95 protein-coding genes, 4 tRNA genes and 1 other RNA gene (1 of these 100 only partly in view) are annotated in these 104,238 nt (G+C 69.7%); 62 read left to right on the top strand and 38 right to left on the bottom strand.

Going from position 1 to position 104,238, the window contains the following annotated elements; translation table 11 throughout:
* From MHY30_RS04465 to ndk, 4 genes are all read left to right on the top strand, one after another.
* On the top strand, positions 1 to 2,625 hold a 2,625-nt coding region (locus MHY30_RS04465), incomplete at its 5' end, for an isoleucine--tRNA ligase (RefSeq protein ID WP_239275425.1).
* Positions 2,622 to 3,974 carry a folylpolyglutamate synthase/dihydrofolate synthase family protein gene (locus tag MHY30_RS04460; protein ID WP_239275423.1) on the top strand — a complete coding sequence of 451 codons (1,353 nt, stop codon included), beginning with the start codon at positions 2,622 to 2,624 and terminating at the stop codon, positions 3,972 to 3,974. The genes MHY30_RS04465 and MHY30_RS04460, both read left to right, overlap by 4 nt.
* Entirely contained in the window at positions 3,971 to 4,375 is a 405-nt protein-coding gene (locus MHY30_RS04455) for a DUF4233 domain-containing protein (RefSeq protein WP_374204587.1), read from the top strand. Before MHY30_RS04460 ends, MHY30_RS04455 begins: the two co-directional genes overlap by 4 nt.
* Positions 4,376 to 4,378: 3 nt before the next feature.
* Positions 4,379 to 4,795, top strand: coding sequence for a nucleoside-diphosphate kinase (ndk, locus tag MHY30_RS04450; RefSeq protein ID WP_239275419.1), 417 nt, complete (start codon positions 4,379 to 4,381; stop codon positions 4,793 to 4,795).
* Positions 4,796 to 4,958: 163 nt separating this feature from the next.
* On the opposite strand, the gene MHY30_RS04445 is transcribed toward ndk, so the two are convergent.
* On the bottom strand, positions 4,959 to 5,555 hold the full coding sequence (locus MHY30_RS04445; RefSeq protein WP_239275417.1) for a vitamin K epoxide reductase family protein: 597 nt from the start codon (positions 5,553 to 5,555) through the stop codon (positions 4,959 to 4,961).
* A gap of 397 nt (positions 5,556 to 5,952) precedes the next feature.
* On the opposite strand from MHY30_RS04445, the gene MHY30_RS04440 reads away from it, so the two are divergent.
* Entirely contained in the window at positions 5,953 to 8,562 is a 2,610-nt protein-coding gene (locus MHY30_RS04440) for an Rne/Rng family ribonuclease (RefSeq protein WP_374204586.1), read from the top strand.
* Positions 8,563 to 8,623: 61 nt separating this feature from the next.
* Here MHY30_RS04440 and MHY30_RS04435 read toward each other — a convergent pair whose 3' ends face one another.
* Positions 8,624 to 8,902: a DUF4031 domain-containing protein gene (locus tag MHY30_RS04435; RefSeq protein WP_239275416.1), complete on the bottom strand. Its 279-nt coding sequence runs from the start codon at positions 8,900 to 8,902 to the stop codon at positions 8,624 to 8,626.
* Between the two features lie 212 nt (positions 8,903 to 9,114).
* Here MHY30_RS04435 and rplU point away from each other — a divergent pair, with 212 nt between their 5' ends.
* From rplU to rsfS, 9 genes are all read left to right on the top strand, one after another.
* Entirely contained in the window at positions 9,115 to 9,423 is a 309-nt protein-coding gene (gene rplU / locus MHY30_RS04430; protein WP_022878253.1) for a 50S ribosomal protein L21, read from the top strand.
* A gap of 18 nt (positions 9,424 to 9,441) precedes the next feature.
* Entirely contained in the window at positions 9,442 to 9,702 is a 261-nt protein-coding gene (rpmA, locus tag MHY30_RS04425; protein ID WP_239275414.1) for a 50S ribosomal protein L27, read from the top strand.
* Between the two features lie 95 nt (positions 9,703 to 9,797).
* Positions 9,798 to 11,306 carry a GTPase ObgE gene (obgE, locus tag MHY30_RS04420; RefSeq protein WP_239275412.1) on the top strand — a complete coding sequence of 503 codons (1,509 nt, stop codon included), beginning with the start codon at positions 9,798 to 9,800 and terminating at the stop codon, positions 11,304 to 11,306.
* Entirely contained in the window at positions 11,303 to 12,139 is an 837-nt protein-coding gene (gene proB / locus MHY30_RS04415; protein WP_239275410.1) for a glutamate 5-kinase, read from the top strand. The genes obgE and proB overlap by 4 nt, the downstream gene beginning before the upstream one ends.
* 4 nt (positions 12,140 to 12,143) lie before the next feature.
* Complete coding sequence (locus tag MHY30_RS04410) at positions 12,144 to 13,403, top strand: glutamate-5-semialdehyde dehydrogenase (RefSeq protein WP_239275408.1); 1,260 nt, start codon at positions 12,144 to 12,146, stop codon at positions 13,401 to 13,403.
* Positions 13,404 to 13,453: 50 nt separating this feature from the next.
* Positions 13,454 to 13,678, top strand: a complete 225-nt coding sequence (locus MHY30_RS04405) for a hypothetical protein (protein WP_239275406.1) — start codon at positions 13,454 to 13,456, stop codon at positions 13,676 to 13,678.
* 10 nt (positions 13,679 to 13,688) lie between these two features.
* Complete coding sequence (gene nadD, locus MHY30_RS04400; RefSeq protein ID WP_239275404.1) at positions 13,689 to 14,285, top strand: nicotinate-nucleotide adenylyltransferase; 597 nt, start codon at positions 13,689 to 13,691, stop codon at positions 14,283 to 14,285.
* Complete coding sequence (locus MHY30_RS04395) at positions 14,282 to 15,631, top strand: hypothetical protein (RefSeq protein ID WP_239275402.1); 1,350 nt, start codon at positions 14,282 to 14,284, stop codon at positions 15,629 to 15,631. The genes nadD and MHY30_RS04395 overlap by 4 nt, the downstream gene beginning before the upstream one ends.
* Positions 15,628 to 16,005: a ribosome silencing factor gene (gene rsfS / locus MHY30_RS04390; RefSeq protein WP_239275400.1), complete on the top strand. Its 378-nt coding sequence runs from the start codon at positions 15,628 to 15,630 to the stop codon at positions 16,003 to 16,005. The genes MHY30_RS04395 and rsfS overlap by 4 nt, the downstream gene beginning before the upstream one ends.
* A 50-nt stretch (positions 16,006 to 16,055) precedes the next feature.
* On the opposite strand, the gene MHY30_RS04385 is transcribed toward rsfS, so the two are convergent.
* On the bottom strand, positions 16,056 to 17,093 hold the full coding sequence (locus MHY30_RS04385) for a methionine synthase (protein WP_239275398.1): 1,038 nt from the start codon (positions 17,091 to 17,093) through the stop codon (positions 16,056 to 16,058).
* A gap of 17 nt (positions 17,094 to 17,110) precedes the next feature.
* Positions 17,111 to 18,103, bottom strand: a complete 993-nt coding sequence (locus MHY30_RS04380; RefSeq protein WP_239275440.1) for a putative oxygenase MesX — start codon at positions 18,101 to 18,103, stop codon at positions 17,111 to 17,113.
* A 120-nt stretch (positions 18,104 to 18,223) separates the two neighbouring features.
* Between MHY30_RS04380 and MHY30_RS04375 the strand changes: the two genes are divergently transcribed.
* A complete protein-coding gene (locus MHY30_RS04375) occupies positions 18,224 to 19,165 on the top strand; it encodes a LysR family transcriptional regulator (protein WP_239275396.1) in 942 nt (313 codons plus the stop codon).
* A gap of 69 nt (positions 19,166 to 19,234) precedes the next feature.
* Here MHY30_RS04375 and MHY30_RS04370 read toward each other — a convergent pair.
* The 5 genes from MHY30_RS04370 to MHY30_RS04350 all read right to left on the bottom strand — a co-directional run bounded on the left by MHY30_RS04370 (position 19,235) and on the right by MHY30_RS04350 (position 22,833).
* Positions 19,235 to 19,307 (bottom strand) — tRNA-Ala (locus MHY30_RS04370).
* Positions 19,308 to 19,350: 43 nt separating this feature from the next.
* Complete coding sequence (locus tag MHY30_RS04365; protein ID WP_239275394.1) at positions 19,351 to 20,256, bottom strand: 3-methyladenine DNA glycosylase; 906 nt, start codon at positions 20,254 to 20,256, stop codon at positions 19,351 to 19,353.
* Positions 20,253 to 20,963, bottom strand: coding sequence for an SOS response-associated peptidase (locus MHY30_RS04360; RefSeq protein ID WP_239275392.1), 711 nt, complete (start codon positions 20,961 to 20,963; stop codon positions 20,253 to 20,255). The genes MHY30_RS04365 and MHY30_RS04360 overlap by 4 nt, the downstream gene beginning before the upstream one ends.
* A 152-nt stretch (positions 20,964 to 21,115) precedes the next feature.
* Positions 21,116 to 22,147, bottom strand: coding sequence for an App1 family protein (locus MHY30_RS04355; RefSeq protein ID WP_239275390.1), 1,032 nt, complete (start codon positions 22,145 to 22,147; stop codon positions 21,116 to 21,118).
* A 5-nt stretch (positions 22,148 to 22,152) separates the two neighbouring features.
* Entirely contained in the window at positions 22,153 to 22,833 is a 681-nt protein-coding gene (locus MHY30_RS04350; RefSeq protein ID WP_239275388.1) for a DedA family protein, read from the bottom strand.
* 43 nt (positions 22,834 to 22,876) lie between these two features.
* Between MHY30_RS04350 and pabB the strand changes: the two genes are divergently transcribed.
* The 5 genes from pabB to holA all read left to right on the top strand — a co-directional run bounded on the left by pabB (position 22,877) and on the right by holA (position 31,033).
* Positions 22,877 to 24,127 (top strand): aminodeoxychorismate synthase component I, encoded by a 1,251-nt coding sequence (pabB, locus tag MHY30_RS04345; RefSeq protein ID WP_239275386.1) that lies wholly within the window; start codon positions 22,877 to 22,879, stop codon positions 24,125 to 24,127.
* A gap of 91 nt (positions 24,128 to 24,218) precedes the next feature.
* Positions 24,219 to 26,795 (top strand): leucine--tRNA ligase, encoded by a 2,577-nt coding sequence (leuS, locus tag MHY30_RS04340; protein ID WP_239275384.1) that lies wholly within the window; start codon positions 24,219 to 24,221, stop codon positions 26,793 to 26,795.
* Positions 26,796 to 26,963: 168 nt separating this feature from the next.
* Positions 26,964 to 27,581: a ComEA family DNA-binding protein gene (locus tag MHY30_RS04335; RefSeq protein WP_239275382.1), complete on the top strand. Its 618-nt coding sequence runs from the start codon at positions 26,964 to 26,966 to the stop codon at positions 27,579 to 27,581.
* 38 nt (positions 27,582 to 27,619) lie between these two features.
* Positions 27,620 to 29,884: a ComEC/Rec2 family competence protein gene (locus MHY30_RS04330; RefSeq protein ID WP_239275381.1), complete on the top strand. Its 2,265-nt coding sequence runs from the start codon at positions 27,620 to 27,622 to the stop codon at positions 29,882 to 29,884.
* A 111-nt stretch (positions 29,885 to 29,995) separates the two neighbouring features.
* On the top strand, positions 29,996 to 31,033 hold the full coding sequence (holA, locus tag MHY30_RS04325; protein ID WP_239275380.1) for a DNA polymerase III subunit delta: 1,038 nt from the start codon (positions 29,996 to 29,998) through the stop codon (positions 31,031 to 31,033).
* Between the two features lie 697 nt (positions 31,034 to 31,730).
* Here holA and rpsT read toward each other — a convergent pair.
* Both rpsT and MHY30_RS04315 read right to left on the bottom strand, forming a co-directional pair.
* The gene (gene rpsT / locus MHY30_RS04320) at positions 31,731 to 31,991 is read right to left on the bottom strand and encodes a 30S ribosomal protein S20 (protein ID WP_076490365.1); all 261 of its coding nucleotides are present in this window, start codon (positions 31,989 to 31,991) and stop codon (positions 31,731 to 31,733) included.
* Between the two features lie 118 nt (positions 31,992 to 32,109).
* Positions 32,110 to 32,832 carry an alpha/beta fold hydrolase gene (locus MHY30_RS04315; protein ID WP_239275378.1) on the bottom strand — a complete coding sequence of 241 codons (723 nt, stop codon included), beginning with the start codon at positions 32,830 to 32,832 and terminating at the stop codon, positions 32,110 to 32,112.
* A 79-nt stretch (positions 32,833 to 32,911) separates the two neighbouring features.
* Between MHY30_RS04315 and lepA the strand changes: the two genes are divergently transcribed.
* The 14 genes from lepA to leuA all read left to right on the top strand — a co-directional run bounded on the left by lepA (position 32,912) and on the right by leuA (position 47,360).
* Positions 32,912 to 34,756 (top strand): translation elongation factor 4, encoded by a 1,845-nt coding sequence (lepA, locus tag MHY30_RS04310; protein ID WP_239275376.1) that lies wholly within the window; start codon positions 32,912 to 32,914, stop codon positions 34,754 to 34,756.
* Positions 34,757 to 34,801: 45 nt separating this feature from the next.
* Positions 34,802 to 35,446, top strand: coding sequence for a DUF1990 family protein (locus MHY30_RS04305; protein ID WP_239275374.1), 645 nt, complete (start codon positions 34,802 to 34,804; stop codon positions 35,444 to 35,446).
* Positions 35,446 to 36,663 (top strand): radical SAM family heme chaperone HemW, encoded by a 1,218-nt coding sequence (hemW, locus tag MHY30_RS04300; protein ID WP_239275372.1) that lies wholly within the window; start codon positions 35,446 to 35,448, stop codon positions 36,661 to 36,663. Before MHY30_RS04305 ends, hemW begins: the two co-directional genes overlap by 1 nt.
* An 81-nt stretch (positions 36,664 to 36,744) precedes the next feature.
* Entirely contained in the window at positions 36,745 to 37,785 is a 1,041-nt protein-coding gene (hrcA, locus tag MHY30_RS04295; RefSeq protein ID WP_239275370.1) for a heat-inducible transcriptional repressor HrcA, read from the top strand.
* A 51-nt stretch (positions 37,786 to 37,836) separates the two neighbouring features.
* The gene (gene dnaJ / locus MHY30_RS04290) at positions 37,837 to 38,958 is read left to right on the top strand and encodes a molecular chaperone DnaJ (protein WP_239275368.1); all 1,122 of its coding nucleotides are present in this window, start codon (positions 37,837 to 37,839) and stop codon (positions 38,956 to 38,958) included.
* Positions 38,959 to 38,960: 2 nt separating this feature from the next.
* Complete coding sequence (locus tag MHY30_RS04285; RefSeq protein ID WP_239275366.1) at positions 38,961 to 39,695, top strand: 16S rRNA (uracil(1498)-N(3))-methyltransferase; 735 nt, start codon at positions 38,961 to 38,963, stop codon at positions 39,693 to 39,695.
* A gap of 104 nt (positions 39,696 to 39,799) precedes the next feature.
* On the top strand, positions 39,800 to 40,147 hold the full coding sequence (locus tag MHY30_RS04280; RefSeq protein ID WP_239275364.1) for an HIT domain-containing protein: 348 nt from the start codon (positions 39,800 to 39,802) through the stop codon (positions 40,145 to 40,147).
* Between the two features lie 49 nt (positions 40,148 to 40,196).
* On the top strand, positions 40,197 to 41,225 hold the full coding sequence (locus tag MHY30_RS04275) for a PhoH family protein (RefSeq protein WP_239275438.1): 1,029 nt from the start codon (positions 40,197 to 40,199) through the stop codon (positions 41,223 to 41,225).
* Positions 41,222 to 41,689: an rRNA maturation RNase YbeY gene (gene ybeY, locus MHY30_RS04270; protein WP_239275362.1), complete on the top strand. Its 468-nt coding sequence runs from the start codon at positions 41,222 to 41,224 to the stop codon at positions 41,687 to 41,689. Before MHY30_RS04275 ends, ybeY begins: the two co-directional genes overlap by 4 nt.
* The gene (locus tag MHY30_RS04265; protein ID WP_239275360.1) at positions 41,686 to 42,999 is read left to right on the top strand and encodes a hemolysin family protein; all 1,314 of its coding nucleotides are present in this window, start codon (positions 41,686 to 41,688) and stop codon (positions 42,997 to 42,999) included. Before ybeY ends, MHY30_RS04265 begins: the two co-directional genes overlap by 4 nt.
* Positions 42,996 to 43,889 carry a GTPase Era gene (gene era, locus MHY30_RS04260; RefSeq protein WP_239275358.1) on the top strand — a complete coding sequence of 298 codons (894 nt, stop codon included), beginning with the start codon at positions 42,996 to 42,998 and terminating at the stop codon, positions 43,887 to 43,889. Before MHY30_RS04265 ends, era begins: the two co-directional genes overlap by 4 nt.
* Before the next feature lie 30 nt (positions 43,890 to 43,919).
* On the top strand, positions 43,920 to 44,867 hold the full coding sequence (locus MHY30_RS04255) for an NADP-dependent oxidoreductase (protein WP_239275356.1): 948 nt from the start codon (positions 43,920 to 43,922) through the stop codon (positions 44,865 to 44,867).
* Positions 44,864 to 45,457, top strand: a complete 594-nt coding sequence (locus MHY30_RS04250; protein ID WP_239275354.1) for a GNAT family N-acetyltransferase — start codon at positions 44,864 to 44,866, stop codon at positions 45,455 to 45,457. Before MHY30_RS04255 ends, MHY30_RS04250 begins: the two co-directional genes overlap by 4 nt.
* A gap of 142 nt (positions 45,458 to 45,599) precedes the next feature.
* A complete protein-coding gene (gene leuA / locus MHY30_RS04245; protein WP_239275352.1) occupies positions 45,600 to 47,360 on the top strand; it encodes a 2-isopropylmalate synthase in 1,761 nt (586 codons plus the stop codon).
* A 73-nt stretch (positions 47,361 to 47,433) separates the two neighbouring features.
* Here the strand turns inward: leuA and MHY30_RS15100 are convergent, their stop codons facing one another.
* Together MHY30_RS15100 and MHY30_RS04240 are read right to left on the bottom strand one after the other, a co-directional pair.
* Complete coding sequence (locus MHY30_RS15100; protein WP_275437999.1) at positions 47,434 to 47,565, bottom strand: hypothetical protein; 132 nt, start codon at positions 47,563 to 47,565, stop codon at positions 47,434 to 47,436.
* 152 nt (positions 47,566 to 47,717) lie between these two features.
* Entirely contained in the window at positions 47,718 to 48,413 is a 696-nt protein-coding gene (locus MHY30_RS04240) for a trimeric intracellular cation channel family protein (RefSeq protein ID WP_239275350.1), read from the bottom strand.
* An 82-nt stretch (positions 48,414 to 48,495) separates the two neighbouring features.
* Between MHY30_RS04240 and recO the strand changes: the two genes are divergently transcribed.
* The 8 genes from recO to MHY30_RS04200 all read left to right on the top strand — a co-directional run bounded on the left by recO (position 48,496) and on the right by MHY30_RS04200 (position 56,132).
* Positions 48,496 to 49,224: a DNA repair protein RecO gene (recO, locus tag MHY30_RS04235; RefSeq protein WP_239275348.1), complete on the top strand. Its 729-nt coding sequence runs from the start codon at positions 48,496 to 48,498 to the stop codon at positions 49,222 to 49,224.
* Positions 49,221 to 50,045: an isoprenyl transferase gene (locus MHY30_RS04230; RefSeq protein WP_239275346.1), complete on the top strand. Its 825-nt coding sequence runs from the start codon at positions 49,221 to 49,223 to the stop codon at positions 50,043 to 50,045. The genes recO and MHY30_RS04230 overlap by 4 nt, the downstream gene beginning before the upstream one ends.
* Before the next feature lie 28 nt (positions 50,046 to 50,073).
* Entirely contained in the window at positions 50,074 to 50,766 is a 693-nt protein-coding gene (locus MHY30_RS04225) for a DsbA family protein (protein ID WP_239275344.1), read from the top strand.
* Positions 50,767 to 50,836: 70 nt separating this feature from the next.
* A complete protein-coding gene (gene dusB / locus MHY30_RS04220; RefSeq protein WP_239275343.1) occupies positions 50,837 to 52,003 on the top strand; it encodes a tRNA dihydrouridine synthase DusB in 1,167 nt (388 codons plus the stop codon).
* A 7-nt stretch (positions 52,004 to 52,010) separates the two neighbouring features.
* Positions 52,011 to 53,327: a deoxyguanosinetriphosphate triphosphohydrolase gene (locus MHY30_RS04215; RefSeq protein WP_374204585.1), complete on the top strand. Its 1,317-nt coding sequence runs from the start codon at positions 52,011 to 52,013 to the stop codon at positions 53,325 to 53,327.
* Complete coding sequence (gene dnaG / locus MHY30_RS04210; protein ID WP_239275342.1) at positions 53,327 to 55,177, top strand: DNA primase; 1,851 nt, start codon at positions 53,327 to 53,329, stop codon at positions 55,175 to 55,177. Before MHY30_RS04215 ends, dnaG begins: the two co-directional genes overlap by 1 nt.
* A 46-nt stretch (positions 55,178 to 55,223) precedes the next feature.
* A complete protein-coding gene (locus MHY30_RS04205; RefSeq protein WP_239275341.1) occupies positions 55,224 to 55,997 on the top strand; it encodes an ATP-binding cassette domain-containing protein in 774 nt (257 codons plus the stop codon).
* A gap of 62 nt (positions 55,998 to 56,059) precedes the next feature.
* Positions 56,060 to 56,132: transfer RNA gene (locus MHY30_RS04200), tRNA-Asn, on the top strand.
* Positions 56,133 to 56,337: 205 nt separating this feature from the next.
* Here MHY30_RS04200 and MHY30_RS04195 read toward each other — a convergent pair.
* From MHY30_RS04195 to MHY30_RS04185, 3 genes are all read right to left on the bottom strand, one after another.
* On the bottom strand, positions 56,338 to 60,369 hold the full coding sequence (locus MHY30_RS04195; protein ID WP_239275340.1) for an endo-1,4-beta-xylanase: 4,032 nt from the start codon (positions 60,367 to 60,369) through the stop codon (positions 56,338 to 56,340).
* Between the two features lie 149 nt (positions 60,370 to 60,518).
* Entirely contained in the window at positions 60,519 to 61,541 is a 1,023-nt protein-coding gene (locus tag MHY30_RS04190; protein WP_239275339.1) for a LacI family DNA-binding transcriptional regulator, read from the bottom strand.
* Between the two features lie 106 nt (positions 61,542 to 61,647).
* Positions 61,648 to 61,803, bottom strand: coding sequence for a hypothetical protein (locus MHY30_RS04185; RefSeq protein ID WP_239275338.1), 156 nt, complete (start codon positions 61,801 to 61,803; stop codon positions 61,648 to 61,650).
* 98 nt (positions 61,804 to 61,901) lie between these two features.
* Here MHY30_RS04185 and glsA point away from each other — a divergent pair, with 98 nt between their 5' ends.
* On the top strand, positions 61,902 to 62,834 hold the full coding sequence (glsA, locus tag MHY30_RS04180) for a glutaminase A (protein WP_239275337.1): 933 nt from the start codon (positions 61,902 to 61,904) through the stop codon (positions 62,832 to 62,834).
* A 90-nt stretch (positions 62,835 to 62,924) separates the two neighbouring features.
* Positions 62,925 to 65,342, top strand: a complete 2,418-nt coding sequence (locus MHY30_RS04175) for an acyltransferase family protein (RefSeq protein ID WP_239275336.1) — start codon at positions 62,925 to 62,927, stop codon at positions 65,340 to 65,342.
* A gap of 6 nt (positions 65,343 to 65,348) precedes the next feature.
* Here the strand turns inward: MHY30_RS04175 and def are convergent, their stop codons facing one another.
* Positions 65,349 to 65,915 carry a peptide deformylase gene (def, locus tag MHY30_RS04170; protein ID WP_239275335.1) on the bottom strand — a complete coding sequence of 189 codons (567 nt, stop codon included), beginning with the start codon at positions 65,913 to 65,915 and terminating at the stop codon, positions 65,349 to 65,351.
* Between the two features lie 41 nt (positions 65,916 to 65,956).
* On the opposite strand from def, the gene MHY30_RS04165 reads away from it, so the two are divergent.
* From MHY30_RS04165 to MHY30_RS04155, 3 genes are all read left to right on the top strand, one after another.
* Positions 65,957 to 66,919 carry a DMT family transporter gene (locus MHY30_RS04165; protein ID WP_239275334.1) on the top strand — a complete coding sequence of 321 codons (963 nt, stop codon included), beginning with the start codon at positions 65,957 to 65,959 and terminating at the stop codon, positions 66,917 to 66,919.
* Between the two features lie 117 nt (positions 66,920 to 67,036).
* A tRNA-Ile gene (locus tag MHY30_RS04160) sits at positions 67,037 to 67,110 on the top strand.
* Positions 67,111 to 67,259: 149 nt separating this feature from the next.
* Positions 67,260 to 67,442 (top strand): zf-TFIIB domain-containing protein, encoded by a 183-nt coding sequence (locus MHY30_RS04155; RefSeq protein WP_239275333.1) that lies wholly within the window; start codon positions 67,260 to 67,262, stop codon positions 67,440 to 67,442.
* A gap of 72 nt (positions 67,443 to 67,514) precedes the next feature.
* Here MHY30_RS04155 and hxlA read toward each other — a convergent pair whose 3' ends face one another.
* The gene (gene hxlA, locus MHY30_RS04150) at positions 67,515 to 68,153 is read right to left on the bottom strand and encodes a 3-hexulose-6-phosphate synthase (protein WP_239275332.1); all 639 of its coding nucleotides are present in this window, start codon (positions 68,151 to 68,153) and stop codon (positions 67,515 to 67,517) included.
* Positions 68,154 to 68,213: 60 nt separating this feature from the next.
* Positions 68,214 to 68,786, bottom strand: coding sequence for a 6-phospho-3-hexuloisomerase (gene hxlB, locus MHY30_RS04145; protein ID WP_239275330.1), 573 nt, complete (start codon positions 68,784 to 68,786; stop codon positions 68,214 to 68,216).
* Positions 68,787 to 68,895: 109 nt separating this feature from the next.
* On the opposite strand from hxlB, the gene MHY30_RS15300 reads away from it, so the two are divergent.
* Both MHY30_RS15300 and MHY30_RS04135 read left to right on the top strand, forming a co-directional pair.
* Complete coding sequence (locus MHY30_RS15300; RefSeq protein WP_239275329.1) at positions 68,896 to 69,723, top strand: LuxR C-terminal-related transcriptional regulator; 828 nt, start codon at positions 68,896 to 68,898, stop codon at positions 69,721 to 69,723.
* Between the two features lie 104 nt (positions 69,724 to 69,827).
* Entirely contained in the window at positions 69,828 to 70,694 is an 867-nt protein-coding gene (locus tag MHY30_RS04135) for a zinc-ribbon domain-containing protein (protein WP_239275328.1), read from the top strand.
* Positions 70,695 to 70,706: 12 nt separating this feature from the next.
* Here the strand turns inward: MHY30_RS04135 and MHY30_RS04130 are convergent, their stop codons facing one another.
* Together MHY30_RS04130 and MHY30_RS04125 are read right to left on the bottom strand one after the other, a co-directional pair.
* Positions 70,707 to 71,714, bottom strand: coding sequence for a CNNM domain-containing protein (locus MHY30_RS04130; RefSeq protein WP_239275327.1), 1,008 nt, complete (start codon positions 71,712 to 71,714; stop codon positions 70,707 to 70,709).
* On the bottom strand, positions 71,711 to 73,114 hold the full coding sequence (locus MHY30_RS04125; protein WP_239275325.1) for a hemolysin family protein: 1,404 nt from the start codon (positions 73,112 to 73,114) through the stop codon (positions 71,711 to 71,713). Before MHY30_RS04125 ends, MHY30_RS04130 begins: the two co-directional genes overlap by 4 nt.
* 262 nt (positions 73,115 to 73,376) lie before the next feature.
* On the opposite strand from MHY30_RS04125, the gene MHY30_RS04120 reads away from it, so the two are divergent.
* The 3 genes from MHY30_RS04120 to MHY30_RS04110 all read left to right on the top strand — a co-directional run bounded on the left by MHY30_RS04120 (position 73,377) and on the right by MHY30_RS04110 (position 75,320).
* Positions 73,377 to 73,703 carry an ATP-dependent DNA ligase gene (locus tag MHY30_RS04120; RefSeq protein ID WP_239275323.1) on the top strand — a complete coding sequence of 109 codons (327 nt, stop codon included), beginning with the start codon at positions 73,377 to 73,379 and terminating at the stop codon, positions 73,701 to 73,703.
* 165 nt (positions 73,704 to 73,868) lie between these two features.
* Positions 73,869 to 74,699, top strand: coding sequence for a hypothetical protein (locus MHY30_RS04115; RefSeq protein ID WP_239275321.1), 831 nt, complete (start codon positions 73,869 to 73,871; stop codon positions 74,697 to 74,699).
* Between the two features lie 117 nt (positions 74,700 to 74,816).
* Positions 74,817 to 75,320 (top strand): DUF3145 domain-containing protein, encoded by a 504-nt coding sequence (locus MHY30_RS04110; protein WP_239275319.1) that lies wholly within the window; start codon positions 74,817 to 74,819, stop codon positions 75,318 to 75,320.
* 143 nt (positions 75,321 to 75,463) lie between these two features.
* On the opposite strand, the gene MHY30_RS04105 is transcribed toward MHY30_RS04110, so the two are convergent.
* From MHY30_RS04105 to aceE, 6 genes are all read right to left on the bottom strand, one after another.
* Positions 75,464 to 76,702, bottom strand: a complete 1,239-nt coding sequence (locus MHY30_RS04105; protein ID WP_239275317.1) for a beta-ketoacyl synthase — start codon at positions 76,700 to 76,702, stop codon at positions 75,464 to 75,466.
* 64 nt (positions 76,703 to 76,766) lie between these two features.
* Positions 76,767 to 77,015: an acyl carrier protein gene (locus MHY30_RS04100; RefSeq protein ID WP_128216336.1), complete on the bottom strand. Its 249-nt coding sequence runs from the start codon at positions 77,013 to 77,015 to the stop codon at positions 76,767 to 76,769.
* Positions 77,016 to 77,091: 76 nt separating this feature from the next.
* Positions 77,092 to 78,096 carry a beta-ketoacyl-ACP synthase III gene (locus MHY30_RS04095; protein ID WP_239275315.1) on the bottom strand — a complete coding sequence of 335 codons (1,005 nt, stop codon included), beginning with the start codon at positions 78,094 to 78,096 and terminating at the stop codon, positions 77,092 to 77,094.
* A complete protein-coding gene (locus MHY30_RS04090; protein WP_239275313.1) occupies positions 78,093 to 79,013 on the bottom strand; it encodes an ACP S-malonyltransferase in 921 nt (306 codons plus the stop codon). The genes MHY30_RS04095 and MHY30_RS04090 overlap by 4 nt, the downstream gene beginning before the upstream one ends.
* A gap of 82 nt (positions 79,014 to 79,095) precedes the next feature.
* Positions 79,096 to 80,283, bottom strand: coding sequence for a CdaR family transcriptional regulator (locus MHY30_RS04085; RefSeq protein ID WP_239275436.1), 1,188 nt, complete (start codon positions 80,281 to 80,283; stop codon positions 79,096 to 79,098).
* A gap of 88 nt (positions 80,284 to 80,371) precedes the next feature.
* Positions 80,372 to 83,098 (bottom strand): pyruvate dehydrogenase (acetyl-transferring), homodimeric type, encoded by a 2,727-nt coding sequence (gene aceE / locus MHY30_RS04080; protein ID WP_239275311.1) that lies wholly within the window; start codon positions 83,096 to 83,098, stop codon positions 80,372 to 80,374.
* A gap of 229 nt (positions 83,099 to 83,327) precedes the next feature.
* Between aceE and MHY30_RS04075 the strand changes: the two genes are divergently transcribed.
* On the top strand, positions 83,328 to 84,023 hold the full coding sequence (locus MHY30_RS04075) for a DUF1345 domain-containing protein (protein ID WP_239275309.1): 696 nt from the start codon (positions 83,328 to 83,330) through the stop codon (positions 84,021 to 84,023).
* Between the two features lie 3 nt (positions 84,024 to 84,026).
* Here MHY30_RS04075 and MHY30_RS04070 read toward each other — a convergent pair.
* Together MHY30_RS04070 and MHY30_RS04065 are read right to left on the bottom strand one after the other, a co-directional pair.
* Positions 84,027 to 84,099 (bottom strand) — tRNA-Val (locus MHY30_RS04070).
* Between the two features lie 14 nt (positions 84,100 to 84,113).
* Positions 84,114 to 84,467 carry a hypothetical protein gene (locus MHY30_RS04065; RefSeq protein ID WP_239275307.1) on the bottom strand — a complete coding sequence of 118 codons (354 nt, stop codon included), beginning with the start codon at positions 84,465 to 84,467 and terminating at the stop codon, positions 84,114 to 84,116.
* Between the two features lie 45 nt (positions 84,468 to 84,512).
* Here MHY30_RS04065 and MHY30_RS04060 point away from each other — a divergent pair, with 45 nt between their 5' ends.
* From MHY30_RS04060 to rnpB, 3 genes are all read left to right on the top strand, one after another.
* The gene (locus MHY30_RS04060) at positions 84,513 to 85,241 is read left to right on the top strand and encodes a zinc ribbon domain-containing protein (RefSeq protein WP_228162917.1); all 729 of its coding nucleotides are present in this window, start codon (positions 84,513 to 84,515) and stop codon (positions 85,239 to 85,241) included.
* 6 nt (positions 85,242 to 85,247) lie between these two features.
* A complete protein-coding gene (locus tag MHY30_RS04055; protein ID WP_275438009.1) occupies positions 85,248 to 86,960 on the top strand; it encodes a bifunctional 3'-5' exonuclease/DNA polymerase in 1,713 nt (570 codons plus the stop codon).
* Between the two features lie 28 nt (positions 86,961 to 86,988).
* An RNA gene (rnpB, locus tag MHY30_RS04050) (RNase P RNA component class A) lies at positions 86,989 to 87,356 on the top strand.
* 68 nt (positions 87,357 to 87,424) lie between these two features.
* Here the strand turns inward: rnpB and ppgK are convergent.
* Positions 87,425 to 88,210, bottom strand: a complete 786-nt coding sequence (gene ppgK / locus MHY30_RS04045; protein WP_239275305.1) for a polyphosphate--glucose phosphotransferase — start codon at positions 88,208 to 88,210, stop codon at positions 87,425 to 87,427.
* A gap of 98 nt (positions 88,211 to 88,308) precedes the next feature.
* Here ppgK and MHY30_RS04040 point away from each other — a divergent pair, with 98 nt between their 5' ends.
* The 3 genes from MHY30_RS04040 to MHY30_RS04030 are packed head-to-tail and all read left to right on the top strand — an operon-like array spanning position 88,309 to position 92,889.
* On the top strand, positions 88,309 to 88,521 hold the full coding sequence (locus MHY30_RS04040; protein WP_239275303.1) for an SPOR domain-containing protein: 213 nt from the start codon (positions 88,309 to 88,311) through the stop codon (positions 88,519 to 88,521).
* Between the two features lie 26 nt (positions 88,522 to 88,547).
* Positions 88,548 to 89,888: a type I glutamate--ammonia ligase gene (gene glnA / locus MHY30_RS04035; protein ID WP_239275301.1), complete on the top strand. Its 1,341-nt coding sequence runs from the start codon at positions 88,548 to 88,550 to the stop codon at positions 89,886 to 89,888.
* A 10-nt stretch (positions 89,889 to 89,898) separates the two neighbouring features.
* Positions 89,899 to 92,889 (top strand): bifunctional [glutamine synthetase] adenylyltransferase/[glutamine synthetase]-adenylyl-L-tyrosine phosphorylase, encoded by a 2,991-nt coding sequence (locus MHY30_RS04030; RefSeq protein WP_239275299.1) that lies wholly within the window; start codon positions 89,899 to 89,901, stop codon positions 92,887 to 92,889.
* Positions 92,890 to 92,895: 6 nt separating this feature from the next.
* Here the strand turns inward: MHY30_RS04030 and MHY30_RS04025 are convergent, their stop codons facing one another.
* Positions 92,896 to 94,590 carry a long-chain-fatty-acid--CoA ligase gene (locus MHY30_RS04025; protein WP_239275297.1) on the bottom strand — a complete coding sequence of 565 codons (1,695 nt, stop codon included), beginning with the start codon at positions 94,588 to 94,590 and terminating at the stop codon, positions 92,896 to 92,898.
* A 106-nt stretch (positions 94,591 to 94,696) separates the two neighbouring features.
* Between MHY30_RS04025 and MHY30_RS04020 the strand changes: the two genes are divergently transcribed.
* A complete protein-coding gene (locus tag MHY30_RS04020; RefSeq protein WP_239275295.1) occupies positions 94,697 to 95,011 on the top strand; it encodes a DUF2277 domain-containing protein in 315 nt (104 codons plus the stop codon).
* 6 nt (positions 95,012 to 95,017) lie between these two features.
* On the opposite strand, the gene MHY30_RS04015 is transcribed toward MHY30_RS04020, so the two are convergent.
* From MHY30_RS04015 to glnA (MHY30_RS04000), 4 genes are all read right to left on the bottom strand, one after another.
* The gene (locus tag MHY30_RS04015; RefSeq protein ID WP_239275293.1) at positions 95,018 to 95,680 is read right to left on the bottom strand and encodes a hypothetical protein; all 663 of its coding nucleotides are present in this window, start codon (positions 95,678 to 95,680) and stop codon (positions 95,018 to 95,020) included.
* A complete protein-coding gene (locus tag MHY30_RS04010) occupies positions 95,677 to 97,641 on the bottom strand; it encodes an alpha/beta hydrolase (protein ID WP_239275291.1) in 1,965 nt (654 codons plus the stop codon). The genes MHY30_RS04015 and MHY30_RS04010 overlap by 4 nt, the downstream gene beginning before the upstream one ends.
* Entirely contained in the window at positions 97,641 to 98,003 is a 363-nt protein-coding gene (locus tag MHY30_RS04005) for a DUF6507 family protein (RefSeq protein WP_239275290.1), read from the bottom strand. Before MHY30_RS04005 ends, MHY30_RS04010 begins: the two co-directional genes overlap by 1 nt.
* 158 nt (positions 98,004 to 98,161) lie before the next feature.
* Positions 98,162 to 99,586: a type I glutamate--ammonia ligase gene (gene glnA, locus MHY30_RS04000; protein ID WP_239275289.1), complete on the bottom strand. Its 1,425-nt coding sequence runs from the start codon at positions 99,584 to 99,586 to the stop codon at positions 98,162 to 98,164.
* Positions 99,587 to 99,687: 101 nt separating this feature from the next.
* Between glnA (MHY30_RS04000) and MHY30_RS03995 the strand changes: the two genes are divergently transcribed.
* Complete coding sequence (locus MHY30_RS03995) at positions 99,688 to 100,146, top strand: RDD family protein (protein ID WP_374204584.1); 459 nt, start codon at positions 99,688 to 99,690, stop codon at positions 100,144 to 100,146.
* Between the two features lie 42 nt (positions 100,147 to 100,188).
* On the opposite strand, the gene MHY30_RS03990 is transcribed toward MHY30_RS03995, so the two are convergent.
* Positions 100,189 to 100,899 carry a DUF4191 domain-containing protein gene (locus MHY30_RS03990; RefSeq protein ID WP_239275286.1) on the bottom strand — a complete coding sequence of 237 codons (711 nt, stop codon included), beginning with the start codon at positions 100,897 to 100,899 and terminating at the stop codon, positions 100,189 to 100,191.
* Between the two features lie 119 nt (positions 100,900 to 101,018).
* Between MHY30_RS03990 and MHY30_RS03985 the strand changes: the two genes are divergently transcribed.
* Positions 101,019 to 102,023 (top strand): hypothetical protein, encoded by a 1,005-nt coding sequence (locus tag MHY30_RS03985; protein WP_239275284.1) that lies wholly within the window; start codon positions 101,019 to 101,021, stop codon positions 102,021 to 102,023.
* Positions 102,024 to 102,040: 17 nt separating this feature from the next.
* Here MHY30_RS03985 and sucB read toward each other — a convergent pair whose 3' ends face one another.
* The gene (sucB, locus tag MHY30_RS03980) at positions 102,041 to 103,810 is read right to left on the bottom strand and encodes a 2-oxoglutarate dehydrogenase, E2 component, dihydrolipoamide succinyltransferase (protein WP_239275282.1); all 1,770 of its coding nucleotides are present in this window, start codon (positions 103,808 to 103,810) and stop codon (positions 102,041 to 102,043) included.
* A 54-nt stretch (positions 103,811 to 103,864) separates the two neighbouring features.
* Positions 103,865 to 104,238, bottom strand: the 3' end of a protein-coding gene (gene lpdA, locus MHY30_RS03975; protein ID WP_239275280.1) for a dihydrolipoyl dehydrogenase. The gene runs 1,000 nt beyond the window's last position; only the last 374 of its 1,374 coding nucleotides appear in the window; its start codon lies off the right edge, out of view; it ends in the stop codon at positions 103,865 to 103,867.

Below are 104,238 nucleotides of genomic sequence, written 5' to 3'. Positions count from 1 at the left end.
CTGCCGACCAACCTCGCCCTCGCGGTGGGACCCGGCATCCGGTATGCCGTCGTCGAGGGAGGCCCGCGCGGTGCCGCCGACGTGCACCGGGCGCCCGACGGCACCCCCGACGAGGCGATCGAGGCGACCGCGCACCGCTACCTGCTCGCGGAAGACCTGCTGCCGAACTACGCGAAGGATCTCGGCTACGAGAGCGCGGATGCCGCCCGTGAGGCCGTGCAGACCACCGTTCTGGGTTCGGACCTCGAGGGCGTGTCGTACGACCGGCTCTTCGACTACTACGCCGACGCCGAGACGTGGGGCACGGGCAACGCGTGGAATATCCTCGTCGACGACTACGTCACCGTCAGCGACGGCACCGGTATTGTGCACCAGGCCCCCGCCTACGGTGAGGACGACAAGCGCCTCGCCGACGCCGCGGGCCTGCCCACGATCATCTCGCTCGACGATGGCGGCCGGTTCCTGTCCGCCGTGACCGACGTCGCGGGGGAACTGTGGTTCGAGGCCAACCGTCCCCTGATCCGTCTGCTCACGCAGGGCGGCCGACTGCTGCGCGAGGCCTCGTACGAGCACTCGTACCCGCACTGCTGGCGCTGCCGGAACCCCCTGATCTACAAGGCCGTGTCGAGCTGGTTCGTGCGCGTCACCGACGTCAAGGACCGTCTGCTCGAGAACAACCAGCAGATCACCTGGGTGCCCGAGAACGTCAAGGAGGGCCAGTTCGGCAAGTGGCTCGAGGGCGCTCGCGACTGGTCGATCAGCCGCAACCGCTACTGGGGTTCGCCGATCCCCGTGTGGAAGAGCGACGACCCGAACTACCCGCGCGTCGACGTGTACGGTTCGCTCGCCGAGATGGAGGCCGACTTCGGTCGCCTGCCGCGCAACGCCGACGGCGACGTCGATCTGCACCGTCCCTACATCGACGATCTGACCCGGCCGAACCCCGACGACCCCACCGGACGGTCGACGATGCGCCGCATCGAGGACGTGCTCGACGTGTGGTTCGACTCCGGATCGATGCCCTTCGCGCAGGTGCACTACCCGTTCGAGAACCACGAGTGGTTCGACGAGCACTCGCCGGCGGACTTCATCGTGGAGTACATCGGTCAGACCCGCGGCTGGTTCTACGTCATGCACGTGCTGTCGACGGCTCTGTTCGACCGCCCCGCGTTCACCGGGGTGTCCTGCCACGGCATCGTCCTGGGCAACGACGGGCAGAAGATGTCGAAGTCGCTGCGCAACTACCCCGACGTGCGCGAGGTGTTCGATCGCGACGGCTCGGATGCCATGCGCTGGTTCCTCATGTCGTCGAGCGTGCTGCGCGGCGGCAACCTCGTCGTCACCGAGGAAGGCATCCGCTCGGGTGTCCGCGAGTTCCTGCTGCCGCTGTGGAACGCGTGGTACTTCTTCGCGACCTACGCCAACGCATCGGGGCCGAACGGCTACGAGGCGCAGTGGCGCACCGACTCCACGGACGTGCTCGACCGCTACATCCTCGCGCTCACCGGCGACCTCGTGCGGGACGTGGCATCCGATCTCGAGGGGCTCGATTCCACCACTGCCGCGGAGCGCCTGCGCGACTTCGCCGAAGTGCTCACGAACTGGTACATCCGCCGCTCGCGCGACCGGTTCTGGGTGGGCGTGACCGACGACCCGTCCAGCCGCGAGGCGTTCGACACGCTGTACACGGTGCTCGAAACGCTCACGCGCGTGGCTGCCCCGCTGCTCCCGCTCGTCACCGAGCGCGTGTGGCAGGGCCTCACCGGCGGCCGGAGCGTGCACCTCGAGGACTGGCCGGATGCCTCGGCGTTCCCCGCCGCCGCCGACATCCGCACCGCGATGGACACGGTCCGCGAGGTCTCGAGCGTCGCGAACGCCCTCCGCAAGCGCGAGGGCAAGCGCGTGCGCCTGCCGCTGCCGCGCCTGACGGTGGTGACCCCGGATGCCGAGGGCCTGGCGCAGTTCGACGACATCCTCCGCGACGAGCTCAACGTCAAGGCGGTCGAGCAGGTCGCCCTCCGAGACGACACGGCCGCGGCGTACGGCATCACTCACCGCCTGTCCGTGAACGCCCGGGCTGCGGGACCGCGACTGGGCAAGCAGGTGCAGCAGGCGATCCAGGCCGCCCGCGCGGGGGACTGGAGCGAGGTCGACGGTCGCGTCGTCGCCGGCGGCATCCCGCTCGAGCCCAGCGAGTACGACCTCGTCGTCGAAACGGCGGGTCGCCCCGAGGGCGAAGCTCTCGCGGTGCTGTCGTCGGGCGGCTTCGTCCTGCTCGACACCGTCACTACGCCGGAGCTGGAGGCCGAAGGCCTGGCGCGCGACATGATCCGCGGCATCCAGGACACCCGCAAGGCCGCCGGCTTCGACGTGAGCGACCGCATCGCGCTGACGCTCACCTTCGACGACGCCGCGGATGCCGCGGCGGTGGCGCAGGCCTTCGACCTCGCGGGCGTGGCATCCGAGACGCTTGCCGAGGGCGTCGTCCTCGCCTCGCGCACCGAGCGCCTGATCGAGCGCGGTGAGACGCGTGCGCCGGAGTTCGAGAACGTCCTCGCCGCGAAGACCTACGCGAACACCGGCGACGTGGCCGTATCCGTGGCGCGGATCGGAGTCCCCGCATGAGCGACCGTTCCCGTGCCGACGCCGTCTACGCCGCTCTCCTGCAGAGGCAGGGCGAGCAGTGGGTGCAGCCGCGCGTCGAGCGCACGCGTCGCGTGCTCGAGCTGCTCGACGACCCGCAGCGCACGTACCGCGTCATCCACGTCACCGGCACCAACGGCAAGACCTCGACCAGCCGCATCATCGAGAGCCTGCTGCGGGCGCTCGGACTGCGCACGGGACTGTTCACCAGCCCGCACCTCGAGCGCTTCACCGAACGCATCCTCATCGACGGGGAACCCGTCGCGGATGCCGCGATCGCCGACGCCTGGGACGAGATCGAGCCGTTCGTCCAGATCGTGGATGCCGAGCTCGAGGCCGCGGGCGATGCGCCCCTGACGTTCTTCGAACTGCTGACCGTGCTCGCCTTCGTGGCCTGCGCGGACGCCCCGATCGACGTCCTCGTGCTCGAAGTCGGCATGGGCGGCGCGTGGGACTCGACCAACACCGCCGACGGTGACGTCGCGGTGTTCACGCCCATCGACATCGACCACGCCGACCGGCTCGGGAGCACCATCGCCGAGATCGCCACGGTCAAGGCGGGGATCATCAAGGAGGGCGCGGCGGTGGTCTCCGCTGCTCAGCCCGAGGAAGCCCGGCGGGCCATCCTCGCCCGCGCCGAGAAGATGCATGCGTCGGTCGCCTTCGCCGGCGACGGGTTCACCCTCGAGACGCAGACCCTTGCGGTGGGCGGACAGCTGCTCACGGTGCGCGGCGTCGCCGGCAGCTACCCCGAGCTTTATCTCCCGCTCTACGGCGCCCACCAGGGGCAGAACGCCGCCCTCGCGATCGCCGCCGTCGAGTCGCTGATCGGCGGGGGAGCGCAGCCCCTCAACCCCGAGGTGGTCAGTGACGGGCTCGGAGCGACGACATCGCCCGGTCGTCTGCAGCTCCTCGGCACGGCGCCCACGGTCCTCGTCGACGCCGCCCACAACCCGCACGGTGCGCGCGCGCTCGTCGCAGCCCTCGACGAAGCATTCGACATCGACGAGTGGGGGGCGGTCGTCGGCATCCTCTCCGGGAAGGACACCGCGGGGATCGTGTCGACGCTCGCACCCGCGGTCGCCCGTGTCTTCGCCACCGCCCCCGACAGTGACCGCGCGGCAGACCCCGACGCGATCGCCGATGTCGCCGAAGCGGCCGATGTGCCGGTGACCGTCCACCCCACGCTGGAGGACGCCGCCGATGCCGCGAGGGCGTGGGCCGCGGAGTCGGATCGACGCGCCGTCGTCATCACGGGGTCGGTCGTGCTCGCCGGCGAGGCCATCCGGTTGTCCGAGCTGGAGGACTGGAAGGCCGGGTGGCAAGGGTGAGCCCGCGCGAGCCGCGTCCCCGCCGGGCCCGCGGCGCACAGGAATCCCTCGGCGCGGTCGTCCTCGGGTTCGAGTCGATCGTCGTCTTTCTCGGCGGTCTCGTCGTCTACGGGCTCAACGCGCTGCCCGCGGGCATCGCACCGTGGTGGGGCATCGTCGGCGGCGTCGTCCTGGCCGTGGCGATGGTCGCCGTCTCCGGGCTCCTACGCCACCGCTGGGCGATCATCGTCGGATGGGTGCTCCAGGTGATCCTGGCGCTCGGCGGCATCCTGGTCCCGGCGCTCGCTGTCGTCGCGCTCATTTTCGGCGGGATGTGGGCGTATGCGACCATCAAGGGAGCGGCGCTGGACCGGCAGAACGCCCGACGCGCCGCCGACCCCGACCTCTCGAACGGAGAATGACCCATGGCCACCGAAGAGACCCTCGTCCTGGTCAAGCCCGATGGCGTCGCCCGCGGCCTGACCGGCGCGATCCTCGCCCGCATCGAGGCGAAGGGCTACGCCCTCGTCGACATCCGCCTGGTTGAGCCCGACCGTGAGCGGCTCGCCCAGCACTACGCCGAGCATGAGGGGAAGCCCTTCTACGAGCCGCTGCTGGAGTTCATGCTCTCCGGACCGTCCGTGGCGATCCGCCTGGCCGGCAACCGCGTCATCGAGGGATTCCGTTCCCTCGCCGGCACCACCGACCCCACGACCGCGGCGCCCGGAACGATCCGCGGCGACTTCGGCCGCGACTGGGGCCTGAAGGTGCAGCAGAACCTGGTGCACGGCAGCGACAGCCCCGAGTCGGCGGCGCGCGAGCTCTCCATCTGGTTCGACTGATCCCGGATGCCATGACGGCCGTCGTCCCGCGGGGCGGCGGCCGTCGTCGTTCACCGGGCCGCGCGGCCGAACCTCAGCGATTCGCACGAGCTCCGTGGCATCCGCTGGTTCGGACTGCGGTCGTGCAGATCGGTGAGGTTCTGCGGAGGCGCGGCGCGACCGACTAGAGCTGCGAGAGGACGTCCAGGCGCAGCTGGGCCAGGACGGCGACGACGACGTAGGCGCCGAGCGTCATGAGCGGGACCCACGCCATCAGGGAATTCGCGGCATCCCTCGTCTTCGCCCCCGCCGGGACGATGCCCTCGCGCAGGAGATGCAGCGTGACGACGAAGAAGGTGGGGATCGTCACCGACCACGTCACCATGCACCATGGGCAGAGGGTGCCGAGCACGAAGATGCTCTGAGAGATCAGCCAGATGACGAATGTCATCGCCCCGGCAATGCCGACCCAGAACAGGATCCAGAACCAGCGGGCGAAACGGGCGCCCGCGAGAATCGCGACGCCGACGACGATCGGGGCGATCCAGGCCGCAAGGCCGATGATCGGGTTGGGGAAGCCGAACAGGCTGCCCTGCCACGACTGGAGGTTCGCGCTGCACTGCACCAGCACGCTGAAGTCGCAGGATGCCGCGGCCCCGCCGTCCATCAGTTGATGGAAGCGCTCCATCGTCAAGGAGAAGGCCGCCCACCATCCGATCGCTCCCGCGACGATCAGCCACACCGCGAAGACGGGCCGACGCGGAGTGAGGGTTTCGCTCATGATCGCGATTCTTGCACCGTCGTTCGATGTGTCGCCTGTGCGATGCCTCGCCGTCGAGACGCCGGCGGGCGCCGCCGCAGGTGCGCGTCTGCCGATAAACACGATCGGCGGACGGAAACGCTCTCTCCGCGCGTTTCCGTCCGCCGATCGCGTTTATGCGGAGGCAAGAGTCACCGTGCCTGCGAGCGAAACCGATCGACCGTGCGATAATGGAGCTTCGATGAGCCGCGGCCGCGCCGCAGGCGAATCACCAGAAGACTTCGGGCGATGACCGCCCTTCGCAGCACGAGCCGCCGGCCTGCTGCAGACCGAGTGAGTTCGCGGCCCCGCCGGGTGCGGCGCCGCACGAGATTTCGCCGGGCGACGCGCGGTGTCGCCCGCCAGGGAGTACGACCGAATGGCCGACGCAACCGACGATCAGACCCCCGCCGAGACCCCGGCGACCGAGACCCCGACCACGGAGAGTGCCGCCGACGCTGATCTGCTCGGCGACGAGAGCACTCCGACGACGGAAGCGGATGCCGACGACGAGGCCGCCGTGAAGGACGCCGAGACCGCCGCCGCGGCCGATTCGGGCGAACCGGCCGTCCTGGAGTCCGAGGCTGCGGAGGCTCTCGCAGCCACGGCGACGGATGTCGAAGAGCCCAAGGCCACGGTTGCCGCGGAGCCCGAGGCCATGCAAGCCGATGCCACGGCGACGGATGCCGCGGAGCCCGAGGCCACAGAAGCCGGTGCCGTCGAGAGCGAGCCGGCACCGCCCGTCGACGCCGACGCACCCGTCGGCGACGGGGGAGAAGCTGCAAAATCCGCGGCCGCCGGTGAAGAGACCGCGGCAGGAAGCGACACCGCGGACGTGGCCGCCCCGCCGGCAGAGCCGGAGAAGCCCGCCATCCCGACCGCCGTCTCGCTGGGACTCCTGCCCGAGGTGTTCGTGTCGGCCGTGTCGACGCAGCTCCACTTCTACGCGCCCGAGCTGCCGCCGCTTCCTGCGCGCGACGAGGTCGATGAGCGCGACGACGAGGTGGCGAGCGAGCGCGTGTCGTCCAACGCCCGCCGCCGCAACCGCCGCCGTGGCGGAGGTTCCACCGCAGCCGAGGAGCAGACCGAAGCCCCCGCCGCCCCCGCCCGTCAGCGTGCCGTCGAACTCATCACCGAGCCGCAGCGCATCAAGGGCTCCACGCGTCTCGAGGCAAAGAAGCAGCGCCGTCGCGATGGTCGCGAGGCGGGACGTCGTCGTCCCGTCGTGACCGAGGCCGAGTTCCTCGCGCGTCGCGAGGCGGTCGATCGCGTCATGGTCGTGCGCTCCAAGGCGGGGCGGATCCAGATCGCGGTACTCGAAGACAACGTGCTCGTCGAGCACTACGTCGCCCGCAATCAGGATGCCTCGCTCATCGGCAACGTCTACCTCGGCCGCGTGCAGAACGTGCTGCCCAGCATGGAGGCGGCGTTCGTCGACATCGGCCGCGGCCGTAACGCGGTGCTGTACTCCGGCGAGGTCGATTGGGACGGCGTCGAGACCGGCAACCAGCCGCGTCGCATCGAGCTGGCGCTGAAGTCCGGCGATCGCGTGCTCGTCCAGGTCACGAAAGACCCGGTGGGCCACAAGGGTGCGCGCCTCACGAGCCAGATCTCCCTGCCCGGCCGTTACCTCGTGTACGTGCCCGGTGGTGCGATGAACGGCATCTCGCGCAAGCTCCCCGACACCGAGCGCGCACGTCTGAAGAAAATCCTGAAGGAGGTTCTCCCCGAGTCGTCGGGCGTCATCGTCCGTACCGCCGCGGAGGGCGCCACCGAGGATCAGCTGACGCGCGACGTGCAGCGACTGACCTCCCAGTGGGAGCACATCAGCTCGCAGGTCAAGACGATTCAGGCTCCGGCCCTGCTGCACTCCGAGCCCGACCTGCTGGTGAAGATCGTGCGCGATGTCTTCAACGAGGACTTCACGCGCATGCTCATCCAGGGTGACGAGGCGCTGTCGACGATCTCGAGCTACCTGCAGGGCGTCGCGCCCGATCTGCTCGAGCGCGTCGAGAAGTACGAGGGCGATCAGGACCCCTTCGACGCCTTCCGCATCACCGAGCAGATCGAGAAGGCGCTCGACCGCAAGGTGTGGCTGCCCTCGGGCGGCTCGCTGGTCATCGACCGCACCGAGGCGATGACCGTCGTCGACGTCAACACCGGGAAGTTCGTCGGATCGGGCGGCAACCTCGAAGAGACCGTCACCAAGAACAACCTCGAGGCCGCAGAGGAGATCGTCCGTCAGCTGCGGCTGCGCGACATCGGCGGGATCATCGTCGTCGACTTCATCGACATGGTGCTCGAGTCCAACCGCGACCTCGTGCTGCGCCGTCTCATCGAGTGCTTGAGCCGCGACCGCACGAAGCACCAGGTCGCCGAGGTCACCTCGCTCGGCCTCGTGCAGATGACGCGCAAGAAGCTGGGCCTGGGTCTGCTGGAGACCTTCAGCGAGGCGTGCGAGGTCTGCGCCGGGCGCGGTGTCATCGTGCACCACGATCCCGTCGTGAAGCACCGCACGGCGGCCACGACGAACGGCAACGGGGGCGGCAACAACCGCCGCGGCCGTGGCGGGAACGGCTCCTCCAATAGCAACGGCTCCGGCCCCGGCAACGGGAACGGCGCGGGCGCGGCCTCCGCTCCCGCCGGTGGCACACACGTCATCACCGAGGGCGTGAAGTCTGCGCTCGCGCAGATCGCGGCATCCACGATCCATCCGACGGTCGACGACCCCGCCGTGGTCGAGGCGGCCGTCGTGGCGTCGGTCGAGGCGGTCATGGATGCCAAGACCGAGCCGCCGGCGCGCGAGAAGCGCCCGCGCAAGAAGCGCGAGCCCAAGACGCCGCGCACCGAGAAGGACGCGCTGCTCGAGTCCGTGCTCGAGGCTCTCCCGGAGCCGAAGGCGCCGGGTCAGGGCCGCTCGCGCCGCCGTGTGACCACGGCGGCCCTCACCGGCACTCCGGTGAACGCCCAGCCGACCGACGGCTCCTGAGCCGCGTGAGGTGCCAAGAATTGTCGCCCGACCGAGGTCGGAAGCGACAATTCTTGGCACCTCACGCTTTGGGGGCGCGGCGCTCGCGGGCGGTGATGCGCAGCCCCGAGGCCCGGAGACGACGAACGAGCTCGCGTCCACCGACGTGCTCTGCGCCGGCGGCGACCAAGTCGGCGTGCCGCTCGTCGGGCACGTCGTAGTGGTCGAGGTCGAACGCTCGGCGGGGGATACCGGCAGCCGCGGCGAAGGCGTGCAGCTCGGCGAGGTTCGAGTCGCTCACGAGGTGCGCCCACAGACGGCCGTGCGCGGGCCACTGCGGGTCGTCGATGAGAATGGCCACGCCGCGATCCTACGGCCGACACGCGGCCCCGATGCTTTTGCCGGATGTCTCTCGGTGAGCTAAACTCGTCCTTTGGTGCGTCGTGTCCGCGCGATTGACGCGAGACCCCGTCGGCTCAGGCCGGCTGGATCGCACCGAGACTCAGGGCGTTCCGCCCTCCCGACGTCATCAGACAACCGGAGCCGTGCGCTCCCGAACGAAACAGGTGTGAAGTGGTTTACGCAGTTGTGCGCGCCGGCGGCCGGCAGGAGAAGGTCGAGGTCGGCACGATCGTCGTGCTCGATCGCCAGGCGGCGAAGGTCGGCGAGAGCATCCAGCTGCCCGCCGTTCTGTTCGTCGACGGCGAGACCGTCACGACCGACGCCGACAAGCTCGCGAAGGTCTCGGTCACGGCCGAGGTCCTCGGTGAGGAGCGCGGTCCGAAGATCGTGATCCAGAAGTTCAAGAACAAGACCGGCTACAAGAAGCGCCAGGGCCACCGTCAGGACCTCACGCGCGTCAAGATCACCGGCATCAAGTAAGAGCCAGGAGACGCAGAGATGGCACACAAAAAGGGCGCAAGCTCCACCCGTAACGGTCGTGACTCCAACGCACAGCGCCTCGGCGTGAAGCGCTTCGGCGGCCAGGCCGTCAACGCCGGCGAGATCCTCGTCCGCCAGCGCGGTACGCACTTCCACCCCGGCGCCAACGTCGGCCGCGGTGGCGATGACACGCTGTTCGCTCTCGCCGCCGGCGCGGTCGAGTTCGGCCAGAAGGGCGGCCGCAAGGTCGTCAACATCGTCGCTGCCGCCGCGGAGTAATCCGCAGCACACGTCGTTCCCGAGGGGGTGGGCACTGCCCGCCCCCTCGTCGTTTTTCTCCGCCGGTATCGCCGGCCCATCCCGGGAGGACCCTCATGGTCACCTTCGTCGACCGCGTCACCCTGCATCTGCGTGCGGGAAAGGGCGGCAACGGCTGCGTGTCGGTGCGCCGCGAGAAGTTCAAGCCGCTGGCGGGCCCGGACGGGGGCAACGGCGGGCACGGCGGCGACGTGGTGCTCGTCGCCGACCCGCAGGTGACCACGCTGCTGTCGTACCACCACTCGCCACACCGCTCCGCCGGCAACGGAGGCTTCGGCATGGGTGATCACCGCTCCGGCGCCGCCGGCGAGATGACCGAGTTGCCGGTTCCGCTCGGAACGGTCGTGAAGGATCCCGACGGCACCGTGCTCGTTGACATGCTCACGCCGGGCATGCGCTTCGTCGTCGCCCCCGGCGGGCTCGGGGGACTCGGCAACGCCGCTTTGGCCTCGCCCAAGCGCAAGGCTCCCGGCTTCGCGCTGCTGGGGACCCCCGGGTGGGAGGGCGATGTCGTCCTCGAGCTCAAGACCGTGGCGGATGTGGCGCTGGTGGGCTTCCCCTCTGCCGGGAAGTCGAGCCTGATCGCCGCCGTGTCGGCCGCGCGGCCGAAGATCGCCGACTACCCGTTCACGACGCTGCACCCCAACCTCGGCGTCGTGCAGGCCGGCGACGTGCGCTTCACGGTCGCCGACGTCCCGGGCCTCATCGAGGGGGCGAGCGAAGGCCGCGGCCTCGGCTTGGAGTTCCTCCGCCACGTCGAGCGCTGCACGGCTCTGGTTCACGTGCTGGACTGCGCGACGCTCGACCCGGGCCGCGACCCGTTGACCGACCTGGATGTCATTCTGGCCGAGCTGGCCGCGTACCCGGTGCCCGAGGGCCAGATCCCGCTGCTCGAGCGCCCGCAGATCGTCGCACTGAACAAGGTGGACGTGCCCGAGGCCCGTGACCTCGCCGACCTCGTGCGCCCCGACCTCGAATCGCGCGGGTTCCGCGTGTTCGAGATCTCCACGGTCAGCCGTGCGGGTCTGCGCGAGCTCACGTTCGCCCTCGCCGAGATCGTCGAAGAGCACCGGGTCGCGACGATCGACGATCTTCCCGCCGAGCGGATTGTCATCCGGCCGCACGGGTCCGAGAAGGACTTCACGATCAAAGTCGAGGGCGGCACGTACGGTCCGGTCTACCGGATCCTCGGCGACAAGCCCGTCAAGTGGGTGCAGCAGACCGACTTCCAAAACGAAGAGGCCGTCGGCTACCTCGCGGACCGCTTGGCCCGTCTCGGCGTCGAGGACGAGCTGTTCCGCGCCGGTGCGGTCGCCGGTGCCACGGTCGTGATCGGCCCCGGTGACGGGATTGTCTTCGATTGGGAACCCACGCTCTCCTCGGCGGCCGAGCTGATGACGGCGCCGCGCGGAACCGATCCGCGCCTGGTGCAGAACTCTCGTCGCACCACGTCCGAGCGACGTGAGCGCTACCACGAGCGGATGGATGCCAAGGCCGACGCTCGCGCCGAGCTGGAGGCGGAGCGCCTCGCGGCTCGGGCATCCGACGACGAGGAGGATCGATGACCGCGCGCGTCCGCACCGATCTGCCCGCCGCGACGCGCGTCGTGGTCAAGGTCGGATCGTCCTCGATCAGCGGCGACGGGGCCTTCCGCATCGATCTCATCGTCGATGCTCTCGCCCACGCTCGCGAGGCCGGGGTCGAGGTGGTCCTCGTCTCCTCGGGCGCGATCGCGACGGCCCTTCCCTTGCTCGATCTGCGCGGGCGGCCGAACGACCTGGCGACCCAGCAGGCGGCGGCTGCCGTCGGACAGAACGTGCTGATGTGGCGCTACCAGACCTCCCTCGACCGATTCGGGCTGCTCGGGGGACAGGTGCTGTTGACCGCGGGCGACCTGGAGAACGCCACGCACCGCTCGAACGCGCGCCGGGCGATGGAGCGACTTCTGGGGCTCGGCATCCTGCCCATCGTCAACGAGAACGACACCGTGGCCACGCACGAGATCCGCTTCGGTGACAACGACCGGCTGGCGGCCCTCGTCGCTCAGCTGATCGGTGCCGACGCGCTCGTGCTGCTCAGCGACATCGAGTGCCTGTACACCGCTCCGCCGAGCGAGCCCGGTGCTCGCCCGATCACCGACGTGGAGTGGGGCGACGACCTCTCGGAGTACACGTTCGGGTCGGTCACGGTCAATGGTGTCGGCACCGGCGGGGCCGCCACCAAGGCGTCGGCGGCGAAGCTCGCGTCGTCTGCCGGAGTGGGTGTCCTCGTGACCAGCGCCGATCTCGTCGCGGAGGCCCTCGCGGGCGCCGCCGTGGGCACCTGGTTCGCCCCGCACCCCGATCCGGTCACCCTCGCCACGGGCCCCGTGGGCGCGGTAGCCGCGGCGCTAGACTGACGCGATGACCCTCACCGCTGTCTCGGTCGACGAACGCCTGCGCCTGGCGAAGGATGCTGCGCGCCAGGTGGGCCTTCTCGACTCCGCGGCGAAGACGGGGATGCTGCGCGCGATCGCCGACGCCATCGACTCGGCGACCGACACGATCGTCGCGGCCAACGCCGACGATCTGGAGCGCGGGCGCAGCGCCGAGATCGGCGACGCTCTGCTCGACCGTCTTCGGTTGGATGCCACCCGTGTGGCGGCGCTCGCCACGGCGGTCCGCGAGGTCGCCGAGCTGCCCGACCCCGTCGGCCGGGTCCTCGATCGACGTACGCTTCCCAACGGTCTGGAACTGCAGAAGGTGGCGGTGCCGTTCGGAGTCGTCGGCTCCATCTACGAAGCCCGCCCCAACGTGACGGTCGACATCGCCGCTCTGGCCCTGCGCGCCGGCAACGCGGTGGTGTTGCGTGGCGGTTCCGCCGCGCAGAGTTCGAACTCGGCGCTCGTCGAGGTGATGCGTCAGGCTCTGGCGAGCCAGCGCGTCTCTCCGGAGGCCATTCAGACGGTCGACGACTTCGGGAGGGACGGCGCGCGCGCACTGATGAACGCCCGCGGCCTGGTCGATGTGCTCGTCCCGCGCGGTAGCGCGAGCCTCATCGAGACGGTCGTGACGGAGTCGACCGTCCCCGTGATCGAGACCGGGGCCGGCGTGGTCCACGTCTACCTGGATGCCACGGCACGCGACGAGTGGGCGCGGGAGATCGTGCTGAACGCCAAGACCCAGCGCCCGAGCGTCTGCAATGCCGTCGAGACGGTTCTCGTGCACCGCGACGCCGCCGATCGGCTGCTGCCTGACCTCCTCGGTGAGTTGGCGGGCGCCGGTGTGCGCGTGCACGGTGACGACACCACCGCCGGGTACGACCCGCGCGTCGTCGCGGCCACGGACGCAGACTGGGCGACCGAGTACCTGAGCCTCGATCTCGCCGTGCGCGTGGTCGACGATCTCGACGCCGCGCTCGACCACATCCGTCGCTACTCCACCCACCACACCGAGTCGATCATCACCGAGGACGAGGCTGCCGCCACCCGCTTCCTGGCGGAGGTCGATTCGGCCGTCGTGCTGGTGAACGCGTCGACCCGGTTCACCGATGGCGGCGAGTTCGGCTTCGGTGCCGAGGTCGGCATCTCGACCCAGAAACTCCACGCCCGAGGGCCGATGGGTCTCGCCGAGCTCACCAGCACGAAGTGGCTCGGGCGCGGCGACGGCCAGGTCCGAACCTGAACGCATAAAATGAACTCGCGCCTTGCGCAGAATTCTCGAACGGAGCACTGATGACTTTCGCCACGCTGATCGCCCACGCCGCTGAAGAGGGCGCACATCACGGCGGCAACGTGCAGGCCGAGACCTTCTGGTACGGCGCTGTGGCCTTCGTCGTCTTCATCGCGCTGAGCCTGGTCACACTGTCGTACCGCAACGTGTCGAACCGTCACGCGCACAAGGCCGCGGCGTACACCCAGAAGCACGGGACGCCCACCCCCGAGGCCCACGGCCACTGAGGCCCACCGTATGTCGGTGACGCGCGCCCCTCGGATCGGGGTCATGGGTGGGACGTTCGATCCCATCCATCACGGTCACCTGGTCGCGGCCAGCGAAGTCGCGCAGTCCTTCGATCTCGATGAGGTCGTCTTCGTCCCCACCGGCCGTCCCTGGCAGAAGGACGACGTCACCGAGAGCGAACACCGCTACCTCATGACGGTGATCGCGACGGCATCCAATCCGCAGTTCACCGTGAGCCGCGTCGACATCGACCGCGCCGGCCCGACGTACACCATCGACACTCTGCGCGACCTCCAGCGCGAGCGCCCCGGTGCCGAGTTGTTCTTCATCACCGGGGCCGACGCCGTGGCGCAGATCCTCGGCTGGCGCAATCACCAGGAGCTGTGGGATCTGGCCCATTTCGTGGCGGTCTCCCGGCCTGGACATGTCCTGACCACGGAGGGCCTGCCCACCGAAGACGTCAGCCAGCTGGAGATCCCCGCACTGAGCATCTCGTCCACCGACTGCCGCGCCCGCGTGCGCCGAGGCCACCCCGTGTGGTACCTCGTGCCCGACGGCGTCGTGCAGTACATCGCGAAGCACCACCTCTACCGGAGCCCTGCATGAGCACATCCGAGACCCCCGAGAACCCGCCGCTGACGCGGCGTCAGCTGCGCGAACTCCGCAACACCGGCGCGACGCCGATCATCACGCCGCAGCCTGACGCCGCGCCCGAGAACGCCACCGCGCCGGCCGCCGAGCCGCAGACGGCTCACGATGCCCCTCCCGCGGAGGCACCGGATGCCGCGATCGCCGATGTGGCTGCGGATGCCGCGGATGCCGCGAGCGAGGGCGAGTCCGTGGCTCCCGCCACCGACCGCGACGAGCCCGTCGCCGAGAGCGATGCGGGCGCGGACCCGGAGACGGTGTCTGAACCCCCCGCCAAGAAGGGCGGCGTGCTGGGCGGTCTGTTCGGCCGCAACAAGGCCGACAAGGCCGCTGCCGAGCCGGTGAGCGAGCCCGCCCCCGCCGACGACGCACCCGCGTCTGGTGAGACTGAGGCGGATGCCGTGACGGCACCGGACACCGCGCCCGAGCCGCCCCTCGTCCCGGCCACGTTCCCGCCCTCCTCGGGCCCCGATCTCGGCGTGACCGGCCTCACCCGGCGGCAGGTCCGCGCACAGGAGCGCATCCGCACGGCATCCGTGCCGATCATCTCGCCCGATCTCGAACCCGGCGTCCCGACGACGCGCGACGAAACGGCCGAGCGGGTCTCCGAGTCCGCCATCCCGTCTGCGGAGTCGGCGACCTCCCACGACGCGGACACCGACGCCGTGGCGTCCGCGACGAACGAGGCCGAGACGGCGGCGCGGGACGACTCCGCCGGGCTGCAGGCGATCTTCCGCCCCGCCGCACCCGAGGAGGCGGAGGCGACCGACGAAACCGCGACCGACGACCCGGCGCCGGTGTCGACCGTGAACCCCGCGCTGGGGTCCGACCTCTTGAAGGGCCAGACGCCCGAGATCTCGCTGCCGCCGTCTTTCGATCAGCTGATCTCTCGCAGCGCCGCGGCGACGGGCTCGGTCTCGACACCGAACGCGCTGATCCTCTCGCAGACCCCGGCGGGCGTGCCGCTCGTCGGCCCGGTCACCTCGACTGGTGAGGTGCTCATCACGGGAACGTTCGAGCTGCCCGAGGGTCTCGGGTCGGCGGGTCACGCGCCGGGCACCACCGACGGGCGCGAGGTGGATGCCGTCCTTCTCGACGGCGAGCTGCCCCCGGCATCGTCCCCGACCCCGATCGCGGCCAGCGCCGCCATCAGCACCGTCAAGCAACCCGGTGAGATCATCCGCCCCCCGGCACCCGAGAAGGGCAGCAAGCTCGTCATCGGTCTCATCATCACCACAGGCGCTCTCGCCGTCGCGGTCGCCGTCGCGCTGGTCCTCGCCTTCACGACAGGAGTCTTCGGATGACAGCCAGCGCCAACGGAATCGAGATGGCGCGGATCGCCGCGATCGCCGCCGATTCGAAATCCGGGGAAGACCTCGTCGCCCTCGACGTGTCCGAGCCTCTTCCGCTCGTCGACATCTTCCTGCTCGTGACGGGTCGCAATGAGCGCAACGTCGCGGCCATCGCCGACGAGGTCGAAGAGAAGCTGCTGGAGGGCGGGCACAAGCGCCTACGCCGCGAGGGCCGCCAGGAGTCGCGGTGGGTCTTGCTTGACTTCGGCGATCTCGTCGTGCATGTCTTCCACGAGCAGGAGCGCGTCTACTACGGGCTCGAGCGACTGTGGAAGGACTGCCCGGTCGTGCCGCTGGAGCTGCCGGCACCGGCTCCCGCGGACTGACCTGCACGAAGGGCCGCCCCACAGAGGGGCGGCCCTTCGGCGTTCACGGGTCAGACGAGAGCGCCGGTGAGCTCCTCCCGAAGAAGAGCGGCACCCGCGCTGAGCGCGCTGAGCTTGGCCAGGGCGACGTCGCGCGGCAGAGGCGCCATTCCGCAATTCGAGCTGGCGATGAGTTTGTCGGCATCCACGAACTCCAGCGCCCGGCGCAGGGTGTGCGCCACCTCTTCGGGACGTTCGATGTCATGCGAGGCCACATCGACGGCGCCGAGCATGACCTTCTTGCCTCGAATCAGTTCGATCACCTCGATCGGGATGCGGGAGTTGTGCGACTCGAGCGAGACGATGTCGATGCTCGACTGCTGAAGCAGAGGGAACGACTCCTCGTACTGCCGCCACTCCGGGCCGAGCGTGGCCTTCCAATCGGTGTTCGCCTTGATGCCGTAGCCGTAGCAGATGTGGACGGCGGTCTCGGCGCGAAGGCCCTCGACGGCGCGCTCGAGCGCGGCCATACCCCAGTCCCGCACCTCGTCGAAGAAGACGTTGAAGGCGGGTTCGTCGAACTGGATGATGTCGACGCCGGCGGCTTCGAGCTCCTTCGCCTCTTGGTTCAGGATGCCGGCGAACTCCCACGCGAGCTTCTCGCGGCTGTTGTAGTAGCGGTCCGCGAGGGTGTCGATCATCGTCATCGGTCCGGGCAGCGCCCACTTGATCGGCTGATCGGTCTGTTGGCGGAGGAAGGCGGCATCCTGAACGAAGACCGGCTTGACGCGCTCCACGGCCCCGACGACGGTCGGCACGCTGGCGTCGTACCGGTTGCGGATGCGGACGGTCTCACGGTTCTCGAAGTCCACCCCGCGAAGGTGCTCGATGAAGGTGGTGACGAAGTGCTGGCGGGTCTGCTCGCCGTCGCTGATGATGTCGATGCCGCGCCGGCGCTGTTCGTGCACGGCGGCGCGGAGGGCGTCTTGCTTGCCCTCGACCAGCGCGTCTGCGTCGAGGGCCCAGGGGGACCAGAGCTTCTCGGGCTCGGCGAGCCACGAGGGCTTCGGGAGACTGCCGACAGCGGCGGTGGGGAGAAGGGTGTTCACGGGTGTGCTCCGGCGGATCAGTGGACGAGGGCGGGGGAGAGGCCTGCCCAGCGGGCCAGTGCGTCCCCGTGCGGTGTGACGAAGTGCTCCTCTGCCCACTTGCCCTGGGTGAGCGCGAGGCGCGAGCGCTCGTCGCGGTCGTAGTCCACGCGTGTCCGCGAGAAGTCGCTGCTGTCGAGGGTGGGGCGGAAGACGCCGGCGGCGGCGGAGTTGGCGTTGTAGATCTCGGGGCGGTAGATCTTCTGGAACGTCTCCATCGTGCTGATCGTGCCGATGAGCTGCAGGTTCGTGTAGTCGTTCAGCAGGTCACCGCGGAAGTAGAACGCCAGCGGGGCGGAGCTCCCCTCGGGGAGGAAGTAGCGAACACGGAGGCCCATCTTCCCGAAGTACTCGTCGGTGAGCGAGTACTCGTCCTGCACGTACTCGACGCCGAGCACGGGGTGGCGGTTGTCGGTGCGGCGGTAGGTCTTGCTCGTGGAGACGCTGATGCAGATGACCGGCGACACGGTGAAGCGCTCACGGTACTCGGGGGAGTCCAGGAACGCCTCGAACAGCTTGCCGTGCAGGACGCCGAAGTCCTCGGGCACCGTGAAGCCGCCAGCGGCGGCGCTCGCGGCGGGCAGAAGAACGCTGAAGTCGAAGTCCCGCAGGTAGGACGAGAAGTTGTTGCCCACGATCCCGTGGTGGCGTGCACCGGTCTGTCGGTCGACGATCACCAGATCGAGCACCTCCAGCAGGGGGAATCGTTGGTCGTCTCCGGATGCCGCGAACTCCAGGTCGACGGACACGATGTCGATCTCGAGCGTGTAGCGGTCGCCCTCCGGGTTGTCCCAGCGAGCGAGGTCGTTGAACCGGCGGTCGATCATCGTCAGCGCGTTGCGCAGGTTCTCCTGACGATCCGCGCCGCGGGCGAGGTTGGCGAAGTTCGTCGTCGCACGCGAGCTCTCCGACGGGGAGTAGTCCTCGTCGAAGCCCGTGGTCGAGATCCGGAACGTGAAGTCGTTCGACATGTCCAGACACTCCAGTCGTTCGGCGGCTCGTGCCGCACAGTCATCGGTGTTCCCATGGTGCGTGTCTAGGGCTGCCATCGGGTAATCCGGTTCAGCTATCCAGGCCTATAGGCTGTGCCTATGGCCCGGCGAACGAGCGGCGTGACGCTCCAGCAGCTCCAGTCCTTCATCGAGGTCGCCGCAGAGGGCTCGATCTCTGCCGCCGCCGATCTGCTGTACGTGTCGCAACCGACGATGTCGGCAGCGATGAAAGACCTCGAAGCCCGCGTGGGGCGCTCACTGATGGTCCGCTCGGCGCGAGGCATCACCCTGACATCGGACGGCGTGGAGTTCCTCGGCTACGCCCGACAGGTCGTCGAGCAGGTGGCCCTCCTCGAGCAGCGCTACCTCGATCGACCACCGTCGCGCCGCCTCCTGGGTGTTTCGACGCAGCACTACTCTTTCGCCGTCGACGCGTTCGTCCGGATGGTGAAGGCCAGTGCGGCGCCGGAGTACGAGTTCTCGCTGCGAGAGACGCGGACGTGGGACATCATCGAGGATGTGCGGACGCTGCGCAGCGAGCTCGGCATCCTGTATCGCAACGACTTCAACGGCAACGTGATCGACAAGCTGCTGCGCGACTCGGGACTGTCGTTTCATCCGCTGTTCCTGGCCGACCCGCACATCTTTGTCTCGCGCAAGAATCCTCTGGCGGCCCGCGCGCGCGTGACCCTCGACGATCTCGCCGGGCTCCCACGCCTCACGTTCGACCAGGGCACCAACAACTCGTTCTACTTCGCCGAGGAGATCCTGTCGACGTTGTCGAGCGCGCAAGAGATTCGCGTCTCCGACCGGGCGACGATCTTCAACCTCATGATCGGCCTCGGCGGGTACACGATCTCCACGGGGATCATCAGCGACGACCTCGACCCCGAGATCGTCGCGGTGCCGCTCGACGTCGACGAGCGGATCGAGATCGGATGGATCGCGCACACGACCATTCCGCTGACCGAGCAGGCTCGGCGGTACCTCGACGAGGTGCGGGCGGTCGTGCGGGAGTTCGACGTGAAGGTGCTCGGCTAGAGACCCCGTCGATGGCAGTGCCGGAAATGACGAATGCCCCGAACCTACGTCGCGGGACATTCATTTCGGTGGACCTGAGGGGACTCGAACCCCTGACCCCCTGCATGCCATGCAGGTGCGCTACCAGCTGCGCCACAGGCCCGTTTTCTGTTTTCCGCCCCTTTCGAGGCAACTCCATGAGCTTACTACACGGAATCAGGACGCAGGAAATCGGCGCGACCGGGCGTGTCGCCGGCCTCGGTTACCGCGGCGAGCAGAGCGGTCCGCAGCTTCTGGGAACGCTCGCTCAGCGCGCGCTGACGAGCGACGTACTGAGCCTTTCCCTCGGGCGTCTCGATCGCGACGGGGGAGTAGCCCCAGTCCGCGAGGTCGTACGGCGACGCCTCCATGTCGAGCGTGCGGATATCGCGCGCGAGCTCGAACGCATCGAGCAGAAGGTGCCCGGGAACCAGAGGCCCGAGCTTCACCGCCCACTTGTAGACGTCCATTCCGGCGTGCAGGCACCCGGGTTGCTCGACGGTGACCTGCGTCTCGCGCGACAGGTGCGCGCGATTCCGGGGCACCGCATCGGGGGTGAAGAACCGGAACGCGTCGTAGTGCGTGCACTTCAGGTCGTGCGCCTCGACCACGGCGTCGGTGCCATCCGTGCCCAGTCGCAACGGCACAGCGTGTCGCACGTCCGCCGTGCGGTAGGCCATCGCCCACTCGTGCAGACCGAAGCAGCCGAACTGCGCCGGGCGCGCGGCGGTGGCGCGGAGCAGACCGACGACGCCGCGGTACAGCGAGCCACGGTCGCGGCGGAAGGCCGCGGCATCCACCGCCACGCCCTCGGCCGTGGACCGGTACCAGCGCCAGGTGGTGCGCTCGTCGGCGTCGGCGAGCACGACGTCGGGACCGGGATGCCAGCGGCGCAGGATCGCGGGCTTGTAGGAGTAGTAGGTGAAGAGGAAGTCCTCGACGGGATGCTTCTCGCCGCGCGCGGCACGCGTGCGATGGGCCGCTGTGAGGGAGTCGGCTCGCTCGGCGTGAGCCGCGGCGCGCGTGCTCCACTCCGCGCGGGGAATCACCGGTACGTCGAGGACGAGACTCATTCGACCGGCTCGATGAGGTCGGGGGTGTCGTTGCGGACGTTGCCGACCGCCGAGGACACCACGTGGTCGTCGAGCGTCTCGGCCACGTCGGGGGCGGCGTCGATCGCGGCATCCAGGATGTCGCCGACGTTCTCGGTGGTCGGGTCGAGCCACGCGTCGGCGAAGTCGGGGTCCATGAACAGCGGCATCCGGTCGTGGATCGACCCGAGCCGGCCGATCGAGTCTCGCGTGAGGATCGTGCAGCTCAGCACCCATCGAGCAGGGTCGTCTTCGGCCCTGGCCGGGTCTTTCCACCACTCGTAGAGGCCCGCGAAGAACAGCGGCGAGCCGTCGGCAGGGTGGATGTAGTGCGGCGTCTTGCCGGCCTCGGTGGTCTTCCACTCGTAGTACCCCGATGCGGGAATCACCGCGCGGCGCTTGATGAGGGCGTTGCGGAACATCGGCTTGTCTTCGATCTCTTCCGACCGGGCGTTGAACGCCCGGGCCCCGATCTTGACGTCTTTGGCCCACCCCGGCACGAGTCCCCACCGCGCGACCTCGAGGCGGCGCACCGGCGGCTCGGTCTTGACCGAGTCGAGGACGATGGCAACGGATGCCGTGGGCGCGATGTTGTAGGACGGCGGTGGCAGCTCATCGGCTTCGACGTCGACGCGCAGCACCCCCACGAGCTCGGATGCCACGTTGGCCACGACGAATCGACCGCACATGCCTCTACGGTACGCGGCCCCTCCGACACCGGCGCCCTCGGGCATCGTGGCATCCGCGAAACCGCATCGCGCCGACACATCCACCGCGGCGTGCGCAGGCGCGATGACGTCTCGGCGACCCTGGGAGCCGAAGGAACGCCGAAACGGCGCGGTCAGCGGTCGCGGGAGATGACGCCGACCTCTTCGAGACGCTCGAGCAGGCCCGCCCCGTCGGATTCCGTGACCCAGGGGACGTCGGCGGCCGAGTGATCGTCGACGACCGTGCGACCACCGGCGAGAACGGCCTCGGCGGGCAGCAGACGCCGGATGGCGACGGCCGCGACGCTCTCGGGGTGCTCGATCGCGAACCCCGTGTAGATCGCGTCGTCGTGCTGGCCGTCGTCGCCGACGAGCAGCCACTTCACGTTCGGGAACTCCTCGGCGATCCGGCGCAGGCTCACCTCTTTGTGGTCGCGCCCGCTGCGGAACCAGCGGTCGTGCGTGGGACCCCAGTCGGTAAGCAGGAACGACCCCGCCGGGAACAGATGGCGTCGGAGGAACCGGGTCAGAGTGGGCGCAACGTTCCACGCGCCGGTCGAAAGGTAGATGACCGGGGTTCCGGGGTGCTCGCGCGAGAGCCGCTCGAGCATCACCGCCATACCGGGCACGGGCTGGCGCGCGTGCTCGTCGACGACGAACGAGTTCCACGCCGCCAGCAACGGCCGGGGGAGCGCGGTGACCATGACGGTGTCGTCGACGTCGCTCACGACGCCGAACCGCACGTCGGACCCCACGATGAACACGCGCGTCTCGCTGGGCTCACTGCCCTCGACGCTCATCGTCACCGTCTGCCATCCCGGGGACAGGGTCGCGGGGAGTTTCGCGTCGATGACGCCGCCGCGATCGGCGACGACCTCGTGCGAGACGCCCTCGATCGTGACCGTCACCTGCGCGTACCCCACGGGCACGGCGGCGAAACTGCGCCAGCCGCGCAGGCTCGCGAACTCGCCGTTCGACGTGCGCTTGATCGGCGGCGCGATGAGCACCCGGCCCAGCACCCGCACCCATTCCTCGGTCCCGTAGCCGGGGAACCCCGTCACGGCGGGGCGCAGACCGCGGGCGCGTGCGCGACGTTCGCGCCAGGCGTGGAAGCGGTACTCGAGGCGGGCGAACCAGAGCACTTTGGCGCGAGAGGAGCGAGGCATCCCGCTCAGTCTTTCACGTCGTCGCCCACCGGTTCGAGAGGATCAGGATCGTCGGCGAGGTGACGACGCTCGATGCGCTCCAGCACCTTCTTCCCCGCGTACACCAGGAGGAGGAAGACGACGATGATGCCGACGAAGAGGTAGCCGGCGTAATGGATGCGGTCGGCCAGCTCGCGGTAGGTGCCGGCCGCCGACGCGGCAACGGTGATGTAGAGCGCCGCCCACAGCACGCACGCCGGCGCGGTCCAGGCGAGGAACCGACGGTAGGGGTACCCGCTCATTCCGACCGTCAGGGGGACGAGCGAGTGCAGCACCGGGAGGAAGCGGGAGAGGAAGATCGCGGGTCCGCCGCGGCGCCGCAGGTATCGGTCGGCCCGGTCCCAGTTGTTGTCTCCGAGCTTCTGCCCGAGCCGTGACGCCCGGATACGCGGGCCGAAGTAGCGCCCGAGCCAGAATCCGATGCTTTCTCCGAGGAGCGAACCGATCACCACGGTGGCACCGAGGATGACGCCCTCGACGGGCGAGGCGATGGCGGTGCCGGCGACGATGACGACGGTGTCGCCGGGGACGACGAGACCGACCAGCACGCTCGTTTCGAGCATGATCGCGAGTCCGGCGACGAGCGTGCGCACCACGGGATCGACGTTCTGCACGACGTCGAGGAGCCACGTGAGGATCTCGTTCACCTCGCTCAGCCTACGGGCCGTGGGTTCGTCCTAGCCTGGGAGCGTGCCGCGTTCTGTCTCGATGGTTGCCCTGCCCCGGTGGCGCGACCCCGAAGACGTGTTCTCGTCTGTTTTAGCGTCGTCTCGTCACGCGTTCTGGCTCGACGCGGGTCGCGACGCCGGAGCCGGGTGGAGCTACCTCGGAACGGGGCAGCCCGACGCGTCCGCTGCGCCGTTCCAGACGGATGCCGCGTCCCACGCCTTCCGCGATGCCGAGGGCCCGCGCTTCCGCGGCGGATGGGTGGGGTGGATCTCGTACGAGGGCGTCCCGTCGTGGCTCCGTGCCGACGAGCTGCTGGCTTTCGATCACGCCTCTCGGCGGGTGTGGGCGATCTCATCCACCGGGTCCGTCGCGGACCTCGCCGCGGCGGCGTCGGCGAGCCCGAACGCCCCGACGGTCGCCGAGGCTGAGCACCGGGGTGCGGCATCCGCTCGTCATTCACCCGGGCGGTACGCCGAGCTCATCGAGGCGTGCCGCGACCGGATCGCCGATGGCGACGCGTATCAGCTCTGCCTCACGACACGTTTCACCATTCCCGGCACCGTCGATGCCCTCGCCGCCTTCCGCCGCCTGCGCGCCACCGCCTCGTCGCACCACGGCGCTCTCGTCCGCATCGGTGACACGTCTCTCGTGAGCGCTTCGCCCGAGCGCTTCCTCGAGGTGCGCGGTGGCCGTGTCCACACGCACCCCATCAAGGGCACCCGCCCCCGGCATCCCGATCCCGTGCGCGACGCAGCCCTCGCCGAGGACCTGCGGTCGGATGCCAAGGAGCGCGCCGAGAACGTCATGATCGTCGACCTCATGCGCAACGACCTCTCGCGGGTGTGCGTTCCGTCGTCGGTGGGGGTGGACCGGCTCCTCGAGGTCGAGACCTATCCGACGGTGCATCAGCTCGTCAGCGAGGTCTCGGGTCGGCTCCGGCCCGGAACACGCATGGGCGACGTGGTGGATGCCGCCTTCCCGGCGGGGAGCATGACCGGCGCCCCCAAGGCCTCGGCCATGGAGATCCTCGCCGAACTCGAGGGGGCGCCGCGCGGCATCTACTCGGGCACCTTCGGGTGGATCGGCGACGATGGGGCTGCGGATCTCGCGATGGTCATCCGCAGCATCGTCGTCGAGCCGGATGCCGCCTGGGTCGGGGCCGGCGGCGGGATCACGTGGCGGTCGGTCGCGGCATCCGAGGTCGCCGAGGTCGGCATCAAGGCGCGAGCGCCCCTCGCGGCCGTCGGGGCCACCGTTCCCCCCGGATGGTGACGGCCCCCGCGAGCCGGAAGCGCCCGCGCGCGGTCCGGTAGCCTGGACGCCGGCCCTCGCGGCCTCCCGACTTTCACGATTGGTCTCACCCGTGTCTCAGAACCCCTCTTCCGCGCCGTCCGCCGACGGAGGCTTCGACCCCCACGAGATCCAGGCGAAGTGGCAGAAGGCGTGGGCGGAGAAAGACCCGTTCCGCGCCGGCGGCGACGCCGACACGCGTCCGCGCAAGTACGTGCTCGCGATGTTCCCGTACCCCTCGGGCGACCTGCACATGGGTCACGCCGAGAACTACCTGTACTCCGACATCGTGGCGCGCTTCTGGCGCCACCGCGGCTACAACGTCCTCAACCCCATCGGTTGGGACTCGTTCGGGCTGCCCGCCGAGAACGCCGCGATCAAGCGCGGGGCCGACCCCGTGGAGTGGACCTACGCGAACATCGCGCAGCAGAAGGAGAGCCTGAAGGACTACGGCGTCTCGTTCGACTGGAGCCGCGTGTTGCACACGAGCGACCCCGAGTACTACCGCTGGAACCAGTGGCTGTTCCAGAAGCTGTACGAGAAGGGTCTCGCGTACCGCAAGGACGCCCTCGTCAACTGGGATCCGGTCGACCAGACCGTGCTCGCCAACGAGCAGGTCCTGCCCGACGGAACGAGCGAACGCAGCGGCGCGGTCGTCGTCAAGAAGAAGCTGACGCAGTGGTTCCTGCGCATCACCGACTACGCCGACCGTCTGCTCGACGACCTCAACCAGCTCGAGGGCTTCTGGCCGCAGAAGGTCATCCAGATGCAGCGCAACTGGATCGGCCGCTCGGTCGGCGCCGACATCGCGTTCGAGATCGAGGGCCGCGCCGAGAAGATCACGGTGTTCTCGACCCGCCCCGACACCCTGCACGGGGCGACGTTCTTCGTCGTGGCGCCCGAGTCCGACCTGGCGGCCGAGCTCGCGGCATCCGCCGACATCGAGGTGCGGCAGAAGTTCCAGGCCTACCTCGAAGAGGTCCAGCGCGCGACCGACATCGAGCGCCAGGCGACCGACCGGCCGAAGACCGGCGTGTTCCTGGGTCACTACGCGATCAACCCGATCAACGGCGAGAAGCTCCCCATCTGGGCGGCCGACTACGTCCTGGCCGACTACGGCCACGGCGCGGTCATGGCCGTGCCCGCGCACGACCAGCGCGACCTCGACTTCGCACGCGCCTTCGACCTGCCGGTCAAGGTCGTCGTCGACACGAACGCCCCGGTGACCGGCGCGATCCCGGTGATCGAGGTGGACGAGGACGGCGTGCCGATCGACCCGCTCGGCGAGGTCGACGACCTCGATCCGGTCAAGACCGGAGTGGCCCTGACCGGTGACGGCCGCATGATCAACTCCGGCTCGCTCAACGGCCTGTCCAAGCGCAACGCGATCACTCGCATGATCGAGGAGCTCGAGGCGAAGGGCTTCGGCCGCGCCGCGAAGACTTACCGTCTGCGCGACTGGCTGATCTCCCGTCAGCGGTACTGGGGGACGCCCATCCCGATGCTGCACGGCGAGGACGGGTCGATCGTCCCGGTGCCCGAGGACCAGCTGCCCGTCGTGCTGCCCTCCGTCGAGGGGCTCGACCTCAAGCCGAAGGGTTCCTCGCCGCTGGGCGCGGCGACCGACTGGGTGCAGGTCACCGACCCCGAGACCGGGCAGACCATGCGGCGCGACCCCGACACGATGGACACGTTCGTCGACAGCTCGTGGTACTTCCTGCGCTTCCTGTCGCCGACCGACCCCAACGAGGCGTTCTCGATGCACGAGGCACGCAAGTGGGGCCCCGTCGACTTCTACATCGGCGGTGTCGAGCACGCGATCCTGCACCTGCTGTACGCGCGCTTCATCACCAAGGCCCTGTTCGATATGGGCCTGGTGGAGTTCACTGAGCCTTTCTCGAGCCTCATCAACCAGGGCATGGTCATCCTCGACGGCGCGAAGATGTCGAAGAGCAAGGGCAACCTCGTGCTCTTCCAGGAGGAGCTCGACGCCCACGGTGCTGACGCGCTGCGCGTGGCCCTGGCCTTCGCCGGGCCGGTAGAGGACGACAAGGACTGGAACGACGTCTCGACCACGGGGGCGGCGAAGTTCCTCGCGCGGGCGCTCCGCCTCGCGCACGACGTCGACAGCGAGACCGACGTGGTGTGGGCCGAGGGTGACCAGGCGCTCCGCCGCGTCACGCACCGCCTGCTGGCCGAGGCGCCGAACCTCGTCGAGCAGACGAAGTTCAACGTCGTCGTCGCCCGCCTCATGGAGCTCGTGAACGCCACCCGGAAGGCGATCGATGGGAAGGCCGGCGCGAGCGACCCCGCGGTCCGCGAGGCCGCCGAGGTCATCGCGATGACCCTCGACCTGTTCGCCCCGCACACCGCCGAAGAGATGTGGCAGACGCTCGGGTACGACGGCTTCGTCGGCCTCGTCACGTGGCGCCAGGCCGACCCGACGCTGCTCGTGGAAGACACCGTGACGGCGGTCGTGCAGATCGACGGCAAGGTGCGCGGCACGCTTGAGGTGTCCGCCAAGATCGGCGCCGACGAGCTCGAGGCCGCCGCCCGCGCCGACGAGAAGGTACGTCGCGCGCTGGGAGAGCGCGAGATCGTGCGTGCGGTCGTGCGGCCGCCCAAGGTGGTCAGCTTCTCGACGAAGTAGCGGTCTTCGTCTGGATGCCACGCCTCGGCGCTCCGCGGAGCGCGGGGGCGTGGCATCCGTCGTTTCCGACTGTGAACGCGTCCTCCCCACGAAGTGGATCTGGAGGCCCGTCCACCGTCCTCCCTCCGGGGCCCGCCAGAGCGCGCTGCTTCTTCGTAACGTTCCCGAGTGGCCACCGTCCTCGATACCGACTCTCCGGCTCCCCGTCTCGATCCGCGTCGCCGGCTCGGGGTGGGAGCGGTGATCGTCCTGGTGCTGCTCGGCTTCGCGGTGACCGTCGGAATCGGGATCTTTCGCGGAGCGACGGGAACCGAGACGGTGACGACGGCGCCGACGTCGACCGGTGACGTCAGCCCCCTACCCGGCGCCGGCGTGTATGTGCACGTCGCGGGCGCCGTCCGTGAAGCCGGCCTGTATCGACTCGCGGTGGGGGACCGGGTGGCGGATGCCATCGCCCGTGCCGGCGGATTCGCCGACGACGCGGCGCGCGACGGGGTGAACCTTGCGAGGACCGTGACGGACGGAGAGCAGATCGTCGTGCCGGTCGTGGGAGCCGTCCCTCCCGCTGTCGGCGGAGGCGAGGGCGCGACGTCCGGCCCGCTCGACCTGAACACCGCGACGCGAGAGCAACTCGATGCGCTGCCTCGGATCGGTCCGGCGCTCGCGGACCGCATTCTGGCGTGGCGTGACGAGAACGGACGCTTCACGAGCGTCGACGAGCTCGGCTCCGTACCCGGGATCGGCGAGAAGATGCTCGCGAGCCTCCGCGACCTGGTGCGTGTGTGAGCGAGCGGCAGGCGCTTCGGCGGAGGGCGTGGCGCCCCGTGAGCGTCGCGGGGTTCACCTGGACCGGAGCCGCCGTCGCGACGGCGATACCGACGGCCGGGATGCTGACGATCGTGCTGCTAATCGCCGTCGCGGTTGCGGCGGCATCCTTCTTTCGGTTCCGGCATCCCGCGGCGCTGGTTGCGGCGGTGGCTCTGGCGTGCGCCGCGTCCGCCGCAGGTTCGGTGGCCGCCATGGCGCCGATACGCCAGGCCATCGCCCATCTCGAGGCCGACGGGGGCCGCCATCTGCGCGTGGTGGCCACGGTGACGGGCCACGTCTCGGGGAGCGCTGACGGTGGAGCGTGGTTCGACGCGACGGCGTCCGCGGTGACCGCGGGAGAGACGACCGTGCGCGGCGTATTTCCCGCCCGCATCGGGCTGGACGCCGAGGGTCGGGAACACCTCTCCGCCGTGGGGCAGGGAAGCGAGATCGTCGTCACCGGCCGAGCGATCCCCACTGACCCCGCGGAGAGAGCAGTGCTGGTGCTGCGCGTTACCGAGGTAAAGCGCGCACCGCCACCCCACGGCGGGTGGGCGGTGTTTGAAAGCCTCCGTGACGGTCTCACCGCCTCGAGCCACGGGCTGCCGCAGCCCGGGGCCGGGCTGATCCCGGGGCTGGCCGTCGGCGACACGTCGAGTCTCGAGGCGCGGACCGAGGCCGCGATGAAGGTCTCCTCGCTGTCACATCTGACCGCCGTATCGGGAGCGAACTGCGCGCTGGTGGTCGGTGCGGCGTTCATGCTTCTCGCCGGGTGCGGGGCACGCCGGTGGGTTCGCGTGGTCGGAGCCCTCACGGTCCTGGCGGGGTTCGTCGTGCTCGTGACCCCCGAGCCGAGCGTCGTCCGGGCCGCGGCCATGAGCGCGATCGGCATCCTGGCGCTCGGGTTCGGTCGACCCACGGTCGGGATCGCCGTGCTCGCCGCGGCGGTCTCCCTGTTGCTGATTGTCGACCCGTGGTTGTGCCGCTCGCTCGGATTCGCACTGTCGGCGGCGGCCACCGCGGCGCTTCTCGTCCTCGCGCGACCGCTCGCCGACGGACTGGCACGCGGTATGCCGAGACCGCTCGCGCTCGCGTTGGCGGTCCCGGCGTCGGCGCAGATCGTGTGCGGTCCGCTCGTCGTGCTCATCGACCCGCACGTCCCACTGCTGGGCGTTGCCGCGAACATGCTCGCCGAGCCCGCGGCGGCACCGGCGACGATCGCCGGGGTGCTCGCTTGCATCGCACCGTTCCCGTGGCTGCGTGACGGGCTGACCGCGCTCGCGTGGATCCCCGCCGCGTGGATCGCTGGCGTCGCCCACACGACGGCATCCCTTCCTGTTCAGAACCTCCCGTGGCCCGACGGTCCGTTCGGTGCGGCACTCCTGGCCGTGGTGGGCGGCGCGATCGTGCTGGCAGTCGCGCGTCCGCGCCGTGTGCCGCGACTCACCGCCCTGGCGACGGTGGTGGTCGCGGTTCTGATCGGGTCGGCCGGGGGGACGAGCGCCATCCGAACGGTTGGCGGTTCGCTCACCGTTCCGGCCGATTGGCAGGTGACGATGTGCGATGTCGGTCAGGGGGATGCCACCCTGTGGCGGTCGGGCTCGCAGGTGGCGCTCGTTGACACAGGGCCCGAGCCCGAGCCGCTCGCCGACTGCCTCCAGACGCTCGGAATCGGCCACCTCGACCTGGTCGTGCTCACACACTTCGACAAAGACCATGTCGGTGGTTCGGCCGCGATCCTCGGGCGAGCGGACGTCGTCATCCACGGCCCTCCGGGGGAGCCGGCCGACCAGAGGCTGCTCGACCGGTACGCCGCCGGTGGCGCGCGGCTGATCGCCGCCGTGATGGGGATGACGGGAGAGGTCGGCACCACCCGGTGGCAGGCGCTCGGTCCGCTCCCGGGGATGGAACCGGGCAATGACGCCAGCGTCGCGATCGACGTCGCCGGTCCGGGATTTCCCCGTACCGTGATGCTCGGCGACCTCGGTGCCGAGCCGCAGGCGAGCCTCCTGCGCCGCATCGACGTGCCGCGCGCGGAGATCGTGAAGGTCTCCCATCACGGCAGCGCGGATCAAGACGCCGAGCTGTATCGCCGGCTCGACGCGACCGTCGGCCTCATCGGTGTCGGTGCCGACAACACGTACGGGCATCCGACCTCCGCGCTGCTCGACATCCTGCGGCAGTGCGGAACCGTCGCCGCCCGCACCGACACGGATGGCATCGTCGCGGTCTGGCGCGACGGGCACGGGCGGCTGGCGCTGTGGCGGCAAGGGGGGCCGTGAGACTCTCCGGCGAGGCGTGCCCCGTGGCGCCTGCGGCGTGGTCCCGGCCGACGACCGTCGCGCCGGCGACCAACCGGCACCCGTGTCCGACCCGGTCGGTAGGCTGGGGGAGTGACTCCGGCCCTCCGACGCTCCGCCCCCGCGAAGGCGAAGTCGGCGATCCCGCAGATCGGCTGGCGCACTCCGCAGCCCGCGCCGATCGTGCTCGTGTCCGGTCCCGAAGAGGTGTGCGCCGAACGCGCGATCGCGGGCGTCCGCGACTACCTCAAGAGCGAGGATCCGAGCCTCGAGGTCACCGACGTCCGCGCCGACGACTACGCGGCCGGTACCCTGCTGGCTGTAACCTCCCCGTCGCTGTTCGGTGAGCCGCGGCTCGTCCGCGTCGGCGGCGTCGAGAAGTGCTCCGACACCTTCCTCACCGAGGCGCTCTCGTACCTCGCGCACCCGCAGGATGGGGCGACGGTCGTCCTACGCCACACCGGAGCGAGCGTGCGCGGCAAGAAGCTCTTGGATGCCATCCGGGCCGGCCAGGGGAACGGCATCGAGATCGCGTGCCCGGCGATCAAGCGCGACTCCGACCGCTTCGACTTCGCCGTCGGCGAGTTCAAGGCCGCGCAGAAGAGGATCGCGCCGGTCGCCCTCCGCTCCCTCGTCTCCGCGTTCGCCGATGACCTCACCGAGCTGGCGGCCGCGTGCCAGCAGCTGATCGCCGACGTCCCCGGCGACATCGACGAGCGCACGGTCGAGCGCTATTACGGTGGCCGGGTCGAGACATCCGCCTTCACCGTGGCCGACACGGCGATCGCGGGCCACTACGGCCAGGCCCTTCTCGCGCTGCGGCACGCCCTGGCATCCGGAGCCGACCCGGTTCCGCTCGTCGCCGCCGTCGCGATGAAGCTGCGGACGATGGCGCGCGTCGCCGGCAACCGCGAATCGTCGTCGGCACTGGCCCATCGCCTCGGCATGAAGGACTGGCAGGTCGACCGCGCCCGCCGCGACCTCGTCGGCTGGACCGCCGCGAGCCTCGGCATGGCCATCCACGCCACCGCCCGCGCCGACGCCGAAGTCAAGGGCGCCTCCCGCGACGCGGTGTTCGCGCTCGAGCGCATGATCACGATCATCGCGACCCGCCAGCCCTACGGCCGCTGACCGGGCTCTTCGCCTACCGGGGCGCACTGTGTGCACTGGGGCGGTCGATGCGCGCCCCAATGCACGAACGACGCCCCGCAGCCTCACGACCGTACCCACAGGAACACGGGGGCGCGATGCGGGCGCTGCACCGCAATGTGCGCGCTGCGCCGCGATGTGGGCGCTGCGCCGCGATGTGGGCGCTGCGCCGCGATGTGGGTGCTGGGGCGCGATGTGGGCGCAGAGCCGCACGCTACGCACCGGGGTGCACTGTGTGCATTGGGGCGGTCGGTGCGCGCCCCAATGCATCAATGACGACCCGCAGCCTCACGACCGTACCCGCCTGTGTCTACAGCGACGCGGGGGCGCGATGCGGTCGCTGGGCCGCGATGGGGCACCGGGGTGCACTGTGTGCATTGGGGCGGTCGATGCGCGCCCCAATGCATCAACGACGCCCCGCAGCCTGACGACCGTACCCGCCTGTGTCTGCAGCGACGCGGGGGCGCGATGCGGTCGCTGGGCCGCGATGGGGCACCGGGGCGCACTGTGTGCATTGGGGCGGTCGATGCGCGCCCCAATGCACGAACCACACCCCGCAGCCCACGACCGCACCCGCGTGCGCGCACAGGAATACGGCAACACCGAACGGCGCTGCGATGCACCTGTGAACGACGAAGCCCGCCCCGCGATGCGGGACGGGCTGTCGAAAGGATGCGGCTCAGAGAGCGGCGACCTGCTTCGCGATGGCCGACTTGCGGTTCGCGGCCTGGTTCTGGTGGATGACACCCTTGCTCACGGCCTTGTCGAGCTTCTTGCCGGCGAGGACGAGCGCCTTCTCGGCGGCTTCCTTGTCACCGGCGAGGACGGCCTCGCGCGTGCGGCGCACGTGCGTCTTGAGCTCGCTCTTGACGGCCTTGTTGCGCTCGCGCGCCTTCTCGTTGGTCTTGTTGCGCTTGATCTGCGACTTGATGTTCGCCACGTCGACGGTCTTTCGTTTGAGTGAGTGTTGGAAGTGCCGGGCGAGCGGTAGAGGGACGCTGCACCGGCGGTCGTGGAGGTCGGGAAAAACCCCACACGCAAGCCAAGCGTCGAGTCTATCAGGTCGAGGCCTCGACCGTGGTGAGCGCCACGTCCAGCACGGCGTTGAAGACGCGTGGCCGCATCGCCGTCACGAGGTGCGTCGTGCGCGGAACGACGATGAGCTCCGCGTCGCGCGCCACCGACAGGAACAGCTTCTCGTTGACCCGCAGCTGGTCCCACTGCCCGTTCACGAACCACAGCGGCACGTCGATGCGCCGGAGCGCCGCGAGCAGATCGAGCACGGAGAGGCTGCGCAGGGCCGTGTCCTGCACGTCGAACGCGTACCCGCCGGCGCCGAAGTCCTCCCGCGTCTCCGGCGGCAGCGTGCGTTCGAGCACGTAGTTGGTCACGCGCATCCCCCGGTCGGGGAAGGCGTCCAGCCGCCGGGCGAAGAAGCGGTAGGCGGCGAGCCCGACCCCGCGGGGGATGGACGTGCAGGATGCCGCGACGAAGGCCGCGACCGGTGGCTTCTCCTCGCTGCCGACGTACTCGATCGACAGCAGTCCCCCCATCGAGTGCCCCACCAGCAGCACGGGGCCCCGCGTGGCGGCTTCCCGGACGGCGCGATCGATCGTCGCGAACGCCTCATCGAGCGTGAAGGTCTCGCCGCGGCGGGTTCCGTGGCCGGGCAGGTCCACCGCGGTCACCGGGTTGCCGCGACCGCGCAGGTGCTCCACCTGCGCTCGCCACATGCTCGCCGACGTGCGGATGCCGTGCACGAGCACGACCTGGACCGTCATGGCATCCAGCGTACGAAAGCTCCGGATGCCGGGACCCCGGCGCGGCGAAGTCGGCGCGCGCCCGTAGAATCGACGGAACATGTCACCGCGCGCCCTGAAGCCCCTCGAGCCGTCCGCCACCCCGCCGGCGCAGATCCGCAACTTCTGCATCATCGCCCACATCGACCACGGCAAGTCGACGTTGGCCGACCGCATGCTGCAGATCACCGGCGTGGTCGCCGACCGTGACATGCGCGCGCAGTACCTCGACCGTATGGACATCGAGCGCGAGCGCGGCATCACGATCAAGTCGCAGGCCGTGCGCATGCCGTGGGCGGCCTCGGGCGAGACGTTCGCGCTCAACATGATCGACACGCCCGGTCACGTCGACTTCACGTACGAGGTCAGCCGTTCCCTCGCCGCATGCGAGGGCGCCATCCTGCTCGTCGACGCGGCGCAGGGCATCGAGGCCCAGACGCTGGCGAACCTGTACCTTGCGCTCGAGAACGATCTGCAAATCATCCCGGTGCTGAACAAGATCGACCTGCCCGCGGCCGACCCCGACAAGTACGCGGCCGAGCTCGCCGGTCTCATCGGCGGGAAGCCCGAAGACGTGCTGCGCGTGAGCGGCAAGACGGGCATGGGCGTCGAAGCCCTGCTCGACCGCATCGTCGAGCAGATCCCCGCGCCCGTCGGACAGGCCGACGCGCCGGCGCGCGCCATGATCTTCGACTCGGTGTACGACGCCTACCGCGGCGTGGTGACCTACGTCCGCATGGTCGACGGTGCGCTCTCGCCGCGCGAGCGCATCCAGATGATGTCGACTACCGCGACGCACGAGCTGCTCGAGATCGGTGTGTCGAGCCCCGAACCCGTGCCGACCAAGGGTCTCGGCGTCGGCGAGGTCGGCTACCTCATCACCGGCGTGAAGGACGTGCGGCAGTCCAAGGTCGGCGACACGATCACGAACCACCGCAAGCCCGCGAGCGAGGCCCTGGCGGGGTACACCGACCCGAAGCCGATGGTCTTCTCGGGCATCTACCCGATCGACGGCAGCGACTACGCCGAGCTGCGCGAAGCGCTCGACAAGCTGAAGCTCTCGGATGCCTCGCTGCAGTACGAGCCCGAGACCTCGGTGGCGCTGGGCTTCGGCTTCCGCTGCGGGTTCCTCGGCCTGCTGCACCTCGAGATCATCACCGAGCGCCTGTCGCGCGAGTTCGGTCTCGACCTCATCACCACCGCGCCGTCGGTGACCTACGAGGTCACGACCGACACCGGTGAGACCGTCTCGGTCACTAACCCGAGCGAATACCCCGACGGCCGGGTCGCCGAAGTGTCCGAGCCCATCGTCAAGGTCGGCATCCTGCTTCCGAAGGATTACGTCGGCACCGTCATGGAGCTGTGCCAGTCGCGCCGCGGCACGCTGCTCGGCATGGACTACCTCAGCGAAGATCGGGTCGAACTGCGCTACAACATGCCGCTCGGCGAGATCGTGTTCGACTTCTTCGACCACCTCAAGAGCCGCACGCAGGGGTACGCGAGCCTCGACTACGAACCGGCCGGTCAGCAGACCGCCGACCTGGTGAAGGTCGACATCCTGCTCCAGGGCGAGAAGGTGGATGCCTTCAGCTCGATTGTCCACCGCGAGAAGGCGTACAGCTACGGCACGATGATGACCGAGCGACTGCGCAAGCTCATCCCGCGTCAGCAGTTCGAGGTTCCCATCCAGGCGGCGATCGGCGCGCGGATCATCGCGCGCGAGAACATCCGCGCGATCCGCAAGGACGTCCTGGCCAAGTGCTACGGCGGTGATATCACGCGTAAGCGCAAGCTCCTCGAGAAGCAGAAAGAGGGCAAGAAGCGCATGAAGATGGTCGGCCGCGTCGAGGTGCCGCAGGAGGCGTTCATCGCCGCCCTGTCCGGCGACGTCGAGGGCAAGAAGTAACCACGCCCACCGTCCTCTCATCCTCGACCTAGGAGACTGGAGATCATGCGCCGGCAGAACTTCACCGACGACACGGTCGACTACGCCGCGGTCGGCGCCACCCAGGCGCACGACCTCATGCAGTACCCGCCCGAGCACTCGCTTCCCGCCGAGGACTCCTGGCGCATCGGCAGCGGCGAGGAGCGCTTCGCGGCGGCGAGCGAACTGCTGCTGTCGTGGGCGCCGTTGCGGTCGGAAGAACTGAGCATCACGGACGTGCGGCCGGCCACCGACGGCGGGTACTCCGGTGTGGCGTTCGACGCCGAGGGCGCCCCGATCGCACCGAGCCGCGTCGAGTCCGAGCAGCGCTTCGCCACCGACGGCACACCGTTCGTCAGCCCCGGCACGAGCGTGCGGCTGCACGGCAAGGTCGACGGCCATCGCGCGGACGCCCATCTGCGGGTCATCTCGGTCTTCGAGGAGCCGCGGCGGGTGGGATACATCCTCGGCACGGTCGGTCACTCGATCGTGAGCGGCGAGGAGCTCTTCGCTCTCGAATGGCGCGACAACGATGAGGTCTGGTTCGTCGTCCGCGCCTTCGACCGCCCGACCGCGCCGTCGTACCGCGTGTTCGCCAGTCGCGTTCGCCGGCGCCGACGCGCTCTGTTCCAGCGGTATCTGCGCGCGATCTCGCCGCTGTACACGTCCTGATGGGCGGGCCACTTCCGCTCGGCGACCCGGCCCCGCCCGACGGGCGGCTGCCCGACGATCTCCCGCTCGACCCGACGGCCGACTTCGGCGTGTACCTGCACGTGCCGTTCTGCCGAGTCCGCTGCGGCTACTGCGACTTCAACACGTACACCTCGAGCGAGTTGCGGGGTGCGCGACAGGAGGACTTCGCCGACACGCTCGCCGCCGAGGTGCGCCTGGCGAGCGGGGTCATGGATGCCGCGGGCACCCGGCGCGCGGCATCCACGGTGTTCTTCGGCGGAGGCACCCCGACGCTGCTGCCTCCGGGCGACCTCGCGCGCATGCTCGACGCGGTGCGCGGGGAGTTCGGGATCGCCGAGGGAGCCGAGGTCACCGTGGAGGCGAACCCCGACACCGTCGACGACCGTGTCGCCGAGACTCTGGCGGAGGCCGGCGTCACGCGGCTGTCGATCGGCATGCAGTCCGCGCAGCCGCACGTGCTCGCCGTGCTCGACCGCACCCACGATCCGCGCAACGTGGCCACCGCGGTGGCCGCTGCGCGCCGGGCGGGGCTCGACGTCTCGCTCGACCTCATCTACGGCGCCCCGGGGGAGTCGCTCGACGACTGGCGCGCCTCGCTCGAGACGGCGACCGCCCTGCGGCCCGACCACGTCTCCGCCTACGCGCTCATCGTCGAGGACGGCACGAAGCTCGCGCGCCAGATCCGCTCGGGGAGCGTGGCGATGCCGGACGACGACCTGCAGGCCGACATGTACGAGCTGGCCGACGACCTGCTGAGCGGCGCGGGGTACGACTGGTACGAAGTGTCGAACTGGGCCACGGACACGGCGCACCGGTCCCGGCACAACCTCGCCTACTGGCGGGGGACGGACTGGTGGGGATTCGGTCCCGGAGCACACAGCCACGTCGCCGGACTCCGGTGGTGGAACGTGAAGCACCCGGCCGCCTACGCGCAGCGGCTGGCGGCGGGGGAGTCGCCCGCCGCCGCACGGGAGCGACCCGACGACACCGCGCGACGTCTGGAGTCCGTGCTGTTGCGCAGCCGCATTCGCGAAGGCCTGCCGGTGTCGGAGCTCCTCGGCGAGGGCCGCAAGGCCGTCGCCTCTCTCATCGCGGATGGACTCGTCGAAGGACCGGATGCCGTTCGCGGACGCATCGTGCTGACGCGTCGGGGCCGGTTGCTCGCCGATGCCGTCGTGCGGGCACTCACGGTCTGAGCGCCGTTCCGGCTCCGTTTCGGGCGCGTGCCCTAGAATTGGCACTCAGGTGATTGGAGTGCCAGAAGGAGGGAGCCGGCCATGGTGTCCGAACGCGGCTTGCAGGTGCTCCGCGCGATCGTGCAGGACTACGTCGACACGCGTGAGCCCGTCGGCAGCAAGGCGATCGTCGAGCGGCACGCCTTCGGTGTCTCGGCGGCGACCATCCGCAACGACATGGCCCAGCTCGAGGACGAAGACCTCATCGTCGCGCCGCACACGTCGTCCGGACGCGTTCCCACTGACAAGGGGTACCGCGTTTTCGTCGACCACCTCGCCGAGCTCCGTCCTCTGTCGACCGCGCAGCGCAGCGCGATCACGTCGTTCCTCGACGAAGCCGGCGACCTCGACGACCTCCTCGCCCGTACCGTCCGCGCGCTCACGCAGCTGACCGGCCAGGTCGCGATCGTCCAGTACCCCTCCTTCTCCCGCGCGAACCTCTCGCACGTCGAACTCGTCGCCCTCGGCGGCCCGCGCGTGCTCGTCATCCTCGTCACCGACACCGGCCGGGTCTCCCAGCGCATCGCGCTCGTCCCGGCCGAACCGACCGAGAGCGACATCGTCCAGCTCCGGGCCCGTGTCGGAGCCCTCCTGGTGGGGCGCAGCGTCGCCGACTGCGCGCAGACCGTCGCCTCCGCGACGAGCGAACCCCCGCGGCCGGGCATGGTGCTCGATGCGATCGCCGACGCGGTGCTCCGCGTCGTCGGTGAAGAACTCGAGGAGTTCCGCCAGGACCGTCTGGTCATGGCCGGCGCTGCCACGCTCGCCAAGCGCGAATCCGATTTCCGCGGCAGCATCTACCCGCTGCTGGAGGCCATCGAGGAGCAGGTGACGCTCCTGCGCCTCATGAGCGAGATGGTCGCCGACGAGCAGGGCCTTTCGGCCAGCATCGGCCGCGAGAACGAGCCGTTCGGTCTTGTCGAGGCATCCGTCCTCGCGAGCCGGTACGACGGCACGGCCGGCGGAGCCCGCGTGGGTCTGCTCGGCCCGACCCGCATGGACTATTCCTCCAACCTCGCGGCGGTCCGCGCCGTCGCGCATTACCTGACCCGGATGCTCGAAGACGACGACAGCGCTCGTTGACGAACACCCCACGCAGAGATCGACCCCGCGCGAGCGGGCAGGAAGGCGATTGTGGCTGACCACTACGAGGTCCTCGGCGTCGCACGCGACGCCAGCGCCGACGACATCAAGAAGGCGTACCGTCGGCTCGCCCGTGAGCTGCACCCCGATGTGAACCCGGGCGAGGATGCATCCGAGCGATTCAAGCTCGTCACCCACGCGTACGACGTGCTCAGCGACCCCGAGCAGCGCCATCGCTACGACATGGGCGGTGACCAGAACCCGTTCGGCGGCGGGGGCGCCGCCGGGTTCGGCGGGTTCAGCGACATCTTCGAGACGTTCTTCGGCGGTGCGCAGGGCGGCGGCGCACGCGGCCCGCGTCCCCGCTCGCGGCGCGAGCGCGGCCAGGACGCCCTCGTGCGGGTGACCCTGAGCCTCGGCGACGTCGTCTTCGGCGTCCACCGCGACCTCGAGGTCGACACGGCGGTGCTGTGCGAGACGTGCCAGGGCGCGTGCACGCAGCCCGGGACGACCGAGGTCACGTGCGACATCTGCCACGGCTCGGGTCACGTCCAGCGCACCGTTCGCAGCCTCCTCGGCAACGTCGTGACCAGTCAGCCCTGCAGCGTCTGCCAGGGGCACGGCACGACCATCCCCTACCCCTGCGGGACGTGCCAGGGTCAGGGACGTGTGCGCGCACGCCGGACGGTGTCGGTCGACATCCCCGCCGGTGTCGAGACCGGTCTGCGACTGCAGCTCCCCGGCTCCGGCGAGGTCGGTCCCGCCGGCGGACCCAACGGCGACCTGTACCTCGAGATCACGGTGGAGTCGCACGATTCGTTCAGCCGCGAGGGCGACGACCTGCTCGCCACCCTCGAGGTATCGATGCCGGATGCCATCCTCGGCACGACCACCACCATCGAGTCGCTCGACGGCAGCGTCGACCTGGAGGTGCGACCGGGGGTGCAGTCCGGTGACGTGCTCACCATCAAGGGACGCGGGATCACGCCGTTGCGCGGCAGCCAGCGCGGCGACCTCAAGGTCGGTGTCCACGTGGTCACGCCAACCCGTCTCGACCACAAGGAGCGCGCGCTGATCGAGGAGTTCGCCAAGCGCACGAAGGCCCCGAAGCCGCGCCTCTCCGAGCACCAGCAGGGCCTGTTCTCCAAGTTCCGCGACCGTTTCCGGCACTGACCGTGGCTCTGCACTTCGTCACGGAGAACGCGACCGCGGCTGTCGCGGGCGATGTCGTGGTGCTCACCGGCCCCGAGGCGCATCACGCCGCGGCGGTACGGCGCGTTCGCGTCGACGAGGCGGTGACGCTCGGTGACGGGCGTGGCGTGTGGCTCGAGGGACGCACGAGCGCGGTGGCGCCGAAAGAGGTCTCGGTGCTCGTGACGGGCCGCGCCGAGGTTCCGGCGCCGGCCCCGCGCATCGTGCTCGTGCAGGCACTGGCGAAGGGCGATCGCGACGAGCTCGCCGTGCAGGCGGCGACCGAGCTGGGCGTCGACGTGATCGTGCCCTGGCAGGCCGCGCGCAGCGTGTCGCGGTGGGATGCCAAGGCCGAGAAAGGCTTGGCCCGTTGGCGGACGATCGTGCGCGAGGCGGCGAAGCAAGCGCACCGCCCCTGGATCCCCGAGGTCGAGGGCGTCGCGCGCCTGGCCGAGGTGGTCGCGCGCGCGGGTGACTCCCGCGTGCTCGTACTCGAGCCGTCGGCCGCCGAGAGGCTGACGGAGCTGGCATCCGTCCCCTCCGATGAGCGCGATGTCGTGCTCGTCGTCGGCCCCGAGGGCGGTATCGCCCCCGAGGAGCTCGACGCGCTGCGGCACGCGGGCGCGCGTGTCGTGCGCCTGGGCGAGACCGTCCTGCGCACGTCCACCGCCGGCGCGGCCGCGATCGCGGTGATCTCGGCCGCCACCGGGCGCTGGTAGCCCGAACGCCGGAGCCGAGAGCCGATCCTCCGCCACCACGGCACGCCAGCACCGCCCGCGGCGCGCCCGACCCGTCGTCGGACCCCGTCGATAGACTGGATGCCATGAGCGAGCCGACGATCTTCACGCGCATCCTCCAGGGCGAGATTCCCGCCGAGATCGTCGCCGAGACCGAGAACGCGTTCGCCATCCGCGACATCGCGCCGCAGGCGCCGGTGCATCTGCTGGTGATCCCCAAGACCCAGGAGTACCGCAACGTCGTCGAGCTCGCGGCGGGCGACCCGGCTCTGCTCACGGAGATCGTGGGGTTGGCCAATTCCGTCGCGGCCGAGCACGCCGACGGTGACTTCCGTCTCGTCTTCAACACCGGCGCCGGCGCCGGCCAGACCGTTTTCCATGTACACGCCCACGTCCTCGCGGGCGGCCTGAACGAAAAGAGCACGGGTGGCTGATTCCCCCGAAGAACCCGTCGTCGAGCGTCTGTACGCCGACGGCGTCGCCATGGTCCAGCTCCTGGGGCCCCAAGACCGCCTCCTGCGCGTCGTCGAGAAGGAGCACCCCGACGTCGACGTTCACGTGCGCGGCAATGAGATCACGCTCTCCGGTGCGGCCGCGGCGGTCGCCGCGGCGAAAGGTCTGGTCGACGAACTGCTCACCATGACGCGCAACGGTCAGGGTCTGGACCCGGCGGACGTGTCCAGCTCCAGTCGGATCCTCCGCTCCGATGGGGGACCGCGCCCCTCCGAGGTGCTCGGTGAAGCCATCCTGTCGTCGCGCGGGAAAGTCATCCGTCCGAAGACGCTCGGGCAGAAGGCGTACGTCGACGCCATCGAGGAGAACACGATCGTCTTCGGCATCGGCCCCGCCGGTACCGGAAAGACCTATCTCGCGATGGCCAAGGCCGTGCAGGCGCTGCAGCGCAAAGAGGTCAGCCGCATCATCCTCACGCGTCCCGCGGTCGAAGCGGGGGAGCGCCTCGGATTCCTGCCGGGCACCCTCACGGACAAGATCGACCCCTACCTGCGCCCGCTGTACGACGCTCTCAACGAGATGATGGACCCCGACATCGTCCCCAAGCTCATGGCGACGGGCACCATCGAGGTCGCACCGCTGGCCTACATGCGCGGTCGGACCCTCAACGACTCGTTCGTCGTGCTCGACGAGGCGCAGAACACCACACCCGAGCAGATGAAGATGTTCCTGACGCGTCTCGGCTTCGGAACCCGCATGGTGGTCACGGGCGACATCACACAGATCGACCTGCCGCAGGGCGCCTCGGGTCTGCGACTGGTAACGCGCGTGCTCGGCGAGATCGACGACATCCACTTCGCCTACCTCACCAGCGACGACGTCGTGCGGCACACCCTCGTGGGTCGTATCGTCGATGCGTACAGCGAGTATGACGAGAGACGGCTCATGTCCCGCCGCGAACGCGACGAGGCCACCGAGTTCGCCAATCGTGCCGAACGCCGCGGCGCGGCCCGTCCCGCGGGTCCGCGCGATCACCTCCCGAGACGAAACCGTTCATGACGATCGAGATCAACAACGAATCCGGCCACGAGGTCGACGAGCAGGTGCTCCTGCGCCTCATGGAGCACAACCTCGCCGAACTGCACGTGAGCCCGGATGCCGACGTCGCAATCGTGCTGGTCGACGAGGGCGCAATGGAGTCGCTCCACGTGCAGTGGATGGACGAGCCCGGACCGACCGACGTGCTCAGCTTCCCCATGGACGAGCTGCGTCCGGGCACCGAGGATTCCCCGACGCCCGCCGGGCTCCTCGGCGACATCGTGCTGTGCCCCGCCGTGGCCGAGACGCAGGCCGTCGCTGCGAAGCACTCCACCCAGGACGAGCTGATCCTCCTCACCACGCACGGCCTTCTCCACCTCCTCGGCTTCGACCACGCCGAGCCCGATGAGGAGCGAGAGATGTTCGGACTCCAGCGCGAGCTCATCGCCGGCTTCCAGGCCGTCGAGCGCCGCCGCCGCGCATGACCGAAGCCCTCCTTCTCGTCGCGGCGCTCGTCCTCGTCGGTTTCGGCGGCTTCATGGCCGCCTCCGAGGCCGCGTTGGGGGTGACCTCGCGCGCGGATCTCGTCGAGCTCGGCGCCGCGGGTCGAAACGCCCGGTCGTTGCAACGCATCGCCGACGACCCGAGCGCGCACGTCACGGCCGTCGTCTTCATCCGGGTCCTCGCCGAGACGACCGCGGCGGTCCTCGTCGCCGCCGCCTTCATGCTCCTCTTCGATAACATCTGGCTCGCGGTCATCGCCGCCGCAGTGATCATGACGGGGATCTCGTTCGTCGCGGTCGGCGCCAGCCCGCGCGCCGTCGGACGTCAGCACGCGACCGGTCTGCTGCGCGGCGGAGCCCCGATCATCCGGGGCATGCGTGTCCTGCTCGGACCATTGGCTCATGGGCTGGTCGCTGTCGGTGACCGCATCACACCCGGCGTCTCGCACTCGACATCGTTCGCGTCGGAGGAGCAGCTCCTCAGCATCATCGATGAGGCCGCCGAGAACGAGCTCATCGAGGAGGACGACCGCGAGCTCATCCACTCCGTGTTCGACTTCACGGACCGCTACGTGCGCGAGGTCATGGTGCCGCGTACCGACATGGTGACGGTGGATGCCACCGCCACCACCCGCGAGGCGCTGGGGCTGTTCCTCGACAAGGGCGTCTCGCGCGTCCCGCTCGCCGATGACGAGGCCGATGACGTCGTCGGCATGCTGTATCTCAAAGATCTGGTGCAGTTCGCCTTCCGCGAGGAGGACGGGTGGCGCGACGCGCCCATCCGCCGCATCGCGCGCCCCCCGGTGTTCGTGCCCGAGTCCATGAAGGCCGAGACGCTGCTCCAGCAGATGAAGAAGGATGCCGTGCACGTCTGCCTCGCGGTGGATGAGTACGGCGGCGTGGCGGGCCTGGTCACCCTCGAGGATCTGATCGAGGAGCTGGTTGGGGACATCTCCGACGAATACGACGCACCGTCGACCGAGATCGTGCCGTTGGAGGACGGCCGCTACCGCATCAGCGCTCGTCTCGGTCTCGACGAGGTCGGTGACCTGTTCGGCCTCGAGCTCGACGACGAGGACGTCGACTCGATCGGCGGTCTGCTCGGCAAGGCCCTCGGGCGCATCCCGCAGCCCGGCGCCACCGCAGAGCACTCCGGCCTCGTCATGACCGGCGGCGCCTCGCGCGGTCGCAATCGCGGCATCGCGACGGTGATCGTCGAACGCGCCGAGGTCGACGACGACAACGACGAGACGGCGCCCGCGGGCGCCGCTCGCGAGAGGAACGACAGATGACCGACACCCGATCCGGCTTCGTGACCTTCGTCGGACGCCCCAATGTGGGAAAGTCCACCCTCACGAACGCGCTCGTGGGCGAGAAGGTGGCGATCACGAGCGAGAAGCCGCAGACCACCCGACGCGCCATCCGCGGGATCGTCAACCGGCCCGGCGGTCAGCTGGTGGTCGTCGACACCCCCGGCATCCATCGTCCGCGGACGCTGCTGGGGCAGCGACTCAACGACCTCGTCGAGCAGGTGCTGGGAGATGTCGACGTGATCGCCTTCTGTGCACCGGCGACGGAGAAGGTCGGTCCCGGCGACCGACGCATCGCCGAGTCGCTGTCCGGCTACCCCCGGGCCAAGAAGGTCGCCCTGGTCACCAAGACGGACGCCGCGACGCGGGAGCAGATCACCGAGCGTCTGATCGAAGTGGATGCCCTCCGCGAGGACTGGGCAGCGGTCATCCCGCTCTCGGCCGTCACCCGCGACCAGCTCGATGTCCTCAGCGATGAGCTGCTCTCGCTCATGCCCGAGGGGCCGGCGCTGTACCCCGACGATGTCGTGACCGACGAGTCCCTCGAGGATCGCATCGCCGAGATCATTCGTGAGGCGGCCCTCGACGGGGTGCGCGACGAGTTGCCGCACTCCATCGCGGTGACGGTCGACGACGTGTCGGCACGCGAGGACAGTGATCTCACCGACGTGTACGCCAACATCGTTGTCGAGCGCGACAGCCAGAAGGCGATCATCATCGGCCGCAAGGGCTCGCGCCTGGCGGACGTGGGGGCGCGGGCGCGCAAGGGGATCGAGCCGCTCGTGGGCGGGCGGGTATACCTGTCCCTGCACGTGCGCGTCGCCAAAGAGTGGCAGCGCGACCCCAAGCAGCTCGGTCGCCTCGGTTTCTGACCGCGTCGACCGGCCGGAAGGACGACCACGATGGCGCAGCAGTGGCGGGCTCAGACGCCCGGATCTCCCGAGAACTGGACGTTCGACGAGGTCGAGGTACCGGAGCCCGGCCCGGGCGAGGTCACCGTCCGCGTCCATGCGGCCGGGGTGAACCCGGCGGATGCCAAGCACGTCGCCGCTCCGCGGCCGGGGGTGACCTTCCCGGTGTCCATCGGGTACGAGCTGTCGGGCGAAGTCACCGCGGTCGGCCCCGATGCGGTCGGCGGCTCCGGGCCGCTGACGGTGGGGGATGAGGTCGTCGCTTTCCGCGTTCAGGGCGGGTACGCGACCGAACTGACTCTTCCCGCGCGCGATGCGTTCGCCAAGCCGGCCGCGCTGTCGCATGCTGAGGCAGCGAACCTTCTGCTGGCGGGAACGACCGCTGCGGAGATGATCCAGGTGACCCGGACCGCAGCGGGTGAGACCGTGCTGCTGCACGCGGCATCCGGCGCGGTGGGTGTGAGCCTCTTGCAGCAGGCGCGCGCGCTCGGCATCCGCGTCATCGGGACGGTCGGCCCGGGCGCCGACGATTCCGCCGCGCGAGTGCGGAAATTCGGGGGCCTGCCCGTGGCTTACGGGGACGGGTTGGCTGAGCGGGTCCTCGAGGCGGCCGGGGGAGCGCCGATCGCCGCCGCGTGGGATGCCGCCGGCACCGACGAAGCCCTCGCGGTTTCACTCGCTCTGGTGGCCGAACGCGACCGTGTCGTGACGATCGTGTCTCCGCAGCACGCGGAGACCCACGGCATCCTGTGGATCGCGGGCGCGCGACCCGAGAGCGCGAGGTTCCGCGACATCGCCCGGGCCCGCGTGCTCGAGCTCGCGGCATCCGGGGATCTCGAGGTGCCGGTGGCCCGCACGTACCCGCTCGCCGACGCGCCCGAGGCAGTGCGCTTCGTGATGCAGGGTCACCCCGGCGGCAAGGTCGCGCTGCTGTCGTGAGTGCGTCGCCGTTCGTCCTGCCGTCCGCGCCGGCGTCGCTCGAGGTCGTCCGCGACCGTGTGCGTCTGCGCCCGTTTCTCGAAGGCGACTTGGACGCGATGGCGGTCTACCGCGGAGATGCGGACGTCTGCCGTTTCTTGCCGTTCGAGCCTCAGACGACCGACGACATCCGGCGACGCATCGGACACCTCTTCGGGCAGACCCGGCTGGAGGGGGATCGCGCCGGGGTCGTCCTGGTGATCGAGCGGGTGGCCGATGGAGCGATCATCGGCGACCTCGTGCTGTTCCACCTCGACGGCGACGCAGGTTCGGCCGAGATCGGGTGGGTCCTGAGCCCTTCCGCAGGGGGCCAGGGGTTGGCCACCGAGGCGGTTCGTGCCCTCATCGATACCGCGTTCTCGATCTACGGTCTGCGCCGTCTCGTTGCGCGCATCGACGCGGACAACGTCCGTTCCCTCGCCCTCGCCGAGCGCCTGGGGATGCGCCGAGAAGCACACCTGGTCGAGAACGAATGGTTCAAGGGCCGGTGGAGCGACGAGGTCGACTACGCCGTCCTCGCCCGGGAATGGACACCGCCACGTGAGGCATGACGCAACCCAGTGCTACGATCGCAGAATGCGCTTCGGTGGCCTGCTTCTTCTTAGCTGCCGCGACGAGTCCTCGTTCTAAGGGCCTTCCTCGTCGCGGAGCTCGTCGTCGGCCCCTCCAGACAGACAAGAGAAGCGACCCCTCATGAAGAACACGCAGAAGCCCACGTCCGCTCCGGTGCACAAGTACCGTCCCTTCCACGAGCAGATTCGCGTCGACCTGCCCGACCGCACGTGGCCGGGCAAGCGCATCGAGACCGCACCCCGGTGGTGCGCCGTCGATCTGCGCGACGGCAACCAGGCCCTCATCGATCCGATGAGCCCCGAGCGCAAGCGGGTCATGTTCGACCTGCTGGTGAAGATGGGCTACAAGGAGATCGAGGTCGGCTTCCCCTCGGCGAGCCAGACCGACTTCGACTTCGTGCGGCAGCTGATCGAAGACGACCTCATTCCCGATGACGTCACGATCCAGGTGCTGACGCAGGCTCGCGAGCACTTGATCGCCCGCACCTATGAGGCGATCGCCGGCGCGAAGCAGGCCATCGTCCACCTCTACAACTCCACGAGTGTGCTGCAGCGCGAGGTGGTCTTCCGCACCGACCAGCAGGGCATCGTCGACATCGCTCTCGAGGGTGCGCGGCTGTGCAAGAAGTACGAGGCCACGATTCCCGAGACCGAGGTCTTCTACGAGTACTCGCCCGAGAGCTACACGGGCACCGAGCTGGAGTTCGCGCTGCGGATCTGCAACGAGGTGCTGGAGGTCTTCCAGCCGACGCCCGAGCGCAAAGTCATCCTGAACCTGCCGGCCACCGTCGAGATGGCGACCCCCAACGTGTACGCCGACTCGATCGAGTGGATGTCGCGGAACCTGAACCACCGCGAGAACGTCATCCTGTCGCTGCACCCGCACAACGACCGCGGCACCGCCGTCGCCGCGGCGGAGCTGGGGTACATGGCCGGGGCCGACCGGATCGAGGGATGCCTCTTCGGCAACGGTGAGCGCACCGGGAACGTCGACCTGGTCGCCCTGGGGGTGAACCTGCTGACGCAGGGGATCGACCCGCAGATCGACTTCAGCGACATCGACCAGGTCAAGCGCACCGTCGAGTACTGCAACCAGCTGCCCGTCCCCGAGCGCAGCCCGTGGGCCGGCGACCTGGTCTTCACCGCCTTCAGCGGTTCGCATCAGGATGCCATCAAGAAGGGCTTCGAGGCCATGGAGGCCCGGGCCGCCGCCGAGGGCAAGAGCATCGACGACATCGAGTGGGCGGTTCCGTACCTGCCCGTCGACCCGAAGGACCTCGGCCGTTCGTACGAGGCCGTCATCCGCGTCAACTCCCAGTCCGGCAAGGGCGGCGTCGCGTACCTGCTGAAGGCGGACCACGCCCTCGATCTGCCGCGCAAGCTGCAGATCGAGTTCTCCGGTGTCGTGCAGGCCCGCACCGACGCCGAGGGCGGCGAGGTCTCGAGCGCCCAGATCTGGGACATCTTCACCGACGAGTACCTGCCGACGAAGGACGACGACCAGCGCTGGGGCCGCTTCGAGCTGCTGTCGACGCGCTCCTCGAGCGACATGTCGGGCGACGTCTCGCTCGAGGTGACGCTCCGCGATGGTGACGCGACCCATCCCGCGTCGGCCGTCGGCAACGGACCCGTCGCCGCGTTCCTCGAGATCGTGCGGGCGCAGGGGTTCGACGTCACGCTGTACGACTACGTCGAGCACGCGCTGAGCTCGGGCGGCGACGCCCAGGCCGCGGCGTACATCGAGCTGCAGGTCGACGACCAGCGCCTGTGGGGTGTCGGCATCGACAACGACATCTCGACCGCGTCGCTCAAGGCGATCGTCTCGGGCGTGAACCGCGCGATCCGTACCCGTCAGCGCTCGGGCGCCCTCGCCGGCGTCTGAGCCGGGCGTATCCGGGCGCGAGTCGCCAGCATTTGTCGCCTCCGGGTTCCCCGAAGCGACAAATCCTGGCGACTCACCCCATGGGGTCTACGCGCGAGGTGTACGCGCGCGCGATCTGCTCGGAGAGCAGCGCCGAATCGATGTCGGAGAGCCTCTTGATGTAGAAGCAGCCCTTACCGAGCCGAATGGGCCCCAGTTGTGCCACCCGTTCCGTTCCCCGCTGATCGTCGAGGAGACCGGGTCAGCGTAGCCACGCCCCTCGCGCGCGAGTCGCCAGGATTTGTCGCCCGAGAGCGTCTCGAGGCGACAAATTCTGGCGACTCGCGCCCCTGCCGGCGGCGCGCGCATGCGGGCGACTCACGCGTCGGGGTCGCGGATGATCGGGATGCCGGTGGTCTCCACCGCGACCTTCCGGCGGTAGAGCTTGCGCTGCTCGGGCAGGGAGAGGTCGAACAGTACGGCGAGGACGCGGATCACCGTCGTCACGATCACCCCCACCACCGCCGCCACGGGGAGCGGTGCACCGAACGCCGCTGCCGTCGCCAGGACCGCGCACCCTCCTCCGGCGGCGACCGCGTACAGAGAACCGACGTGCATGATCGCCACGGGGAGTCCCATCAGCACGTCGCGCAGCACACTCCCGCCGGCGGCGGCGAGCACGCCGACGAACACGGCGGGCACCGCGGGCAGCCCGAGCGCGAGCGCTTTCGACGTGCCGAAGGCGCCGAAGAGTCCGATGACGACGGCGTCCAGCAGAACGATCGCGCGGTTCAGCCGTTGAAAGATCCCCGACAGCAGCATGCCCACGAGAGAGGCGACCGTCGCGGTGATGAGGTACCAGTTGTTCTGCAGGGTCGCAGGTGTCAGCCCCAGCAGGAGGTCGCGGATGAGTCCGCCGCCCATGCCCAACAGGATGCCGATGATCGCGACGCCGAGCAGGTCGAGGCGCCGCTGGCCCTGGAAGCCTGAGGCGAAGAGTGCACCCTGCACGCCGCCGAGGGCGACGGCGGTGAGGTCGGCCCACAGCGGGATGATGAAGACGGGCGGGTTCACGGCATCCATTCTCCCGCGGAGGTCGCAGCGCCCCGCGCGCGGCGCACCGCCGACTCCCGGGGTCGCGGGCGGATAATGGACTGTGCCCACCTACCGCGACGAAGTCGTGGTCCTGCGTACCCACAAGCTGGGGGAGGCGGACCGCATCGTCACCCTCCTCAGCCGCCGCCACGGCAAGATCCGGGCGGTCGCGAAGGGCGTCCGGCGCACGTCGTCGCGTTTCGGCTCGCGTCTCGAGCCATTCATGGTCGCAGACGTGCAGCTCTACCAGGGGCGCAACCTCGACATCGTTCAGCAGGCCGAGTCGCTGGGGGCCTACGGCGCCGACATCGCGCAGCACTACGACCGCTACACGACCGCCAGCGCGATGGTCGAGACCGCGGACCGTCTCAACGAGGCCGAGGCCACGCCGCAGCAGTACCTGCTGCTGGTCGGCGGCCTGCGTGCTCTCGCCCGTGGAGACCACGCGGCGCGCAGTGTGCTCGACTCGTACCTCCTGCGGGCGATGGCTCTGTCCGGCTGGGCACCGGGGCTCGGTGAGTGCGCGCGCTGCGGAACGGTCGGCGAGCACGACTTCTTCCTGGCCCAGCTCGGCGGGGTCGTGTGTGCGGCGTGCGCACCCGCGGGGTCGCCGCGTGTCGCCCGCGACACCGTCGCCCTCCTGCGCGCGCTCATCGCGGGGGAGTGGGACGTCGTGGATGCCGCCCCCGAACGCACCACCGCGGCGGCCTCCGGCCTCGTCGCCGCGTACGCCCAGTTCCACCTGGAGCGCGGCATCCGTTCCCTCTCGCACCTGGAATCGAGTCGATGACCCCGAAGCCCTACACGCACCGCGACGCCGTCCCGTACCGCCCGCTCGATTGGACGGGGGAGTACCCGCCGAGCTTCCCGAAGGGGGCCGTACCCGAGCACGTGGCGATCGTCATGGACGGCAACGGTCGCTGGGCGAACCGCCAGGGTCTCACGCGCGTCGAGGGCCACCGCGCCGGCGAGGCGGCGCTCCTCGACGTCGTCGCGGGAGCGATCCAGGCCGGTGTGAAGCACCTGTCCGTGTACGCGTTCTCCACCGAGAACTGGTCGCGCTCGCCCGACGAGGTGCGCTTTCTCATGGGGTTCAACCGCGAGGTGCTGCACCGGCGTCGCGATCAGCTCAACGAGTGGGGCGTGCGCATCCGCTGGTCGGGACGGAAGCCGCGCCTGTGGGGGTCGGTCATCAAGGAGCTGCAGCACGCGGAGCGTCTGACCGAGGGCAACGACGTGCTGACCCTCACGATGTGCGTCAACTACGGCGGTCGAGTCGAGATCGTGGATGCCATGCGCCGCATCGGCGAAGACATCGCCGCCGGGCGCCTGAAGCCCTCCGCCGTGAGCGAGAAGCTCATTCGGCGGAACCTGTACCAGCCGGACATGCCCGACGTCGACCTGTTCGTGCGCTCCAGCGGGGAGCAGCGCACGTCGAACTTCCTCCTGTGGGAGTCGGCGTACGCCGAGATGGTGTTCCTGGACACGCTGTGGCCGGACTTCCGCCGAACGCACCTGTGGGACGCCATCGGCCTGTACCTGTCCCGCGACCGGCGCTTCGGCGGCGCGATCGACACCCCGCAGGCGGAGTCGATGCCGCCATCGGAATAGATCCCGTCCCGGAAAGGTTGCACGCGACATGACGGATGCCATCAAGATCGACGTGTGGAGCGACATCGCCTGCCCCTGGTGCTACATCGGCAAGCGCAATCTCGAGAACGGCCTGGCCGCCACCGCCGATGACGACGACGCCCCCGTCGTCGAGATCGAGTACCACTCGTTCGAGCTCTCTCCCGACACCCCCGTCGACTTCGTCGGTGGCGAGGTGGACTACCTCTCTCAGCACAAGGGCATCTCGCCGGCACAGGCGCGCGAGATGCTCGACCGCGTCACCGGGGTCGCGGCCGAGGCAGGGCTCGCTTACCGTTTCGACATCCTCCAGCACACCAACACCGTCAAGGCGCACGAGCTGCTGCATTTCGCGAAGGAGCACGGTCGACAGATCGATCTCTCGGAACGTCTGATGGCGGCGCACTTCCTCGAGGGCAAGCACGTCGGACGTGACGACGACCTCATCGAGCTCGCCGTCGAGATCGGCCTCGATGGAGACGCTGCGCGGGAGGCGCTGGCGTCCGGACGCTTCCGCGAAGCGGTGCGGGCCGATCAGGCGCAGGCGCAGGCCTACGGCATCACGGGCGTGCCGTTCTTCGTCATCGACGGGAAGTACGGCGTGAGCGGGGCACAGCCGGTCGAAGCGTTCACGCAGATCGCGCGTCAGGTGTGGAGCGAACGCCGCTCGGCTGTTGCCGAGCCCGAGGCCGCGCAGGCGTGACCCCTCCTCCCCAGCGAACCCGTTGCCGGGCCCGGCAGCACGGGACCACGAGGTCTGGGAGAATGGCACGATGACCACGGCACTGGCCCCGACGCGTTCGCTGCGCATCGGCCCCATCGAACTCGACGCCCCGGTCGTGCTCGCGCCGATGGCCGGCATCACGAACACGGCGTTCCGCCGGCTGTGCCGCGAGTACGGTGCCGGGCTGTACGTGAGTGAGATGATCACCACGCGGGCGCTCGTCGAACGCAACGACACCACGATGCGTCTCATCCGGCATCACGAGTCCGAGACCCCGCGCTCGATCCAGCTCTACGGCGTCGACCCCGCCACGGTCGAGGCGGCCGTGCGCATGATCGTCGCCGAAGACCACGCCGACCACATCGACCTGAACTTCGGCTGCCCGGTCCCGAAGGTCACGCGGCGCGGCGGCGGTGCGGCTCTCCCCTGGAAGCTGACGCTGTTCCGCCAGATCGTCGAGCGTGCCGTGCGGGCCGCGGGCGATCTGCCGCTGACGATCAAGATGCGCAAGGGCATCGACGCCGACCACCTCACGTACCTCGAGGCGGGCCGGATCGCCGAGGGCGCCGGAGTGGCATCCATCGCCCTTCACGCGCGGACGGCATCCGAGTTCTACTCGGGGCACGCCGACTGGAGCGCGATCACGAAGCTCAAAGAGACGGTGACGAGTGTGCCCGTACTGGGCAACGGCGACATCTGGTCGGCCGGCGACGCCGTGCGCATGATGGACGAGACCGGGTGCGACGGCGTCGTCGTCGGCCGCGGATGCCTCGGCCGCCCCTGGCTGTTCGGCGACCTCGCCCGTGCACTGGGACGCCCCGGTGCTGCCACCGGCGAGCCCGTCGACGCAACGCTCGGCTTCGTCGCTCGCGCGTTCCGCCGGCACGCGGAGTTGCTGGTGGAGTTCTTCGAGGACGAGGGGCGCGGATGCCGCGACATCCGCAAGCACGTCGCCTGGTATTTCAAGGGCTACCCGGTCGGTGGTGAGCTGCGGGCCAGCCTCGCCACCGCCTCGACCCTGGCCGAGATCGACGACCTCCTCGCGACCATGGAGCTCGACGCCCCCTACCCGGGCGAGGCAGCGGAAGGGCAGCGGGGCCGCGCCGGTTCGCCCAAGCGTCCCGCGCTGCCGGACGGCTGGCTCGACTCGCGGGAGATCGGCGACGACGCCGGTCGTGCCCTCGCTGACGCGGAGCTCCACCACAGTGGCGGGTGAGGTTGCGGTGAGCGTCGCGCGCCCGTCGGGGTACGACGACGTCGACGCCGCCCGCTTCCACGAAGAGCGGCACCGCTCCCTGCGCGACGACTTCGCTCGCGACCGCGCCCGCGTGTTGCACTCGGCGGCCCTCCGCCGTCTCGCTGCCAAGACCCAGGTCCTGAGCCCGGCGAGCCCCGCCGACTTCGCGCGCAACCGTCTGACGCACTCTCTCGAGGTGGCGCAGGTGGGGCGCGAGTTGGCGACCGCCCTCGAGCTGTCGCCCGACGTCGTCGACACCGCGTGCCTCAGCCACGACCTCGGTCATCCGCCCTTCGGCCACAACGGTGAGCGCGCGCTCAACGAGTGGGCCGAAGACATCGGGGGCTTCGAGGGCAACGCGCAGACCCTCCGCATCCTGACGCGTCTCGAGCCGAAGGTCATCGGCCCCGATGGCCGCCCGTTCGGGCTGAACCTCACCCGGGCGAGCCTGGATGCCACGTGCAAGTACCCGTGGACCGCCGACGCGCCCCTTCCCGATCCGGGCGGACGCCTCAAGTTCGGTGTCTACCCCGACGACGAGCCGGTGTTCCACTGGATGCGCGGCGGCGCCCCGGGGCGCGTCCGCTGCATCGAGGCCGAGGTCATGGACCTCTCGGACGACATCGCGTACTCGGTCCACGATTTCGAGGACGCGGTCGTCAACCGCTACATCGACCCGGCGCGTCTGACCTCCCCGGCCGGGCACGAGTCGCTTCTCACCGCGATCCAGACGTGGGTCGGCTACGACTTCTCGCGCGACGAACTCGCCGACGCGCTGTACCGCCTCATGCGGCTGCCCGAGTGGATCGACTCCTTCGACGGATCCCGGCCCGCGCTCGCGCGGCTGAAGAACCTGACCTCGGATCTCATCGGACGCTTCGCGCGCGCCGCCACGACTGCGACGCGCGACGCGTATGCGGTGCGTGACCTCACGCGCTACCGCGCGCACGTGGTGGTCCCCCGGGTCGTCGAAGCCGAGATGGCGGTTCTGAAGGGCATCATCGGCGCGACCGTGGTCTCCATCGACGGCCGCAAGGCGCTCTACCGCGAGCAGCGACGCGTCCTCAAGCGGTTGGCATCCGCCCTGTGGGAGAACCCCGACGCGCTCGATGCGCTGCACGCCCCCGACTTCGCCGCGGCCGAGGACGACACTGCGCGGCGCCGCGTGATCGTCGACCAGGTCGCCAGCCTCACCGATCAGCTCGCCATCGCCTGGCACGGCCGGCTCGTGGGCGACGTGGATGCCGCCGAGCTCGGCGTCTGGGCCCCGGGCGCGCGCGGGCCGCGGGGAGCGGATGCCTGATGCCCGGGCGCATCCGGCAGACCGACATCGACGAGGTCAAGGCGCGGGTCAACATCGCCGACGTCGTCGGTGAGCGCGTCGCTCTGAAGCCCGCGGGTGTCGGGTCGATGAAGGGCCTGTGCCCCTTTCACGATGAGCGCAGCCCGAGCTTCCACGTGAGGCCGCAGGTCGGCTACTACCACTGCTTCGGCTGCGGTGAGTCCGGGGACGTGTACTCGTTCCTGCGCGCGATGGACCACGTGTCGTTCACGGAGGCGGTCGAGCGGATGGCCGCCCGCGTGGGCTACACGCTGCACTACGAGGACGGCGGGGCCGCTCCGGAGACGACCGGCCGCTCGCGCCTGTATGCGGCGAACGCCGCCGCCGCAGAGTACTTCCGGGCGCAGCTGATGTCGCCCGAAGCCGACACGGCTCGGCGCTTCCTCGGCGATCGCGGTTTCGACGCGGGCGCGGCCGCGCACTTCGGGGTGGGGTACGCGCCCAAGGGCTGGTCCTCGCTCATGGATCATCTGCTCGCGCAGAAGTTCACACGTGACGAGCTGCTCCAGTCAGGGCTCGTCTCCCAGGGCCAGCGCGGAGTGTACGACCGCTTTCGGGGCCGCCTCGTCTGGCCCATTCGCGACGTGACCGGCCAGGTCATCGGATTCGGCGCACGCAAGCTGTACGACGACGACCAGGGCCCCAAATACCTCAACACCCCCGAAACGCCGATCTACAAGAAGGCGCAGGTGCTGTACGGTCTCGACCTCGCCAAGCGCGACATCTCGCGCGAGCACCGTGTCGTCGTCGTCGAGGGCTACACCGACGTCATGGCCTGTCACCTCGCGGGCGTCACCACCGCCATCGCCTCGTGCGGCACCGCCTTCGGCAGCGACCACATCACGGTGCTGCGACGCGTCATGGGTGATGACAGCGCCTCAGGGGAGGTCGTATTCACCTTCGATCCGGATGCCGCGGGGCAGAAGGCGGCGCTGCGCGCCTTCGCCGACGAGAAGCGTTTCGCCGCGCAGACGTACGTCGCGGTCGCGCCCGAGGGCCTCGATCCGTGCGACCTCCGCCTTCAGCGCGGGGACGGCGCGGTACGGGCGCTCATGGACGCCAAGGCGCCCATGTTCGAGTTCGTCATCGATCAGCGTCTGAAGGACTTCAATCTGTCGAGCGTGGAAGGCCGCGCGGGCGCTCTCCGCGCCGCGGCCCCCATCGTCGCCGACATCCGCGACCCGGCGCTGCGCCCCGGGTACGTCCGCGTCCTGGCCCGTCGCCTGGGCCTGGACATCCCCGAGGTGCAGGGCGCGGTCGAGCGCGCGGCTCGAGGTGCCGACCGAGCCGAGAAGCGCGAGGCGCAACGCGGCGCAAGCGCCGAACCCGTCGCCGCCGTCGCCCCGTCGGTCACGCTCGCGTCCTTGCCGAACACCCGGGACGTCGCGCTCGAACGGGGCGCGATGATGGCGTTCCTGCAGTACGGCCACCGCATCGAGGCCGACCTCTTCCTCCGTGCCCTGCAGACCCCCTTCGGCCACCCCGCCCTCGAGGCGGTGCGGAGCTCGCTGGCATCCACGGATCTGTCCCAGCCGGGCTGGGCCGTCACCGCCGTCGAAGCGGTGCGCGAACCGTTCCGCACCTTGGCGGCCGAGTTGCTGACCGCCGAGTTCCCGGCCCGTAGCGAGGAGGGCGCGGTCGCGTCGGCGAACGGTCTGGCGCGAGGACTCCTGATCCGCGAACTGCAGCGCGAGAAGGACGAGTTGCTGCGCGGCATCCAACGCGTGCCGGCGGACTCCGAGGACGGCCGCCGTCTGCGTCTGCGCCTGCGCGAACTGGATGCCGATCGGCAACGCCTGATTGACTCCTGACGCGTCTCGGCTGGCATCCGGGACGCACCTCGGGGAGGATGTCAGCATGCCCCGGTCCCTCGACACCGCTGTCGCCATCCGCGCCGATGACCTCTCGCTCGCCCGCAACGGCGTCCGGGTGATCGATGGTGTCACTCTGACCCTCGCCGCGGCTCGCAGCCTCGTCGTCATGGGTCCGACCGGGTCGGGGAAGACGTCGCTCGCCTCGCTTCTCGCGGGCCGTCCCGACGAAGGGCTCGCGGTGGTTGGGGGAGACGCGCGCGTGCACGGCATTTCTGCACGCCACCCCGGGCGGGCGGTGCGCGAGTGGACCTTCCACACCGGCTACCTGCCGCAGGGCGCCGGGGCGAACCTGCCGGCCCGCTTGACCGTCTCTGAGGTCATCTCGGAGCCGATCACCGCGCGCGATCGCCGCGTCAACGCGCGGGCTCTCGCCGTCCGGGTCGCGACACTGCTCGACGAGATGGAGTTGCCGCTCGGGACCGCTCCGAAGTACCCGTACGAACTCAGCGCCGGCATGCGTCAGCGCGTCGCGGTGGCGCGATCGCTGGTGCTCGAGCCGCGTCTGCTCGTCGCCGACGACCTGTACGCGAACCTCGATGTCGAGGTGCGGGCGGCCGTGCGCACGGCCATCGTGCGCCGCCGTGAGGAACGGGGGATGGCGGCGTTCGTGGTGACGAATGACGCCGACGCGCCGCGCGATCTGGAAGCCGATGTGCTCGTTCTGCGCGGCGGTCACGTGGTGGCGTTCGGTCCGAGCACGGAAGAGCTGCAATGGACTCCCGGCGGCGCGCCCGACCGACGGATTTCCGCCGGCTGATTTTTCCGCCGCGCCACGGTGCTGTTAGTATCGTCTGGTTGCCCGCCGGTAGGGGGGCATGATCCTCGGTAGCTCAATTGGCAGAGCAATCGGCTGTTAACCGATAGGTTCTTGGTTCGAGTCCAAGCCGGGGAGCGAGAGACCCGCGTCCATCTAACGCGGCTCTCACCTAGGCCCGGGCTTCCACCCCGGGCCTTACCTTTTTCTTGCACGAAGGCCCGGCGCGCTGCGCCGGGCCTTCGTCGCGTGTTCGTCGATCACGGCCGGGAACCGCGACGGCCAAAGGGGGCGACCGCTTACGCGATCACCCCCTCCGGTCACGGACCGTCCGCGTGGAGGATCAGGCGCGCTGACCCCGTCGGCGGATGGCCACGATGGCCCCGCCGAGCACCATCAGGACACCGATCGCGACAGCCCCGAGCGGCACCGTTCCACCGGTGCTGGCGAGCGCGTCCGCCGACCCGCGCGACGGCGGCAGGGGACCGGTCGCCGTTCCGGGGAGCGGCGTTGTGCCGGGGCCCGTTCCCGGCGCAGTGCCCGGGTCGGTACCGGGGCCGGTGCCCGGGTCGGTACCGGGGTCGGTGCCCGGGTCGGTCACCTCGGCGACCAACTCGGCGACTCCCCACCGCGCGGTGGTCTGGTAGCCGGTCCCGGTCGGGTCTGCCCAGGTCTTGACCGAGAACCGCCCCTCGGGTCGGCCATCGTTCACCTGGAAGTCGATGCCGTGCACTGTGTCGAGGCCGCCGAGCGGGACGTTGCTCTGTCCACCCGACTGGCCGACCAGGTCGATCGCGACTTCCACGCGGTACCCGTCGGCGGTGCGCGCCGTCGCACTCGCCGCCACCCGTGCCTCCTGGACCGCGGTGTTCCCCGAACCGAAGGACAGCACGTTGTCGGCCGAGATGCGGATCTGCGTGTCGTTCGGGCCGTAGCTCCCCGCCTTGGTGTTCCCGAGGTTGAGGAACAGCTCGACGCTGTCCTGCTGCCACGGGTCACTGCCCGACAGGTCGATCACGGGGTCGGTCACCTCGAACAGCGCGTACAGCGTGTTGCCCTGCCACAGCGTCCGGACCTCGGCGCTCGCCCCGCCGGCCGACCCCTCGACCGTGCGAGCGGTGGTCGCCACGGCGGCGTCGGCATAGGCGGCATCCACCTCGCCGTCCACGGCCGGCGCCGCGAGCTCGGGCACCTGTAGGAACGACAGCGGCTCGAGGAAGGAGAGCCGCCCGGTGACGCCGGGGGAGTTCCACGCACCGACGACCTGATCGTCGGTCAGCAGCCGCACATCGAAGTCGGCCCCCTGCCCCGCCTGCACGTCCGAGTGCGGCAGGTGGGCCAGGGTGTAGGTGACACCCTCGACGACCGTCTGCGCCCCCGGCACCGATCCCGCAACGTCCGGACCGTAGAAGTACTCCTGGTCTCCGTACGTGAACGCCACACGGTCGGGCGTCGCCGACGACCGCACGATCACGGCGAGGTGATCGGCGTTCCACCGGGACTGCCACCCCCCGGCGTTCTCGGTCAGCGGGTGGAAGGGCAGGTTGCGCCACTCCGGAGCCTCGGTGAACTCGGCATCGGCTTCCACATCGCCTTCGAACACGTTCGCGGTCGTGATCAACGCGGGCAGCCCCTCGGCGTCGTCGATCGCGCCGTAGTAGGCCGGCTTCGGCTGCAACCCGCCCGTGAACAACAGGGGCTGCTGCTCCGCGCGCCACGATCGCGTGTCTGTGAGGCCCCACACCGTGGCCGAGAAGATCTTCTCCGCCGCCGGAGCCGACGCGTGGTAGTCGCGCAGGAGGGCGAACACATCGCGGTAGAAGTAGCCCTGACGCACCCGGTTGGGGTCGTCAGCGGGGTTGATCGTCACATCGAGCTCCGTCACCGCCTGCATCAGACCGAGTCCCTCGAACCGCTCGAGAGCTCCGCGCAGGGCGGCGATCGGGGTGTTGATCGAGGTGTGGAACTGGTGCCCCACGCCGTCGATCGGCACGTTCGCATCCAGCAGACGCTTCACGAGGGCTTCGTACTGCGCCCCCTTCGCGTCGATCTCGGTGTTGTAGTCGTTGATGAACAGCTTGACCGGACGGTCGGTGCCGGGCGCCGCGTACTCCTCGTTGAAGGCGTCGTCGGCGTACTGGAACGCCAGCCGGATGAACTCCTCGCCCAGCACCTGGTACCAGCGACTCGTGCGCAGCCCGTCCGGGGTGGCCTGGTCGGAGATGACCTCGTTGACCACGTCCCACGCGATGAGCGGATTCGTGTCCGAGCCGTAGGGTCCGTAGTCGTCCGCGATGGATGCCGCGACATCGAAGATGTGCGTCCGCAGGCGCTCGCGCAGCAGTTGCTTGTCGGCATCCGACGTCGTCAGCTCGCGCCCCGAATCGTCCTGGAAGAACCACGCCGGGGTCTGCGAGTGCCAGACCAGCACGTGCCCGTACAGCCCGATGTCCTCCGCCTGCGCGAAGTCGAGCAGGGCGGTCGCCTCGGCGTTCCGTGCGAACTGTCCCGGCCCGGTGTACCAGGCCTCGACCTTCATGTGGTTCTCGGGGGTGATCTGGTTGTAGTGGTGCAGCAGCAACTGCGCGGCCGCACCGGTCGTCTCGCGCGAGTCGATGGCCACCCCGAGCGGGAAGTCGACCGTGTCCTTCACCGGGGTGAGGCTGGTGTCGACCTGCGCGTCCTCGGGAACCGAGATCCGCACCTGATCCACCAGGAACGTCGAGGTGTTGCCGCTGTTGTAGCGGGCCTCGATGTAGATCTCCGCGGCCGAATCGTAGGTCGGCACGGTGAACTCGCCGCGCACGGTGGTCCACCCGCTGGCGGTCGCGTTCTCGATCTGAAGAAGGTTGGCGAAGTTCTGCGTACCGCCGGAGACGGTGCGTGCCGAGAGCGTGAGCCCCTGACCCGTCGCGGCTCCGGGCGCGAAACGCACGGCAGCGCTCACGGCGTAGGTCGCGCCGGGTTCGAGGATGCCGACGATGCTGCGCTGAATGCCGTCGCCCTCGTGCGTGCGCTCAGCGACCTGGGCGGCGGACGGTGTGTCATCCGCGCCGCCGTCGACGACGGTCACCTGCGGGTCGGAGGTGTCCGATCCGGCCCGGGCCGACCAGCCGTCGAGATCTCCCGAATCGAAGTCCGTGTCGATGAGGACATCGCCGGGCTGCGGCGCCCCGCCGGTGCCATCGTCGGCAACTCCGACAGGAAGGGTGAACGTCCACCCCTCGGCGAGGCGCTCGGTCACGACCGTCTCCACCGCGGCGAGCGATCCGCTGCGGTCGCCGCCACCGTCGTGCACCAGCACCACCTGTCCCGCCGTGATCGCGGAGCGGAGATTCGCCGTGAGCGTCGCAACGTCCTGGGTCTGCCAGTCGTCGATGGTGTTGACCACCGCGAGGGGCTGCATCCCGAGCGAGACCGCAGCCTCGGGGGTGTTGCCCCACGAACCGTTCGGAGCGCGGAAGAACGGCACGGGGTAGTCCGCGTCACCCAGCGCGGAGCGGATGATGGTGAGGTTCTCCGCCATGCGGGTCGCGGCCTGGTCCTGCATCAGTGAACCCATGTCGTCGTAGGTCGTCGAGTGGTTGCACAGCACGTGTCCCTCGGCGACGATGCGCCGGAGCAGGTCGGCGCCACCGGGAGCGGTGATGTTCTGGCCGATGACGCAGAACACCGCGCGGATGTCGTTCTCGGCGAGGAAGTCCAGCAGCGCGGGCGTCGTGCCGGCGTTCGGGCCGTCGTCGAAGGTGAGAGCGGCGACGTTGCCGGTGCCCTGGGCCGCCGAAGCGGGGGTCGCGGTGGGATCAACAGCACCGCCCGGTGCCACGTCGGGGACTTCTCCGCCACCGGACGCGGCAGCGGTGGTCACGACGATGTCGTCGACGTAGTAGGTGAACGCGGGCGTTTCCGCGATGTCGGAGGTGCCGATGTACGCCTGCAACCCCGAGACGTCGCCGTCCGGGGCTGTGAACGACCCGGAGATCGTGGTCCACCCCGTCGCCGTCACGCTGGTGTTGCCGATCCAGGTGTAGGCCGGCTTCATGACCACGCGGGCGCTGGTGTCCGGCGTGCCGGGTGCCAGGCGCACCCGCAGGGAGAAGTCGTAGGTCGTGCCGGCTTCGTAGATACCGGTCGGGCTCTGGATGCCGACGTAGTCGGCGTCGCGGTCGGCGACCTCGAGCACCTTCTCACCGTCGAGGTCGATCACGGTCAGGGTGTCGTCGGTCCCACCGCTGCGGGTCCAGGTACCGGTCGTTCCGTCTTCGAAGTCGACGGAGGTGATGACGGTCGGGGCGGCGACCGCGGGCGCGGCTCCACCGAAAACGAGGGCTCCTACGGCGGCGAGGGAGACCAGAGGGGATAGGCGTCGATGCACGAGCGCTCCTTTGCGCAGTTGGTTGTGGCGAACAACTTATGCGCGAGGAGGGGGGTCTCCGGCCGTCCGGTTACGCAACCGTTACGAAACCAAAGCGAAAGTTCCGTGGGTGCGCTCCCATCTCGCGGCCGTGCGCACCCCGTCGATCATCAGCGCGGGGGAGCGGTGCTGCCGCGCTCCACGAGGTGCGTGGCCAGATCGACCCGCGGGACGACGTCACCGGAGCTTCGCGTCGCGGCGTCGAGCACCATCCGCGTGGCCTCGGCTCCCATTCGTCGCAGCGGTTGGTGGACCGTCGTGAGGGCCGGGCTCACCCAGCGCGCGGGGGCGATGTCGTCGTAGCCCACCACGGACAGATCGTCCGGGAGGCGCATGCCCCGCTCCCGGGCCGCGTCGTAGACCCCCAGCGCCTGCAGATCGTTCCCGGCGAAGATCGCGGTCGGCGCGTCATCCAGGGCCAGCAGTTCGCGCGCCGCATCGCGTCCCCCTTCGACGTAGAACGTGCCGAAGCGCACCCAGCGCGGATCGACCTCCAGGCCCGCGCTGGCCATGGCGGAGCGGTAGCCGTCGACGCGCGCGAGCGAGCACAGCATGTCGCCGGGCCCGGTGATCGCCGCGATCCTGCGGTGCCCGAGCTCGATGAGGTGCCTCGTCGCGGCGAGACCCCCGGCCCAGTTGGCCGAGCCCACGGAGGGGATGTCTGCCGGCGGGTCACCCGCCGAGTCGACGATGACGAGAGGGATGCCACGCGTGGCCAGACGCAACCGCTGACGGTCGACCAGGGCCGAAGCCACCAGCACGATGCCCGCCGGACGGCGCCGGAGGGCGCCCTCCAGCCAGTCCTCACCGAGCGCGTGCGCCCCGCCGCTCTCCGAGACGACGACCGCGAGACCACGCTGTTTCGCCACTTCCTCGACCCCCGCGATGATCTCCATCGACCAGCTCGCCTCGAACTCGTGGAACACCAGCTCGATCAGGTCGCCCCGCGGCTTCTCACCCACGGGGCGCCGCGTGTAGCCCCGCGCGGTGAGCAGGGCGTCCACGCGCGCACGCGTCGCGGGGGAGATGTCGGCGTGCCCGTTGAGCACTTTGGAGATCGTCGCCACGGAGACCCCGGCCTCGGCGGCGATGTCGGCAAGACGGATGCGAGACCCGTCGGCGGCAGCACTCATGCCGCGATCGTACCGCGCTTCCAGCGAAACTTTCGGGAGTGATCAGGAACGGGTCACGGCCACCCGCGGAGGCGCTCACCGGGCCCGGCAGGCACTCGGCGTGGCGTCACCCCAGGCCGGGAGTATCCTCGTCGACGCCCTCCATGCGCTGCTCCTCGGCCTCGGCGGGGTCCGCCTCGATGTCGGGCACGATCGACGTGTCGTCTTGATCGGTCTCCTGCGAAGCCGGATCCGCGATGGGCGTCTGCTCTCTGTCGTTCATGACCACAGGGCATCAGCACCTCGGCCGAGGCGTCACTGCCATTGACAACCCCCGCACCCGCCGCCCCACCCGCGCCGTCGGCCTGACAGGCTGGGGGCATGCCATCCGGACCCGATCCCCGCGCGTACGATCTCCATGCGCTCCGCGACAGAGTGCTTCCGGAGCGGGAGGGTCGTGTCGACGACAGCATTCCGCAGCTCGAGGACGCCGATCCCGACCTGTGCGCGATCGCGCTCGCCCTCCCCGACGGCGAGGTGCGGTCGAGCGCACAGGGGGATGCGCCGTTCAGCCTGCAGTCTGCGGTGAAACCCTTCCTGTTCGCCCTCGCGTTGCTCGATACCGACGGCGAGGCTCTCGATCGCGTGGGGATCGAGCCGACCGGCGAGGCCTTCGACGCCATCAAGCTCGAGAGCGGAACCGGGCGTCCGCCGAACCCCATGGTGAACGCGGGCGCGCTGCTCACGGCCTCGCTCGTCGAAGGATCGGACGCCGAGGCGCGCGCCGACCGCATCGCGCGCGGGCTCGCGGCCTTCGCCGGGCGCGACCTCGAGGTCGACGAGGACATCGCCCACAACGAGCACCTGCTCGGCGATCGGAACCACGCCCTCGCCCACCTGATGCGGGCCGAGGGGAGCATGTCGGTGGGCGCCGATGAGGCGGTCGCCGTGTACGCACGGGCGTGCGCGACGCTCGTGGATGCCGAGACCCTGGCCGTCATGGGGGCGACGCTCGCGGGCGCCGGCGTCAACCCGCGCACCGGTGAGCGTGCCGTTCCTGCCCGCGTCGCACGCGACGTCGTGTCGGTCATGGCGACGTGCGGCGTCTACGACGGGTCCGGGAGGTGGATGAGGGCGGTCGGCATCCCCGCCAAGTCGAGCGTGTCGGGCGCCATCGTCCTCGCCGCTCGCGGAGCTCTCGGGGCGGCCGTCGTCAGCCCACCCCTGGACGCGCAGGGGACGAGCGTGCGAGGGCGCATCGTCAGCGAACGGTTGAGCGAAGACCTCGGTCTGCACAGCTTCGCGGAGCGCTGACCTACCGGCCCGGGGCCGCGCGGCGTCGTGGGAACGGTTCCACTAGGCTCGGGTCGGCCGCGCCGGACGGCCCGAGAGGAAGCCCGAGCCGTGCCCACCCCGAGCCGCACCCGCCTGGATCTACAGGGCCTCCGGGCGGTGGCCGTTCTCGGCGTCGTCGCCAGTCACCTCACCGGGTGGCCCACGGGGGGCTTCACCGGCGTGGACGTGTTCTTCGTCCTGTCGGGCTTCCTCGTGACCGGCCTCCTGCTGCGGGACGCGCGCGAGACCGGCGCCATCGATCTGCGTGCGTTTTTCGCCCGGCGCGTCCGGCGCCTTCTGCCCGCTGCGTCGCTGGTGTTGGCATCGGTGGTCGCCGTCGCGTTCCTCGTCTTTCACCGCGCCCGCGCCGAGCAGACTCTCGGGGACGCGCTCTCGGCGCTCGGTCTCGTCTCCAACTGGCGCTTCGCATTCGAGGGTCGGAACTACTTCTCCTCGGATGACGTGTCGCCCCTGCAGCATTTCTGGTCGCTGTCGATCGAGGAACAGTTCTCGCTCGCCTGGCCCCTGATCATGGTGACGGCGATCGCCCTCGTTCCCGCAGCGGCACGTCGCGGACGCGCGGTACGGGGGATCGTCGCGATCATGGCCGGGGGCATCGCGGTGGCATCGGCGCTCGCGGCCGTTCACCTCACCGCGGAGGATCCCACCGGCGCGTACTTCTCGACGCTGGCGCGTGTCGGCGAGCTCGCTGTCGGCGCGGTCCTCGCGGCGATGGCTCCGGTTCTCGGACGGATGGCGGCTGCTCTGCGGGTCACGTCCGCGTGGGCGGGCGTGGGCCTGATCGCTGCCGCGTTCGTCCTCATCGATCCCGCCTCGCCGTTCCCCGCCCCGTGGGCGGCTCTGCCCGTGACGGGCGCCGCACTGGTGATCGCCGGCGGTGTGGGCGGCGATCCGCGCCACCGGCACCTGTTCCCCTTGACAAACCGGCTGAGCGTGGCCGTGGGCGACGTCTCCTATTCGCTGTACCTCTGGCATCTGCCGGTGATCGTCTTCGCCGGTGTCGTGCTTCCCCCCGGACCCGCCTGGATGCCGATCGTGCTCCTCATCACGGCGGTGCTCACCGTCGCGACGTACCTCTGTGTCGAGCAACCGATCCACCGCTCGCCCTGGCTGGAGCGTCGACAGGCCACACGAGAAGATGCCGGTGAGGCGCCCTCGACGCCGCTCGCGAAGCAGCCCGAGGCCGCTCCGGCGGCACCCAAGCGGCCGGCGGCCGTGGCATCCCGGCCCGCCGGATGGGTGCCCGGTCAGCGCTACTACCCGGGTTCGCGCCCGCGGCCCGCGACCGGCGCGGGGACGCGCGGCACGGAGACGGTCTCGGCGGCGCCGCGTGCGGCTTCGGTCGAGAAGCAGACCGTCCTCTCTGCCGCCCCGCTCCTCGTCGCCGTCGCCGCCGAGTCCACCGCCCCTCCCGCGCCCGGGAGCCACGACCGCTCACCCGATCCACGCCCCGCGACGTGGGGCGCCTGGCGCGAGCGATACGCCGGACGCATGGGCTGGGGCGCCGCGGTGCTGACGATCGGCGCGGGCGCCACCGTGCTGAGCGTCTTCGCCGCGTACGGCGCGCCCACGCTCCCGCTCGCCGGAATCAACGTCGTCGCTTCGGCCGACCCCGCCGAGATCGCCGAGGCGCTGCCGACGCTGCAGGCCGAACTGGCGGCGGCCGTGAGCGCCACCCGCTGGCCGGAGCTGCACCCGGGCCTCGATGAGGTCATCCGCGAGTCGTCGTCCGACAACCGCGCTCACGACTGCTTCACCCCCGACATCGCTCCCGACGCAGGACGGTGCACGTTCGGCGACCCTGCGGCCCCGCGTCACGTGTACCTCGTCGGCGACTCCAGCGCCATGGCGTACGCACCGACCCTCGCGGCCCTCGCGGAACGCAGCGGCGGGACGTGGCGCGCCACGACGGTCGGGATGTACGGATGCCGGTTCACCGACGTCACGGTCGAGAGTCGCGATCCCGCGGTCGCGGGGGCGTGCGAGCCGCGCAAGGAGCAGGTGCGGACCATGATCGCCGCGGACCCCGCCGATCTGGTCATCGTCTCCAACGCGTTCACGCTCGGCCGCTCGGTCGACGGCGAGACCCTCGACGCACCGCGCCTCGCGGCAGCGACCTTCGCGGAGGTCGGGCCCTGGGCGCCTCCGGGACGGACGGTCTTCCTGTCGCCCCCGCCCCACGGGGCGGATCTGAACCGCTGCTACTCGCCGGTCACCGGTCCGTCCGCGTGCCTTGCCGCTGTCGACGACGTGTGGACGCAGATGGAAGCGTCCGCCGAGGCGGAGGCATCCGCCACCGGCAACACCGCGATCAGCGCCCTCCCGTTCACGTGCTGGGAGAACGTGTGCCCGGCCTTCGCCGGCGAGACGCCGGTGCGATACGACGAGACGCACCTGACCCCGGCGTTCGCCGAACGGCTGGCCCCCGTCCTGCAGCGGGAGCTGCAGGACCGAGGCTTGTACTAGCGCGGCTCACGCCTCGATGTCGTCCACTCCCGGCATCCACGCCGCGCCGGGCTTGCCCCACTTGCGCTTCCGCGCGATCTTCGCGACGACCCGGCTGTCTTCCTCGTCGAGGCGATCGATGTAGAGCACACCGTCGAGGTGGTCGAACTCGTGCTGGAGGATGCGGGCACGCCACCCCGTGACTTCGATACGGACGGGCTCCCCATCGAGATCGACGCCGGTCAGCAGCGCCGCGTCGGACCGGCGAAGAGGGAACCGTTCGCCCGGGAAGGACAGGCATCCCTCGGACTCCTCATCGGGGTCGGGGTAGCCCGGTTCGAGCGGGCGGATCCACAGCTCGGGGTTGATGACCACCCCGCGCCACGGCGCGCCCTCGTCGTCTTCGTAGGAGTACGTGAAGATCCGCAGACCCACCCCGACCTGGGGTGCGGCAAGGCCCACGCCGGGGGCGGCGTCCATGGTCTCGAACATGTCGGCGACCAGCGAGCGGATGTCGTCGGTGATCTCGCCGACGGGGGAAGCGGGGGCGTGCAGCACGGGATCGCCCATGATGCGGATAGGGAGAACGGCCACGTCTCCAGCCTAAGCGGGGAGGCGGCGGCTATCGTCGGAGGGTGATCCCGCTCGATGTCTCTCTCACCGACGGTATCGACCAGCTCGTCGGTGTCTTCCGCGATCCTCGCATTCTGCTCGGGATCCCGTTGGCGCTGCTCGGCGCGGTGTTCATGTCGTTCGGTGCGCAGTATCAGCACCGCGGCGTGCAGAAGGTCGAGCGGTTGTCGGGCAAGACGACCGGCGGGCTCTCGCGGTCGCAGGTCACGTCGCTGCTGACCCGCCCGTCCTGGGTCGCCGGAACGATCATGCTGGGGTTGGCCATCGTCTGCCAGCTCGCGGCGCTCTCGGTAGCGCCGCTGATCCTCGTGCAGCCCCTGGGCGCGATCGCCCTGGTCATCACGACCGTGCTCAACGCGCGGGTGTCGCGCCACAAGCCGACGCGCCAGTCGCTCATCGCGATCGCCGCGTGCGTCGGCGGCATCTTCATCTTCGTGACGATCGCGGCGCTGTTCGCCACCGAGCAGATCGTCACCTCGCGCGAGCTGCTCATCATCCTCGGCATCCTGGCCGTGGTGGTCGTGGTCTTCGCGGTCTTCTGGCTGGTCGTCCGCCGCCGCGCCCAGGCGTTGTTCTACATCATGGCCGCGGGCGTCATCTACGGCTTCGTCGCGACGCTCGCCAAGGTGATCATCAGCCGCATCCAAGCGGGCAACTTCGAGTGGCTGACGCTGCTGTGCGTCGTGGCGCTGCTGGGCGCCGTGGCCGTCGGCGCCTACTTCGTGCAGACGGCCTACTCGGTGGGCCCGCCCGACCTGGTCATCGCCGGTCTCACGGTCATCGACCCGATCGTGGCCGTGCTCATCGGCCTGTCGGTACTCGGAGAGGCGTCGACCGCTCCGGTGTGGGCGCTGATCGGCTTCGCGATCGCCGGCGCCATCGCCACGTGGGGCGTCATCCAGCTGACGCGCCACCACCCCCAGCTCACCGCCGACGGCAAGCCGAAGAAGCCCCGGGTGCACTGACCCGCGCCGCTTCGCGCCGGGCCGGGTTCGTCCGCCCAGCGCCTACGTTCGGGTGCCTTCGGCCGGCCGGAACGCCCACGCGCCCGGAATGGATGCCGGTAAGCTCGGACGCATCGAGGGGCGGTGGCCAAGCTGGTCAAGGCAGCGGGCTCATAACCCGACGATCGTGGGTTCAAGTCCCACCCGCCCTACGGCAGAGGCCCCGACATCGCCGCGATGTGGGGGCCTTCCGCTGTCACCGGGGCGGCGGCGGGCGATGCGGGAACAGTCGCCTCGACGGCGACGTTTCCTCGGGCGGCGCCTCACGACCTTCGGGGCCCACGGTGCGAGCGGAGCGACGATGATCTACAGAGACCCCCACGACGAGGATGCACAGCCGATATGCCCGTCGTGCGGCGTGACGATGCATCCTCTGCTCGACGAGGGCATCGGGGCCGATGAGTGCCGCGAGTGCGGCTTCCGGCTCGAGTGGCCTGAAGCGGCCGGTGCCGATGACGGCGACGACGACCGGTGGGCCTTCTAGGCAGCACGTCACGCACCACGCCGAAGGGCCCGGCGCCTCCCGGCACCGAGCCCTCACCTCCCAGCATCCGCGTCAGGACGCGGCGTGCTCCGACATGGCGGCGCGGATCTCCGCCGCAGCGGATGCCACGTCCTCGGCGCTGTAGATCGCGCTTCCGGCCACGGCGACGCGGGCGCCCGACTCCTGCACGGCCCGGACGGTGCGCGCGGTGATCCCGCCCGCGACCGAGAAGTCGACCCCGGATGCCTCGCCGTCGCGCAGCAGCGTCTCGAACGTGAAGCCGTCCTCCGCCTGCTCATCGAGACCCGCGTGCATCTCCACGAACTCGGCACCGAGGGCGGTGACCTCCTTCGCCCGCGCGACCTTGTCGGAGACGCCGATGAGGTCGACGACAACCCCCTTTCCGTGCGCCGTCGCAGCCTTCACCGCTCCGGCGATGGTGCTGTCACCGGCGACGCCGAGCACGGTCACGAGATCGGCCCCCGCCTGGAAGGCCATGTCGGCCTCGAGCTCACCGGCATCCATCGTCTTGAGGTCGGCGAACACGATCTTGTCGGGGTGAGCCTCCTTGATCGCGGTGATGGCCGAGAGCCCCGCGCTCTTGATGAGCGGGGTTCCCAGTTCCAGGACGTCGACGTGGGGCGCGGCTTTGCCCGCAAGGTCGAGGGCGTGCTCGATGGTCAGTGTGTCCATGGCGAACTGAAGCTGCATGGGGTGTCCTTTCGGTGGGTGGGCGCCGGATCTTCGGCGCGGGTCATTCGAGGGCGCGGGTCACTCGAGGTTGGCGTGGCGGGGCCAGAGGTCGTCGGCGGAGCGGCCGCTGCGCTGCCACAGTGTGTGGAAGAGGGCATCGCCGAGGATCGCCACCGCCTGCTCGAACAGGCTTCCCGCGTACTGAGCGGATGCCGTGCCCGAGCGATCCGTTTTCGTCGCCGCCGGGATGACCAGGGTCGTCTCGGCGATGTCGGATAGGGGCGCCTCGGCCGTCGTCGAGATCGCGAGCACGCGCGCGCCGACATCGGCAGCCGTTCGGGCCGCTTGCACGATCCCGCCGGTGGTGCCCGAGCCACTGGCCACGAGGAGCACGTCGCCGCGACGGATCGCCGGCGTCGTGACCTCGCCGACGACGTGGACCCGCAGCCCGAGATGCATGAGCCGCATCGCCGTCGAGCGCAGCGCCAGTCCGGATCTCCCCGCCCCGTGCACGAAGACGCGCTCGGCGTCGCTCAGAAGTCTGAGCGCGCTCTCGAACGGCTGCGGGTCGGCCTGCCGCAGCGCGGCGGTGACGTCGCGGAGTTCGCGGTCGATCGTGCCGAGGGCGTCGGCGACGGTGAGGGAAGCCATGCGTCGATCGTCCCCGTGATCCGTCCGCGACGCTGCTGCCCGGGTAGGCGGTGGTCCCATCCGATCGGATGGGACCGTTCTGTCGGGTAGGAGGGCTAGGTTCGATCGGGTGGCCACAGACGCAGACATCCACGCAAGTCGCTCGGCGGCATCCGAACACGCGCGCATCCTCGCCGACCAGGCCGACCGGCACGCGCTGACCCTCGAGTCGATCCTCGCGGCCCTCCGGTCGGCGCGGTTGACGGACGCCGCGGCCCGCGCCGAGGCCGTCGAGATCGCCTCGGCCGCCCTCATCGAGTTGCGCACGGCCACGGATCGGCAGCGGAGCACGTTGCTGGAACCGGTGACGGGGGCGTTCTCTCGTCTGCGCGCCGATCTGCGCCCCCTGGTCCGCTTCGGTGACCTCGACGTGCAGTTCGTCGAGCCGCCGACGACCGGCCGCGCCCTCCCCGGCGATGTCGCTCACAGTGCCCGCGCCATCGTACGGACTGCCGTGCTCGCGCTCGTCGATGACGGCGTCGCCCGTCGTGTGCGCATCCACTGGGATTGCGACGGTCGAAACCTGCTCATGCAGGTGCGAGACGACGGCGCCGGCACGCTCGACGCGCACGATGATGCCATCCGCCCGATCGCGGAGCGCGTCGTCGCCCTCGAGGGCTCGCTCTCCGTGGCATCCACCCTCGGCTGGGGCTCGACGCTCGACATCGTCCTGCCCCTGGATCCGTCGCCTCGAACGGCCGATGCGACGACGGACTCCGATCTCACCGCGCGCGAGCGCGACGTGCTGCGCCTCGTGACGACCGGCGTCGGCAACCGCGAGATCGCCGAGGGCCTGGGGATCAGCCTGAACACGGTGAAGTACCACGTGGCGAACCTGCTTCGGAAACACGGTGCGCGCACCCGGGCCGAGCTCGCCGCGGCCGCCGCGCGCGGGTGAGACGCACAACACGGTGGCCGGACACGATCGCCCCGCGCTCCTGCCGTCGGCGAACGGATGCCGTCTCCCGGGGTCGTGTCGGAGGGGGCCGCTAGCGTCATCGCGTGGCGGAACGAGTGGAAGCCTGGTGGGCACGACGGCAGTGGTCGAAGGGCGTCGATGTGCCGTATGCCGTCGGGGCATACCGCGAGGCGTGGGCGGCGTTCCCGGCGCTCATCCGGCAGTATCACCCCGACCTGAACGCCGGGATCGCACTCAGCCAGGTGCCGCCCGCCGCGGACGTCCTGCTTCTGTGGCAGTGCGATGCCGGACACCGGTTCGCCGCCACTCCTTCCGAGCAGCGGTCTCACCCCGGTCGCGAACGGCGACGCAGCGCGTGGTGCCCGGAGTGCAGCGAGCTCGCCGCACCGACCCGGGTCGTGGCGCTGCCGATGCGCGACTCCGTCGATGAGCCCGCGCGGGCGAAAGGCGGGGTGCTGCGTGCGCGACGACCCCGCCCAACGCCGGCGCTGTGCGACAAGACCCCGGCGCTTCCGCCCGGCGAGGCGTTCGTCTCGGTCTGCGCACCCCGGCCGGCGTCCGCGGTGGAAGACCGCATCCGTGCCGACCTGTTCGGGCGGCTCGCGCTGACACGCGGGCTCACCGCCGTCCGAGTCTCGCGGCCGTTCTTCCAGCACGTCGAGATCTGGCCCGATCTGGTGCTGCCCGAACTCCGGATCGCCGTCGAGTACGACTCGATCGGCCGGCACGGGCTGGAGCACGTCGGCCAGCGTGAGCAGGCGGATCGCCGCAAAGACCGTGCCCTCCGTGCCGTCGGGTGGGAGGTCGTACGCCTCCGCACCGGCAAGCTCGAGCCGCTCGGCCCCTACGATCTGCAGCTCTCCACCTGGAACCGTGGCGCGCTCGACCGGCTGGTTGACACGTTCCGGAGCATTCGCGGCGCGCTCCTCGTCGACGCGTACGTGCGGTGACCCGGGGGCGGCTCAGGCCGCGCCCACCCCCGGAAGGATCCGCCGCAGCAGATCGTCGAGCGTGACGACCCCGAGGAGCCGGCCGCCGTCGACCACCGTGGCCAGCTGCACGCGGCTGCGACGCATCCGGGCGAGAGCGTCGTACGCCGAGGCATCCGGTGCCAGCACGAGCGGATCCCGCGCGATGTCGGCGGCCGGAGTCGACGGGTCCACATCGAGGGTGTCGCGCACGTGCGCGACCCTCGCCGACGGCCCCGTGCCCACGAGGATCCGGAGGTGCGTGGATGCCGCCGCCGCCTTCTGCACGTCGGCCGCCGTGGCATCCGCCGCCACCGCCGTCGGCGTCCGGTCAATGCGGACCACCGAGCCGACGGTCAGCGTGCTCAGCTCGATCGCCTGAGCGATCGGAGCGGAGTACTGCTCGTCGAGAGTGCCCGCGCGCCGGGAGTGCGCCACGAGCTCGCGAATCGTATCGGCGTCCTGACCGCCCGCCGCGGCCTTCTCGACCGGCTCGACACCCGAGGCCTTCACCAGACGGTTCGCGATGCGGTTGATCCACAGGAGGAACGGACGCAGCGGCCAGGTGAGGGCGCGGGCCAGGATGCCGGTCGCCTTCGCCGCGGTCTCGGGATGGGCGATCGCCCACGACTTGGGCGCCATCTCGCCGATCACGAGGTGCAGGAAGGTGACGACGATGAGCGCCAGCATGAAGGCGATGACGTCGGCGAGAACGTAGGGGAGTCCCCATTGTTCGAACACCGGCGCCAGGGCGTAGTCGATCGTGGGCTTGGTGATCGCCCCGAGAAGGAATGTGCACGCGGTGATGCCGAGCTGCGCGAACGCCAGCATGACGGTGAGCTCGTTGACGCCGCGCAGAGCGGCGCGGGCAGAGGCGCTGGTCGCCGCCTCTTCTTCCAGTCGGTGGCGACGGGCAGCGAGCAGGGCGAACTCAACGATGACGAAGAATGCGCTGGCGACGATGAGCGCCGCAGTGACGAGGGTTACGACCCACCAGCTCATCGCGCCACCTCCTCATCGCTCGCTTGGTCGTGCACGGCGGTCTCGGCGTCCCGATCGACCTCGTGCAGGCGCACGACGAGCTGCGACGGAACGTGCCGGTCCACCTCGGCGACCTCGACCTCGAGCCACCGGTCGAGGTGCAGCCCCTGCACCACCTCACCGGTCCGCTCGGGCAGATCGATGCGCACGACGGCACCGACGGCGGGCAGATCGCCGTGCGCCTCGATCACGAGGCCTGCCGCTGTCTCGGTGTCGCCGTCGAGGAGGTCGTGTCCGATGAGGCGTTCGAGCTCGTCGAGGTGCAGGTCGCCGGGTACCGTCCACGCGGCCTCGCCGACGGAGGTGACCTCGTCGACGTCGAGATCGTGCTCGTCGGACAGCTCGCCGATGACTTCCTCCGTCAGGTCCTCGATCGTCAGGATGCCGTCGAAGTTGCCGTACTCATCGACCACGCACGCGAGCTCGTTGCGGCTCTGCCGCATGCGGTCGAGGGCGACCGGCAGCAGCATCGACGTGGGCAGGACGACGGCCGGACGCATGACCGACGACACCGGGGCCGTGGCATCCTGATTCTCACGGAGGAGGTCGATCAGTTCGACGACCCCCACCGGGGAGTCCTCGTCGCCGATGACCGGGTATCGCGTGTGGCCGGTCGCCATGAGGCTGCGAACCTCTGCCACCGTGGTGTCGGGTCGCACCGATCCCACCTGGGAGCGGGGGATCATCGCGTGCTCGACGTCGCGTCGCGGGAAGTCGAGGATGCGGTCGATGATCATCGACAGGTCGTCGGGCAGATCACCGCTGGCCCGAGACTCCTCGACGATGGCCTCGAGATCTCGCGCCGTCGCGCTCTCGTCGACGTCTTCGAGCGGCTCGATACGCACGAGTCGCAGGAGGGCGTTCGCCGCCATGTCGAACACCGTGATGAGCCAGCCGAAGGCGAGCAGGTAGAGGCGCGTCGGCACCGCGAGGGCGCGCGCGAGCGGCTCCGGGTTCGCGATAGCGAGGTTCTTGGGGTAGAGCTCGCCGAAGATCATCGTCACGATCGTGGCCAGGAGGAGAGCGCCGGCCGTACCGATCGCGACCGCGACACCGGGGTCGATCCCGACGCCCCCGAGCAGAGTCCCGATGGACGCACCGATCAGCGGCTCGGCGACGTACCCGATCAACAGGCCGGTGACGGTGATCCCGAGCTGCGCTCCCGACAGCATGAACGACGTCCGCTGCGTGATCGCCAGCACGCGCTTGGCCTGCGCGTCGCCCTTCTCGGCCCGCGCGGCCAACCGCGACCGGTCGACGGACATGTACGCGAACTCCTGAGCGACGAAGAAGCCGCAGGCCGCGATGATCGCCAAAGTCACGATGATGCCCAGCAGGAGCGTCAGAAGCGCCGCGAGCATCGGATCTCACCCCCTCTCGAATCGAGAGGGCTCGAAGATCGGCCCTCCTGGTCGGGGGAGGTGCGGGGATGGCTCACGGGGGATTCTCTCTCGTGGGTCGTCAGTTTCAGGAGGACCATATCGGCGTCGTCTTTGAATCCGCTGTGGTGCACGCGGGGGCTCGGGAATGGCAGAATAGAGGCCCCCGCATTGCCTCGCTTCCCGGCGTGGTCCCGCCCTTTGCTCGACAGGTGCGCTTCAGCGCGCCGGAAATGGACCAGCTGTGGGACGCCTCATCTATCGCGACAAGGCTTCGTTCGATATCGACGACCGACTGCTCGCGCATCTGCGCATCGTGATCATGAACAAGCTGCGCCGGAACGAGGGCTTCATGCTCCAGGTTCCGGTCAATGAGGGGGTGCGTCAGGCGAGTCTCTGGGTACACGCCTCGAACGCCCTCGTCCTGCAGTTCTACGGCGGGCGCGAGCCGGCGATCGACCGTGAGCTCGTCGACCAGATGATGCACGACGCGAGCGGCCCCGACGGTCTGACGTTGTCCGGTTCCGGGATCGCCGCCGCCCCGTCGGCGCCGGCGCGCCCGGCCCGGTAACCCGCCGCCGCCCGCGTCCAGCACGCGGTCAGCGGTGTACGGCACGATCGAGTCATGGCGAAGCAGGGAACCGGAGCAGGACGCCCGACCCGTTCGCCGAACCGCCGTGCCAGACCAGCCTCATCCGGCTCCGCGGCGCGCAGGCCGCGCCGCATTCCTGCCCGCGTGCGCCAGCTCCGACGGCGCCGTGTCGCCGTCGGAGCCCTGGCCGTCGTCGTCGTCGGGCTGGTCGTCGCGGCGGTCATTCCGCTCGTCCACGTCGTATCGGCCTGGAACGCCGAGAACCGCCGCGCGTCGATCGATCTCGCTGGTTTCGACCCGGGCTTCCTCATCGACGACGGGGCCTTCTACGACGGTGACGCGATGGATGCCGATGACATCCAACGGTTCCTCGATGAGCAGATCGGGGAGTGCGCCAACGACTCCTGTCTCAACGTCCTTCGCGTCCCGCTGGAGGAACGCGGCGCCATCGTGTCGGAGCAGACGGGGGAGACGGTCTGCGAGGCGTACGAGGGCGGCGAACTGACCGCGGCCCAGATCATCGACCGCGTGCAGCGGGCGTGCGGCATCTCCGCCAAGGTGCTCCTCGTCACTCTGCAGAAGGAGCAGAGCCTGGTCGCGGGACGCCTCGCTCGCGCGCCCTCGGCGGAAGCCCTCGGGGCGGCCATGGGGGCACGATGCCCCGACGACGCACCCTGTGATCCGGGTCGCTCCGGCTTCGCGGCGCAGGTGGCTCAGGGCGCCACAGACCTGAAGACTTACCGGGCATCGGACTTCATGCGCCAGCCCGGTACGCACTACATCGCCTACTCGCCGGACCCGGCATGCGGCGGAACGGATGTGGAGATCCGCAATCACGCCACGGCCGCCCTGTACAACTACACCCCGTATCAGCCGAACGCCGCCGCGATCGACGCGCGGTGGGGCGCCGGTGACACCTGCTCATCGTATGGCAATCGAAACTTCGCGCTGTACTGGCAGCTCTGGTTCGCCTGACGGAATCACAGTGTTGTGATTTCGTTATCAACGAGCCATAATGACCGAGACAACCGAACAGCCGCCACCGCTCTCATTCAGGTCGTAGGGGAAGACGTACCTGACAAAGGAGAGACCATGGCGACCACGTCTTCGCGCGGAGTGATCCTGATCCACTCGGCGCCGCGCGCGTTGTGCCCCCACCTCGAGTGGGCGGCCGGACGCGCTCTCGGCCGTGCGGTCAACTTCGACTGGGCCGATCAGCCGGTCCTCCATGGCAGCCGACGCGCCGAGTTCTACTGGGAGGGCCCGGTCGGCACCGGCGCTGCTCTGGCCAGCGCCATCCGCGGCTGGGAGCACCTCCGCTTCGAGGTCAGCGAGGATCCGACGCCCCGCAGCGACGGCGGTCGCTGGATGCACACGCCGGGGCTCGGCATCCACTACGCCCAGACGGATGCCGCGGGCAACGTCGTCATCGGTGAAGACCGTGTGCGCTACGCGATGGAGGTCGCCGCCGGCGACGCGTTCGAGCTCCAGCGCGAGCTCGATGTGGCCCTGGGTTCCGCGTGGGACGAGGAACTCGAGCCCTTCCGCCACGCCGGCGACGAGCAGCGCATCGTCTGGCTGCACAAAGTCGGCTGAGATGTCGGGTGGGGGAGGCGCCACTACCGGAGGCCGGTGACTACTTCCCGGTACCGGGACCGCGTATCCCTGACCCGATGAAAAACCGAACGCCCCCGTCATCCCCGCAGCAGTCGGGGGATGCCGGGGGCGTTCGGCCGTGATCAGACGGACGCGATCGCGACGACGGCGTTGTGCCCGCCGAAGCCGAACGAGTTGCTGATCGCCAGCTGGTCTCCGGAGCCGAGCTCGACCGGGTCGCCCGACAGAGCGAAGGGCACCTCAGGATCCTGCTCGGTGATGTTGATCGTGGGCGGGGCGACGCGGTTCTGCAGCGCGAGCACCGTGAAGATCGCTTCGAGGGCACCGGTACCCCCGAGAAGGTGACCCGTGGATGCCTTGGTCGCCGAGACGGGGATCTCGTCCACGCGGTCGCCGAACACCGCGCGCAGCGCCTGGTACTCGTTCGGGTCGCCGACCGGGGTCGACGTGGCGTGCGCGTTGATGTGCGTGACGTCGTCGGGCGATGCCCCCGCCATCTCCAGCGCCATGCGCACCGCGCGAGCGGCTCCGCGCCCGTCGGGGTCGTTGGCCGTGATGTGGTAGGAATCGGCCGTGACGCCGCCGCCCACGATCGAGGCGTAGATCTTGGCGCCGCGGGCCTTGGCGTGTTCCTCGGTCTCGAGGATGAGCACGCCCGCGCCCTCGCCCATGACGAAACCGTCGCGGTCGATGCTTCCCGGGCGCGAGGCGGTCGACGGGGAGTCGTTGCGCTTGGACAGCGCCTGCATCGAGGCGAACGACGCGATGGTGATCGGGTGGATCGCCGATTCGGTGCCACCGGCGATCACGACGTCCGCGAGCCCGTCGCGGATGTGCTCCACGGCGTTGACGATCGACTCGGTGCTCGACGCGCACGCCGACGCCACGGTGCGCGCGAACGCGCGGGCGTTGAAGTGCAGCGACAGGTTGCCGGCGGCGGCGTTGGGCATGAGCATCGGCACCGTCATGGGCATGACGCGACGCGGGCCCTTCTCGCGAAGGGTGTCCCACGCGTCGAGGAGCGTCCACACACCACCGATGCCCGTGGCGAAGTCGACACCGAGACGGTCGGGGTCGATCTCCGGGCTGCCCGCGTCCTCCCACGCTTCTTTCGCCGCGACCATCGCCAACTGCGACGAGGGATCGAGTCGCTTGGCGACGGGACGCTCGAGAACAGTGTCGGGACGGACGAGCGCTTCGGCGGCGAACGTGACGGGCAGCTGGTATTGCTCGACCCACTCGTGCTCGAGCGTGCGTGCGCCGGAGGCACCGGACAGCAGCGCGGACCAGCTCTCGGGAGCCGTCCCGCCAATGGGCGAGGTGGCACCGATGCCGGTGACGACGATGCGGGGTGTGCTCATGGTGTGATCCTTGGTGCGGCCGGAAGGTCGTGACCGGTGGGGGCCGGAGCCCCCACCGGGAGGGTCAGGACTGGTTCGACGAGATGTAGGTGACGGCGTCGCCGACGGTCTTGAGGTTCTTGACCTCGTCGTCGGGGATGGTGACACCGAACTTCTCCTCGGCGTTGACGACGATCGTCATCATCGAGATCGAGTCGATGTCGAGGTCGTCCGTGAAGGACTTCTCGAGGGCGACCTCGTCGGCCGAGATGCCGGTCTCGTCGGTGATGAGCTCGGCAAGGCCGGCGAGAACCTCGTCGTTGGTGAATGCCATGATTTCTCCTGTTGTTGGGGGCGGACCCGGGGAGTCGTCCCGAGCCCCGATCAGTCTAGGGTTCGACGCTCGCGCGTCAGGGGAGGACGACGACCTGCGCGCCGAAGACCAGACCGGCACCGAAGCCGATCTGCAGCGCAAGGCCTCCGCTGAGCTCGGGGTGTTCCTCGAGCAGTCGGTGGGTGGCGAGGGGGATCGACGCGGCCGAAGTGTTCCCCGTGGTCTCGATGTCACGGCCGATCACGACGGACTCCGGCAGTCCCAGCTGCTTGGCGAACTCGTCGATGATGCGCATGTTGGCCTGGTGCGGCACGAAGGCGGCCAGGTCGGAGGGCTGGATGCCGGCAGCCTCGATGGCCTGGCGGGCGACCTTGACCATCTCCCACACGGCCCAGCGGAACACCGTGGGGCCCTCCTGACGCAGGGTCGGCCACGGTGCGGTGCCGTCGCGGAACTCGGTCAGCGTGTGGTTCATGCCCACCGCGTCGGCCTTCGAGCCGTCGGAACCCCAGATCGTGGGGCCGATGCCGGGGGTCTCGCTGGGGCCGACCACGACCGCGCCGGCACCGTCGCCCAAGAGGAACGAGATGCTGCGGTCGGCGGGGTCGACGATGTCGCTCAGCTTCTCGGCGCCGACGACGACGACGTGCTTCGCGAGCCCGGCGCGGATGAGCGCGTCGGCCTGACCGACGCCGTAGGCGAAGCCCGCGCACGCCGCGTTGACGTCGTAGGCGGCGGCGGGGTTCGCGCCGATGCGGTCAGCGACGATCGCGGACGCCGACGGCGTCTGCTTGGGGTTGCTGATCGTGGCGACGATGACGGCGTCGATGTCACTCGGGTCGACGCCCGACTTCTCGACCGCTTCGCGTGCGGCCTCGGATGCCAGGTCGATGGCATCCGTCTCTGCCGCGGCACGCACGCGCGTGACGATGCCGGTGCGCTGACGGATCCACTCGTCGCTCGAGTCGATCGGTCCGACGAGGTCGTCGTTGGGGACGTAGTTCTCGCCGCGCGCGGCACCGTACGCGTAGATGCGCGTGTGTGCCGGTCCCTGCAGCTGCCGGAGGATGGGGGTGCTCATGCCTGCTCTCCCTTCAGGAGTGCGACGGCCGCGTCGAGGTCGTCCGGGGTCTTCACCGCGACGGTGGGGGTTCCGCGCAGCGCACGCTTCGCCAGGCCCGTCAGGGCTCCGGCGGGCGCGAGTTCGATGATGCCGGTCACGTCGTGCTCGGCGAAGGATGCCATGGTGCGGTCCCAGCGGACGGGCGAGGCAACCTGGGCCACCACGAGGTCGACGGCACGACGGCCGTCGTCGACGACCGAGCCGTCGGAGTTGGTCCACAGGGTCATGCCGGGGGCGGACACGGCGACGTCGGCGGCCGCGGCGCGGAGCGTCTCGACGGCCGGCTCCATGAACCGCGTGTGGAAGGCACCGGCCACCTGCAGCGGGATGACGCGCGATCCGCGCGGGGCTTCGGCGGCGAGCTCGGCGAGAGCCGACAGCTCGCCGGCGGCGACGATCTGGCCCCCGCCGTTGTAGTTGGCGGGCGTGAGCCCGAGAGCGTCGAGCCGTTCGAGGACCGTCTGCTCGTCGCCGCCGACGACAGCGCTCATGCCGGTCTGGACGGTCGCGGCGGCTTCGGCCATCGCGCGTCCGCGGATACCGACGAGACGCAGCGCGTCGGCCTCGGAGACGACTCCGGATGCCGCCAGAGCGGCGAACTCGCCCACCGAGTGGCCCGCAACACCGTCGACACTCCGGCCGGCACGGTCGCGGAGGACGCCCCAGGAGAGCAGACTCGCGGCCACGATCAGCGGCTGCGCGACCTTCGTGTCGCGGATCTGGTCGGCATCCCACTCGGTGCCCGCGGCGAGGAGGTCGACGCCGGCGTGCTCGGAGGCAGCGGCCAGACGCTCACGCGTCCCGTCGATCTCGAGCCAGGGCGAGAGGAAGCCGGGGGTCTGAGAGCCCTGCCCGGGGAAGACGGCGATGATCACCGTCCCATCCTGCCAAGGATCCGGCGGGCAGTTCTGGAGATATCGGCACAGAAAATCGGCGTGTCTTTGTGCGCGCCGTGCATCAGCGGGGGAGCGGCACCCGCCGGATGCCGGGTCCGCGGCGACGCGTGGCATCCGTCCCGATCGAACCGAGGATGAGCGCCGTCTGCAGGATGAGCGCCTCGCGCGGCCCCGTGGCATCCCACCCGATCACCTCGGACACGCGCTTCAGGCGGTACCGCACGGTGTTCGGATGCACGTACAGCTCGCGCGCCGTCGCCTCGAGCGAACGCCCGTTGTCGAGGTAGCTCCAGAGCGTCGCGACGAGATCGGCGCTGTGTGCCTGCAACGGACGGTAGACCCGTTCGACGAGCGTCTGCCTCGCCACCGCGTCGCCCGCGAGGGCACGTTCGGGCAGCAGGTCGTCCGCTTCGACGGGGCGAGGAGCGTGACGCCACGCACGGGCCACCGCGAAGCCGGCCAGGGCGGCACGCGCGCTCTGCCCGGCATCCACGAGCGCCGCGACCGCGGGTCCGAGAACGAGATGTCCGGAGCCGAAGCTCGGCTCCAGCCGCTTGGCGATCTCGGTGAACGGCAGTTCCGCGGCGTCCTCGCGCCCACGCACCGGCACGTCGGCCCGGCCGATCACGAGCACGAGGCGCGAGCCCTGCACACCGATCAAGACGTCGACGCCGAGCTTGCGCGACGTGCGCCGCACGTGGTCGACGTCGAGCTGCGGGGGAGTCGTACCCACGAGCACCGCGACCTCGCCGTGCCCGTGCCAGCCGAGCGCCGCGATACGACTGGGCAGCTCGTCGTCGGCCTCGCCCGTGAGGATCGAGTCGACGACGAGGGCCTCGAGTCGGGCATCCCAGAGCCCCCGGGCCTCGGCGGCGCGCGCGTACACGTCGGCGGCGGCGAAGGCGACCTCACGCGAGTACGACAGCATCGCCTCGCGGACACGTTCGCTACGACCGGCGACGCGTTCCTCCATCACCTCGACGGTGACACGCACCAGCTGCAGGGTCTGGGTCAGGCTGACGCTGCGCAGCAGCTCCCGCGGTGCCGCGGCGAAGATGTCGGCCGCGATCGCGGGGGTCGACGCGGGCTCCTCGAACCATTGCAGGAACGAGGTGATACCCGCTTGCGCCACCAGCCCGACCGCGGAGCGGCGCGCCGGGGGCATCTCGGCGTACCAGGGCAGCGTCTCTTCAAGCCGCTGGATCGTCGCGGTGGCGAGGTCGCCCGAGATGCGGCGCAACCACGCCAACGTCTCGGCCTTCTCCTCCGCGGCCCGGGAGGGGACGGTCGTCCCGTCCCCTCCCGAACCGTCGAGGTCCGCGCGATCGGTCACGCGATCAGGCCTCGCCGCCGGCGTTCCCGCTCGTACCGGCGTTGACGTCGTGCAGGCGGTACTTCTCGATGGCCTGGGCGATCACGGAGCGGTCGACCTTCCCTTCGTCGGCGAGACCCTGCAGGGCACGCACGGCGAGCGACGGACCGTCGATCTTGAAGAACCGACGGGCGGCGGCGCGGGTGTCGGAGAATCCGAACCCGTCGGCACCCAGCGACAGGTACCGCTGCGGAACCCACTGACGGATCTGGTCCTGGACGGCGTGCATCCAGTCGCTGACCGCGATCACCGGGCCCTCGGCATCCCGAAGCTTCTCGGTGATGTACGCCGTGCGGGGCTCCTCCTCCGGGTGCAGGAAGTTGTGCTCGTCGGCGGCCAGACCGTCACGACGCAGCTCGCTCCACGAAGTGACCGACCACACGTCGGCGACGACGCCCCAGTCGTCCTTGAGCAGACGCTGGGCCTCGTACGCCCACGGCACTCCGACACCCGACGCGAGCAGCTGGGCGCGGGGGCCCTCACCCTCGCCGACCGAGACGCGGTGGATGCCACGGACGATGCCGTCCACGTCGACGCCCTCGGGCTCGGCGGGCTGCACCAGCGGCTCGTTGTAGACCGTCATGTAGTACATGACGTTCGGGTCGGGGTGCTCGCCGCCGTACATCCGCTCGATGCCCGAGCGGACGATGTGCGCGATCTCGTAACCGTAGGCGGGGTCGTACGACACCGTGGCGGGGTTGGTGGATGCCAGCAGCTGCGAGTGTCCGTCGGCGTGCTGGAGGCCCTCACCGGTCAGGGTGGTGCGACCGGCGGTCGCGCCGATGATGAAGCCGCGCGCCATCTGGTCGCCCGCCGCCCACTGGGCGTCGCCCGTGCGCTGGAAGCCGAACATCGAGTAGAAGACGTAGACCGGGATCAGCGGTTCGCCGTGCGTCGAGTACGACGTGCCGGCCGCGGTGAATGCCGCGAGGGCGCCCGCCTCGTTGATGCCGACGTGGATGATCTGCCCCTCGGGGCTCTCCTTGTACGCCAGCAGAAGCTCGCGGTCGACGGAGGTGTAGTGCTGACCCTTCGGGTTGTAGATCTTCGCCGTCGGGAAGTAGGCATCCATACCGAAGGTACGGGCCTCGTCCGGGATGATCGGCACGATGCGGTGACCGAAGCCCTTGACGCGCAGCAGATCCTTCAGCAGGCGGACGAACGCCATGGTCGTCGCGACCTCCTGCGTGCCCGAGCCCTTCTTCGGCAGCGCGTACGCCTGGTCGCCGGGGAGCTCGAGACCCACGTGGGTGGTACGACGCTCGGGCAGGAAGCCGCCGAGCGCACGACGACGCTCGAGCATGTACTTGATGGTCTCGTCGTTCTCGCCGGGGTTGTAGTACGGCGGCTGGTAGGGGTTCTCCTCCAGCTGTGCGTCCGTCACCGGGATGTCCATCGCGTCGCGGAAGGCCTTGAGGTCGTCCAGCGTCAGCTTCTTCATCTGGTGCGTGGCGTTGCGGCCCTCGAAGTGGGGGCCGAGACCGTAGCCCTTGATGGTCTTGGCGAGGATGACGGTCGGCTGGCCCTTGTGCTCCTTGGCCGCCTTGAATGCCGCGAACACCTTGCGGTAGTCGTGGCCACCGCGCTTCAGGCCCCAGATCTGCTCGTCGGTGTAGTCCTTCACGAGCTCGAGAGCGCGCGGGTCGCGGCCGAAGAAGTGCTCGCGGACGTACGCGCCGTTCTCGGCCTTGTAGGTCTGGTAGTCGCCGTCGGGCGTGGAGTTCATGAGGTTCAGCAGGGCGCCCTCGGTGTCGCGGGCGAGCAGGTCGTCCCACTCGCGGCCCCAGACGACCTTGATGACGTTCCAGCCGGCACCGCGGAAGAAGCTCTCGAGCTCCTGGATGATCTTGCCGTTACCGCGGACGGGACCGTCGAGGCGCTGCAGGTTGCAGTTGACGATGAACGTGAGGTTGTCGAGACCCTCGTTCGCGGCGACCTGGAGCTGACCGCGGCTCTCGACCTCGTCCATCTCGCCGTCGCCGAGGTACGCCCAGACGTGCGAGTCGGAGACGTCCTTGATGCCGCGGTTGCTGAGGTACTTGTTCGACATCGCCTGGTAGATGGCGTTGATCGGGCCGAGACCCATCGACACCGTCGGGAACTGCCAGAACTCCGGCATCAGGCGCGGGTGCGGGTACGACGGCAGACCGTTCGGCGCGGCCGACTTCTCCTGGCGGAAGCCGTCGAGCTGCGCCTCGGTGAGACGGCCCTCGAGGTAGGCGCGGGCGTACGTGCCGGGGGAGGCGTGCCCCTGGATGAAGATCTGGTCGCCGCCGGACGGGTCGTCGAGTCCGCGGAAGAAGTGGTTGAAGCCGACCTCGTAGAGCGCGGCCGACGACGCGTACGTCGAGATGTGTCCGCCGACGCCGATGCCGGGGCGCTGCGCGCGGTGCACGGTGACCGCGGCGTTCCAGCGGATCCACTTGCGGTAGCGGCGCTCGAGCTCTTCGTCACCGGGGAACTCGGGCTCGTTCTTCTGGGCGATCGTGTTGATGTAGTCGGTGGTCGGGACCATCGGCACGTTGAGGTGCAGTTCTTTCGAGCCCTTGAGCAGGCTCAGCATGATCTCGCGCGCACGACCGGGGCCCTTGGCCTGGACGAGCTGACGCAGGGATTCCTGCCACTCGCCGGTCTCTTCCGGGTCGCTGTCCTGCGGCCCCTGCGAATACGGATCCTGGTCGTGAACAGTCACGGAAGACCTTTCGTCGTCTGGCAGGTCATGCCAGAGAATCGCCATACTCGTGCGGCAACCCTTGTCTGCTCCGCACAATTCACCGTCGTCCAGCCTAGTCAGTCGGAGCCGTTCGGGATGCGCACCGTGCGCTGCGCGGCCCACGGGAGAGACGGATGCCTCGGCGTCGAGGCATCCGTCTCGACGCCGTCGCGCCGGGGTCGGATCGGCGGAGGTCTAGCCTGAGCGCGTGACGTCGAGTGAGCACGCAGGGTTCCGTATCCGGCCCGAGCATCGCTGGCCGGTGCTCATCTTCCTCGCGCTGGGCACGCTCCTGTACGCGGTGCTGCCGAGTGACGTGTCGGGCGCGCTGCGCTACGTGGTCGTCGGGGCGAGTGTCCTGTGCGCGATTCCGATGCTGATCGCGCACCCCACACGCCTCGACCGCGACTCCCGCGTGGGCCGCGCCTTCGCCCTGACCTTCGTGGCGGTGCTCCTCGCGGCGAACCAGGTCGCGTTCTTCCTGCTGGTGCACCAGCTTCTGTCGGCACAGGGCACCGGTGCCGTGACGCTGCTGGGCGCCGCGCAGGTGTGGGCGATCAACGTCATCGGATACGGCGCCGTGTACTGGGAGATGGACCGCGGGGGACCCGTCGCACGACGCCGCGACCCGCGCGACGAGCTGCAGCCGGCCGATTTCCAGTTCCCGCAGGACTCCGACGGGGATGCCGTGAGCGAAGTGAAGCGCCGGTCGTCGAACGCCGCGGACTGGGCGCCCGGATACATCGACTACCTGTATTTCTCGGCATCCAACGCGATGGCGTTCAGCCCCACCGACGTGATGCCCCTGAGCGTCCGCGCCAAGCTGTTCATGATGGTGCAGGCGATCACCGGGTTCGTGCTGCTGGCGTTGGTGATCGCGCGGAGCGTGAACATCCTGAGCTGACGGTGGGCCCTGCCGGGATCGAACCGACGACATCCACGGTGTAAGCGTGGCGCTCTACCAGCTGAGCTAAAGGCCCTGGATGCCTCGAGTCTATCGACGTCGGCGGCCTGTGCCGTCGCGCAACTCGAGGTACCACGACGGCAGAAGCGTGCGCGGCAACCAGAACATGGCGACCAGGGCGACCGCGAGAAAGAGCACTGTCGCGACACAGAGCGAGAAGAACAGCGGCCGCAGGGACGACACCGCCACCGCGCAGGCGCCCAGCGTGAAGGCGATCCCCAGATACAGCCAGGCGAATCCCATCGTGCTGCCGAATCCCCGGCGGACGGCGATCCACCCCTTCCACCGCCCCGAGTACGCGAGCACACCCATGATCACGAGCATGGGGCCGAACAGTGCGGCGAAGACGTTCATCGGGTCCCGGGGGTCGGTCGGAACGTCCACGCTATCCGGAACACCGCCGTCGCACCCCGGGGTAGCGTGGACTCCGTGAACGCCGACCCCGCCGACCAGCGCAAACTGCTCGATCTCGCCGACCTCGACGCGCGCATCCGGCGCGACGAACACGTCAAGGGCAACCCGCCGCAGGCGGCGAAGGTGCGCGAGCTCATCGCGCAGCGGTCGTCGCTCACGCAAGAGCTCGGCAATCGCGCGAACGTCCGCGACGACCTCAAGGCCGAGCTGGCCCGCGTCGAGTCCGATGTCGCGGTCGTCGACGCGCGGGTGAAGCGCGACGCCGAGCGCCTCGCCGCCGCGACCAACGCCAAGCAGGCGCAGGGTTTCGAGGCCGAACTGGCCTCGCTCGCCCGCCGAAAGAGCGACCTCGAAGACGCCGAGATCGCGCTCATGGAGCAGCTCGAGGCCGCCGACGCCGCGGTCGCCGAGCAAGAGGCTCTCATCGCCGAGACCAATGCGCAGGGCGCCGAGCTCAGCGCCGAGGCCAAGCGCGTCGTCGCCGAGGCCACCGATCGTCTCGAGGCTGCACGCCGCGACCGCGACGCGGTCGCCGGTGCGATTCCCGCCGACCTCCTCGCCCTGTACGAGCGTCTCGCGGCACGCGGCAACGGCGCGGGACTCCTGCGCGCGGGCGCCTGCGAGGCGTGCCGCATGGTCCTTCCGCCGAGCGACCTCGCCGAGGTCCGCCGTGCGCAGACCGACGAGGTCGTGTTCTGCCCCGAGTGCGGCGCGATCCTCGTCCGCACCGAAGAATCGCGGTGACCGGCACTGGCGTCCTCCACCGCTGAGGTCGTCGTCGGGCGCACGGCATCCGGAACCATCGCCCTGAGCGAGCTGGATGCCGACGGCTCCGTCGTCCGCACCGTCACCGTGGCGCGCGACGACCTGCCCGCGGCGATCCGCGACCGTGAAACCGGGGGAGACGTGCGGTGGGTGTGGAGCGACACCCCATCCTGGTACGGCCCGCTGCTGGCATCCGGAGTCCGCGTCGCCCGCGCGTGGGACCTGCGGCTCGTGCACGCGTTCCTCCGGCACGCCGAGGCCGTCGTCGACGACCACGGCCTACGCGCCCACACGGAATGGGATGCCACGGCCGCGGCGTCCGACGACACCGACACGCTCTTCTCGCTCGGTGCCGCGAGCACCGGCCCGCCCGACGACGCCGAGGCCGCAGCCGCCGAGTACCGCCGGCAACGCGCCGCGGTCGCCGCCGCGCGCACGCCCGGGGCGCTACGGCTTCTCGCTGTGGCCGAGTCCGCCGGAGCGCTGATCGCCTCCGAACTGCACGCCGCGGGGCTGCCGTGGAGCGTCGAGGCCCACGAGCGGATGCTCGAGGAGCATCTCGGCACGCGCGTGGCGGGCGGACTGCCGACGCTCGTCGAGCGGGCAGCGGCCGCGGTGCGCGACGCGCTGGGTGACCCGTCCGTCTCGCTCGACTCGCAGCCGCGGCTGCTGCGCGCACTGCACCGCGCGGGGCTCCTGGTGGAGTCGACGAACCGCTGGGAGCTCGCCGAGCACGACCACCCGGTCGTCGCCCCGCTCATCGCCTACAAGAAGCTCATGCGGCTTTACACCGCGAACGGCTGGGCCTGGATGGCCGAGTGGATCCGAGACTCGCGCTTCCGCCCGGTCTACGTGCCCGCCGGCGTCGTCACCGGACGCTGGGCGTCATCCGGAGGGGGAGCGCTGCAGATCCCGCGGCAGCTGCGCACGGCCGTCCGCGCCGACCCCGGCTGGACGCTGGTCACCGCCGACGTGGCGCAGCTCGAGCCGCGCGTGCTCGCGGCGATGGCCCGCGACACGGCGCTGGCCGAGGCGGCATCCGGTCGCGATCTGTACGCCGGAATCGTGGATGCCGGAGCCGTCGGCACCCGCGCCCACGCCAAGATGGCGATGCTCGGCGCCATGTACGGCGCAACGAGCGGTGAGAGCGGGCGCCTGGTTCCGCGGCTGCGGCGCACGTTCCCGCGGGCGATGGCGCTCGTCGACGATGCCGCGCGCGTCGGCGAAGAGGGAGGGCGCGTCCACACATGGCTCGGCCGCACGTCACCGCCCGCCGATGAGCTGTGGCGCGCGGTGCAGTCACGCGCGAGCGACTCCGAGGCATCCGGGGTCGATGAGACCCGCGCCCGCCGCGCCGCCCGTGACCGCGGCCGCTTCACGCGCAACTTCGTCGTCCAGGGCACCGCCGCTGAATGGGCGCTGGCATGGCTCGCCGACCTGCGCACGCGTCTCTCCGCCCTCGAACCGGTGGATGCCACCCGCGCGGCGCCCGCGTCGGGTCCCGCGTTCGCGCGCATGCCACACCTCGCGTTCTTCCTGCACGACGAGATCGTCGTCCACACACCCGTGGAGCACGCCGACGCCGTCGCCGACGCGGTGCGGGAGTCCGCGGCATCCGCGGGCCGGCTGCTGTTTGGGACCTTCCCGATCGACTTCCCCCTCGACCTGCGCATCGGTGAGACGGCCGAGAAGGGCTGAGCGGCCCGCGTAGACTCGATGGTGCGAATGGGTCGGCTGGACGGTCGCGTCACGGGTTCGCCCGTGCCGAGGAACGTCCGGGCTCCACAGGGCAGGACGGTGGGTAACGCCCACCCGGAGCAATCCGCGAGACAGTGCCACAGAGAGCAGACCGCCTCGGCCCCTCGGGGTGCGGGGTAAGGGTGAAAGGGTGGTGTAAGAGACCACCGGGGTCGTGGTGACACGACCCGCGAGGTAAACCTCGTCCGGAGCAAGGCCAGACAGGGGATGACGACGCGGCTCGCCGAGTCCCCGGGTAGGCCGCTGGAGCGGCACGGCAACGTGTCGCCGAGAGAGATGACCGTCCACGGGGCTCACGCCCCCGGACAGAACCCGGCGTACAGGCCGGCCCATTCGCCTCCTGCTGCGACATCGCCCGGGGGACCGGCGATCCTCGACGAGTGAACCGCGGCGACAGCTGCGACCTACTTCACCGCCGGAAGCGCCTCCACCACCGGCACCGCGAGCGACGCCGCACCGATGATGCCAGCGTTATTGCGGTGCTTCGCCGGCACGATCGGGGCGCGCAGCTTCAGCAGCGGCAGGAACTCCTCGGAGTGCTTCGACACCCCGCCGCCGACGACGATGAGATCGGGGCTGAAGAGGAACTCGACGTAGTCGTAGTACCACTGGAGGCGCTTGGCCCACTTGTCCCACGACAGCTCGTCGCGCTCCATGGCCGAGTAGGCCGCGTAGTTCTCGGCATCCTTCTTGTGCCCGGCGCGCTGCAGGTGACCCAGCTCGCTGTTGGGGATGAGGACACCGTCGTAGATCATGGCCGACCCGATACCGGTACCGAGAGTCGTGAGGATGACGAGGCCGTCGACGCCCTTGGCGGCGCCGTAGCGCACCTCGGCGATGCCGGCGACGTCGGCGTCGTTGGCGAAGTGGATGTCGCGGGTCAGGCCGTCCTCGAAGAACTTCTCGGCCTCGAACCCGATCCACGACGAGGACACGTTCGCTGCCGACAGGGTCTTGCCGCCCTTCACGATGGCCGGGAAGGCCACACCGAGCGGAAGATCGGCCGGGGCTTCCAACGTCTGCAGCACTTCCTTGACCGCCGCGAGCACGTCGGCGGGCTCCGCACCCTTGGGGGTGGAGACCTTCACTCGGTCGCTGATGAGCTCCCCGGCATCCAGGTCGACGATTCCCGCCTTGATCCCGGTTCCGCCGATGTCCACTCCGACCGCACGCGACGCATTCGTTGCCATGCCCTCCAGCCTATCCAGGCGCGGGGTCGGGATCAGTAGGATCGGGAGTGCACCCGGCCGCCCGTCCGCCGAAGAGCCAGACCACGCAAGGAGCCATCGTGAGCGACGAGAGTCACAAGTACTGGTACAACCTCGAGACCGGCCAGGTCGAGCAGGGGTATCTGTCGCCGGCGATCGACCGTGCGGGCCCCTTCGACACCGCGGAAGAAGCAGCGCGAGCACCGCAGCTCCTCAAGGAGCGCGCGCAGAAGTGGGCCGAAGACGAAGCGCGTGAGGCCGACTGGGGCGCCGGCTCCGAGTCCGAGCGCTGAGTCACCGGATCGAGACGAGGAGAACGATGGACAAGCAGCGCGATTTCGTCCTGCGCACGATCGAGGAACGCGGCGTCAAGTTCGTGCGCCTGTGGTTCACCGACGTGGTCGGCACTCTGAAGTCGGTGGCGATCGCCCCCGCCGAGGTGGAGGGCGCCTTCAGCGAGGGCCTGGGCTTCGACGGGTCGGCCATCGAGGGTCTGACGCGCTCGTACGAGTCCGACCTGCTGGCGCACCCCGACCCCACGACCTTTCAGATCCTGCCGTGGCGCGGCGAGATCGACCCCACGGCGCGCATGTTCTGCGACATCACCACGCCCGACGGTCAGCCCGCGGTCGCCGACCCCCGGCACGTGCTCAAGCGCACCCTGGCGAAGGCGGCCGACGCCGGGTTCACGTTCTACACCCACCCCGAGATCGAGTTCTACCTGCTCAAGTCGTCGCAGCTGGGTCCTGACGGGCGCCCCGAGCCCGTCGACTCCGCGGGGTACTTCGACAACGTCCCGGGAGGCACGGCGCACGACTTCCGGCGCCGGTCGGTCCGCATGCTCGAAGACCTCGGCATCTCGGTCGAGTTCAGCCACCACGAGGGCGGCCCCGGCCAGAACGAGATCGACCTGCGGTACGCCGACGCGCTCACCACGGCCGACAACATCATGACGTTCCGGACGGTCGTGAAAGAGGTCGCGATCGAGCAGGGCGTATACGCCACGTTCATGCCGAAGCCGCTCAGCGGTCAGCCCGGCAGCGGCATGCACACCCACATGTCGCTCTTCGAGGGCGACATGAACGCCTTCTACGAAGAGGGTGGCCAGTATCAGCTGTCGAAGGTCGGCCGTCAGTTCATCGCCGGTCTCCTGCGTCACGCCAACGAGATCTCGGCCGTCACCAACCAGTTCGTCAACTCGTACAAGCGCCTCTGGGGCGGCGACGAGGCACCGAGCTTCATCTGCTGGGGCCACAACAACCGCTCCGCGCTCGTGCGCGTCCCGCTGTACAAGCCGAACAAGGGGCAGTCCACGCGCGTGGAGTACCGCGCGCTCGACTCGGCGGCCAACCCCTACCTCTCGTACGCCCTGATGCTCGCCGCGGGCCTCAAGGGCATCGAGGAAGGGTACGAGCTTCCGGCCGAGGCCGAGGACAACGTCTGGTCGCTCACCGACGCCGAGCGCCGGGCCCTCGGCTACGCGCCGCTCCCGGCGAGCCTCGATCACGCGCTGGAGTACCTCGAGGAGTCCGAGCTCGTCGCCGAGACGCTGGGGGAGCAGGTCTTCAAGTACGTCCTGCTGAACAAGCGTCGCGAGTGGCAGCAGTACCGCGCGCAGGTCACCCCCTTCGAGCTGCAGAGCAACCTCGAGGCGCTCTGACCCCGCCGTGGTGACCTCGGGCGATCGATCGACGGCGCTCACCGCCCTGGCACGCATCGGCTTCTCGCACCTCGCAGAAGCCGATGCCGCCCTCGGCGAACTCGAGCAGCTCACCGGCGCCGGACGAGCGGATGCCATGGCGCTCGCGCAGCGCGTGGCAGACCCCGACCGCGCGCTCTCGGCGCTCGTACAGATCGCGCGCCGCGATGCCGCCGCGGTCCGCGCGGCCGCCACGGACGCGGGTACCTGGCGCGCGCTGTGGGACATCGTCGGCGCTTCCGACGGTTTCGCCGAGTTCTACCTTCGGCATCCCGATGAGATCGTGCACCTCGCCGGCGCGGGCCTGACCGTGCCGGACGAGCAGAGCATGCGCGCCGAGCTGCTGGCATCCGTCGGCGATGACGACGGCTTCGCATCCGACGCCTCGGATGCCACGTGGGTCGCGCTGCGCGTGCGATACCGGCGTCTCCTGGCCCGCATCGCGGCGTACGACCTCGGTCAGGACGATCCCGCCGGGGCGATCGACGTCGTCTCCGCCGCGCTGGCAGACCTCGCGGGTGCAGCGCTCGAAGCGTCGCTGAGCGTGGCTCGTGCGCGGGTCGCCGGATCCGGGCCGGGAGCGTTTCCGCGCGAACAGGTGGCGGCGACCCGATTCGCCATCATCGCGATGGGTAAGACCGGCGCTCGAGAGCTGAACTACGTCAGCGACGTCGACGTCATCTTCGTCGGCGGCACGGCCGACGAAGACGTGGTGTCGGAGGCGCGGGCGATCGACATCAGCACCCGTCTCGCCGTGCAGACGATGCGCGGGATCTCTGGCCCCGAGATCGAACCGCCCCTGTGGGAGGTCGACCCCAACCTGCGCCCCGAGGGCAAGCAGGGAGCCCTCGTGCGCAGCCTCGGCGCGCACCAGCAGTACTACGACCGCTGGGCGAAGAGCTGGGAGTTCCAGGCGCTCCTGAAGGCTCGAGCGATCGCGGGCGATCCCGCTCTCGGCGCCGAGTACATCGCCGCCGTTCAGCCGCTGGTGTGGCTCAGCGCGGCGCGCGAGAACTTCGTCGAGGGCGTGCAGCGCATGCGCGAGCGCGTCACCGAGCACATCCCCGCGGCGGAGGTGAACCGTCAGGTCAAGCTCGGCCCCGGCGGCATCCGCGATGTCGAATTCACCGTCCAGTTGTTGCAGCTCGTGCATGGACTCAGCGATGAACGCATCCGCCAGCGCGGCACGCTCGACGCGCTCGACGCGCTCGTGGCCGAGGGCTACATCGGTCGCAGTGAAGCCGAGGCATTCGGCCGCGACTATCGGCGGCTGCGCCTCATCGAGCACCGGCTGCAGCTGCGCGGTCTGCGACGCACGGCTCTGCTCCCCGAGAAGGAGGACGACCTGCGCGTGCTGGCGCGCGCGACAGGGTTGGCCGACTCCGCCTCCGGCGTGCAGGCCGCATGGGAGAGCATCAAGCGCGAGGTCCGTGACATCCACGTCCGGTTGTTCTACCGCCCGCTGCTGTCGGCCGTCGCCGCGCTGCCCGAGGGCGAACGGAGCCTCTCGACGGAACAGGCGCGCGACCGTCTCGCGGCCATCGGCTTCCGCGACCCCGCCGGCGCGCTGCGCCACATCGCGGCGCTCACGAGCGGCCTGAGCCGCAAAGCGACCATCCAACGCCACCTCATGCCCGTGATGATCCGGTGGTTCGCCGACGGCGTCGACCCCGACTACGGGCTTCTCGTGTTCCGGCGGATCAGCGAGCGACTCGGCAACACCCCGTGGTTCCTGCGCATGCTGCGCGACTCCGCCGGCGCCGCCGAGAGTCTCACCCGCGTGCTCTCCGGTTCTCGCTACATCGGCGAGCTCATGGAGTGGATCCCCGAGTCCGTCGCGTGGCTCGACGACGATGCCCTGCTTCGCCCCCGCTCCGGCGCGGCCCTGCAGGAGGAGGCGCGGGCGATCCAGACCCGCTGGGATGACATCGACGGCGCCATGCGTTCGGTGCGGGCGCTCCGGCGCCGCGAGATGCTCCGCGTCGCCATGGCCGCGGTGCTCGAGGTCGTGTCGCTCGAGGAGTTGTCCGACGCGCTCACGACCATCACCGAGGTCACGATTCAGGCGACGCTCCGCGCGGTCCGGCGGGAGGTCGTCCCACCCGAGGACGACGCGCTGGATTTCTCGGTCATCGCGATGGGTCGCTTCGGCGGCCGCGAGATCGGCTTCGGTTCGGATGCCGACGTGATGTACGTCTACCGCGCGAACGGCATCGACCCACAGCGGGCGAGCCAGCTCGCGCTCAAGCTCGTCGCGGGCCTCCGGGAACAGTCCGAAGACCACCGGCTGCCTCTCGATCTCGACGCGGAGCTGCGGCCGGAGGGGCGCAGCGGCCCGCTCGCGCGTTCCCTCGACGCCTACGCGGAGTACTACCGTCGCTGGTCGCTGTCGTGGGAGGCGCAGGCTCTGCTGCGTGCGCGAGGGGTGGCCGGCAGCGTCAAGCTCATCAACGACTTCATCGCTCTCGCCGACGACGTGCGTTACCCGGTCGACGCCGACCCCAACGGTCTGCGGGAGATCCGGCGGATCAAGGCCCGCGTCGAGAACGAACGGCTTCCCCAAGGTGCCGATCCCGCTCGACACCTCAAGCTCGGTCCGGGCTCCATCAGCGATGTCGAGTGGCTCGTGCAGATCCTGCAGCTGCAGCACGCCCGCGCCGTCCCGGGCCTGCGGACGACCTCGACGCTCGGCGCGCTGCGAGCTGCGACGGATGCCGGGCTCATCGCCGCGGACGCGGCCGAGAAGCTCGCGGCATCCTGGCATCTGGCCAGCCGGCTTCGGTCGGCGAACACGCTGCTGTCGGGGCAGACGAGCGATGTGTTGCCGGGCGACCGGGCTCGGCTCGACGGTATCGGCCGCATCCTCGAGTACCCCCCGCACTCCGCGACGCAGGTCGAAGAGGACTACCTCGGCGCCACTCGACGTGCCCGGCGCGTGTTCGAGAAGCTCTTCTACGGGTGATCCGGCTCAGGATGCCATGAGTCGCTCGCGCACCTCGCGACGCAGCACCTTCCCGATGAGCGAGCGCGGGAGGTCGTCCACGACGACCACGCGACGCGGGACCTTGTAGGACGCCAAGCGCGTCTTGCAGAAGTCGCGCACCGCTTCGGGTTCGAGTTCGACGCCGTCGCGCACGACGATCGCCGCCGCGACGTCTTCTCCTCCGCGAGGCTTCGGGAGGGCGACCACGGCGGCGCCCTCGATGTCGGGGTGCGACACCAGCACGTCTTCGACCTCGCTCGGCGACACGTTGAAGCCGCCGGTGATGATGATCTCTTTCAGCCGATCGACGATCGTGACGAAACCGTCGGCCGAGACCGAGGCGATGTCACCGGTGCGCAGCCAGCCCCCGTCGAGCAGCGTCGCGGCGGTGTCGGCCGGCCGATTCCAGTAGCCCTCGAACACCTGCGGGCCGCGCAGCAGCAGTTCGCCCGTCTCGCCCAGCGGCAGGTCTTTCTCGGGGTCGTCGGGGTCGACCACCCGGATGTCGGTGCTCGGGAACGGCACCCCCACCGTTCCCGGCCGCCGCGACGGCCCGATGGGGTTGCCGAGCGCCACGGGGGAGGACTCCGTCATGCCGTAGCCCTCGACGAGGAGACCGCCGGTCGCCGCTTCCCAGCGGTCGACGGTGGCGACGGGCAGGCTCATCGCACCGGAGATCGCGAACCGCACGGTCGACAGATCGAGCGTGCCGCGCGAAGCCGCGCGAGCGAGCTGGTCGTAGATCGGCGGGACGGCGGGGAGGAACGTCGGCGGACTCTTCTTGACCGCGGATGCCACCAGGTCGAGGTCGTACTTCGGGAACAGCACGAGCTTCGCGCCGATGCTCATCGCGAACGTCAGGCACAGGGTGAGGCCGTACGCGTGGAAGAGGGGGAGAACGCCGTAGAACGTCTCTTCGCCGTCGTGGAGCCCCGGCACCCACGCGCGCCCCTGCATCGCGTTGGCGCGGAGGTTGGCGTGAGTCAGGATCGCGCCCTTCGGGCTGCCGGTCGTACCGCTGGTGTACTGGAGGAGCGCGATGTCATCGAGCAGCGGACCCTCGTGCTTGCGAGAGAGCTTGCCGTGCGTGAGCAGCTTCTCCCACGCCGTGGGACGCTTCGAGGTCGGCGCGGCGGTCAGCTGAGCGCGCGACTCCCGAGCCTTTCTCACCGGCAGCTTCAGCGCGAGACGCATGCCGAACGGCATGGCGCGCGTGATGTCGACGGCGATGATGTGTTCGAGCGCGAGGTCGGACGGGAAGTCGGCGACCAGATCGGCGACCTTGTCCCACACGATGGCGAAGCGCGCGCCGTGGTCCTCGAACTGGTGACGCAACTCGCGGGCCGTGTAGAGCGGGTTGTGCTCGATGACGATCGCCCCGAGCCGGAGCGCGGCGTAGAACGCGACGACGTGCTGCGGACAGTTCGGCAGCACCAGCGCGACACGGTCGCCCGCCTTCACACCGAGACGCCGCAGGCCCTCGGCCGCGCGCGAGATCTCGTCGCCCAGCTCGCGGTAGGTGGTCTGCGCGCCGAAGAACTCCAGCGCGACGCTTTTGCCGTACCGGTGGACGGAGTCGGCGATCATCTCGGGCAGCGTCTGCGACGGCTCGTCGATGTCGTGCGGCACGCCCTCGGCGTACGAGCTCAACCACGGACGCGACGCGTAGGGGGAGGTCATGGCATCCATCTTTCCGTGCCCCACGGACACGGGAGGGTCACGACGCCTGTGCGGATGCCGGGAGCTTGCGCTTCCCCACGGCTCGGGACCGGCCTACCCTGCTGGCATGTGCCGCAACATCGTCCCGCTCCACAACTTCGAGCCGCCCGCGTCGGACGACGAGTGCCACGACGCCGCGCTGCAGTTCGTACGCAAGATCGCCGGCACGACGAAGCCGTCGCGAGCGAACCGTGAGGTGTTCGACCGAGCGGTCGATGAGATCGCCGCGGCCACTCGCCGTCTGCTCGACGACCTCGTCACCTCCGCACCCCCGAAGACGCGCGAGGTCGAGGCCGCCAAACGCCAGGCCCGCTCGGCCGAACGCTACGAGGCGATCCGGGTGTTCCAGGAGCAGAAGCGCGCAGCGCGATCGGCATCCTGACCCCGCTCACCCCTCCTCGAAGCGTTCGAACAGGGGAGTGGCATCCGGGCTCTCCAGATCCGGGATGCCATCGTCGTTCGGCACCGCGGTGAGCGGGCCGCGCAGCTCCTCGAGAAGCGCGGCGGCATCGCCCGGTTCGCACGTGGAGGTCGCGCGGAGTTCCAGCACGTCGACCGTGCCCTCGGCAGGATCCGCCGGGATGAAGTCGACGTCCAGACGCGACACCTTCGCTTCGGGCTTTCCCGCGACGATCACGATGTTGTCGATGCCCTCCCCGTAGGTGGGTGCCGGCTCGACCTGCCACCCGTTCTCCGACATCCAGGTACTGAGCTGTTCCATCCTCTGCGGCCCCTGGCCATCGAACGAGAAGCCCTCGGGAAGCTTGCGTCGCAGGAAGAACTCGAAGCCGCCGTCGCACTGATCGGGAACGTCGCCATACTCTCCGACACGCCAGTCCCCGTCGAAGATCTGCTTCTGCACATCGGCGACGGCCGTCTTGTATTCGAGGTTCACCGCCTTCGCATCGTCGAAGCCCACCGTGCTGCTAGGCATCGCGCTCGGCGTCTCATTCGGGGACATCTGCGGACCTCCACATCCGGTCAGAACGGTCGCGGTGACCACGACGCTCGCGACGAGTACGGGGAGTGTTCCCCATCTGAGTTGGGTCATCGGCTCGCTCCTGTCGTATCGAGTGCCTCGCGCAAGCCAACCACGAAGTGCTTGAACGACTCGGCAGACGGGTCGAGGTACCCCGTCTGTGGGGTGGGCTCGTAGAGCGGGATGGGCGACCCGTCCCAGCCCACGCCCCACCCGACGAACTCGTCCTTCGTGCTGTTGTGGGCATCGTGGCTGTCGGTCGATTCGCCGTACTCGCCCCGAAGCGATCCGTAGTCGGCGACGACACCGCCGTTCGACCCGAACGCCTGAACCCCCGGCACGTCCCGTGGGTCCTCCGCGTGCAGGCTGCCGAGCCAGTCCTTGCGTCCCCACGCGGCGATGCTGTCGTCGTCGGCGTGCGTGGCCGACACTGTCGTCTCGCCCGAGCGGATCTGCTCCGCGAGCTCGTGGCCCGTCTGCGCGGTGATCCCCGCCGAGCCGAAGAACCAGACATGCGACACCAGTCCGGGATTGTCGGCGACGGCCTGGCCGGTCATGGTCGTGCCGAGCGAATGCGCGCCCGTGTTGAGCTGCGCGCCGGGGTTTGCCACGTGCAGGCCTCGGAGCGTCTGGGACAGACGCGCCGCTCCTGCATCTGGCCGATCGATCCCGCCGACGCTGAGGGCGCCGCCAGAATCCCAGTCCATGACCAGCACGACAGCCGTAGTGCTGCTCTGAGAGGTTCGCTCCAGCTCACTGGAAAGCGCCGACTGCAGGTCCGCACCGCCGCGTGCCCACTCCTGCAGCGAGCCGAGATCCGTTCGGATGCCATGCGTCAGGGTCGTCACCTGATCGGCGGTCTCGACGTCCCCGAACGCGATGTTGGCGCGCGGAGACCCCTCGGTATCGATGAAGAAGCTCAACAACGTCGGCAGGGAACCGTCGTCCGAACGCTTCTCCACGACCGAACGCAATCGGTCGAGCTTGCTGCGGGTCTCGTCGTCGAGGTCGTCGCGCGCCAGGACGTCGGCGAGACCCGCACGGTTGAAGATGCCCCGCTGAGCGGCGGGGATGCCGTTGAGGTTCCCGACGACGAGCGGAGCTAAGGCGAGCAGCTGCCCGAGCGGACCGCCATTCCATTCGCCGTTCGGTGCCGCCGCGGAGGCGGCCGCAAGATCGGTGAACAAGTCGCCGGCGCGCCCCGGTTCGACGAAGGCGACGGATTGCACGAAGTCCGGGTGGGCGTCGAGCCACCGCTGCACGTCGTGGGTGTCTGCCGTGGAGAGCCAGTCGATGCGGCGTTCGGCAGCGCGCCCGAGGTCGTACGTCAACTGCTCTGAGAGCGATCGACTCACCGATGCGGCGGACGGTGCGCCCGGGTACGCGGACTCCGAGAACCCCCAGAACAGCTGTGCGACCCGCACGGGCTCACCGCCGGCACCGAGCACCTCCGTCCCGCCCGATACGTTGCGCAGGCGCGATGCGAGCCGATCCTCGGCATCCTCCACGTCCCGGCGGAAGCGGTCGATATCGGAGCGAAGGGTGTCGAGTGCGCTCTCGGCGGAGTTCAGTGTCGTGGACGCGTTCAAGCGGGCGAGCGACGCGTCCGCGGCAACCGAGGCATCCACGTCGGATCCCCGCGTCGAACGATACGTCGCGTTTGCGAGAGCCGAGGCCTCCGCCGCGGAATCGTAGGCGGCGACAACGGACGGGATGCGGGATGCCAACTCCTCACGGCGCTGTTTCAGACTGGGGAACTCCGATGACCCGGCATCCCACAGCGCGTTGCGCGCCTCGACGAGCGCCTCGGAGAAGCCCCGCGCATCGGAGACAGGGCGGTCGAGCATGCGCGGCACCGCTTCCGCACCCGTGACATGGAAGACCTCGGTGTCGCCCAGGACACTCCACCGCTGTTGCACATCGGCCATCGACGTTTGCGTCGCGTTCGCAACGGAGACGATCCGGTCGCCGAGACCCGTGAGCACGGCGGGGTCGACCAGCTGGGGCAGATCATCGACGCTCGGAGTGCTCATCAGTACCCCTGCCCGTAGGACACGGAGGAATCGATGCCCCACTCGTCCATGGCCCGCGACTTCGCCTCCGCCGTCGTGACCGACATGTCGACATCGCCGGTGACGACGGCCGTGGTCGCCTCGCTCACCGACGACGCGGCAGAGGCAACGATGTGCGCCAGTTTCCCGGGCACGTACCGTCGTTCATCGAGCAGGTCGCTCCACGCACTCGCGAGAGTGCGGCGCCCGTCGACGACGAGGCTCTGCCCCTCCAACACCAGGGAGCCCATGTCGTCGATCGCTTGGGAAATGCCCGCGCCCGCATCGTCCACCCCCGCCAGTACCCCGATCACACGATCCGGATCGACTCGGTAGTCGCTCACGATGGCCCCTTTCATCGTCAGGACCACTCTGCCGCACGGGCCCAGATCTCGATCGGGCCTCCCTTCCGGGTGCGGCATCGTCTACAGTCCGCCACGGAACGACGAAGCCCGCCCCCGCAAAACGGCGGGGACGGGCTTCGTCGTGGAGGATCAGGCGATCAGACCCCGAAGTACAGCTCGTACTCGAAGGGGTGCGGGCGCTGAGCGATCGGCTGGATCTCGTTCTCGATCTTGTACTCGATCCAGGTGTCGATGAGCTCCTGCGTGAACACGCCACCGGCGAGGAGGAACTCGTGGTCGGCGCGCAGGGCCTCGAGCGAGTCGAGCAGCGAGTTCGGAACCTGCGGGATGTTCTTCGCCTCTTCGGCCGGGAGCTCGTAGAGGTCCTTGTCGACGGGCTCGTGCGGCTCGATGCGGTTCTTGATGCCGTCGATACCGGCCATCAGCTGCGCCGCGAAGGCCAGGTACGGGTTGCCCGAGGCATCCGGAGCACGGAACTCGATGCGCTTCGCCTTCGGGTTCGTGCCCGTGATCGGGATACGGATGGCCGCCGAGCGGTTACCGGCCGAGTACACCAGGTTGACCGGAGCCTCGAAGCCCTTCACCAGGCGGTGGTAGCTGTTGAGGGTCGGGTTGGTGAAGGCGAGCACGGCGGGGGCGTGAGCCAGGATGCCGCCGATGTACCAACGCGCGATGTCGGACAGACCGCCGTAGCCGGTCTCGTCGTAGAACAGCGGCTTGCCGTCGTTCCACAGCGACTGGTGCGTGTGCATGCCCGAACCGTTGTCGCCGAAGAGCGGCTTCGGCATGAAGGTGGCGACCTTGCCCCACTCGTTGGCGGTGTTCTTGACGATGTACTTGAACTTCAGGATGTCGTCGGCCGCGTGCACCATCGTGTCGAAGCGGTAGTTGATCTCGGCCTGGCCACCGGTGCCCACCTCGTGGTGTGCACGCTCGAGGATGAGACCGGCCTCGATGAGCTTGAGGCTGATGTCGTCGCGCAGGTCAGCCTGCTTGTCGACCGGGGAGACGGGGAAGTAGCCGCCCTTGTAGGGGGTCTTGTTGGCGAGGTTCCCGCCCTCTTCCTCACGACCGGTGTTCCACGCGCCTTCTTCGGAGTCCACCGAGTAGAAGCTGGAGTTCTGCTTCACCTCGTAGCGGACGTCGTCGAAGATGTAGAACTCGGCCTCGGGAGCGAAGTACGCCGTGTCGGCAATACCCGTGGAGGCGAGGTACTTCTCGGCCTTCTTGGCGACCTGACGCGGGTCCTTCGAGTAGATCTCGCCGTTGCGCGGGTTGTAGATGTCGAAGACCATGATGAGGGTCTTCGCCTCGCGGAACGGGTCGAGGTACGCCGTCGTCACGTCGGGGATGAGCTGCATGTCCGACTCGTGGATGTTCGCGAACCCGCGGATCGACGAGCCATCGAACAGCTGTCCGACGGTGAAGAACTCCTCGTCGACGGTCGAGGCGGGGATGTTGAAGTGCTGCTGCACACCAGGAAGGTCCGTGAAACGGATGTCGAGGAACTTGACGTCCTCGTCCTGGATGAACTTCAGCACCTCGGACGAATCTTTGAACATGAAGACTCCAGAGGTAGAACATTCGGGATCGACCGGCCTCGGCCAGCCTCCTCGACCCTATACAGAACCGGTGTCTCGGCGATATCTCGCGTGTTTCGGGCATGTTACGCAGCCCCGATTACGCTGGAGGAGTGACCGTCCCCGCCGATAACGAGTACCCGGGCCAGCGGCTCGGCCTTCCCCGCGAGGGGCGGGGCTCCATCGCCCGCCCAGGCCGACGCATCGCGGCGCTCCTGGTGGACGTCGCGTCCGCCGGGCTCATCGGGTATGCCTTCTTCTCCACCCCCGACCCGGTGACCGGTGTTCCGTTCGCGAACCCGATCGCGACGAACCTCATCTTCTTCCTGGTCCAGATCGTTTTCATCCCGCTCATCGGCGGGAGCCCCGGGCATCGACTCCTAGGCATGCGTCTGGAGCTGGCATCCGGGGGATGGGTGGGGATCTGGCGCCCGATCGTGCGCACGCTGCTGCTCGGGCTCATCATTCCCGCCGTGGTGTGGGATGCCGACCAGCGGGGGCTCCACGACAAAGCGGTCGGCACAGTGTTGGTTCGACGCTGAGAAGCGAAACGGCCCCGCCGGAGCGGGGCCGTTCTTGCGGAATCAGCGGGGGCGCGGAGCGCGCATCTTCGTCGGGTCCACGCCCTTCGGGATGGGAAGCGACGACAAGCCCTGCGACACGGACGAAACGCGCTTGATCACCGCAGCCTGGGTCGTGCGGTCGACCTTCTTCGGCAGCGACTTGATGGTGGAAGCCAGATCCTTGATCTGGACCTCGTCGTCGCCGTGGCCCACGTACAGAACCGTCACCGGGACGCCCGCGGCGACGCGCTGCACACGCGCGCGCTCTTCGTTGACGAGGCGGGACAACCGCGTGCGCGACCCCTCGCCGATGAGGACGACACCGCCACGGCCGATGGCGCGGTAGACGGCCTCCTGCGTGCGCGGGTTGACGCCGATCGGAGTCTCCGACGCCTGCCAGTTGCGGCCGAGCGATGATGTCAGCACGTGACCGGTGGCGCCGGGCATCCCGTCGATCTTGCGGTACATGGCCCGAGTCGACAGGCGCGTCATGACGATCATCGCGATCAGGATGCCGGCCAGGAGACCCGTGACACCCCACAGGATGACGCTCCACACGGCAACCGGCGGGATGAGGAATCCGATGAGGACGCCGAGACCGATACCCGCGAGGACGATGCCGGCCAACACGAAGGGGAGCCAGCGGTACTCCTTCTGCGTGAAGGTGTACAGGGTGCGAAGCTGGGAGAAGAATCCCGGACGCTTCTCGGGGGTGGAGGTGCGAGCGGCCATGGGAACGATTCTATCTTCGCGTCCGGCACGCCTCCTCCCCACCCGGGCGAATCACGTTCCCCTCCCGAATTCCGGCGGAGGAACCGATGACGGCGTTGTCGATTCGAAACCATCGACTCATGCGCACTCGCCCCCTCGACACCACGGTCGGCACCGTCGTCGGATACCTGGACAGGCGGCGACGTAGCGCTCTCGTCCTCACGGCGGGAGAAGCCGCGACGCTGGCGATCGGGGTGCTGCGCGGATGCGGCGCCGCGCCGTCGCGCGCCGCTCGGGCACAGTGGCACCTCACGGCGGAGGGCCGACCGGTCCTCGTCGATGATCCCGACGGCGATGACCTCCTGTCGGCGACGGTCGCCGTGTTGGATCAGCTGGCACGCCTCGTCCACGCGGATGTCCAGCCCGGCTTCGTCCGCCTGCGCGACGGTGTTCTCACCACTCCGCCGCGCACGTGGGACGCGTTGGAGGCGCGGCTCCTGGCCGTGGTGGAGCCTCAGCCCGTCGTGCTGGGCCCGCTTACGCCTGTCCGAACCGACGCACCACAGGCACCGGGCCAACGGCCCATCGATGCTGACGCCACGACTCTGATCGACGGCGTGCGCGCGGCGATGGGACAGAGGCGGACGCAGCGCATCGCTGTGGTCTGCGGAACAGTCGCCACCGCCGTCGCGGTGGTGGGGTTCACAGTCACGACGCCGCAGAGCGACTCGGCGAGCAGCACATCGTCGACATCGCCCGCCCCGACGGCGGTGCAGTCTTCGCCCCCGGCATCGGGGGCGAGTCCGTCTCTCCGTCCGAGCCCGGCGCCCGGCGCGGAGTCGCCGGCTCCGCCGTCGCCCTCGAGCGAACCCGACGTGCGCGTAGCAGCGTCGACCGTCCTGCAGTCGCTCGCCGACTGCACGGACGAGGCGTGCGCCTCCTCTTTCCTAGAGCACGCTTCGAACGCGATAGAGCCCACACCGCTCGATCCCCGCGAGTCGGAGCTCGATGTCATCGACGACTTCGGAGGGCTCGCCGTGGTTCGCCTCACCGGATCTGATCGTCGGCAATACGTCACCCTGATCCGGGAGAAAGACCGATGGCTGGTCCGCTCCGTCGAAGACGTTGCGGACCAGCCATCATGAGCCGGAGTCGACGGCGATCAGATGCCGAGGTCTCCCTCGAACTGCGCCGCCTCGAGGCGGGTCTTGACCGCGCCGAGGAACCGCGCAGCGTCCGCGCCGTCGATGATGCGGTGGTCGTACGAGAGCGCCAGGTAGACGTAGGAGCGGACCGAGATCGCATCCTTGCCATCGACCGAGACCACGCCGGGCTTCTTCACGACCGCGCCGAGGCCGAGGATGGCCGACTGCGGCAGGAACACGATGGGCGTGTCGAACAGCGCGCCGCGCGAACCCGTGTTGGTCAGCGTGAACGTCCCGCCCGCGAGCTCGTCGGGCTTGAGCTTGTTGTCACGCGTACGCGCGGCGAGGTCGGCGATCTCGCGGGCAAGCTGGGCGATGTTCTTGTCGCCGGCGTCCTTCACGACGGGCGTCAGCAGACCGCGTTCGGTGTCAACGGCGATCGCGACGTTCTCTTGCGCCGGGTAGATGATCTCGTCGCCCTCGACCGTCGAGTTGATGATCGGGTACGTCTTGAGCGCCTCGACGGCCGCGAGAGCGAAGAAGGGCAGGAACGACAGCTTGTCGCCCGTCTTCTGCTGGAATTCGCCCTTCACACGATCGCGGAGGGCGGCGACCTTGGTCACATCGACCTCGACGACCGTCGTCAGCTGCGCCGTGCCCTGCATCGAAGCGACGGCCCGCTCGGCGATGACCTTGCGCAGGCGCGACATCTTCTGCGTGGTACCGCGCAGCGGCGACACCTCGACCGGAGCAGCGGGGGCCGCAGCCTCAGACGGGGCGGACGCGGCGGCAGGAGCGGCCTTCGCGGCTTCCGCGGCCTTGAGCACGTCCTCCTTGCGGATCCGGCCTCCGACGCCGCTGCCCTTGACCGTCGACAGGTCGACGCCCTGCTGCTGCGCCAGGCGGCGCACGAGCGGCGTGACGTAGGTGACCTCTTCGCCGCCGGCGGCCGGAGCAGCGGGCTTCGCTTCTGCAGCGACCGGCTTCTGCTCGGCGGGAGCGGGCTGCTCGGCCGGCTTCTCCGCGGCGGGAGCCGGCTGCTCGGCCGGCTGCTCTGCGGCGGCGGGCTCCTGCGGCACCTCGTTCGGCTGAGGCTGCTGGATCGGCTTGTCCTCGATCGCGGGAGCGGGCTGTGCTTCGGCGGGTGCCGAAGCGCCGCTACCGATGCGAGCGAGGGCAGAGCCCACCGCGACCGTCTCATCCTCCTGAACGAGGATCTCCTGGAGGGTTCCTGCCACGGGCGAGGGGATCTCGGTGTCGACCTTGTCGGTCGAGATCTCGAGCAGGGGCTCGTCGACCGCGACATCGTCGCCCACGGCCTTGAGCCAGCGGGTGACCGTACCCTCGGTGACGCTCTCTCCCAGCTCGGGCAGCGTGACCTCGGTGGAGTCGTCAGAGGCGCCGGAAGCCGGAGCTGCCTGCGCGGCAGGGGCGTCGTCGGCGGGGGCTTCTTCGGCCGGAGCCGCCTCAGCGGGGGCGTCCTCCGTCGGCGCCGGAGCGGCCTCGGCGGGAGCTGCTTCGGGCGCGTCGTCCGAGGACGGGGCTCCGGAGCCGTCGCCGATCTTGGCCAGGATGGCGCCGACCTCGACGGTCTCGTCCTCCTGAACGAGGATCTCTTCGATCACGCCCGAGACGGGCGAGGGGATCTCGGTGTCGACCTTGTCGGTCGAGATCTCCAGCAGACCTTCGTCCTCCTGGACAGTGTCACCGACCTGCTTGAGCCAGCGGGTGACCGTTCCCTCGGTCACGCTCTCGCCGAGAGCGGGGAGGACGACGGAAGTGCTCATGGATATGTCTCCTTCGTACCGGATGCGGTGTCTAGCTTAGTGACGGCTGGGGGATCAGAGTGCGTGCAGGGGCTTGCCGGCGAGTGCCAAGAACGCCTCGCCCAGCGCTTCGCTCTGAGTGGGGTGGGCGTGAACGAACGGCGCGATGTCCTCGGGGTGCGCTTCCCACCCGACGGCGAGCTGCGCTTCGGTGATCAATTCGCCCACCCGGTCGCCCACGAGATGCGCGCCGACGACAGGACCGTCGACGCGGCGGACGATCTTGACGATGCCCGAGGTCCCGATGATCTCACTGCGGCCGTTGCCGGCCAAGTTGTACTCGTATGCGAGGACGGCGTCAGCGCCGTAGCGGTCCTTCGCCTGCAGCTCGGTCAGCCCGACCGAGGCGACCTCGGGGTGGGAGTAGGCCACGCGCGGAACATCAATGT

Source organism: Microbacterium sp. ACRRU, assembly GCF_022346945.1.
GTDB classification, from domain to species: domain Bacteria; phylum Actinomycetota; class Actinomycetes; order Actinomycetales; family Microbacteriaceae; genus Microbacterium; species Microbacterium mcarthurae.
This window is presented reverse-complemented; position numbering and strand designations above follow the sequence as displayed.

Bases quoted from the DNA above. Each gene is read 5' to 3' on its own strand.
- MHY30_RS04460 (WP_239275423.1), top strand. From the start codon at position 2,622: ATGAGCGACCGTTCCCGTGCCGACGCCGTCTACGCCGCTCTCCTGCAG.
- ndk (WP_239275419.1), top strand. From the start codon at position 4,379: ATGGCCACCGAAGAGACCCTCGTCCTGGTCAAGCCCGATGGCGTCGCC.
- MHY30_RS04445 (WP_239275417.1), bottom strand. From the start codon at position 5,555: ATGAGCGAAACCCTCACTCCGCGTCGGCCCGTCTTCGCGGTGTGGCTG.
- MHY30_RS04440 (WP_374204586.1), top strand. From the start codon at position 5,953: ATGGCCGACGCAACCGACGATCAGACCCCCGCCGAGACCCCGGCGACC.
- rpmA (WP_239275414.1), top strand. From the start codon at position 9,442: ATGGCACACAAAAAGGGCGCAAGCTCCACCCGTAACGGTCGTGACTCC.
- obgE (WP_239275412.1), top strand. From the start codon at position 9,798: ATGGTCACCTTCGTCGACCGCGTCACCCTGCATCTGCGTGCGGGAAAG.
- proB (WP_239275410.1), top strand. From the start codon at position 11,303: ATGACCGCGCGCGTCCGCACCGATCTGCCCGCCGCGACGCGCGTCGTG.
- MHY30_RS04410 (WP_239275408.1), top strand. From the start codon at position 12,144: ATGACCCTCACCGCTGTCTCGGTCGACGAACGCCTGCGCCTGGCGAAG.
- MHY30_RS04405 (WP_239275406.1), top strand. From the start codon at position 13,454: ATGACTTTCGCCACGCTGATCGCCCACGCCGCTGAAGAGGGCGCACAT.
- nadD (WP_239275404.1), top strand. From the start codon at position 13,689: ATGTCGGTGACGCGCGCCCCTCGGATCGGGGTCATGGGTGGGACGTTC.
- MHY30_RS04395 (WP_239275402.1), top strand. From the start codon at position 14,282: ATGAGCACATCCGAGACCCCCGAGAACCCGCCGCTGACGCGGCGTCAG.
- rsfS (WP_239275400.1), top strand. From the start codon at position 15,628: ATGACAGCCAGCGCCAACGGAATCGAGATGGCGCGGATCGCCGCGATC.
- MHY30_RS04380 (WP_239275440.1), bottom strand. From the start codon at position 18,103: ATGTCGAACGACTTCACGTTCCGGATCTCGACCACGGGCTTCGACGAG.
- MHY30_RS04375 (WP_239275396.1), top strand. From the start codon at position 18,224: ATGGCCCGGCGAACGAGCGGCGTGACGCTCCAGCAGCTCCAGTCCTTC.
- MHY30_RS04365 (WP_239275394.1), bottom strand. From the start codon at position 20,256: ATGAGTCTCGTCCTCGACGTACCGGTGATTCCCCGCGCGGAGTGGAGC.
- MHY30_RS04360 (WP_239275392.1), bottom strand. From the start codon at position 20,963: ATGTGCGGTCGATTCGTCGTGGCCAACGTGGCATCCGAGCTCGTGGGG.
- MHY30_RS04355 (WP_239275390.1), bottom strand. From the start codon at position 22,147: ATGCCTCGCTCCTCTCGCGCCAAAGTGCTCTGGTTCGCCCGCCTCGAG.
- MHY30_RS04315 (WP_239275378.1), bottom strand. From the start codon at position 32,832: ATGACGGTCCAGGTCGTGCTCGTGCACGGCATCCGCACGTCGGCGAGC.
- lepA (WP_239275376.1), top strand. From the start codon at position 32,912: ATGTCACCGCGCGCCCTGAAGCCCCTCGAGCCGTCCGCCACCCCGCCG.
- MHY30_RS04305 (WP_239275374.1), top strand. From the start codon at position 34,802: ATGCGCCGGCAGAACTTCACCGACGACACGGTCGACTACGCCGCGGTC.
- hemW (WP_239275372.1), top strand. From the start codon at position 35,446: ATGGGCGGGCCACTTCCGCTCGGCGACCCGGCCCCGCCCGACGGGCGG.
- hrcA (WP_239275370.1), top strand. From the start codon at position 36,745: ATGGTGTCCGAACGCGGCTTGCAGGTGCTCCGCGCGATCGTGCAGGAC.
- MHY30_RS04280 (WP_239275364.1), top strand. From the start codon at position 39,800: ATGAGCGAGCCGACGATCTTCACGCGCATCCTCCAGGGCGAGATTCCC.
- MHY30_RS04275 (WP_239275438.1), top strand. From the start codon at position 40,197: ATGGTCCAGCTCCTGGGGCCCCAAGACCGCCTCCTGCGCGTCGTCGAG.
- ybeY (WP_239275362.1), top strand. From the start codon at position 41,222: ATGACGATCGAGATCAACAACGAATCCGGCCACGAGGTCGACGAGCAG.
- MHY30_RS04265 (WP_239275360.1), top strand. From the start codon at position 41,686: ATGACCGAAGCCCTCCTTCTCGTCGCGGCGCTCGTCCTCGTCGGTTTC.
- era (WP_239275358.1), top strand. From the start codon at position 42,996: ATGACCGACACCCGATCCGGCTTCGTGACCTTCGTCGGACGCCCCAAT.
- MHY30_RS04255 (WP_239275356.1), top strand. From the start codon at position 43,920: ATGGCGCAGCAGTGGCGGGCTCAGACGCCCGGATCTCCCGAGAACTGG.
- leuA (WP_239275352.1), top strand. From the start codon at position 45,600: ATGAAGAACACGCAGAAGCCCACGTCCGCTCCGGTGCACAAGTACCGT.
- MHY30_RS04230 (WP_239275346.1), top strand. From the start codon at position 49,221: ATGACCCCGAAGCCCTACACGCACCGCGACGCCGTCCCGTACCGCCCG.
- MHY30_RS04225 (WP_239275344.1), top strand. From the start codon at position 50,074: ATGACGGATGCCATCAAGATCGACGTGTGGAGCGACATCGCCTGCCCC.
- dusB (WP_239275343.1), top strand. From the start codon at position 50,837: ATGACCACGGCACTGGCCCCGACGCGTTCGCTGCGCATCGGCCCCATC.
- dnaG (WP_239275342.1), top strand. From the start codon at position 53,327: ATGCCCGGGCGCATCCGGCAGACCGACATCGACGAGGTCAAGGCGCGG.
- MHY30_RS04205 (WP_239275341.1), top strand. From the start codon at position 55,224: ATGCCCCGGTCCCTCGACACCGCTGTCGCCATCCGCGCCGATGACCTC.
- MHY30_RS04190 (WP_239275339.1), bottom strand. From the start codon at position 61,541: ATGAGTGCTGCCGCCGACGGGTCTCGCATCCGTCTTGCCGACATCGCC.
- MHY30_RS04185 (WP_239275338.1), bottom strand. From the start codon at position 61,803: ATGAACGACAGAGAGCAGACGCCCATCGCGGATCCGGCTTCGCAGGAG.
- glsA (WP_239275337.1), top strand. From the start codon at position 61,902: ATGCCATCCGGACCCGATCCCCGCGCGTACGATCTCCATGCGCTCCGC.
- MHY30_RS04155 (WP_239275333.1), top strand. From the start codon at position 67,260: ATGATCTACAGAGACCCCCACGACGAGGATGCACAGCCGATATGCCCG.
- hxlA (WP_239275332.1), bottom strand. From the start codon at position 68,153: ATGCAGCTTCAGTTCGCCATGGACACACTGACCATCGAGCACGCCCTC.
- hxlB (WP_239275330.1), bottom strand. From the start codon at position 68,786: ATGGCTTCCCTCACCGTCGCCGACGCCCTCGGCACGATCGACCGCGAA.
- MHY30_RS04130 (WP_239275327.1), bottom strand. From the start codon at position 71,714: ATGAGCTGGTGGGTCGTAACCCTCGTCACTGCGGCGCTCATCGTCGCC.
- MHY30_RS04125 (WP_239275325.1), bottom strand. From the start codon at position 73,114: ATGCTCGCGGCGCTTCTGACGCTCCTGCTGGGCATCATCGTGACTTTG.
- MHY30_RS04110 (WP_239275319.1), top strand. From the start codon at position 74,817: ATGGCGACCACGTCTTCGCGCGGAGTGATCCTGATCCACTCGGCGCCG.
- MHY30_RS04105 (WP_239275317.1), bottom strand. From the start codon at position 76,702: ATGAGCACACCCCGCATCGTCGTCACCGGCATCGGTGCCACCTCGCCC.
- MHY30_RS04100 (WP_128216336.1), bottom strand. From the start codon at position 77,015: ATGGCATTCACCAACGACGAGGTTCTCGCCGGCCTTGCCGAGCTCATC.
- MHY30_RS04095 (WP_239275315.1), bottom strand. From the start codon at position 78,096: ATGAGCACCCCCATCCTCCGGCAGCTGCAGGGACCGGCACACACGCGC.
- ppgK (WP_239275305.1), bottom strand. From the start codon at position 88,210: ATGGCAACGAATGCGTCGCGTGCGGTCGGAGTGGACATCGGCGGAACC.
- glnA (WP_239275301.1), top strand. From the start codon at position 88,548: ATGGACAAGCAGCGCGATTTCGTCCTGCGCACGATCGAGGAACGCGGC.
- MHY30_RS04025 (WP_239275297.1), bottom strand. From the start codon at position 94,590: ATGACCTCCCCCTACGCGTCGCGTCCGTGGTTGAGCTCGTACGCCGAG.
- MHY30_RS04020 (WP_239275295.1), top strand. From the start codon at position 94,697: ATGTGCCGCAACATCGTCCCGCTCCACAACTTCGAGCCGCCCGCGTCG.
- MHY30_RS04015 (WP_239275293.1), bottom strand. From the start codon at position 95,680: ATGACCCAACTCAGATGGGGAACACTCCCCGTACTCGTCGCGAGCGTC.
- MHY30_RS04010 (WP_239275291.1), bottom strand. From the start codon at position 97,641: ATGAGCACTCCGAGCGTCGATGATCTGCCCCAGCTGGTCGACCCCGCC.
- glnA (WP_239275289.1), bottom strand. From the start codon at position 99,586: ATGTTCAAAGATTCGTCCGAGGTGCTGAAGTTCATCCAGGACGAGGAC.
- MHY30_RS03995 (WP_374204584.1), top strand. From the start codon at position 99,688: ATGTTACGCAGCCCCGATTACGCTGGAGGAGTGACCGTCCCCGCCGAT.
- MHY30_RS03990 (WP_239275286.1), bottom strand. From the start codon at position 100,899: ATGGCCGCTCGCACCTCCACCCCCGAGAAGCGTCCGGGATTCTTCTCC.
- MHY30_RS03985 (WP_239275284.1), top strand. From the start codon at position 101,019: ATGCGCACTCGCCCCCTCGACACCACGGTCGGCACCGTCGTCGGATAC.
- sucB (WP_239275282.1), bottom strand. From the start codon at position 103,810: ATGAGCACTTCCGTCGTCCTCCCCGCTCTCGGCGAGAGCGTGACCGAG.